The sequence below is a fragment of the Pseudomonas nitroreducens genome, from assembly GCF_010994165.1.
GTDB lineage: Bacteria > Pseudomonadota > Gammaproteobacteria > Pseudomonadales > Pseudomonadaceae > Pseudomonas > Pseudomonas nitroreducens.
Genome location: NZ_WMBX01000002.1, coordinates 448,905 through 561,333 on the forward strand (window position 1 = coordinate 448,905; position 112,429 = coordinate 561,333).

Annotated in this window: 106 protein-coding genes (2 of these 106 only partly in view); 58 read left to right on the forward strand and 48 right to left on the reverse strand. The window is 66.1% G+C overall.

What is annotated here, in order from left to right:
• Positions 1–461: the final stretch of a DUF1615 domain-containing protein gene (locus GJV37_RS09985; protein WP_420876227.1), read on the forward strand. Its footprint begins 682 nt before the window's first position; 461 of the gene's 1,143 nt are visible here — the last part of the coding sequence; the start codon falls outside the window, past its left edge; the stop codon is at positions 459–461.
• A gap of 1 nt (position 462) precedes the next feature.
• On the opposite strand, the gene GJV37_RS09990 is transcribed toward GJV37_RS09985, so the two are convergent.
• Positions 463–759 (reverse strand): hypothetical protein, encoded by a 297-nt coding sequence (locus GJV37_RS09990; RefSeq protein WP_193452400.1) that lies wholly within the window; start codon positions 757–759, stop codon positions 463–465.
• Positions 760–835: 76 nt separating this feature from the next.
• Complete coding sequence (locus tag GJV37_RS09995) at positions 836–1,516, reverse strand: TetR/AcrR family transcriptional regulator (RefSeq protein WP_193452401.1); 681 nt, start codon at positions 1,514–1,516, stop codon at positions 836–838.
• 165 nt (positions 1,517–1,681) lie between these two features.
• On the opposite strand from GJV37_RS09995, the gene GJV37_RS10000 reads away from it, so the two are divergent.
• From GJV37_RS10000 to GJV37_RS10010, 3 genes are all read left to right on the forward strand, one after another.
• A complete protein-coding gene (locus GJV37_RS10000) occupies positions 1,682–2,173 on the forward strand; it encodes a DUF1543 domain-containing protein (RefSeq protein ID WP_024762391.1) in 492 nt (163 codons plus the stop codon).
• A gap of 82 nt (positions 2,174–2,255) precedes the next feature.
• Positions 2,256–2,669, forward strand: coding sequence for an arsenate reductase ArsC (locus GJV37_RS10005; protein ID WP_193452402.1), 414 nt, complete (start codon positions 2,256–2,258; stop codon positions 2,667–2,669).
• A gap of 340 nt (positions 2,670–3,009) precedes the next feature.
• Positions 3,010–4,005, forward strand: a complete 996-nt coding sequence (locus GJV37_RS10010) for an LLM class flavin-dependent oxidoreductase (RefSeq protein ID WP_024762389.1) — start codon at positions 3,010–3,012, stop codon at positions 4,003–4,005.
• A gap of 240 nt (positions 4,006–4,245) precedes the next feature.
• Here the strand turns inward: GJV37_RS10010 and GJV37_RS10015 are convergent, their stop codons facing one another.
• The 7 genes from GJV37_RS10015 to GJV37_RS10045 form a co-directional block, all read right to left on the reverse strand.
• Positions 4,246–4,614, reverse strand: coding sequence for a YajD family HNH nuclease (locus tag GJV37_RS10015; protein ID WP_024762388.1), 369 nt, complete (start codon positions 4,612–4,614; stop codon positions 4,246–4,248).
• 58 nt (positions 4,615–4,672) lie between these two features.
• On the reverse strand, positions 4,673–5,098 hold the full coding sequence (locus GJV37_RS10020) for a YbaN family protein (protein ID WP_246228319.1): 426 nt from the start codon (positions 5,096–5,098) through the stop codon (positions 4,673–4,675).
• A gap of 4 nt (positions 5,099–5,102) precedes the next feature.
• Positions 5,103–5,702, reverse strand: coding sequence for a biliverdin-producing heme oxygenase (locus GJV37_RS10025; protein WP_024762386.1), 600 nt, complete (start codon positions 5,700–5,702; stop codon positions 5,103–5,105).
• A 153-nt stretch (positions 5,703–5,855) separates the two neighbouring features.
• Complete coding sequence (locus GJV37_RS10030; RefSeq protein ID WP_170858529.1) at positions 5,856–8,459, reverse strand: TonB-dependent receptor; 2,604 nt, start codon at positions 8,457–8,459, stop codon at positions 5,856–5,858.
• Between the two features lie 123 nt (positions 8,460–8,582).
• Positions 8,583–9,572 (reverse strand): FecR family protein, encoded by a 990-nt coding sequence (locus tag GJV37_RS10035; RefSeq protein WP_420875889.1) that lies wholly within the window; start codon positions 9,570–9,572, stop codon positions 8,583–8,585.
• 32 nt (positions 9,573–9,604) lie between these two features.
• Positions 9,605–10,126 carry an RNA polymerase sigma factor gene (locus GJV37_RS10040; RefSeq protein WP_024762384.1) on the reverse strand — a complete coding sequence of 174 codons (522 nt, stop codon included), beginning with the start codon at positions 10,124–10,126 and terminating at the stop codon, positions 9,605–9,607.
• 169 nt (positions 10,127–10,295) lie between these two features.
• Positions 10,296–11,654: an MFS transporter gene (locus GJV37_RS10045; protein ID WP_170858530.1), complete on the reverse strand. Its 1,359-nt coding sequence runs from the start codon at positions 11,652–11,654 to the stop codon at positions 10,296–10,298.
• Between the two features lie 333 nt (positions 11,655–11,987).
• Between GJV37_RS10045 and GJV37_RS10050 the strand changes: the two genes are divergently transcribed.
• A complete protein-coding gene (locus GJV37_RS10050; RefSeq protein WP_024762382.1) occupies positions 11,988–12,866 on the forward strand; it encodes a LysR substrate-binding domain-containing protein in 879 nt (292 codons plus the stop codon).
• Between the two features lie 126 nt (positions 12,867–12,992).
• On the opposite strand, the gene GJV37_RS10055 is transcribed toward GJV37_RS10050, so the two are convergent.
• The gene (locus GJV37_RS10055) at positions 12,993–13,853 is read right to left on the reverse strand and encodes a LysR substrate-binding domain-containing protein (protein WP_024762381.1); all 861 of its coding nucleotides are present in this window, start codon (positions 13,851–13,853) and stop codon (positions 12,993–12,995) included.
• Between the two features lie 148 nt (positions 13,854–14,001).
• Between GJV37_RS10055 and GJV37_RS10060 the strand changes: the two genes are divergently transcribed.
• Both GJV37_RS10060 and phnX read left to right on the forward strand, forming a co-directional pair.
• Positions 14,002–15,117, forward strand: coding sequence for a 2-aminoethylphosphonate--pyruvate transaminase (locus GJV37_RS10060; RefSeq protein ID WP_193452403.1), 1,116 nt, complete (start codon positions 14,002–14,004; stop codon positions 15,115–15,117).
• 32 nt (positions 15,118–15,149) lie between these two features.
• Positions 15,150–15,977: a phosphonoacetaldehyde hydrolase gene (gene phnX, locus GJV37_RS10065; protein WP_024762379.1), complete on the forward strand. Its 828-nt coding sequence runs from the start codon at positions 15,150–15,152 to the stop codon at positions 15,975–15,977.
• A 363-nt stretch (positions 15,978–16,340) separates the two neighbouring features.
• Here the strand turns inward: phnX and GJV37_RS10070 are convergent, their stop codons facing one another.
• Positions 16,341–16,943 (reverse strand): helix-turn-helix domain-containing protein, encoded by a 603-nt coding sequence (locus tag GJV37_RS10070; protein WP_065083834.1) that lies wholly within the window; start codon positions 16,941–16,943, stop codon positions 16,341–16,343.
• Between the two features lie 52 nt (positions 16,944–16,995).
• On the opposite strand from GJV37_RS10070, the gene rhtA reads away from it, so the two are divergent.
• Complete coding sequence (gene rhtA / locus GJV37_RS10075; RefSeq protein ID WP_193452404.1) at positions 16,996–17,871, forward strand: threonine/homoserine exporter RhtA; 876 nt, start codon at positions 16,996–16,998, stop codon at positions 17,869–17,871.
• Positions 17,872–17,928: 57 nt separating this feature from the next.
• On the opposite strand, the gene GJV37_RS10080 is transcribed toward rhtA, so the two are convergent.
• Complete coding sequence (locus tag GJV37_RS10080; protein ID WP_024762377.1) at positions 17,929–19,332, reverse strand: MATE family efflux transporter; 1,404 nt, start codon at positions 19,330–19,332, stop codon at positions 17,929–17,931.
• Between the two features lie 263 nt (positions 19,333–19,595).
• Here GJV37_RS10080 and pdxB point away from each other — a divergent pair, with 263 nt between their 5' ends.
• Positions 19,596–20,744, forward strand: a complete 1,149-nt coding sequence (gene pdxB, locus GJV37_RS10085; RefSeq protein WP_193452405.1) for a 4-phosphoerythronate dehydrogenase PdxB — start codon at positions 19,596–19,598, stop codon at positions 20,742–20,744.
• Positions 20,745–20,769: 25 nt separating this feature from the next.
• Here pdxB and GJV37_RS10090 read toward each other — a convergent pair whose 3' ends face one another.
• A complete protein-coding gene (locus GJV37_RS10090; RefSeq protein WP_164488251.1) occupies positions 20,770–20,943 on the reverse strand; it encodes a PA1571 family protein in 174 nt (57 codons plus the stop codon).
• Positions 20,944–21,191: 248 nt separating this feature from the next.
• Between GJV37_RS10090 and GJV37_RS10095 the strand changes: the two genes are divergently transcribed.
• The 8 genes from GJV37_RS10095 to ubiM all read left to right on the forward strand — a co-directional run bounded on the left by GJV37_RS10095 (position 21,192) and on the right by ubiM (position 29,499).
• Positions 21,192–22,319 (forward strand): ATP-NAD kinase family protein, encoded by a 1,128-nt coding sequence (locus GJV37_RS10095; protein ID WP_193452406.1) that lies wholly within the window; start codon positions 21,192–21,194, stop codon positions 22,317–22,319.
• An 85-nt stretch (positions 22,320–22,404) separates the two neighbouring features.
• The gene (locus tag GJV37_RS10100; protein ID WP_024762374.1) at positions 22,405–22,806 is read left to right on the forward strand and encodes a GFA family protein; all 402 of its coding nucleotides are present in this window, start codon (positions 22,405–22,407) and stop codon (positions 22,804–22,806) included.
• A gap of 49 nt (positions 22,807–22,855) precedes the next feature.
• Positions 22,856–23,971, forward strand: coding sequence for a saccharopine dehydrogenase family protein (locus tag GJV37_RS10105; protein ID WP_193452407.1), 1,116 nt, complete (start codon positions 22,856–22,858; stop codon positions 23,969–23,971).
• A gap of 166 nt (positions 23,972–24,137) precedes the next feature.
• Positions 24,138–24,695: an FMN reductase gene (msuE, locus tag GJV37_RS10110; protein WP_024762372.1), complete on the forward strand. Its 558-nt coding sequence runs from the start codon at positions 24,138–24,140 to the stop codon at positions 24,693–24,695.
• Between the two features lie 10 nt (positions 24,696–24,705).
• Positions 24,706–25,851, forward strand: a complete 1,146-nt coding sequence (ssuD, locus tag GJV37_RS10115; RefSeq protein ID WP_084357660.1) for an FMNH2-dependent alkanesulfonate monooxygenase — start codon at positions 24,706–24,708, stop codon at positions 25,849–25,851.
• A gap of 65 nt (positions 25,852–25,916) precedes the next feature.
• On the forward strand, positions 25,917–27,101 hold the full coding sequence (locus tag GJV37_RS10120) for an acyl-CoA dehydrogenase family protein (protein ID WP_193452408.1): 1,185 nt from the start codon (positions 25,917–25,919) through the stop codon (positions 27,099–27,101).
• Positions 27,098–28,216, forward strand: a complete 1,119-nt coding sequence (locus tag GJV37_RS10125) for a sigma-54 interaction domain-containing protein (protein WP_024762369.1) — start codon at positions 27,098–27,100, stop codon at positions 28,214–28,216. The genes GJV37_RS10120 and GJV37_RS10125 overlap by 4 nt, the downstream gene beginning before the upstream one ends.
• Before the next feature lie 110 nt (positions 28,217–28,326).
• Complete coding sequence (gene ubiM / locus GJV37_RS10130) at positions 28,327–29,499, forward strand: 5-demethoxyubiquinol-8 5-hydroxylase UbiM (RefSeq protein ID WP_024762368.1); 1,173 nt, start codon at positions 28,327–28,329, stop codon at positions 29,497–29,499.
• Positions 29,500–29,517: 18 nt separating this feature from the next.
• On the opposite strand, the gene sfnG is transcribed toward ubiM, so the two are convergent.
• Complete coding sequence (gene sfnG, locus GJV37_RS10135) at positions 29,518–30,612, reverse strand: dimethylsulfone monooxygenase SfnG (protein ID WP_193452409.1); 1,095 nt, start codon at positions 30,610–30,612, stop codon at positions 29,518–29,520.
• A gap of 300 nt (positions 30,613–30,912) precedes the next feature.
• Between sfnG and GJV37_RS10140 the strand changes: the two genes are divergently transcribed.
• Positions 30,913–31,233 (forward strand): DUF2025 family protein, encoded by a 321-nt coding sequence (locus tag GJV37_RS10140; RefSeq protein ID WP_193452410.1) that lies wholly within the window; start codon positions 30,913–30,915, stop codon positions 31,231–31,233.
• A gap of 191 nt (positions 31,234–31,424) precedes the next feature.
• Here GJV37_RS10140 and GJV37_RS10145 read toward each other — a convergent pair whose 3' ends face one another.
• The 4 genes from GJV37_RS10145 to GJV37_RS10160 form a co-directional block, all read right to left on the reverse strand.
• The gene (locus tag GJV37_RS10145) at positions 31,425–32,651 is read right to left on the reverse strand and encodes a c-type cytochrome (RefSeq protein WP_193452411.1); all 1,227 of its coding nucleotides are present in this window, start codon (positions 32,649–32,651) and stop codon (positions 31,425–31,427) included.
• Complete coding sequence (locus GJV37_RS10150) at positions 32,648–34,411, reverse strand: GMC family oxidoreductase (protein ID WP_193452412.1); 1,764 nt, start codon at positions 34,409–34,411, stop codon at positions 32,648–32,650. The genes GJV37_RS10145 and GJV37_RS10150 overlap by 4 nt, the downstream gene beginning before the upstream one ends.
• A gap of 7 nt (positions 34,412–34,418) precedes the next feature.
• Positions 34,419–35,165, reverse strand: a complete 747-nt coding sequence (locus tag GJV37_RS10155) for a gluconate 2-dehydrogenase subunit 3 family protein (RefSeq protein WP_054907191.1) — start codon at positions 35,163–35,165, stop codon at positions 34,419–34,421.
• A 395-nt stretch (positions 35,166–35,560) separates the two neighbouring features.
• Positions 35,561–36,319, reverse strand: a complete 759-nt coding sequence (locus GJV37_RS10160; protein ID WP_193452413.1) for an SDR family NAD(P)-dependent oxidoreductase — start codon at positions 36,317–36,319, stop codon at positions 35,561–35,563.
• Positions 36,320–36,459: 140 nt separating this feature from the next.
• Between GJV37_RS10160 and GJV37_RS10165 the strand changes: the two genes are divergently transcribed.
• On the forward strand, positions 36,460–37,383 hold the full coding sequence (locus GJV37_RS10165; protein ID WP_193452414.1) for a LysR family transcriptional regulator: 924 nt from the start codon (positions 36,460–36,462) through the stop codon (positions 37,381–37,383).
• Here the strand turns inward: GJV37_RS10165 and GJV37_RS10170 are convergent.
• Complete coding sequence (locus GJV37_RS10170; protein ID WP_037010653.1) at positions 37,380–38,021, reverse strand: HD domain-containing protein; 642 nt, start codon at positions 38,019–38,021, stop codon at positions 37,380–37,382. The two genes, GJV37_RS10165 and GJV37_RS10170, sit on opposite strands and share 4 nt — an antisense overlap.
• Positions 38,022–38,311: 290 nt before the next feature.
• Between GJV37_RS10170 and GJV37_RS10175 the strand changes: the two genes are divergently transcribed.
• From GJV37_RS10175 to GJV37_RS10185, 3 genes are read left to right on the forward strand one after another with little or no spacing between them, the layout of a single operon-like run.
• Positions 38,312–39,478, forward strand: a complete 1,167-nt coding sequence (locus GJV37_RS10175; RefSeq protein ID WP_193452415.1) for an aromatic ring-hydroxylating oxygenase subunit alpha — start codon at positions 38,312–38,314, stop codon at positions 39,476–39,478.
• Between the two features lie 3 nt (positions 39,479–39,481).
• Entirely contained in the window at positions 39,482–41,140 is a 1,659-nt protein-coding gene (locus GJV37_RS10180; protein ID WP_084357666.1) for a choline dehydrogenase, read from the forward strand.
• Between the two features lie 9 nt (positions 41,141–41,149).
• Positions 41,150–42,172 (forward strand): GlxA family transcriptional regulator, encoded by a 1,023-nt coding sequence (locus GJV37_RS10185; protein WP_084357667.1) that lies wholly within the window; start codon positions 41,150–41,152, stop codon positions 42,170–42,172.
• A gap of 206 nt (positions 42,173–42,378) precedes the next feature.
• Here the strand turns inward: GJV37_RS10185 and GJV37_RS10190 are convergent, their stop codons facing one another.
• Together GJV37_RS10190 and GJV37_RS10195 are read right to left on the reverse strand one after the other, a co-directional pair.
• Entirely contained in the window at positions 42,379–43,134 is a 756-nt protein-coding gene (locus GJV37_RS10190) for a class II aldolase and adducin N-terminal domain-containing protein (protein ID WP_084357668.1), read from the reverse strand.
• A 132-nt stretch (positions 43,135–43,266) separates the two neighbouring features.
• Entirely contained in the window at positions 43,267–44,454 is a 1,188-nt protein-coding gene (locus GJV37_RS10195; RefSeq protein WP_024762309.1) for a BaiN/RdsA family NAD(P)/FAD-dependent oxidoreductase, read from the reverse strand.
• Between the two features lie 202 nt (positions 44,455–44,656).
• Here GJV37_RS10195 and GJV37_RS10200 point away from each other — a divergent pair, with 202 nt between their 5' ends.
• The 10 genes from GJV37_RS10200 to GJV37_RS10245 all read left to right on the forward strand — a co-directional run bounded on the left by GJV37_RS10200 (position 44,657) and on the right by GJV37_RS10245 (position 59,023).
• Positions 44,657–46,855 carry an OsmC domain/YcaO domain-containing protein gene (locus GJV37_RS10200; protein ID WP_193452416.1) on the forward strand — a complete coding sequence of 733 codons (2,199 nt, stop codon included), beginning with the start codon at positions 44,657–44,659 and terminating at the stop codon, positions 46,853–46,855.
• A 196-nt stretch (positions 46,856–47,051) separates the two neighbouring features.
• Entirely contained in the window at positions 47,052–47,552 is a 501-nt protein-coding gene (locus tag GJV37_RS10205) for a VOC family protein (protein ID WP_065083849.1), read from the forward strand.
• A gap of 29 nt (positions 47,553–47,581) precedes the next feature.
• Complete coding sequence (locus GJV37_RS10210) at positions 47,582–47,971, forward strand: VOC family protein (RefSeq protein ID WP_024762307.1); 390 nt, start codon at positions 47,582–47,584, stop codon at positions 47,969–47,971.
• Positions 47,972–48,026: 55 nt separating this feature from the next.
• Entirely contained in the window at positions 48,027–48,662 is a 636-nt protein-coding gene (locus GJV37_RS10215; RefSeq protein ID WP_240967256.1) for a LysE family transporter, read from the forward strand.
• A 147-nt stretch (positions 48,663–48,809) separates the two neighbouring features.
• Positions 48,810–49,130, forward strand: a complete 321-nt coding sequence (locus tag GJV37_RS10220; RefSeq protein WP_054908929.1) for a hypothetical protein — start codon at positions 48,810–48,812, stop codon at positions 49,128–49,130.
• Between the two features lie 144 nt (positions 49,131–49,274).
• Entirely contained in the window at positions 49,275–49,775 is a 501-nt protein-coding gene (gene tpx, locus GJV37_RS10225) for a thiol peroxidase (RefSeq protein WP_024762304.1), read from the forward strand.
• Positions 49,776–50,008: 233 nt separating this feature from the next.
• A complete protein-coding gene (locus GJV37_RS10230; protein ID WP_170858593.1) occupies positions 50,009–51,307 on the forward strand; it encodes an MdtA/MuxA family multidrug efflux RND transporter periplasmic adaptor subunit in 1,299 nt (432 codons plus the stop codon).
• A complete protein-coding gene (locus GJV37_RS10235; RefSeq protein WP_170858594.1) occupies positions 51,304–54,426 on the forward strand; it encodes an MdtB/MuxB family multidrug efflux RND transporter permease subunit in 3,123 nt (1,040 codons plus the stop codon). Before GJV37_RS10230 ends, GJV37_RS10235 begins: the two co-directional genes overlap by 4 nt.
• On the forward strand, positions 54,426–57,542 hold the full coding sequence (locus GJV37_RS10240) for a multidrug efflux RND transporter permease subunit (RefSeq protein WP_170858595.1): 3,117 nt from the start codon (positions 54,426–54,428) through the stop codon (positions 57,540–57,542). The genes GJV37_RS10235 and GJV37_RS10240 overlap by 1 nt, the downstream gene beginning before the upstream one ends.
• The gene (locus GJV37_RS10245) at positions 57,539–59,023 is read left to right on the forward strand and encodes an efflux transporter outer membrane subunit (RefSeq protein WP_170858596.1); all 1,485 of its coding nucleotides are present in this window, start codon (positions 57,539–57,541) and stop codon (positions 59,021–59,023) included. The genes GJV37_RS10240 and GJV37_RS10245 overlap by 4 nt, the downstream gene beginning before the upstream one ends.
• Positions 59,024–59,036: 13 nt before the next feature.
• On the opposite strand, the gene GJV37_RS10250 is transcribed toward GJV37_RS10245, so the two are convergent.
• The 7 genes from GJV37_RS10250 to GJV37_RS10280 form a co-directional block, all read right to left on the reverse strand.
• Positions 59,037–59,330 carry a hypothetical protein gene (locus GJV37_RS10250; protein ID WP_037009208.1) on the reverse strand — a complete coding sequence of 98 codons (294 nt, stop codon included), beginning with the start codon at positions 59,328–59,330 and terminating at the stop codon, positions 59,037–59,039.
• A gap of 32 nt (positions 59,331–59,362) precedes the next feature.
• Positions 59,363–59,956: a C40 family peptidase gene (locus tag GJV37_RS10255; RefSeq protein WP_037009206.1), complete on the reverse strand. Its 594-nt coding sequence runs from the start codon at positions 59,954–59,956 to the stop codon at positions 59,363–59,365.
• Between the two features lie 146 nt (positions 59,957–60,102).
• Positions 60,103–60,762 (reverse strand): C40 family peptidase, encoded by a 660-nt coding sequence (locus GJV37_RS29755; protein ID WP_338125872.1) that lies wholly within the window; start codon positions 60,760–60,762, stop codon positions 60,103–60,105.
• A gap of 116 nt (positions 60,763–60,878) precedes the next feature.
• Complete coding sequence (locus tag GJV37_RS10265) at positions 60,879–61,304, reverse strand: VOC family protein (RefSeq protein WP_193452417.1); 426 nt, start codon at positions 61,302–61,304, stop codon at positions 60,879–60,881.
• A gap of 20 nt (positions 61,305–61,324) precedes the next feature.
• Complete coding sequence (locus tag GJV37_RS10270; protein WP_024762295.1) at positions 61,325–61,786, reverse strand: hypothetical protein; 462 nt, start codon at positions 61,784–61,786, stop codon at positions 61,325–61,327.
• 92 nt (positions 61,787–61,878) lie between these two features.
• Positions 61,879–62,202 (reverse strand): antibiotic biosynthesis monooxygenase family protein, encoded by a 324-nt coding sequence (locus GJV37_RS10275; RefSeq protein ID WP_170858597.1) that lies wholly within the window; start codon positions 62,200–62,202, stop codon positions 61,879–61,881.
• Complete coding sequence (locus GJV37_RS10280) at positions 62,199–62,933, reverse strand: CTP synthase C-terminal region-related (seleno)protein (RefSeq protein ID WP_065083859.1); 735 nt, start codon at positions 62,931–62,933, stop codon at positions 62,199–62,201. The genes GJV37_RS10275 and GJV37_RS10280 overlap by 4 nt, the downstream gene beginning before the upstream one ends.
• 108 nt (positions 62,934–63,041) lie before the next feature.
• Between GJV37_RS10280 and GJV37_RS10285 the strand changes: the two genes are divergently transcribed.
• Positions 63,042–63,914: a LysR family transcriptional regulator gene (locus GJV37_RS10285; RefSeq protein WP_037009200.1), complete on the forward strand. Its 873-nt coding sequence runs from the start codon at positions 63,042–63,044 to the stop codon at positions 63,912–63,914.
• A 46-nt stretch (positions 63,915–63,960) separates the two neighbouring features.
• Here GJV37_RS10285 and GJV37_RS10290 read toward each other — a convergent pair whose 3' ends face one another.
• On the reverse strand, positions 63,961–64,335 hold the full coding sequence (locus GJV37_RS10290) for a hypothetical protein (RefSeq protein ID WP_024762291.1): 375 nt from the start codon (positions 64,333–64,335) through the stop codon (positions 63,961–63,963).
• Between the two features lie 225 nt (positions 64,336–64,560).
• Between GJV37_RS10290 and GJV37_RS10295 the strand changes: the two genes are divergently transcribed.
• Positions 64,561–64,887, forward strand: coding sequence for an I78 family peptidase inhibitor (locus GJV37_RS10295; protein WP_024762290.1), 327 nt, complete (start codon positions 64,561–64,563; stop codon positions 64,885–64,887).
• Positions 64,888–64,953: 66 nt separating this feature from the next.
• Here the strand turns inward: GJV37_RS10295 and GJV37_RS10300 are convergent, their stop codons facing one another.
• Together GJV37_RS10300 and GJV37_RS10305 are read right to left on the reverse strand one after the other, a co-directional pair.
• Positions 64,954–65,211: a hypothetical protein gene (locus GJV37_RS10300; protein WP_024762289.1), complete on the reverse strand. Its 258-nt coding sequence runs from the start codon at positions 65,209–65,211 to the stop codon at positions 64,954–64,956.
• A gap of 142 nt (positions 65,212–65,353) precedes the next feature.
• Positions 65,354–66,277 (reverse strand): LysR family transcriptional regulator, encoded by a 924-nt coding sequence (locus GJV37_RS10305; RefSeq protein WP_037009195.1) that lies wholly within the window; start codon positions 66,275–66,277, stop codon positions 65,354–65,356.
• Between the two features lie 122 nt (positions 66,278–66,399).
• Here GJV37_RS10305 and GJV37_RS10310 point away from each other — a divergent pair, with 122 nt between their 5' ends.
• Positions 66,400–67,152 (forward strand): 3-oxoacyl-ACP reductase family protein, encoded by a 753-nt coding sequence (locus tag GJV37_RS10310; protein ID WP_024762287.1) that lies wholly within the window; start codon positions 66,400–66,402, stop codon positions 67,150–67,152.
• Positions 67,153–67,183: 31 nt separating this feature from the next.
• Here GJV37_RS10310 and GJV37_RS10315 read toward each other — a convergent pair whose 3' ends face one another.
• Together GJV37_RS10315 and GJV37_RS10320 are read right to left on the reverse strand one after the other, a co-directional pair.
• Positions 67,184–68,272 carry an FUSC family protein gene (locus tag GJV37_RS10315; protein ID WP_024762286.1) on the reverse strand — a complete coding sequence of 363 codons (1,089 nt, stop codon included), beginning with the start codon at positions 68,270–68,272 and terminating at the stop codon, positions 67,184–67,186.
• Between the two features lie 78 nt (positions 68,273–68,350).
• The gene (locus GJV37_RS10320) at positions 68,351–69,787 is read right to left on the reverse strand and encodes an ArnT family glycosyltransferase (RefSeq protein ID WP_084357672.1); all 1,437 of its coding nucleotides are present in this window, start codon (positions 69,785–69,787) and stop codon (positions 68,351–68,353) included.
• Positions 69,788–69,904: 117 nt separating this feature from the next.
• On the opposite strand from GJV37_RS10320, the gene GJV37_RS10325 reads away from it, so the two are divergent.
• Together GJV37_RS10325 and GJV37_RS10330 are read left to right on the forward strand one after the other, a co-directional pair.
• The gene (locus GJV37_RS10325; protein WP_240967257.1) at positions 69,905–70,978 is read left to right on the forward strand and encodes a metallophosphoesterase; all 1,074 of its coding nucleotides are present in this window, start codon (positions 69,905–69,907) and stop codon (positions 70,976–70,978) included.
• 91 nt (positions 70,979–71,069) lie between these two features.
• Positions 71,070–73,133, forward strand: coding sequence for a putative bifunctional diguanylate cyclase/phosphodiesterase (locus GJV37_RS10330; protein ID WP_193452418.1), 2,064 nt, complete (start codon positions 71,070–71,072; stop codon positions 73,131–73,133).
• 5 nt (positions 73,134–73,138) lie between these two features.
• Here the strand turns inward: GJV37_RS10330 and GJV37_RS10335 are convergent, their stop codons facing one another.
• Positions 73,139–74,005 carry a LysR family transcriptional regulator gene (locus GJV37_RS10335; RefSeq protein ID WP_024762283.1) on the reverse strand — a complete coding sequence of 289 codons (867 nt, stop codon included), beginning with the start codon at positions 74,003–74,005 and terminating at the stop codon, positions 73,139–73,141.
• Positions 74,006–74,127: 122 nt separating this feature from the next.
• Here GJV37_RS10335 and GJV37_RS10340 point away from each other — a divergent pair, with 122 nt between their 5' ends.
• From GJV37_RS10340 to GJV37_RS10350, 3 genes are read left to right on the forward strand one after another with little or no spacing between them, the layout of a single operon-like run.
• Positions 74,128–74,763: an ankyrin repeat domain-containing protein gene (locus tag GJV37_RS10340; protein ID WP_065083865.1), complete on the forward strand. Its 636-nt coding sequence runs from the start codon at positions 74,128–74,130 to the stop codon at positions 74,761–74,763.
• A gap of 25 nt (positions 74,764–74,788) precedes the next feature.
• On the forward strand, positions 74,789–75,244 hold the full coding sequence (locus tag GJV37_RS10345; protein ID WP_024762281.1) for a nucleoside deaminase: 456 nt from the start codon (positions 74,789–74,791) through the stop codon (positions 75,242–75,244).
• Between the two features lie 14 nt (positions 75,245–75,258).
• The gene (locus GJV37_RS10350) at positions 75,259–76,461 is read left to right on the forward strand and encodes a CynX/NimT family MFS transporter (protein WP_051445545.1); all 1,203 of its coding nucleotides are present in this window, start codon (positions 75,259–75,261) and stop codon (positions 76,459–76,461) included.
• 50 nt (positions 76,462–76,511) lie between these two features.
• Here the strand turns inward: GJV37_RS10350 and GJV37_RS10355 are convergent, their stop codons facing one another.
• The 6 genes from GJV37_RS10355 to GJV37_RS10380 all read right to left on the reverse strand — a co-directional run bounded on the left by GJV37_RS10355 (position 76,512) and on the right by GJV37_RS10380 (position 84,625).
• Positions 76,512–76,712 carry a hypothetical protein gene (locus GJV37_RS10355; RefSeq protein ID WP_024762279.1) on the reverse strand — a complete coding sequence of 67 codons (201 nt, stop codon included), beginning with the start codon at positions 76,710–76,712 and terminating at the stop codon, positions 76,512–76,514.
• 118 nt (positions 76,713–76,830) lie between these two features.
• Positions 76,831–77,025 (reverse strand): hypothetical protein, encoded by a 195-nt coding sequence (locus tag GJV37_RS10360; RefSeq protein WP_024762278.1) that lies wholly within the window; start codon positions 77,023–77,025, stop codon positions 76,831–76,833.
• 236 nt (positions 77,026–77,261) lie between these two features.
• Positions 77,262–78,689, reverse strand: a complete 1,428-nt coding sequence (locus GJV37_RS10365) for an efflux transporter outer membrane subunit (protein WP_065083889.1) — start codon at positions 78,687–78,689, stop codon at positions 77,262–77,264.
• A gap of 5 nt (positions 78,690–78,694) precedes the next feature.
• A complete protein-coding gene (locus GJV37_RS10370) occupies positions 78,695–81,895 on the reverse strand; it encodes an efflux RND transporter permease subunit (protein ID WP_024762276.1) in 3,201 nt (1,066 codons plus the stop codon).
• Positions 81,896–82,144: 249 nt separating this feature from the next.
• Positions 82,145–83,380, reverse strand: coding sequence for a multidrug efflux RND transporter periplasmic adaptor subunit MexE (gene mexE / locus GJV37_RS10375; protein ID WP_024762275.1), 1,236 nt, complete (start codon positions 83,378–83,380; stop codon positions 82,145–82,147).
• 330 nt (positions 83,381–83,710) lie between these two features.
• Complete coding sequence (locus GJV37_RS10380) at positions 83,711–84,625, reverse strand: LysR family transcriptional regulator (protein WP_017517481.1); 915 nt, start codon at positions 84,623–84,625, stop codon at positions 83,711–83,713.
• A gap of 314 nt (positions 84,626–84,939) precedes the next feature.
• Between GJV37_RS10380 and GJV37_RS10385 the strand changes: the two genes are divergently transcribed.
• From GJV37_RS10385 to GJV37_RS10395, 3 genes are all read left to right on the forward strand, one after another.
• A complete protein-coding gene (locus GJV37_RS10385; protein ID WP_170858602.1) occupies positions 84,940–85,959 on the forward strand; it encodes a zinc-dependent alcohol dehydrogenase family protein in 1,020 nt (339 codons plus the stop codon).
• A gap of 303 nt (positions 85,960–86,262) precedes the next feature.
• Positions 86,263–86,721: a (2Fe-2S)-binding protein gene (locus GJV37_RS10390; RefSeq protein WP_037009221.1), complete on the forward strand. Its 459-nt coding sequence runs from the start codon at positions 86,263–86,265 to the stop codon at positions 86,719–86,721.
• A gap of 11 nt (positions 86,722–86,732) precedes the next feature.
• Positions 86,733–88,976, forward strand: a complete 2,244-nt coding sequence (locus tag GJV37_RS10395) for a xanthine dehydrogenase family protein molybdopterin-binding subunit (protein ID WP_170858603.1) — start codon at positions 86,733–86,735, stop codon at positions 88,974–88,976.
• 71 nt (positions 88,977–89,047) lie between these two features.
• Here GJV37_RS10395 and ptrC read toward each other — a convergent pair whose 3' ends face one another.
• On the reverse strand, positions 89,048–89,245 hold the full coding sequence (ptrC, locus tag GJV37_RS10400; RefSeq protein WP_024762271.1) for a type III secretion system co-regulatory protein PtrC: 198 nt from the start codon (positions 89,243–89,245) through the stop codon (positions 89,048–89,050).
• Between the two features lie 206 nt (positions 89,246–89,451).
• Between ptrC and GJV37_RS10405 the strand changes: the two genes are divergently transcribed.
• A complete protein-coding gene (locus GJV37_RS10405; RefSeq protein WP_024762270.1) occupies positions 89,452–89,787 on the forward strand; it encodes a ribonuclease E inhibitor RraB in 336 nt (111 codons plus the stop codon).
• A 203-nt stretch (positions 89,788–89,990) separates the two neighbouring features.
• On the opposite strand, the gene GJV37_RS10410 is transcribed toward GJV37_RS10405, so the two are convergent.
• Positions 89,991–90,650: a DsbA family oxidoreductase gene (locus GJV37_RS10410; protein WP_170858604.1), complete on the reverse strand. Its 660-nt coding sequence runs from the start codon at positions 90,648–90,650 to the stop codon at positions 89,991–89,993.
• 458 nt (positions 90,651–91,108) lie between these two features.
• Between GJV37_RS10410 and fusA the strand changes: the two genes are divergently transcribed.
• Positions 91,109–93,217: an elongation factor G gene (gene fusA, locus GJV37_RS10415; protein ID WP_084357675.1), complete on the forward strand. Its 2,109-nt coding sequence runs from the start codon at positions 91,109–91,111 to the stop codon at positions 93,215–93,217.
• A 517-nt stretch (positions 93,218–93,734) separates the two neighbouring features.
• Here fusA and GJV37_RS10420 read toward each other — a convergent pair.
• Positions 93,735–95,210: a PAS domain-containing sensor histidine kinase gene (locus tag GJV37_RS10420; protein ID WP_193452419.1), complete on the reverse strand. Its 1,476-nt coding sequence runs from the start codon at positions 95,208–95,210 to the stop codon at positions 93,735–93,737.
• Positions 95,211–95,569: 359 nt separating this feature from the next.
• Between GJV37_RS10420 and GJV37_RS10425 the strand changes: the two genes are divergently transcribed.
• The 10 genes from GJV37_RS10425 (at position 95,570) to GJV37_RS10470 (ending at position 103,955) form a co-directional block, all read left to right on the forward strand.
• Entirely contained in the window at positions 95,570–96,721 is a 1,152-nt protein-coding gene (locus tag GJV37_RS10425) for an acyl-CoA dehydrogenase family protein (protein WP_065083868.1), read from the forward strand.
• A 30-nt stretch (positions 96,722–96,751) separates the two neighbouring features.
• Positions 96,752–97,123 (forward strand): hypothetical protein, encoded by a 372-nt coding sequence (locus GJV37_RS10430; RefSeq protein ID WP_017516776.1) that lies wholly within the window; start codon positions 96,752–96,754, stop codon positions 97,121–97,123.
• Between the two features lie 3 nt (positions 97,124–97,126).
• On the forward strand, positions 97,127–97,627 hold the full coding sequence (locus GJV37_RS10435) for a nuclear transport factor 2 family protein (protein ID WP_376784775.1): 501 nt from the start codon (positions 97,127–97,129) through the stop codon (positions 97,625–97,627).
• Entirely contained in the window at positions 97,624–98,775 is a 1,152-nt protein-coding gene (locus GJV37_RS10440) for an amidase (RefSeq protein WP_193452420.1), read from the forward strand. Before GJV37_RS10435 ends, GJV37_RS10440 begins: the two co-directional genes overlap by 4 nt.
• A 10-nt stretch (positions 98,776–98,785) precedes the next feature.
• A complete protein-coding gene (locus GJV37_RS10445) occupies positions 98,786–100,069 on the forward strand; it encodes an aromatic ring-hydroxylating oxygenase subunit alpha (RefSeq protein ID WP_193452421.1) in 1,284 nt (427 codons plus the stop codon).
• Positions 100,066–100,563 (forward strand): aromatic-ring-hydroxylating dioxygenase subunit beta, encoded by a 498-nt coding sequence (locus GJV37_RS10450; protein WP_024762261.1) that lies wholly within the window; start codon positions 100,066–100,068, stop codon positions 100,561–100,563. Before GJV37_RS10445 ends, GJV37_RS10450 begins: the two co-directional genes overlap by 4 nt.
• A gap of 10 nt (positions 100,564–100,573) precedes the next feature.
• Positions 100,574–101,314: an SDR family NAD(P)-dependent oxidoreductase gene (locus GJV37_RS10455; RefSeq protein WP_193452422.1), complete on the forward strand. Its 741-nt coding sequence runs from the start codon at positions 100,574–100,576 to the stop codon at positions 101,312–101,314.
• Positions 101,315–101,630: 316 nt separating this feature from the next.
• Positions 101,631–102,581 carry a PDR/VanB family oxidoreductase gene (locus GJV37_RS10460; protein WP_193452423.1) on the forward strand — a complete coding sequence of 317 codons (951 nt, stop codon included), beginning with the start codon at positions 101,631–101,633 and terminating at the stop codon, positions 102,579–102,581.
• Positions 102,582–102,882: 301 nt separating this feature from the next.
• Positions 102,883–103,587 (forward strand): ferric reductase-like transmembrane domain-containing protein, encoded by a 705-nt coding sequence (locus GJV37_RS10465; protein WP_193452424.1) that lies wholly within the window; start codon positions 102,883–102,885, stop codon positions 103,585–103,587.
• Positions 103,584–103,955: a cytochrome c3 family protein gene (locus tag GJV37_RS10470; RefSeq protein WP_193452425.1), complete on the forward strand. Its 372-nt coding sequence runs from the start codon at positions 103,584–103,586 to the stop codon at positions 103,953–103,955. Before GJV37_RS10465 ends, GJV37_RS10470 begins: the two co-directional genes overlap by 4 nt.
• 141 nt (positions 103,956–104,096) lie before the next feature.
• Here GJV37_RS10470 and GJV37_RS10475 read toward each other — a convergent pair whose 3' ends face one another.
• Positions 104,097–104,885, reverse strand: a complete 789-nt coding sequence (locus GJV37_RS10475; RefSeq protein ID WP_170858610.1) for a carbon-nitrogen hydrolase family protein — start codon at positions 104,883–104,885, stop codon at positions 104,097–104,099.
• 87 nt (positions 104,886–104,972) lie between these two features.
• Complete coding sequence (locus tag GJV37_RS10480) at positions 104,973–106,655, reverse strand: flavin monoamine oxidase family protein (RefSeq protein WP_024762255.1); 1,683 nt, start codon at positions 106,653–106,655, stop codon at positions 104,973–104,975.
• A 79-nt stretch (positions 106,656–106,734) separates the two neighbouring features.
• Here GJV37_RS10480 and GJV37_RS29665 point away from each other — a divergent pair, with 79 nt between their 5' ends.
• Both GJV37_RS29665 and GJV37_RS10485 read left to right on the forward strand, forming a co-directional pair.
• Positions 106,735–106,860, forward strand: a complete 126-nt coding sequence (locus tag GJV37_RS29665) for a hypothetical protein (protein ID WP_255302811.1) — start codon at positions 106,735–106,737, stop codon at positions 106,858–106,860.
• A gap of 17 nt (positions 106,861–106,877) precedes the next feature.
• Positions 106,878–107,306, forward strand: a complete 429-nt coding sequence (locus tag GJV37_RS10485) for an Lrp/AsnC family transcriptional regulator (protein WP_037006486.1) — start codon at positions 106,878–106,880, stop codon at positions 107,304–107,306.
• 124 nt (positions 107,307–107,430) lie between these two features.
• On the opposite strand, the gene lysA is transcribed toward GJV37_RS10485, so the two are convergent.
• Both lysA and GJV37_RS10495 read right to left on the reverse strand, forming a co-directional pair.
• Positions 107,431–108,675 carry a diaminopimelate decarboxylase gene (gene lysA, locus GJV37_RS10490; protein ID WP_193452426.1) on the reverse strand — a complete coding sequence of 415 codons (1,245 nt, stop codon included), beginning with the start codon at positions 108,673–108,675 and terminating at the stop codon, positions 107,431–107,433.
• A gap of 79 nt (positions 108,676–108,754) precedes the next feature.
• Positions 108,755–109,690, reverse strand: a complete 936-nt coding sequence (locus GJV37_RS10495; RefSeq protein WP_084357685.1) for a LysR family transcriptional regulator — start codon at positions 109,688–109,690, stop codon at positions 108,755–108,757.
• Positions 109,691–109,800: 110 nt separating this feature from the next.
• Here GJV37_RS10495 and GJV37_RS10500 point away from each other — a divergent pair, with 110 nt between their 5' ends.
• Entirely contained in the window at positions 109,801–110,175 is a 375-nt protein-coding gene (locus GJV37_RS10500; protein ID WP_169887702.1) for a hypothetical protein, read from the forward strand.
• A gap of 124 nt (positions 110,176–110,299) precedes the next feature.
• Here GJV37_RS10500 and GJV37_RS10505 read toward each other — a convergent pair whose 3' ends face one another.
• Positions 110,300–112,429: the 3' portion of an error-prone DNA polymerase gene (locus tag GJV37_RS10505; protein ID WP_193452427.1), read on the reverse strand. It continues 963 nt past the right edge of the window; 2,130 of the gene's 3,093 nt are visible here — the last part of the coding sequence; the start codon falls outside the window, past its right edge; its stop codon occupies positions 110,300–110,302.

Here is a 112,429-nt window from a genome sequence, read left to right on the forward strand (position 1 = left end):
ACCTGCTGGGTTATCCGGTGAACTATCCGCGTCAGTTGTACCGTTTCGCCGACTTCAACGCCGGCTGGTATGCCAGCCGCAACGCAGCGTTCCAGCGCGTGGTCGCGGATCTCACCGGTATCACCCTGGCACTGGACGGGGACGTGATCCTCTATGGCAGCAATGACGCGGGCAGCACCGAGAAGGCGGTGCGCACCCTGGGGCCGAAGCTGGGCATGAGCGAGCGGGAAATCCGCCGCGACCTGGAGTTGGGCGATAAGCCGGAGTTCACCCGGTCGGAGCTCTACACCAAGGTGTTCGCCTTGGCCGAACGCTCCGCCGGCAAGTCGATGCCGCGGGCGATGCTGCCGGGGATCACGCTGCACAGCCCGAAGATCACCCGCCAGCTCACCACCGCCTGGTTCGCCCAGCGCGTGGACGAGCGCTACCAGCGCTGCCTGGGGCGTGCGCCGAAGGACTGAATCAGTCGCCCTCGGCGGGTTGGCACATACCGTTGGCACCTTTCGGCCCGGTGTAGGACACCGTGGCGCTGCCATCCTCATTGAGGCTGATGGAGATGGTCACGCCTTCGCCCTTGGCCTCGAGGTACTGGTCGTTCTTCTGCTTGACCTTGGCTTCCTTGCCGTTGATGTACACCGGGCCGCCCTCGTCGGTGTGGACCTGAATGTCATTGGGGCAGTCGTAGTTGAGCATGGGGATGGCGGCAAAGGCGGGCTGCACGACGATCAGCGACAGCGTAGCGATCAGTAGCGGTTTCATGGCGTCTCCCTGAGAGCTGCGGACACGGCGCAAGGCCGCGCGGACAATCACAGCTTAGTGCAGACCTCGTGGCGCGCTAGAGCGGCAAGGGCCGCAGGCGTGCTGCCGGTTCCGGCTCGGTACCGCGCAGGACGAGGCGGGTGATGGTCGCGGCGGCCGCGTCGAAGTCATCGGCATCCGGCTGCGCCTTGCCGGTGATCATCGCGATCTGCCAGTCGAAATCGACGTAGGTACGGGTGGCGGCGGAGATGCTCAGCAGCAGGTGCTGCGGGTCCACGGGGGCGAGCAGGCCACGGTCGATCCAGTTGGCGATGCACTCCAGGCTGCGACGCGATTCCGCCCGCAGGCGCTGCAACCATTCCGGCGGCAGGCGCGGAGCGCCGTGGAGCATTTCGCTGGCGAACACCTTGTAGGCGTACGGCCACTGCCGGGCGATGTACAGGCGCGCGCGGATGTGCGCGGGCAGCGCCCAGGCCGGGTCGTCACACTCGCGCAGCAGGGCGGAGGCTTCCAGCACGGCTTCCACCACGTTTTCCAGCAGGCGCAGGTAAAGATTCTCCTTGCTCTGGAAATAGTAATAAACGTTGGACTTGGGCAGGTCGGCGCGGCTGGCGATGTCCTGGGTCTTGGCGGCGGTGAACCCCTTCTCGGCGAATTCCTCGCCGGCGGCCAGCAGGATGCGCTGGCGATTGCGGTCACGGATGCTGAGGGCGGGGCGCTGACGGCGGCGCGTCGGGGTGGGCGCGGTCTGGGGCATGGGGAAACATCGGGGCAATCAAACGAGGGTTCAGAATATAACTTTCTATATAGCGCTTGCACACCCATGAGGTTGACTGGCGGATGGCCATTTATCCGCCATTAGATTGAACCTGCCGTGTGACGAATTTGTCAGAGCCAGTCTGAAACCTAGGAAGGGGCTGAGATGCTGTTCGTAGTCATGCTGGGGGGACGCCATCCGCGCGCGCGGATCGAGGTTCACGATGTGGCCTTTGTCCTTGGCGACAACCTGAAATCCACCTACGCGCAATTGCGCGACGCCTGGTTCGGCAGCCCGGAAGGCCTGCACATCGATTCCTGGCTGGAGGTGGACGGCGTCGAGGCGTATCGCGTGGAGTTCAGCGATTCAATGCCGGCGCCAGGCGAGCAGCGGCTGTTCTTCGTCAACCTGGGCGGCTACGAGCTGGGCAGTTTCGGCGAGGCGCACCAGTACGTGCTGGTGGCCGCACGCGATGCCGCCGACGCCAAGGTACGCGCCAAGCGCCGCATGCCGCGCAGCTGGGACAAGGCGCACACCGATGCCGTGATCGACGTCGACGATTGCATTGCCGTCGACCAGGTCGGCGGGCGTTATGTTCATCTGGTGGAGGGCGAGAGCCGCGGCATCGTGCAGCGCAGCGACTACATCGTGTTGTGAGCCTTCATGGCGCTGACACGGCCTTGTCATAAAACCTGACGTATAAGGGGGCGCAAAGCCGATCCCCCGTGCCGAGGTAAAGATGACCGAGAAACGCCGAGTCCTGTTCGTCTGCGTCGCCAACGACGCCCGCTCGCCGATGGCGGAAGCGCTGCTGCGGCACACCGACGGCGAACACTTCGAAGCCTTCAGCGCGGGTATCCACCCGACCGCCATCGATCCCCGTGCGCGCAGCGTGCTGGAACATGCGGGGATTTCCACCGAGGGCCTGCGCAGCAAGTCCATCGATGAATTCCGCGGCCAGCATTTCGATTACCTGATCGACCTGTGCGACAAGTCCAGCGACGAGGGCGACGAACTGCCGACTTCCAGCCAGGTGATCGTGTGGAATTTCGTCGACCCGGCCCACAGCGAACAGCACGACCCGTTCCGCCACACCCTGCAGGAAATCAGCGATCGCCTGAAACTCTTCGAAATGGTGAAGAACCGCGACTGAAGTTTCTGGCGATGACAAAGCAAAAAGCCCGCACGGATGCGGGCTTTTTGCTTCGCAGGCCACAGGATTCGCCGTTGCCTGGGGAGGATTGGCGGCGGATGCCCGTGTAGATGGGGCGCTGGTCCTTCAGCGCCAGGGCATTCTGGCGGTCCGGCATGACAGCGCGGTGACTGTCCCGTGAACAGGTGATGGCAACGCGCCTGCGCCTTTATCACTCGCCGGCATGAGCACTATCGATCCCGACAAGTGGTCAGGCGAGGAGCGCATCGATAGAGTCATTGTCAAAGTCCTGTCCGCGGCGCTGCGTGCCGGTGCCTGCGCGACCCGAATCGGAGTGCCTATGAAGTCCCTGTCAGAAACTGCCTTCTCCATGCTCGACCTGGTCCCCGTGCGCGACCAGGGCACCGCTGCCGAGGCATTGAACAACGCCGTCGCGGTGGCCCGGCACGTCGAACGCCTGGGCTTTACCCGCTACTGGCTGGCAGAGCACCACAACATGGACGGCATCGCCAGCTCGGCCACGGCCGTGCTGATCGGCCACATCGCCGGCAAGACCGAGCGCATCCGCGTCGGCTCCGGCGGCGTGATGCTGCCCAACCATCCGCCGCTGGTGGTGGCGGAGAACTTCGGCACCCTGGAGACGCTGTATCCGGGCCGCATCGACCTCGGCCTCGGCCGCGCACCGGGCGCCGACCAGGCAACCATGCGCGCGCTGCGCCGCGACCGCCTGGGTGACGGTGCCGATTTCCCCGAACAGGTCGCCGAGCTGGAAATGCTCCTCGGTCCGCGTCGCTCGCAACAGTCGCTGCTGGCGATTCCGGGGGAGGGCACCAACGTGCCGATCTGGCTGCTGGGTTCCAGTCTGTTCAGTGCCCACCTGGCAGCGCAAAAGGGTTTGCCCTACGCCTTCGCCTCGCACTTCGCACCGCGCTACCTGCACGACGCGCTGCGCATCTACCGCGAGAACTTCCAGCCTTCGGCGGTGCTCGACAAGCCGTACGCCATGATCGGCGTACCGCTGGTGGCGGCCCCGACCGACGAGGAAGCCGAATACCTGGCGACCACTGCCTTCCAGCGCGTGCTGGCGCTGATCCGTGGCGACAGCCTGAAGCAGAAGCCGCCAGTGCCGAGCATGGCCGGGCTGTGGCTACCTCATGAGCAGGATGCTGTCGGCAACTTCTTTGGTCTGGCGGTGATCGGTGGTCCGGAGAAGGTGCGCAGCCGCCTGGAAATCCTGCTGGAGCAGACTGGCGTGGACGAGATCATCTTCACCAGCGACATCTATGATCACGAGCTGCGCCTGCGCTCGCTGGAGATCGTTGCCGGCCTGCGCTGAAGTCTCCATCGCGCGGACCGGTTTGTAGGAGCGAGCTTGCTCGCGAACCGGGTCCGCAGCGGGGGTTGTTCGCGAGCAAACTCGCTCCTACAGGTGCATGCCAGATTGTGGCAGGCGGTGTAAGAGCGGACTCCGCCCGCGATGGCTTCGTGGAGATCCCTTGTCGACCGGTGCGGTGGCAAACCGATCGCGGACGGAGTCCGCTCCTACAAGTCCGTTCCTACAGGAAGGATGTGGGATTCATGCTTCGCCGTCGTCCTTCTTCTTCAGCAGGTCGGCCAGCCCGGCGAGTCCCTTGTGGGTGACCTTCGGCCCCTTGTTCCCGGCGTCGTTGCCGTTCTGGTAATGCAGGTCCACCTGCCGCTGGTGCTCGTTGTCGTGGCAATAGAGGCACAGCAGCTCCCAGTTGGAGCCGTCTTCGGGATTGTTGTCGTGGTTGTGGTCGCGGTGGTGGACGGTCAGTTCGCGCAGGCGCACGCCACTGAACTCGCGGCCGCAGCGACCGCAGATCCAGGGGTACATCTTCAGGGCCTTTTCGCGGTAGCTGGTTTCGCGGCGGCGTTGGGCTTCGGCGAGGACGGCGTCGACTTTGCTGGTGGGCTGGTTCATGGCTCGTTGAGGCAGAAAGGAAACGGACCTCCAGCATAGGTCCGCGCCCGCGTGCTGGCTACGGCCCGGGTGTGTCCGGGCGCGACCAGATCCACAGATTGCCAACCGCCATACCGAGGATCACGGCGTACAGCCAGAGGCCGTGGGGCAGGGTGATCAGCATGATCGCCAGGGCGGCGAGCATTGCCAGGCTGGCGCTGATCTTGGCGCGGCGGGCGACGGCGCGCCCATTGCGCCAGTTGTGCAGGATGGGGCCGAACAGCCGGTGGTTCTCCAGCCAGGCCGAGAGACGCGGCGAACTCTTCGACGCTGCCCAGGCGGCGAGCAGGACGAACTCGGTGGTCGGCAACCCTGGCACCACCAACCCCACCATGCCCACGCCCAGGCTGGTATAGGCGAGCAGCGCGAAGGCGATCCGTGCCAGGCGCGAGCGTGCCGGGCCGAACGGCGTGGCGCGCGCTCCTGCTACGGGCGCGCGCTCGATGGCCTCAGACGGCGGCAGGTGCACTGTCGTAGCTGTGTTGCAGCAGATGGGCGAAGCGCTCGAAGGCGGCAATGGCACCGGCTTCGGCTTCACGCTCTTCGGCTTCGCTGAGCTCCAGGGCGTCGAGGGTGCGGGTGAAGCGTTTCCAGCCTTCGGCGCGACCACCCTCGGGCTCGCCCAGGTGGCGCGCGCCGGTGTTTTCGTCCAGGCCCATCGCGGCGACGCGCTTGATCAGGAACGCAGCGCCCAGCTTGGAACCCTCGGAGACGAACAGCCAGCCCAGCGCGTGGGCCAGGCTCGGCTTGTCGACGGCGCCGGCAACCGGAGCGGGGACTTCGGTGTCCAGGTCGGCCAGGTCCAGGCGGGCCTGATCGGCGCGGCAGCGCTGCGGCAGGTCGGGGAATATCTTGCCCAGCTCGGCGTCCTGGTACAGGGCCTGCAACTCGGACTGGAACAGGTACTGGGCGACCACGAAGCGAGCGAAGCGCTCACGGCTGGAGAAGGGCTCGCGGGCCTTCACGGCGTGGTCGAGGCGCTCGTGGGGAGCGTGGGTCAGCGCGTTCAGGCGCTGCGAGCGCAGGGCAGGGAGTTCCACGGTGGTCATGTCCAATTCCTTGAAATTACAGGGCTTTGTAGACGAGACGAATCAGCGTTTGGAAAGCGTAAAGATTGTCGCGCGTTCAATGGGTGATGCCGGAGCGAGACAGGTTCGCGAGCTGGCACGGGGTTCATCAGGAATCCCGTGCCAATCAGTGCATCAGATATCCCACACCAGGTTGATCGCGAAGTTGCGGCCCGGCTGGGTCAGGCGGTCGAGGTTGGCCGGGGCCAGCACCGCCGCTTCGCCGACGCCGTCGTAGCCGCGCACGTCATCCCACAGCCAGTACTTCTTGTCGGTGAGGTTGTAGAGGCCGGCGTTGAGGGTCAGGTCGTCGGTCAGCTTGTAGTAGCCGGTCAGGTCGAGGATGCCGAAGCCCGGCGTCTTGAACTGGCTGCTGGTGCCGTCCGGGGCGTTGAACTGGCTGTCGTCCACGCGGTTCTTGCGCTTGACCAGGGTCCAGTCGAGCAGCGCGCCATAGCGGCCAGCCTGTTCGTCGTAGCCCAGGCCGAACACCCCGGTGAGCGGGTTGACGCTGTTGATCGGCTCGCCGGTGTCCTTGTTGCGACCGTAGGCATAGGCCACCGAGCCCTTGGTGTAGAGGCCTTGTGGTGCGCCGAAGGCGCCCAGCTCCAGGCGGCCCTTCACTTCCACGCCCTTGATGATGGCGTGCTTGATGTTGTTGCTGGTGAAGGTCGGTTCGTCGTAGCCGGGGGTGATGGCGTCTTCGTTGATGAAGTCGCGGTACTTGTTATAGAAGACCGCCACGTCGAACGAGCCTTCCTCGAAGTTGCCGCGCAGGCCGGTCTCGTAGCTCTGGCTGCGTTCCGGGTCCAGGTCCGGGTTGGGCTCCACTCGGTAGCCGCTGGTGGGGTTGTCGAAGCGACCGTAGAGCGCCTTGGCGGTCGGGGTGCGGAAGCCCTGGGCGTACTGGCCGTACCACAGGTAGTTGTCGTTGAACGAATAGGTCACGCCGAGCTTGGGCGAGAGCTGGTGCCAGGTCTTGCTTTCGCTGCTCACGTCGCCGTCGCCGCTCTGGTCGACGGTGTTGAGGAATTCGTCGGTGACGTGGGGCTTCAGGCGGGTGTGGTCGTAGCGCAGGCCGGGCAGGAAGGTCCAGTCGTTCCAGCGGATTTCGTCCTGGGCGAAGAGCGCGTAGGTGTCGATGGTCGGATCGGGAAAGTCGCTGCTGCGCGCCAGTTGATCGCTGGCCACGGTGCTCGGGCCGCCGATGGTGGGGCAGGTACGGCTGACGGCCAGGCAGGTGGCGCCGCCTTCGCGGTAGCCGGTGACCTTCTGGCGCTTGAGGGTGGTGCCGTAGGTCAGCAGGTGGTCGGTGTCGCCCAGGGCGAAGGCCTTGTCCATCTGCAGGTCGAGCACCCACTGGCGTTCCTTGTACTGGGTCTCGCGGGTGCGCAGCACCTGGCGGGTGATGGGGTAATAGAACTCGTCGGTGCTCTGGTCGGTCTTGGCGATCTGGTAGTTGAAGGTCCACTTCAGGTGATCGGCCACGGCGCTGTCCAGCAGCATCTGGTGTTCCAGACCATAGCGCTCGCGGGTGATGGTGTCGTTGCCGGTGCGCCACTGGTACATGCCGCCGGGCAGCACGGAATCGGGAATGGTCGGCGCACCGTTGAAGTACGGGCCGCCGTAGGCGCTTTTCTGGTCGGTATCGACGTCGTCCTTGTACTTCTCGTAGACCAGGCCGAAGCGGCTGCCTTCGGCGTAGTTCCAGCCCAGCTTGGCCAGCACGTTGGTGGTGCGCACGTCCTCGGGGTTGGCTTCGGTGCGCGACAGGCCGGTGCCGCCGGTGCTGCCGTAGGACTCGGTCTCGTGGCCGTTGCGCTGGCTCAGGTGCAGCAGGCCGTCGAAGGTGTCGAGGCGGCCGGCGACGGTGGCGGAGGTCAGCCAGCTGTCATCGGCGGAGCTGTAGCCGGTCTTCAGTCGCGCGCCAACGTCCTGGCCGTCCTTGATGATGTCGTCCGGGTCGAGGGTGAAGTAGCTCACCGCGCCGCCGATGGCGTTGCTGCCGTACAGGGCTGAGGCCGGGCCGCGCAGGACTTCGACGCGCTTGACGATCTCCGGGTCGACGTAGTTGCGCTCGGTCTGCGCATACGGGCCATTGAAGAAGCTGTTGGGGATCTCGACGCCGTCGATCTGCGTCAGCACGCGGTCGCCGTCGATGCCGCGGATGTTGTAGCCGGTGATGCCGGCACGGTTGCCGGTGCCGCCGACGGAGACGCCGGGCATGTCGCGCACCAGTTCCTTGATGCTGTTGACGTTCTTGCGGTCCAGCTCTTCGCGGCTCACCACATTGACGGTGGTCGGCACCGAAGTGACGCTCTGCGCCTGGCGGGTGGCGGTGACAGTCAGCGGCTGCATCTCGGAGACGGAGGAGAGGTTGCGTTCCAGGACCACATTGCGCGGGCCGAGCTGGCGGACGGTCAGGCCGGTGCCGCCGAGCAGGGTCTTCAGTGCGCGCTCCGCCGGCAGGCGGCCGCTGACGCCTGGGGATTCCACGCCGTCGGCCAGATCGCCAGCCACGCCCACCTGCCAGCCAGTCACCGAGCTGAAGGCATTCAGCGCCTGCGGCAGGGGCTGGCGAGCGATATCGAAGCGGTAGCCGGCCTGGGTCTGGCTGGTCTCGGCCGCCAGTGCGGAAGTGGCCGGCAGGCTGGCGAGGCCGATGGACAGGGCGAGCAGCGAGATGCTGGCCGGCGCGGACAGCCGGCGCAGAGGGGCACGCGAAGAAGCAATGGTCATCGAAGGGCTCTCTTAGTCAGTCGTTGTTCGCATTCGTAAATGCGAATCTATTGCATTGGCTTCTGACTAAACGAACGAGCCTTTCGAATCGAGTAAAAATACTTTCCGTTCAGCGGCGGGCGATCAGTTGAGGATCAGCAGTTTCGGGTATTCGTGCAGCTCGGCGGAGGTGATCTGCGCCAGCGAGCGGGCCACGCCCAGCGGGTCGTCCAGGCGCCAGTTGCCGGTGACGCTGACGGTGTCCAGGCGCTCGTTGGTGTTGACGATCCAGCCGGGGTAGTAGCGGCGCAACTCGGCCAGTACCTGGCTCATGGGGCAGTTCTCGAACACCATGCGGCCCTTTACCCAGGCCAGTTGCGAGGCAGCCTCGCCGCTGTGCTGGCGTTCGCCGAAACCCTGCGGGCCGACGCGGATGCTGTCGCCGGCACCCAGGCTGACGCGGGCATCGTCCAGGCGCGTGCGCAGGTCCACCTCGCCGCGCTGCACGCTGACCTCCGCCTCGTTGCCCAGGTAGCGCACAGCGAATGCCGTGCCGCGCACGGTGACCTGCACCGGCCCGGCTTCCACTTCGAACGGGCGGCTGCGGTCGTGGGCAACGTCGAAGAAGGCTTCGCCGCGATAGAGGCGGGCGACGCGTTGCTGGTCGTCGACCTTGCTGGAGAACGCGGTGTCGGTATTGAGCAGCACGTTCGATCCATCGGCCAACTGGACTTTCTGCCGTTCGCCCACGGCGGTGAGATGGTCCGCGCGCAGGCGCATCAGCAGGTCGCCCTGAACCACGACACCGATGGCGAGCACCAGCGCCGCAGCCGTGGCGACTGGTTTCCAGAAGCGGCGCTGTCGGCGCAGCGGCTGAACCTTTGCCTGCTCCCGCTTGCGTTCCAGGCGGGCGGCAGCCACCGGCAGCAGTGGCGACTGCCACGCATCGCGCACGCGCTGGTACGCCTGCGCATTGCCTTCGCTGGCAGCGAGCCAGGCCTCGAAGCGCGCACGGGTGGCGGCGTCCATGTCGTCCTCGAGGATCAGCCAGTCGAGGGCTTCGGCCATCTGCTGCGGGTCTGCGGGGGGCAAGGGGCGATCCTCGGGGCGGTCCTGGGAGGGTGAGCCGCGCATTGTTGTCGAATCGGCCGGCGAACGGTAGTCCGTCATACCGTTTCCTCGAGGCGGCTGACCAGTCCGACACAGATCGCCATGATCAGTTTCAGTTCCTTCTGCACCGTGCTGGGCGAGACGTCCAGCTGCTCGGCGATTTCCGCATAGCCGCAGCCGTGCAGGCGGCTGAGGATGAAGATGCGTTGCTGGCGTTCGCTGAGTTGTTCGAGCGTCGCGCCCAGGCGCTCCAGCAGTTTCTCCGCGTGGAGCTGGTCCTCGGCGCTGGAGCCCGGCGCCGGCACGGCCTGCACGATATCGAAAGGCACGTCCTCGAGCATGGTCCGCGACTGCATGCGCAGGTGGCGCAGGTGGTCCAGCGCGAGGTTGCGGCCGGTCTGGAAGAGAAAAGGCTCCAGGTGATCGATGCGGCGTTCGAGCAGGGTGCGGGCGACGCGCAGGTAGGTTTCCTGCACCAGGTCTTCGGCGATGCTCGGGTTCTTCACCATCCGAACGAGCGTGCGCAGCAGCGGCAGGCGCTGGGCCAGGAAGACCGCGTCGAGGTTGGAAGTGCTCACAAGGGCGTCCAGCAGGAATAATTTTCAAATGATAATCAATGTTATTCAGCTGTGACTGATGGCACAAGTCCATCCATGGTTCCGGGTGTGTTCGGTAAACGAAAAAAGGGCGAGGCGCGCGGGGCGCCTCACCCATGCCCTCAGCCGGCTGGTGAGGGGCAAGCGGGACTCAGGAGCGCACGGGGCGTGCGTTCAGGCGGGGTTCGTCGTTGCCGGAGTTTGGCTGGTTGGCCGCTTCCGGGCGGCTGTTCCAGTGCGGAATGAGGATGCCGGCGGCGATCAGCGCGGTAACGGTGAAGCCGATGAACACGGTGTAGGTGTCGAAGTAGCCCGGCAGCAGGCCACCGAGGATCGCGCCGATGGAACCGCAGCCGTTGACGAAACCCGCTGCCGTGCCGGCCGCTTCGCCGGTGCCGAAGTCCACGGCAGCGGCGCCACTGATCATCGAGTCCGGTCCGTACAGGGTCAGGCCCATCATGAACAGCAGGCCCAGCACCAACAGGCTGCTGCCGGTCTGCATGGCCGGGACGAACAGCGCCAGGCACACCGTCAGGCCGAGCAGGCTGATCACGCAGGCCGGCATGCGCAGTGCGCCGAAGATGCGGTCGGAGGCGTAGCCGATCAGGATCGGACCGAGCAGCCCGGCGACCTCGAAGGCTGACGGCAGGATCGCCGCGCCGACCTTGCCCAACCCCGGCATGCGTTCGTAGACGATCACCGGGCCCCACAGCAGGATCGCGTAGCGCGCCGGCTTGAGCAGGAAGTACGCCAGCCCCAGGGTCAGCACGGTGCGGTTGCGCAGCACCTTGCCGAGGATGCGCAGGGATTTGCCGTTTTCGCCCTCGTGCTTGAAGCCGGCGTAGTTCACCGCTTCGGGTTGCTGTACATCGGCCTCCACTGGCGGCAGGCCGACGTCCTGCGGGCGGTTGCGTTGCAGCAGCAGGAACAGGATGGCGACTGCGCCGACCACGGCGGCGGTGGAGTAGAACGCCGCATGCCAGGTGCCGAACACTTCATAGGCCCACCAGCCGGCGAAGGGCGAGGCCACCAGTCCGCCGAAGGCGTAACAGGTACTCCACAGCCCGAGCACGCGGCCGCGTTCATGGGTGGCGAAGAAGCTGCCGATGTTCTTGCACAGCCCCGACCAGCCGGTGGACTGCGCCAGGCCCTGGACCACCATGCAGGTGGCGAAGATCGGCAGGGTGGCGAAGCTGCCCATGACCAGCGCGGCAGCGGCGGAGATCAGCAGGCCGCCGAACACCACCACGCGCGGGCCGTAACGGTCGGCGAAGACCCCCCAGGTGAACTGGCCCACTGCATAGGCGGTGAGATAGATGGCGTCCAGGTTGGCCATCGCGATCTTGTCGAGATGGAAGCTGGGGTCCTCGGCGATGCCGAGCTTGGCCACCGAGAAGGCCTTTCGGGTGAAGTAGAAGGCCGCGTAGGCCAGCCAGGTGATGGCGAAGATCTGCCATTTCCAGCGGGCGAGGGAGGCGCGCGGCGATGCGATGCCGTGAGGGTTGAGCATGGTCTGACCTCTTTGTTGTTGTGCTGTGCCGGCAGTCAGTGGGTAACGCCTTTTTTATTGTTGTTTTCGGAGCACGTCGCACCGTCTTCGCGGTGCGGGTCAGAAGCGCTGTAGCTGTTCTGTACCGCCGTTCCGTGTGGATGTCGGGAAGCGGCGGTGGAGCGATGGAAACAATTTCGAATAAATAACTGAAATCGATTTATCAGATTTCAAAAATAAGCTGGGCTTGTATGACAGAGCGCCATGACGCTAGTGTTCTGCGTGAATGACCTTTCAGTCGCGTTCTGTCCGATGGCGGATGATGGGTCAGAACTTTCCTGCAGAGGCGCGCCCATGTCCGTTTCCCACGCCCAGCTCAAGGCCTTCCATGCCGTCGCAGTGCACGGCAGTTTCACCCGCGCCGCCGAGCGCCTGTTTCTCACTCAGCCGGCGGTCTCCGATCAGGTGCGCAAGCTGGAGGAGCGCTATGGCGTGTTGCTGTTCCACCGCAACAAGCGTTCGGTGCGCCTGACCGAATTGGGCGAACGCCTGCTGTCGGTAACCCAGCGGCTGTTCGTGATCGAGGCTGAGGCGCAGGAGCTGCTGCAGGAATCCAGCGCGCTGCAGACAGGGAGCCTGACCCTGGCGGTGGATGCACCGGTACACGTGCTGCCGCAGATCGCGCGCTTCTGCCAACGCCATCCGGGTATCCGCGTGAAGCTGGAAACGGGCAACACCGACGAGTCCCTGCAACGGCTGTTCGACTATCAGGCCGACCTGGCGCTGCTGGGCCGCGAAGTCCAGGACGAACGCCTGCTGACCTTCACCCTGCGTAGCGACCCCATCGTGGCCTTCGTCGGCCGCAGTCATCCCTGGGCCGGGCGCGAGTCCATCGAATTGGCCGATCTCGACGACATGCCGCTGGTGCTGCGCGAGCAGGGCTCGGTGACCCGGCAGATGCTCGAAGCGGAAATGGCCCGCGCCGGCCTGCGCATCCGTCCGGCCATCGAGGTGGAGGGGCGTGAGGCGTCGCTGGAAGCGGTGGCAGTGGGGATTGGTGTGGGCGTGGTTTCGGCCGCCGAACTGGGCGCGGATGCGCGCGTGCATGCGCTGCCGATCCTCGATTGCCACTGGCGTATGAGCGAGACGCTGGTATGCCTGCGCGAGCAGAGCACGCGGCGGATCGTGGCGACCTTTCTCGATCTGGTGAAGGAAGATTTGCCGGCGGAGTAGGGCATGGTTGTGGGTGGTTCGCGAGCAAGAACTAGGCGTCCCCTCGCTCCTACAGATTGGTCATACGCTGGCGTTTCCCTTGTAGGAACGACCTTGCTCGCGAACCGCATCCTGCCGAACCTCAGGTCAGGCTTCCGCCAACTCCAGAAACGCACTCACCACCCGCAACCCCCGGCGCCGTTCCAGGCAGCCGATGGCGTGGCGGTTGAGCAGCCCGTCGCCGCTCAGTGGAATCGCCTTCACCCGCGGGTCCGGGCTGACCTCCAGCGACGACACGATGCCGATCCCCAGCTCCGCCGCCACTGCTTCGGTCACCGCTTCGCGGCTGTCCAACTCCAGCAGCACGCGCGGCGCCACTGAGGCTGCCGAGCAGGCCGCATCGAAGGTGCGCCGGGTGATGGAATCGGGCTCGCGCAGCACCATGATCCGCTGGTCCAACTCGCCCAGCGGCAGCTCGCCAGCGTGCTCGCTCCAGGCATGGCTGGCCGGCACCAACGCGCAGATGCGTGACTCCACCAGTTCGCGCAGGAACAGCCCGGCGCGCGGCTCCACTTCGGTCAGCACGGCGATATCGACGTGCTCGTCCATCAGTGCTGCGAGGGTTTCCTGCGCATTGCCCAGGCGCAGATTGACGGTGATGCCGGGGTAGGACGCGCGCAGCCGGGCGAGCATCGGCATCACCAGGTGCGGGCCGTCGGCGGCTACCTCGATACGCCCGGTCACCAGCTCGCGGCTGGCGTCGAGCATGGCTTCGGCTTCCTCCTCCAGGGCGAACAGGGTGCGGCTGATCGCCGACAGGCGTACGCCATCTTCTGTCAGCTCCACGCCTCGCGCGGTGCGGCGGAACAGGTTGACCTGGTAGTGCTCCTCCAGCGCCTTTACATGCCCGGTCACCGCTGGCTGGCTGATGAACAAGCGCTCGGCGGCGCGGGTGAAGCTGCGTTCGCGGGCGACGGCGTCGAACGCCCGGAGCTGGAAGAGGTTCATGAGGTATATGTCCGGCTTATGCAGTGCATCGTGATAAACAATTTGAACGATATCTGCCCGGCCGGCAAGTTATGCCCAGGCCACGGCGAACCCGCCCGGCCCAACCGAATTCAGCCCTGACGACGTTCCCACGAAAGAGGAATCGAGCATGAGCACTGCCGAGCGAGCCCCCATCCTGCTGACTCCCGGTCCGCTGACCACGTCCCCCCGCACCCGTCGCGCCATGATGGTCGACTGGGGTTCGTGGGACGCCGACTTCAACGAGCTGACCGCCGATGTGTGCAAGCGCCTGCTGGCGATCATCCACGGCGAGCAGACCCATACCTGCGTGCCCCTGCAGGGCAGCGGCACCTTCTCCGTCGAGGCCGCCGTGGGCACCCTGGTGCCGCGCGACGGCAAGGTGCTGGTGCTGATCAACGGCGCCTACGGCAAGCGCCTGGCGAAAATCTGCCAGGTGATCGGCCGCGAGTTCAGCACCTTCGAAACCGAAGAAGACGTGCCGACCACCGCCGCCGACGTCGACCGTCTGCTCACGGAAGACCCCAGCGTCACCCACGTCGCACTGATCCATTGCGAGACCAGCACCGGCATCCTCAACCCGCTGCAGGACATCGCCAAGGTCATCGAATCCCACGGCAAGCGCCTGATCATCGACGCCATGAGCTCCTTCGGCGCCCTGGACATCGACGCCCGCCACATTCCCTTCGACGCGCTGATCGCCGCTTCCGGCAAATGCCTGGAAGGCGTGCCGGGGATGGGCTTCGTCTTCGCCCGCAGCAGCGCGCTGAACGCCAGCGCCGGCAACTGCCATTCGCTGTCCATGGACCTGCAGGACCAGCAGGCCTACATGGCCAAGACCGGCCAGTGGCGCTTCACTCCGCCGACCCACGTGGTCGCCGCGCTGCACGAAGCGCTGACCCAGTACGAGGAGGAGGGCGGCCTTGCGGCCCGTCATCAGCGTTACGCAAACAATTGCCAGACTCTGCTGGCCGAGATGGCCGAACTCGGGTTCCGCAGCTTCCTGCCGGCCGCGATCCAGGCTCCGATCATCGTCACCTTCCATGCTCCGAGTGACGCCCGCTACAGCTTCACCGAGTTCTACAACCGGGTGCGCGAGAAGGGCTTCATCCTCTACCCGGGCAAGCTGACCCAGGTGGAAACCTTCCGCGTCGGTTGCATCGGCCAGGTCGACGCCAACGGCATGCGTGCCGCCGTCGCGGCCATCGCCGAGACGCTGAAAGAAATGGAAGTCTTCGAAATCTGACGCCTGCCCGAATTCCCACAGGATTGAATGCCATGAACTACGAACAACCCAAGCAACTGCAAGCCGCCATCCTCGACTGGGCTGGCACCGTGGTCGATTTCGGCTCCTTCGCACCGACCCAGATCTTCGTCGAAGCCTTCGCCGAGTTCGGCGTGCAGGTCAGCCTGGCAGAAGCCCGCGGCCCCATGGGCATGGGCAAGTGGGACCACATCCGTACCCTGTGCGACATCCCGGCCATCGCCGAGCGCTACAAGGCCAAGTTCGGCCGCGTGCCGAGCGACGATGACGTCACCGCCATCTACGAGCGCTTCATGCCGCTGCAGATCGAGAAGATCGCCGAGCACTCGGCGCTGATTCCCGGGGCGCTGGATGCCATTGCCACCCTGCGCAAGGGCGGGCTGAAGATCGGCTCCTGCTCCGGCTACCCGGCGGTGGTGATGGAAAAGGTCGTGGCGCTGGCCAAGACCAACGGCTACGTCGCCGACCACGTGGTGGCCACCGACGAAGTGCCCAACGGCCGTCCGCACCCGGCCCAGGCGCTGGCCAATGTGATCGCCCTGGGCATCAATGACGTGGCAGCCTGCGTGAAGGTCGACGACACCTGGCCGGGCATCCTCGAGGGCCGCAGCGCCGGCATGTGGACCGTGGCGCTGACCTGCTCGGGCAACGCCCTGGGGTTGACCTACGAGCAGTACAAGGCGCTGCCGGCCGAGAAGCTCGATCAGGAGCGTCGTCGCATCGGGCAGATGTTCGAGGGCTCGCGGCCGCATTACCTGATCGACACCATCGCCGAACTGCCGGCGGTGATTGCCGATATCAATGCGCGGTTGGCGCGGGGCGAGATGCCGCAGGGCTGCTGATCCCGAGCGATAACAAAGAAGGCCCGCTTGATGCGGGCCTTCTTTCTTTTGGCTCTTGATGACTTCCAGCGAAACATCCGAGCACTCCGGACCGCCCCTTTCAGTAGGCCTCGTTGGATCGAAGTTTCAGGGGTTGAGCGACATGGATGTCGCGAGAGCCACGATGGGCCAGGGATGGCCCGTCGTGGCGTGCCCCTGAAACTTCGATCCAACGAGGGTATTTTTCGCCCCAAGCGAAAAACCGGATGGAGGGGCAAGCGCTTTGGTTACTTTCTCGCGTTTGAGAAAGTGACTCGCCCGAGGGGGCGAAACCAGAAGTCCCAGTGCACTCCGAGGCGGCGCATGAACACCAAGCAAGAATGCTCAATTCACAACGTTCCGCACAAACCGCACCAGCACATCCCCATGGTTCTGATAGGAAAACGGCTGGTTGCTCTTGAACACATGGAATCCGCCGGCCTCGACCTCCACCGTCTCCTCGGCCAGCACGATGGTCAGCCGGCCCTCGATGACATAGGCCATGTCGTACCAGCCTTCGGCGTCGGGCTCGGCGTTGTAGCGGTCGCCGGGGGCGAGTGCCCAGTGCCAGAGTTCGGCCTGGCGCGTGGCGGGCGTGCTGGCGAGGAGGGTGCCGCGGCTGTCGGGCTGCTGGCCGCCCCAGGCGACGGCGTCTACGCGGGTCAGGCCGCCGGTGGCCGGTGGGCGTACCAGGTCGGCGAAGGTCACGTGGAGCGCGGCGGCGATACGGTCGAGGGTTGCGAGGCTGACGTTGTTGTCGCCTCCCTCGATGCCGACCAGCATCCGCCGGCTGACGCCCGAGGCCTTGGCCAGCGCGTCCTGGCTGAGGCCGGCGCTCCGACGGTGCGTCTTAACGTTATCGGCGACGTGGACCAGCACGCTGGGACGTTCAGAAGGGGTGGGCAGTATATTGCTCATTCTGGCCTTTTTGCGCATTATGTTGCGCATAACAGTCAATCAAGATTTTCCCACCGTTGCAACGCCTGTCCTGGTCCGCATCATGCCTCGCTCTCGCTTTCTTGCCACTGTCTTTCCCATCCTCATCCTGATCGTGTCCATGGCCTCGATCCAGACCGGTGCGTCCGTCGCCAAGAGCCTGTTCCCGGTGCTCGGCGCGGAAGGCGTGACTTCCATGCGCCTGATCTTCGCCGCCATCCTCCTGCTGGCGATCCTGCGGCCGTGGCGCACCTCCCTGCGCGGTAAACCGCTCAAGCCGCTGTTCATCTATGGCGTGACGCTGGGCCTGATGAACCTGACCTTCTACATGGCGCTGCAGACCATCCCGCTGGGTGTCGCCGTGGCCCTGGAGTTCACCGGGCCGCTGGCGGTGGCGCTGTTCTACTCGCGTAAACCCATCGACTTCCTGTGGATCGCCATCGCGGTGGTCGGTCTCGGCCTGCTGCTGCCGATCGCCGACTTCGGCAACGGCATCGACCCCAAGGGCGCCGCGCTGGCGCTGGGAGCGGGAGTCTGCTGGGGGCTCTACATCATCTTCGGCCAGCGCGCCGGCAACGATCTGGGCGCCCAGGGCGCGGCGCTGGGCATCAGCATCGCGGCGATCTGCGTGGCGCCGATCGGCCTCGCGCACAGTGGCATGGGGTTGTTCGATGTCAGCCTGTTCCCGGCGCTGCTGGGCGTGGCGATCCTCTCCAGCGCCTTGCCCTACACCCTGGAAATGATTGCGCTCACCCGTTTGCCTGCGCGCACTTTCGGCACGCTGATGAGCATCGAGCCGGCGTTCGGTGCGTTGTCCGGTCTGGTGTTCCTCGGCGAGCAGCTGACATCGCACCAGTGGATCGCCATCGGTGCCATCATCGTCGCTTCGGTGGGCACCACGTTGAGCAGTCGGCCAAAGCCGGCGCTGGTCGCCGACTGAGAGCGGTGTCCGACAGGAAAAAGCCGCCCGAGGGCGGCTTTTTTGCGTGCGTGGGTGTCATCCCTCCACGCGCATTTCCTTCAGCAGGATCTGCCGCTTGGCGCTGCGCGACAGGCGGATGCACAGCATGACCGCCGCGCAGGTCAGGCCGACGATCAGGCCTTCCCACAGGCCGCGCGGGCCGGTGGGCTCCTGCAGCCAGTGGGCCAGGCCGAGGCTGTAGCCCACCGGCAGGCCGATGCCCCAGTAGGCGAACAGGGTCATGATCATGGTCGCGCGGGTGTCCTGGTAGCCGCGCAGGGCGCCGGCGGCAGTGACCTGCACGGCATCGGAGAACTGGAACAGCGCCGAGAACACCAGCAGCGTGGCGGCCAGCGCCAGCACTTCCGGGTCCTGGGTGTAGAGCCCGGCGATGTGCTCGCGCATCAGCAGCATGCCGCTGGCGGAAATGCAGGCGTACGCCAGCGCCGCGCCCATGCCCACGCCGGCGGCGAAGCGCGCATCGCGCGGTGCGCCGGCGCCGAGGGACTGGCCCACGCGCACGGTCACGGCCATGGCCAGCGAGTAGGGGATCATGAACACCAGTGCACTGAAGTTCAGCGCCACCTGGTGCCCGGCGACGACCTTCTCGCCGAGCTCGCCGATCAGCAGGGCGATCACCGAGAAGATGCTGGATTCGGCGAATACCGCGATGCCGATGGGCAGGCCCACCGCCACCAGGCTGCCGATCACCTTCGGCTGCGGCAGTTCCCAGTGGCTGAACAACTGGCTCGGCTGGTAGACCTTGGCCCAGTTCACCCAGAACAGCATGCCCAGCAACATGAACCACATCACCGAGCCGGTTGCCCAGCCGCAACCGGGGCCGCCCAGGGCCGGGAAGCCGAGGTGGCCGTAGATCAGCACGTAGTTGATCGGGATGTTCAGCATCAGCCCGCAGATGCCCAGCACCATGCTCGGCCGGGTGCGGCCCAGGCCGTCGCTGTAGCAGCGCAGTACGTGGTACAGCGCCACCGCCGGCAGGCCGCAGGCGATACCGCGCAGGTAGAAGCAACTGGGCTCGATCAGCGCTTCCTCGACCTTCATCGCCCGCAATACCGGCTCGGAGAGCAGCCACAGCGTCGCGCCCGCCAGTGGGCCGACCAGCAGCGCCAGCCACAGCGCCTGGCGCACCAGCGGGCCGGTCCCGGCCTGGTCGCCGGAACCATAGCGCTGGGCCACCTTGGCGGTGGTGGCAAGCAGGGTGCCGGTCATCAGCAGGAACACCGGAATCCAGATCGAGTTGCCCAGCGCCACGGCCGCGAGGTCACGCGGGCCGACGCTGCCGGCCATCACGGCATCGACGAAGCCCATGGCGGTAGTGGCCAGCTGGGCGATCATGATGGGCGCTGCGAGGGTCAGCAGTTCCTTGAGTTCGGTGGCGGTGCGCCGTCCGCGGGAGACGGGCTGGGCGAGGCTGGTCACGGCTTTCCTTGGCGAAAGAAATTGGCGGGAAGCCGACCAGTTTAAGGGCTGACGGGCCAGTCAGGAAGTCTTGCCCGCGCCGCGCGGGACCGCGCGCAGGGCTGAAGGATCGGCGCTGACGCAGGGCGCATAACGCGCCAGCGTTATCCGCCTTGAAGGGAGCGGCGGATAACCTGTTCCAGGATATGCGCCCTACATGGCTGTGCGGGACCGCGCGCAGCAGCGCTGGTAAAGTACCTGCTGCCGATTTCTGGAGTCAGCCCATGCGTATCCTTGCCGATGAAAACATTCCCCTGGTCGAAGCCTTCTTCGGTGCCCACGGCGATATCCGCCGTCTGCCGGGACGCGGCATCGACCGTGCCGCCCTGGGCGATGCAGAAGTCCTGCTGGTGCGCTCGGTGACAGACGTCAGCCGCGAGCTGCTCCAGGGCAGCCAGGTGAAGTTCGTCGGCACCTGCACCATCGGCACCGATCATCTCGATCTCGATTACTTCGCCGAGGCCGGTATCGCCTGGTCCAGTGCGCCGGGTTGCAATGCCCGTGGCGTGGTCGACTGGGTGCTGGGCAGCCTGCTGGCGCTGGCCGACGTGCACGGCGCGAAGCTCGCCGAGCGCCGCTATGGCGTGATCGGCGCTGGGCAGGTGGGCGGTCGTCTGGTGGACGTGCTGCGCGGTCTGGGCTGGGATGTGCGCGTCTGCGATCCGCCGCGCGCGGCTGTCGAGGGCGGCGATTTTCGCAGCCTGGAGGAAGTGCTGCGCGAGTGCGACGTGATCAGCCTGCACACGCCGCTGACCCGCGACGGCGACAACCCGACCCGCCACCTGATCGACGCCGAGCGCCTCAAGGCACTGCGCCCCGGCACCTGGCTGATCAATGCCAGCCGCGGCGGTGTGGTCGACAACACCGCGCTACGCGTTCACCTGGAATCCGGCGCGAATCTCGACGTGGCGCTGGATGTCTGGGAGGGCGAGCCGGAGGTCAATGTGCGCCTGGCCGAACTCTGCCGCATCGCGACGCCGCACATCGCCGGCTACAGCCTCGACGGCAAGCTGCGCGGCACCGCGCAGATCTACGAAGCGTTCTGCGCCTGGCAGCAGCGCGCGCCGGAAGTCGATCTCGACGACCTGCTGCCCGCGCAATGGCTGGCCGAACTGAGCCTCAAGCAAGAGTGCGACCCGGACTGGGCGCTGGCGATGCTCTGCCGTGCGGTCTATGACCCGCGCAGCGACGACGCCAACTTCCGTCGCAGCCTGGTAGGCGATACCAAGACCCGGCGGGCGGCCTTCGACGCGCTGCGCAAGCACTACCCGCCGCGGCGCGAGATCAACGGGCTATGGGTGGACATCCAGGGTGATTCGCCGCGCCTGGAAAGCCTGCTGACCGCCTTGGGCGCCAACCGGGTCGGGGAATAGGGCGGACGCGCCGCCGCACCGACTGTCAGCGGCGTGGCTGCTCGCAGGTCTTGTCCAGTTCCTGGCAGGCGCGCTGGATCATGTCTTCGGTGATCGGGACCTCGCGGCCCTGGGCATCGATGATCGAGCCGCCGACCGGCTGCTGCGGGTTGCGCGGGGCGGGGCGGGGAGTGGGTTCACGGTGGGTTTGCAGGCTCATGGCCAATCTCCTCTACATCAGGTTCGTTGCAGTCTAGGCAGATCAGATGAAAGCCCGGTGACAGAGGCTGCGCGTGGCAGCGCCGAAGAACCGTCACCGAAGACAGGCGACCAATGCCCTCGCAGATTGCATGCCAATCGCGTGGTCCCCGGTCGTCTGCTTGTCGTTATAGTGAGTGGAACCGTCGCTTCCCTGGTCCGACCCGGCCTTGCGCCGGTGGTTCGAAGAAGTTTCCCTCGAGGTTGAGTATGGACAGGATTCGCATAGGGCTGATCATCAATCCGCTGGCCGGTATTGGTGGGCCGACGGCGCTCAAGGGCAGTGACGGGGTGGCCGAGCTGGCCCTCGCGCGCGGCGCGCAGCCGCGGGCAGCGGAGCGCACCCGCGTGGCGCTGGAGCATCTGTTGCCGGTGCGCGAGCGCCTGGAGTTCCTCACTTTTCCCGGCGCCATGGGCGCCGAGCTGCTGGCGAGCATGGGCTTCGGCCACCGCCTGGTCGGCGTGCTGGAAAAGGAGCAGAGCAGTGCGGCGGATACCCGTCACGCCGTACAGGCGCTGCAGGAGGCTGGCGTGGCGCTGATCCTCTTCGCCGGTGGCGATGGCACCGCGCGGGACGTCGCCGAAGCGGCCCGCGAAGGCCAGCCGGTGCTGGGCATCCCCGCCGGGGTGAAGATCCACTCCGGCGTCTATGCCATCAGCCCGCGGGCCGCCGGGGAACTGGCACGACGACTGGTGGACGGCGGCCTGGTGCGCCTGACCCAGGGCGAAGTGCGCGACCTCGACGAAGCGGCGCTGCGCGAGGGGCGTGTCGCTGCGCGCTGGTATGCCGAACTGACGGTGCCCGAGGAAGGTCACTTCATGCAGCATGTGAAACAGGCTGGCATGGAGACCGAGGAGCTGGTGCTGGCCGATCTCGCCGCCTGGCTGGAAGACAGCTGGGAAGACGACGTACGTTACGTCTTCGGCCCCGGTTCGACGCTGCATGGGCTGGCTGCCGACCTGCACCTGGACACCACGCTGCTGGGCGTCGACGTGGTCGAGAACGGTGAAGTGATCGCCCGCGATGTCACCGAGGCGCAGTTGTTCGAGCTGGTGCACGGCCACCCGGCCTTCCTGCTGGTGACGGCCATTGGCGGCCAGGGGCATATCCTCGGCCGTGGCAACCAGCAGATCAGCCCACGGGTGCTGCGCGCCATCGGCATCGAACGGCTGCGGGTGATCGCCACCAAGCGCAAGCTCGGCACCCTCGAAGGCCGGCCGCTGCTGGTGGACAGCGGCGACGCCGAGCTGGACGCAAGCTTCCCCGCTGCAGTGCGGGTGTGGGCCGGTTACAAGGAAGAACTGCTCTATCCGCTGGGCTGGGGCAGCGAGGGTTGAAACCGCTCGAAGGCACGGTGGTGATTACCCGCGTTGCTGATCTAGACTCCTGCACTTCGTGAAAACGGGACGAGGGAGCAGGGCCATGCATTCGGGCGGTTGTCTGTGCGGCGCAGTGCGTTTCGAGATCGATGGCGAACTGGCGCCTGTCCAGGTCTGCCATTGCAGCCAGTGCCGCAAGGCCCAGGGCGGGCCGTTCGCCACCAACATTCCCGTGGACCGCGCGGCCTTCCGCCTGCTCGGCGGCGAGTCGCAGCTGGGCGAGTATCGCGCTACCGCCGATAAGAAGCGCGTGTTCTGCCGCACCTGCGGCTCGCCGATCTACAGCGCCCGCGATGCCCTGCCGGAGACTTTGCGGGTGCGTGCGGGAACCCTGGACGAGCCGGTACGGACAAAGCTCGAAGCACATTATTACGTCGCGTCCCGCGCCAGCTGGTGGCCGCTGGAGGACAATCTGCCCCGTCACGAGGGTGCAAAACCAGGATGAATGAGCTGGCTCAGCCGCCAGTACTCAGGGAGTAGCAGGGTCAGTGGGAATGGAACGAAAATTTCGCGTGCTGGTGCTCGGGGGCTACGGCAACTTCGGCAGCCTGATCGTACGGCGTCTGAGCGGTATCGAAGGAATCCGCGTCCTGGTGGGCGGACGCGACCAGCGCCGCGCCAATGAGCTGGCCGCGCAGGTGGGCGGCGAGGCGGTGTGCCTGGATATGAACCAGCCGACCCTGGCCGGCCGCCTCAACGAGCTGAAGGTGGACCTGGTGATTTCCACCGCCGGTCCCTTCCAGGGGCAGGATTACCGCGTCGCCCGTGCCGCCATCGGCGCCCGCGCCCATTACGTCGACCTGGCGGACGCGCGCCAGTTCGTCTGCGGCATCGACGAACTCGACCGCGCCGCGCGCAGTGCCGGCGTGCTGGTCTGCAGCGGCGCCAGTTCGGTGCCTGCGCTGGCCGCCTCGGTGATCGACGAACTGCTGCCACGCTTCCAGCGGCTGGACAGCATCCACCATGGCATCAGCTCCTCGGCAAAGATTCCCGGGGAGGCCACAGTGTCCGCAGTGCTCGGTTACTGCGGCAAGCCGTTGCGGCAGTGGCGGCAGGGACGCTGGCAGGACGTGCACGGCTGGCAGGGGCTCAATCGCCACCGCTTTCCCGCCCCCCTGGGCAAACGCTGGCTGGCCCATTGCGATGTGCCGGACCTGGATCTCTTCCCGCAGCGCTATGCCGGCGTGCAGGACGTACGTTTCTCCGCCGGCCTGGGGTTGCGGCTCACCCAGTTCGGTACCTGGGGCCTGTCCTGGCTGGTGCGCGCCGGCCTGGTGAAGGATGCCGCACGACTGGGCGCAGGCCTGCATCGCATGGCCGTGGCCATGGAGCCGCTGGGCGATGGCCGCAGTGGCATGTTCGTCCAGCTGCAAGGCCTTGACGGCGAAGGCAAGCCACTGCTGCTGTGTTGGGAAATACTTGCGCAGCGCGACCATGGCCCGAATATCCCCTGCATGGCGGCGGTGGCACTGGCCCGCAAGCTGGCCGCCGGGGAGCTTCGTCAGCGTGGCGCCACGCCCTGTATCGGCCTGCTCAGCAAGGATGAGTACGTGGCTGAACTGGAGGGCCTGGATATCTCCCACGGCCTGCGTGAGCTGGCCGTGCATTGAGTGTCGGCTGTTGCTCAGGCAACAGTCGATCAGCAGCGCTGTTGCCTGAGTGACATGAGTCACCCCCGGTTCCCCGCTCAAGTGCCCTGAAACCGCACATTTCCCTGTTGGTACGGCCCTTGCTCAAGGCTTCTGTACCTAGCGCAACAGTCAACAGGGAAAACCCATGACCAGCCCCATCAAAGTGGTCGCCGTCTCCGGCGGCACCTATCGCCCCTCGCGCACCCTGGTGCTTACCCAGGCCGTGCTCGACGCCCTCGGCGAGCAGCTCCCGGTAGAAGCCCAAGTCATCGAATTGGCTGACATCGCCCGCCCGCTGGGTGCCGCGCTGTCCCGCCAGGAGCTCTCCGCCGAGCTGGAAGCCACCTTGCGCGAGATCGAGACCGCCGACCTGCTGGTCGTCGCCTCGCCGGTCTACCGCGGTTCCTATCCGGGCCTGCTCAAGCATCTGTTCGACCTGGTGGACATGAACGCCCTGATCGACACCCCGGTGCTGCTCGCCGCCACCGGTGGCAGCGAGCGCCACGCGCTGGTCCTCGACCACCAGCTGCGCCCGCTGTTCAGCTTCTTCCAGTCGATCACGCTGCCCATCGGCGTGTACGCCAGCGAGGCGGACTTCGCCAACTACCAGATCACCAGCGACACCCTGCGCGCGCGCATCCAGCTGGCCGCCGAGCGCGCCGCGCCGCTGTTCGCCCGTCCGCAACTGCGCAAGACCGCCTGAGGAGCCCTCGATGAACGTGTTCTGGTTCCTGCCCACTCACGGCGACGGCCACTTCCTCGGCACCAGCGAGGGCGCGCGCCCGGTATCGCTGCCGTATCTCAAGCAGATCGCCCAGGCCGCCGATTCCCTCGGCTACTACGGGGTGCTGATTCCCACCGGTCGTTCCTGCGAAGATTCCTGGGTGGTCGCCTCGGCCCTGGCGCCCCTCACCGAGCGCCTGCGCTACCTGGTGGCGATTCGTCCGGGAATCATCTCGCCGACCGTCTCCGCGCGCATGGCCGCGACCCTGGATCGCCTGTCCGGCGGACGCCTGCTGATCAACGTGGTCACCGGTGGCGATCCGGATGAAAACCGTGGCGACGGCATCCACCTCAGCCATGCCGAGCGCTATGAAGTCACCGACGAGTTCCTGCGCATCTGGCGCCGCGTACTGCAGGGCGAGTCCGTGGACTTCGCCGGCAAGCACCTGCAGGTGGAGAACGCCAAGGCGCTCTATCCGCCGATCCAGAAGCCGTATCCGCCGCTGTACTTCGGCGGCTCTTCCGCGGAGGCCCACGACCTCGCCGCCGAGCAGGTGGACGTCTACCTGACCTGGGGCGAACCGCCACAGGCGGTCGCGCAGAAGATCGCCGACGTGCGCGAGAAGGCGGCGAAGCAGGGGCGCAGCGTGAAGTTCGGCATCCGCCTGCACGTGATCGTCCGCGAAACCGCCGAGGAAGCCTGGCAGGCGGCCGACAAGCTGATCGCCAACATCTCCGACGAGACCATCGCCAACGCGCAGAAGTCCTTCGCCCGCTTCGATTCCGAAGGCCAGCGGCGCATGGCCGCGCTGCACGGCGGCCGGCGTGACCAGCTGGAGATCTACCCCAATCTCTGGGCCGGCGTCGGCCTGGTGCGCGGCGGTGCCGGCACCGCGCTGGTGGGCGACCCGCAGCAGGTCGCCGAGCGCATCAAGGAGTACGCGGACCTGGGGATCGACAGCTTCATCTTCTCCGGCTACCCGCACCTGGAAGAGGCGTATCGCTTCGCCGAGCTGGTCTTCCCGTTGCTACCCGAACCCTATGCGAGCCTCGCCGGGCGCGGCGTGACCAACCTGACCGGGCCCTTCGGCGAAATGATCGCCAACGATGTGCTGCCCGGACGCAAGGCCGGCTGAGCCCCACCCATGACGTGCCGGGCAGGAGCCCGGTACGCATTCAATCGAACAAAGAGGAAGCGAGCGTGAACGCCAAGACGCGTCTCGACGCACAGACACCTGGGCAAATAGCCCAACGCCTGGCCGCCGGTTTCGCCGAAACCGCCGCCGAACGCGACATCCGCGGCGGCACGCCGAAAGCCGAGCGCGACGCGCTGCGCCAGAGCGGCCTGTTGTCGCTGATCATCCCCAGCGAATACGGCGGCCTGGGCGCCGACTGGAGCACCACGCTGGACATCGTCCGCCAGTTCGCCGTGGTCGATAGCTCCATTGCCCATGTGTTCGGCTTCCAGCACCTGATGCTGGCCACCGTGCGCCTGTTCTCGCGACCCGAGCAGTGGCAGCCGTGGTTCGAGCTGACCGCGCGCAACCAATGGTTCTGGGGTAACGCCCTGAACCCGCTGGACACCCGCACCGTGTCGCGCAGCTTCGCCGGCTGGCGCGAGTTCTCCGGGCGCAAGAGCTTCTGCTCCGGCGCGCTGGATTCGGAAATGCTCATCGCCTCGGCGCTGGACGGCGAGGGCGGCAAGCTGCTGATCGCCGCCATTCCCACCGCGCGCAGCGGCATCAGCCTCGCCCACGACTGGGACAACATGGGCCAGCGCCAGACCGACAGCGGCAGCGCCACCTTCGAGCGCGTGCGCGTGGAGGAGAGCGAACTGCTGCTCGACCCGGGCCCGCTGAGCACGCCGTTCGCCTGCCTGCGCCCGCTGATCGCGCAACTGATCTTTACCCACGTCTTCCTGGGTATCGCCGAGGGCGCCTTCGAGGAGGCGCGGCAATACACGCTCAAGGAAGCCCGCCCGTGGTTCCGCTCCAATGCCGCCACGGTCAGCGAAGACCCTTACGTGCTTGCCCATTACGGCGAGTTCTGGGTCGGCCTGGAAAGCACCCGCCTGCTGGTGCGCCGTGCCGCGCAACTGCTCGACGAGGCCTGGGGCAAGGGCGCCGCGCTGGACGCCGAGGAGCGTGGCCGGCTGGCCGTGGCCATCGCCACCGCCAAGGTCGCGGCCACGCGCAACGGCCTGGAAATCTGCAACCGCCTGTTCGAGGTCACCGGCGCACGTTCCACCCATGCCGCACTGCGCATCGACCGCTACTGGCGCAACCTGCGCACCCAGACCCTGCACGACCCGGTGGACTACAAGGTCCGCGAGCTGGGTGACTGGGCGCTGAACCAGCAACTCCCGCAACCGACTTTCTACTCATGAATGCGACCACACCCGAGGGTCTGCTGACCCTGCCCAAGTCCCCCGCGCTGGCGACTTCCATCCGCGCCACGGCCCAGGTTTTCGAAGACCCGAAATCCCAGGCATTGCTCGACCACCTGCAACAGGTCGCGCCCAGCGAGGCCAGCGTTCTGATCATTGGCGAAACCGGCACCGGCAAGGAATTGGTGGCGCGGCACATCCATAATCTCAGCGTGCGACGGGGCGGTCCGTTCGTGGCGGTGAACTGCGGCGCCTTCTCCGAATCCCTGGTGGAGGCCGAGCTGTTCGGCCACGAGAAAGGCGCCTTCACCGGAGCGCTGGCGGCGAAGGCCGGCTGGTTCGAGGAAGCCGATGGAGGCACCCTGTTCCTCGACGAGATCGGTGACTTGCCGATGCCGATCCAAGTGAAACTGCTGCGCGTGCTGCAGGAACGCGAAGTGGTGCGCCTGGGCTCGCGCAAGAGCATCCCGATCAACGTGCGGGTGCTGGCGGCCACCAACGTGCAGCTGGAGAAGGCGATCAACGCCGGGCACTTCCGCGAGGACCTCTACTACCGGCTCAACGTGGTCAGCCTGGAGCTTTCGCCGCTGCGCGAGCGGCCCGGCGACATCCTCCCGCTGACCCGCCATTTCATCGCCGAATACAGCCGTCGCCTGGGCTACGGGCAGAGCCAGCTGAGCGCCGAGGCGGCGCAGAAGCTGCGCAGCTATTCCTGGCCGGGGAACATCCGCGAGCTGGAAAACGTCATCCACCACACTTTGCTGATCTGCCGTGACGGCGTGGTGCGCGCGCAAGACCTGCACCTGTCCAACCTGCGCATCGAGCGCAGCGACGAGCCGCGCCTGGAATCGCTGGGCGCCGAGCAGATTCTCCAGCAGGCCTTCCAGCGCCTGTTCGAGGAGCAGGGCGGCAACCTCCACGCACGGGTGGAAGACGCGCTGCTGCGCGCAGCCTATCGCTTCTGCCACTGCAACCAGGTGCACACTGCCAATCTGCTGGGCCTGAGCCGCAACGTCACGCGCACGCGGCTGATCGAGATCGGCGAACTGGTGGTGAACAAGCGCCGGGGCGCGGCGGTGATCGACCCGGACAGGGGCGTGCGGTTGTCGATCTAGGCCCGTCTATTTGGAGGTATTCGCCACGGGCAACTGATCCACGGCAACGAAACCGGCCACTGGCCAGCCTAGACTCCGGGACCGCCCCTCCCCAGCGAAAGGAGTCACCCATGCACGTGGACATCGCCATCGTCGGCGCCGGCCCCGCCGGGCTTTGCCTGGCCCGCTCGTTGTCGGGCAATGGCCTGTCGATCCTGCTGATCGAGCGCCAGCCGCTGGCCGCCGTGGCCGAACCCGCCGAGGATGGCCGGGAGATCGCCCTGACCCACGCTTCACGCGCCGAGTTGCAACGCCTGGGGATGTGGTCGCGGATCGACCCGCAGGAAGTCTCGCCGCTGCGCGATGCCCAGGTGCTCAACGGTCCGTCGCTGTTCACCCTGCGCATCGAGGCGGAACAGGCCGGGGCCGAACAGCTGGGCTACTTCGTGTCGAACCAGATGATCCGCCGCGCGGCCTTCGATGCAGTGCACGAGTGCCCGGACGTCTCGCTGGTCTGCGGGCGTGCACTGCGCTCGCTGCGTGTCGGGCAGAACGGCGTGGACCTGACGCTGGATGACGACAGCCGCGTCCATGCGCGCCTGCTGGTTGCCGCCGATAGCCGCTTCTCCGAGACCCGCCGCATGCTGGGTATCGGCGCGAGCATGGAGGACTTCGGCAAGACCATGATGGTATGCCGCATGGCCCACGAGAAACCGCACCACAACGTCGCCTGGGAATGGTTCGGCTACGGCCAGACCTTGGCGCTGCTGCCGATCAACGGCGACCGCTCCTCGGTGGTACTGACCCTGCCGCAGCGCGAGATGGCGCCGCTGCTGGAGATGGACGAGAAAGCCTTTGCCGCCGAAATGGAACGTCGCTTCGACCGCCGCCTGGGCGGGATGGAACTGCTCGGCCCGCGGCACAGCTACCCGCTGGTGGGCGTCTACTCCGACCGCTTCGTCGGCCCGCGCAGCGCGCTGATCGGCGATGCCGCCGTCGGTATGCATCCGGTGACGGCGCACGGCTTCAATTTCGGCCTGCAGAGCCAGCGCCGGCTGGCCAATGAAATCCTCGCGACCCACCGCCGGGGCGGTGATATCGGCGGTTCCTGGCCGCTGCGCCGCTACGCCATGGCCCATCGCCTGGCGACCTGGCCGCTGTACCAGGCCACCCGGCTGATCGTCGGCATGTACACCGACCCGCGTCCTCCGGTTCGTCTGCTGCGCAATGCCGGCCTGCGCCTGGCGCAGAACCTGCCGCCGCTGCGGTCGGCGATTGCCAGGCACTTGACGCAAGGCGCCTGAGAGCGTTCTCCCGAGGCTTCAGGCGGCCTCGGTCCGCCGCGCCTTCTTCTGCTCCAGCTCCTTCACTAGCGGCAGTACCTTCTCGCCGAAGTAGCGCACCTCTTCCTGGAAATGCAGGAAGCCCGCCAGCACCAGATCCACGCCGACTGCCTTTAGCGCGACGATGCGTTCGGCGATCTGTTGCGGCGTGCCGATCAGGTTGGTCTTGAACCCGTCGTTGTACTGCACCAGGTCCTCGAAGGTGGATTTCGCCCAGTTGCCTTCGCCTTCGGGCGAGGCGGCGCCGGCCTGTTTCGCCGCGTGGCCGAAGGCATTCACTGCTTCCGGGTCGGCCTTGTCGATGATTTCGGCGAGCACCGCGCGGGCCTCTTCCTCAGTGTCGCGGGCGATGACGAAGGCGTTGACCCCGATTTTCACCGAATGACAGTTGGCGGCGGCCTTCTCGCGGATGTCGTCCACCTGAGCCTTGATGCCTTCCACGCTGTTGCCGTTGGTGAAGTACCAGTCGGATACCCGCGAGGCCATGTCGCGCGCGGCCCGGGAGCTGCCGCCCTGGAAGATTTCCGGGTGCGGGCGCTGGATGGGTTTGGGTTTCAGGTTGTAGTCGTGGAAGCGGTAGAAGTCACCCTTGAAGGTGAAGTTGTCCTGGGTCCAGATGCCCTTCAGGGCGCGGATGAATTCCTCGGAGCGACGGTAGCGCTCGTCGTGCTCCAGCCAGGGTTCGCCGATGGCCTGGAACTCGCCCTTGAACCAGCCGCTCACGATGTTCACGGCGATGCGGCCGGCGGTGAGCTGGTCGATGGTCGCCAGTTGCTTGGCGGCCAGCGAGGGCGTCCAGGGCCCGGGGAGGATAGCGGCGATCACCTTGAGCTTTTCGGTGGCGCCCAGCAGCGCGTGGCTGAAGGCGACGGACTCATGCTGGTTCTCGGCGCCGTAACCGGCGGTGAAGCGAATCTGTGTCAGCGCGTAGTCGAATCCTGCGTTCTCGGCGATGCGCGCCAGTTCGCGGTTGTAGTCGATGTCCCAGTGGGTGCGCTGTTCGATCTTGCTGACCACCAGGCCGCCACTGACGTTGGGGACCCAGTAGGCGAAACGGATCGGTTGCTGGCTCATGGCTCGGCTCCTCGTTGCTGCACGGCGGCGAAGGTGCCGCAAGGTGATCAGAGCGAAAGCCGTGCCACGCGAGGAAACTCCAGCCTGATCAGCAGCTTGCCGGTTCGCCGGGACAGCCGCCGGTGTTTTGCCGGGAGCAATGCTGCTGGCCAGGTGTTGGACAGGCAACAGTGGCGGGTGCGACAACCGGCCCCTGAGCAGGCTTGGGGAAGGCTGTCAGAATTCCCCGTTCACCTGCTCCCAGAAGCGGGAACCTCCTGCGTGCGAATCCATAACAGAAGAAATCCAGGGGGCACCATCATGGCCATCACTTCCAGCGATATCTGCAACGCCGCCGAGGGCCTGTCCGGCTTCGTCGGCTTCAATCTCAAGACCGGCAAGTACATCGTGCGCTTCAGCGAGGATTCCTTCGGTATGGACGTGGCCGAGGACAGTATCCGTCCGGTGTGCGAGTTCGTCTGGGCGCCCAGGAGCGGCGAGGTGATGACCTTGAGCAGAGAGTGCCTGCAGATCCTCGCCGAGCAGAATATCCACGACAGGCTGAACCTCAACGAGGCGTTGCTCACCTATCTGCGCCGCACCGATCTGCCGGAGATCGCCGCCGAGCGTCGGCTGAAGTAATCACCACGCCTGGGCGCCGGGCGTTCGCGGGAGCGGGGAGCGCCGGGTTGCGCGAAGCCGGGGAGGGGTTCGCGGGCCCGCTCCTGCAGGGTACGAAATAGCAGGATACGTAGGAGCGGGCGCCGTCCGCGATAGGTCCGCGTCGTGCGGAGACCATCGCGGAAGGAGTCCGCTCCCACGCTCATTGCACCTTACTCAGCCAGTTCCTTGCGCAGGTCCGCCACCTGGCTGGCGGTCACCGGTGTCGCCGCGTTGCCCCAGGTGTTGCGCACGTAGGTCAGCACCTTGGCGACCTTGTCGTCGTCGAGGTTCCAGGCGAACGAGGGCATGGCCGGCGCCGTCGGGGCGGCGTCGGTGCTTCCGGCGCGGCTGCCGGCCAGCACCACGCGGATCAGCGAGGTGGGGTCGTCGTTGTTGACCAGGGGGGCGGCGGCCAGGGTCGGGAACAGGTTCTTCACGCCCTGGCCGTTGCTCACATGGCAGGCGGAGCAGCGGTCCGCGTAGATCGCCTTGCCTGCCACCATGTCGGCGTCGTCCGCCGCCACGGGTGGGGGAGCGGCCTTGCCGGGGACGCCATCCTTGAGATACACGGCGACCGCCATCAGGTCTTCGTCGCTCCAGTGCTGGGTGGAGTTCTCCACCGCTTCGGCCATCGGGCCGGAGGCGATGTCGAAGCGGTTGGCGCCGGTTTTCAGGTACTGCACCAGGTCCTGGGTGCTCCACTGGCCGATGCCGCTGTGCGGGTTGGCGGTGATGTCCGGGGCGACCCAGCCCTGCAGGTTGGCGCCGGCGAGGAAGCGCTTGTTGTCGTCACCGCCGAGCAGGTTCTTCGGTGTGTGGCAGGTGCCGCAATGGCCGAGCCCCTCCGCCAGGTAGGCACCACGGTTCCATTGTGCCGACTTGTCTGGCTTGGGAACGAACTCGCCCTGGGTGAAGTTCAGCCAGTTCCAGCCGATCAGGCTGGTGCGCACGCTGAAGGGGAAGGGCAACAGGTTGGTTTCCACCGGGTTGTGCACCGGCTGCAAGGTCTGCAGGTAGGCCCAGAGCGCCCGGTTGTCCTCGCGGTGCACCTTGGTGTACGCGGTGAACGGCATGGCGCCGTACAGGCGTTTGCCGCCGCGACTGTGACCGGTGGACATTACTGCCTGGAAGTCCTCGAAGCTCCAGCGTCCCAGGCCGGTGTCCGGGTCCGGGGTGATGTTGGCACCGACCAGTTTGCCGAACGGTGTCTCGATGGCCACGCCGCCGGCGAACGGCGCGCCGCCGTGCAGGGTGTGGCAGGCGGTGCAGTCGCCGACGACGGCGAGATAGCGACCCTTTTCCACCAGGTTGTAGGAGTCCGCGCCCGTTCCTGCACTGGCTTGCTGCAGGTTCAGGCCCAGCAGGGCGAGGGTGCCGATGCGAAGGAGAGTCTTCATGCGCTGATCATCTCCCCGGGGCGTTTAAGGTATAGCCTGCGGATCGCATCGGCGGCCTTGAAGGCCAGTGCGCCGACAGTGCCGGTAGGGTTGTAGCCGGGGTTCTGCGGGAAGGCCGAGGAGCCCACCACGAACAGGTTGGGCACGCCCCAGACCTGCAGGTGCTTGTTCACCGAACTGTTCTTCGGATCGGCGCCCATGATGAAGCCGCCGACGATGTGCGAAGACTGGTAAGAGGTATTCGACCAGGGGCCTTTGCGCGGAGCCGGGACTATCTGCTGCGGGTTCATGCTGCGGGCGATCTCTGCCACCTTGTCGGTGCAGTACTGCGCCATCCGCAGGTCGTTTTCCGGGAAGTCGAAGGTGATGCGCAGCAGCGGTCGACCGTGGGGGTCGTTGTAGTTGGGGTCCAGCGACAGGTAGTTGCTGCGCGTGGTGTAGCTGCTGGCCTCACAGCCGATGGACATGTTGCTCAGGTAGCTCTCTACCGTGGCTTTCTTCCATTGGGAGCCCCAGGCAGGCGTGCCGGGCGGAACCGGCCGCGAGTCGATGGGGGCGGCGCCGATCGGGGTCACGCGAGTGCTGCCGCCGCCGACGAAACCCAGGCCGGAGTGGTCGAAGTTGTCGTTGTTGAACTCGTCGATGCCCATGCCGATGGCGCCGCCACCGATGAAGGGATTGAAGTTCTTGTCCTTGAAGAACAGCTTGACGCTGTTGGCCGTCTGGTAGGCGAAGTTGCGCCCGGTGGTGCCGGTATTGGCGATCGGGTTGTAGGGTTCGCCGACGCCCGAAAGCAGCATCAGCCGCACGTTCTCGAAGATGAACGCGGCGACCACCACGATGTCCGCCGGCTGTTCCCATTCCTCTCCGCTGGAGTCGACGTAGACGATACCGGTGGCACGGGAACCGCTGCTGTCCATGGTCACCTTGAGCACTTCGGAGTTGGTCCTGGCGGTGAAGTTGGGTTTGCGGATCAGCGCCGGCAGGACGTTGACGATGGCGCTGGCCTTGGAATAGTTGGCGCAGCCGTAGTTGGTGCAGAAACCGCAGAAGGTGCAGGGCCCCATGGTCACGCCCACCTGGTTGGTGTAGCCCTGGGAGGCCAGTGCCGAGGGCACCGGGAAGGGTTTGTAGCCCAGGTTGCGCGCCGCTTCGGCGAACAGCGTCGGGGCGTAGGTCTGCGCGGTGGGCGGGTTGGGATACTCGCGCGAGCGCGCGCCCTCGAAAGGGTTGCCGCCTTCGACTATCTGCCCGCCCAGATTGCCGGCCTTGCCGGAAACGCCGGCGAGCCGCTCGAAGGCGTCGTAATGCGGCTCCATTTCCTCCCAGGTGGTGCCCCAGTCCTGCAGGGTCAGCTCGGCGGGCACTTCCTTGCCGTAGCGCTCCTTCAGGTGGCTGGCCAGGCGGAATTCCTCGGGCTGGAAGCGGAAGGTGATGCCGGCCCAGTGGTTGCCTGCGCCGCCGGTGCCGTTACCGGGGTGGAACGAACCCCAGACGCGCATCGGCAGGGCGGTTTCCGACTCCTTGTTGCGCATCGTGCAGGTGTTCTGCCGGGTGCGCAGCATCAGCTCCTGGCGGCGGTTGTAGCGCAGTTCGTCGGCGGCCGAGGCGAGGTTGAAGTCGCTGGCGGTGTCGCGCCAGGGGCCGCGTTCGAAGCCGATCACATCGAGGCCGGCGTCGGCCAGTTCGTGGGCGATGATGGAACCCGCCCAGCCGAGCCCGACAACCACGACGTCGGTGGAAGGTAGTTTCTTGGCCATGGCGTTGTTAACCCTTCTTGGTCCAGGCGGAGCTGCCGACGATGGAGAGCGGCACGAGATTCAGCTTCTGGTTGTGCAGGCTGATGTAGTCGCGGTAGTCGTAGCGCGCGCCGGGGAAGCCGAGCATCTTCCACGACACCATGTCGCGATTGCCGCCATAGATGGGGTCGGCGAAGAAGCCTTCCATGGTGTTGTCCAGCACCTGCTGGAAGAACGCCTTGGCGTCGATGCCGTCGAGGGTGATGGCGCCTTTCTCCAGGTCGGTCAGCACCTGGTCGCGCTGTTCGCCGGGCAGGGCGCTGAACGGCTTCTGGAACTTGCCCTGGCAGTACTTGCCCAGTGCGGCCAGGCCGATGCGATAGCGCTCGCGCGGCACCAGTGGCGACTGGTCGGCCTGCGCGGGGGTGCCCGGCGTGAAGGGCCCGGTCATGTACAGGCGGCCGAAGTCGCCGTAATCGCTCACCAGCTGGCGGTCGATGAACACCGCGCAACCGGCGTCCTTGCCGCTGACGCTCAGGTCATCGGCGGGAATCAGTTGCTCGACAATGGCCTCCACCTCGGTGGCTTCCTCGGCGGTGAAGAACTGCCAGCCGGGGCTGTCGTAGTGCAGCGGGCCGTTGTGGTCGAAGGGCAGCCATTTCGGCGTGCCGATCACGGTGGCGGCCTGGGTGCTGGCGGCGGCGCCCACGGCCAGGGAGGCGGCGGAAGACTTCAACAGCTGACGCCGGGTGAATCCCTTGGGGTGTTCGGTCATTTCGGCTCCTGAGGCAGCACCCGTCCGCTCGTTATCGAGGTGGCAGGAACGGGTAGTGCCAGGTCGGTTCACGGTGATCTGCGCTCGCGGCAGATGCCGGATGAGCGGAGCGAGGGTGCGAAGTCGTCCCATCGGGGCGCTGTGCAGATCGGCTGAACGGGTCCTTCGCCCAGGCGGAATCTGCGATTCGTCTTCTCCACGCGCGTTTTTAGACTAGAGGCCGTAACAGAATGTTGCAGGAATTTTCGCGGTAAATGTTTATTGCGTATATCGAGAAAGTCCGCAGCCTAGGCGGTCGGACGGGGCAGGAACGGACTCTTTGCGCGATGGGGTCCGGCGCGATGCGGACCCCATCGCGGACGAAGTCCGCTCCCATGATCATGCTGTCGTCCGGATCAGAGGAACATGCCGCCAGACGCCTCCACGCGCTGGCCGTTGATCCAGCGGCCGCCATCGGAGAGCAGGGCGGCGATCACCGCGCCGATATCGTCCGGCAGGCCGACGCGGCCCAGGGCGGTGTTGCTGGCAATCTGCTGGTTCAGTTGGGCGTTGTCGCGCACCACGCCGCCGCCGAAGTCGGTCTCGATGGCACCGGGGGCGAGGATGTTCACCGCGATGCCGCGCGCGCCGAGTTCCTTGGCCTGGTACTTGGTCAGGGTCTCCATCGCCCCCTTCATGGTCGCGTAGGCGGCGTAGCCGGGCAGGGAGAAGCGCGTCAGGCCGCTGGAGACATTGAGGATGCGGCCGCCATCGGCGATCAGTGGCAGCAGCTTCTGGGTCAGGAAGAACGGGCCCTTGAGCTGGATTTTCATCAGCTGGTCGAACATCTCCTCGCTGGTCTCGGCGAAGCTGGCGTAGAGGCCGATGCCGGCGTTGTTCACCAGGAAGTCGAAGTTCTGACGGCCAAACGCCTCGCCCAGGGTGGCGCGGATCCGCTCGGCAAAGGCGGTAAAGCTGGCACTCTCCGCCACGTCCAGGTGCAGCATCACGGCGCGGCCGCCGTGCTGTTCGATCTCGGCGGCGACGGCCTGGGCTTCGTCGGCCTGGCTGCGGTAGGTGCCGATGATGTCGACGCCTGCGGCGGCGAGGTGCAGGGCGGCGTTGCGGCCAAGGCCACGGCTGGCGCCGGTGATGAGAGCGATCTTGCGGGTCATGGCGAAGCTCCTTGTTTGCGGTAGCTGGCGGGTGGGGTTGAGGGATAGCTTATTGTTCGATTGAATTGTGATAAATCGGTGAGAATCGGAAATACTGGTCGGTATGAGCGAACAATGATCCGCGAACAACAGGCCTGTCCATGATCCGCCCCGACCTCCTGCGTACCTTCGTCCGCGTTACCGAACTGGCCAGCTTCACCCAGGCTGGCGAGCAACTCGGCCTGCCGCGCTCCACCGTCTCCGAGCACGTGCAGGCGCTGGAGGAGCTGCTGGGCACGCGCCTGCTGCAACGCACCACCCGGCGCGTCACCGCAACCCAGGACGGGCTGGTGCTCTACGAGCGCAGCAAGGACATGCTGGCCCAGCTGGACGAGTTGCAGGGCCTGTTCCGCCAGGACGACGAAGCCCTCGGCGGCCGTCTGCGGGTGGACATGCCGACGGTGATGGCGCGCAAGCTGGTAATGCCGCGCCTCGGCGAGTTCCTCGCGCGGCACCCGGCGCTGGAGCTGGAGGTGAGCTGCACCGACCGCCGTGTCGACCTGGTGCGCGAGGGCTTCGATTGCGTGGTGCGGGTCGGTGCGGTGAACGATCCGTCGGTGGTGGCGCGCACCCTCGGGCAGTTCCCGCAGGTGACCTGCGCCAGTCCGTCCTACCTTGCCGAGCGCGGCGTGCCGCAGTCGCTGGACGACCTGGCGGGGCACCAACTGATCCACTACGTGACGGTGCTGGGCGCGCGGCCGCCGGGCTTCGAGTACCTGCATCAGGGCGAGGTGCGCTACATACCGATGGGCGGAGCGCTGTCGGTGAACAACGCCGAGGCTTACGAAAGCGCGGCGATGGGTGGGCTGGGGATCATCCAGGTGCCCATTCATGGCGTGCTGGATGACCTGGAGGCGGGGCGTCTGGTGCAAGTGCTGGGGCACATTCCGTTGCCACCCATGGAAATCTCCCTGCTCTACGCTCATTGGCGCCTGCCGCAGCGGGTACGGGCGTTCATGCAGTGGCTGACGCAGCTGCTGGGCGAGCCCGGTGTGCTGGGCACGCCCCTGGAGGCGAAGCCCTAGCTGGCCCAGTCGGAATTCAGGATCACTTCGCAGAAGTTGCCGCGCACGAAGTCCGCATCCTTCATGGCCAGCACGTCGGCCTTGACGTTGCCGAAGGTGGTTTCCGGCTTGGCTTTGATGCCGTCGTAGAAGGTTTGCAGGATGTCCTGCTTGAACTGCCCGCCGCGGGGGTGGGCGGCGACCACTGCGTCACGCTGGGCGTCGGGGAACTGGTCGTAGGCGATGCCCAGTACGTCCATTTCCACGCCGGCGGTGACCAGGGCGATCTCCGGCTTCATGTGCTGCGGAATGCCCGGCGTGGTATGCAGGGCTATGGCGGTCCACACGGTGTCGATATCACTTTCGGCGATGCCATGGCTGCGCAGGAACTGCGCCGCGCAGTCGGCGCCGTCCACTTCGAAGCGTTCGCACTGGCTGCAATAGCGCGGCATCAGGCCCATGTCGTGGAACATCGCGCCGGCGTAGAGCAGCTCGGCATCGAACTTCAGTTCCTTGCGCGCGCCGGTCAGCGCGCCCCAGTAATAGACGCGGGATGAGTGGTGGAACAGCAGCGGGGTGGCGTTGTCGCGGACCATCTCGGTGATGGCATTGGCGAGACTGCTGTCAGGGACTTTGACACCGTTCAGATCGAGGCTCATGGCGGGCTCCGGGGCAGGGTTTCCAGGGTGCGTCGCGGGCTGCGTCGCGGTCGGTTCCATTGGAAATCCACGGCCTTGTGCGGACAACGAGAGCGAGGGAGTGAATCCGGACAGCCGTCGTTCGTTTGCTGCCAATGGGGAGTCTTCAGGCGAACCGGTCTTGATGCGTCTGACGGAAAACTTGTCGTTTTTCATCAAGAGCCGCCGCAGGCGTGCCCCTAGATTTGTCCTCGAACCGAGCCGCCGGACCATGAGCCGGCCACGCCAGAAGAAGCCGAGGAGAGTCGAACATGTCGTCCATCGAGAGCCTGAAACTGCGTACTTCCATCGACGGCTGGGACCGCCAGGACCCGGAGCAGGCCTTCACCCTGCCGTCGCGCTATTTCTTCGACGAGGCGCTGTTCAAGGCCGAACGCGACAATATCTTCCTGCGCTCCTGGCACGTCGCCGGGCACCTGAGCGAGTTCGCGGAGGTTGGGCAGTACGTGGTCTGCGACCTGTTCGACCAGAGCATCGTCATCGCCCGCAGCCGCAGTGGGAACATCCGCGCCTTCCACAACGTCTGCCAACACCGCGGCAACCGCCTGCTGGAGGAGCGTCGCGGCAACACCGGCGGCATCGTGCGCTGCGCCTACCACTCCTGGTGCTACGAGATGGACGGCACGCTGCGCAGTGCGCCGCGCTGCGAGCGGATCAAGAACTTCGACAAGGAAGAATTCGCCATCCCGCAGGTGCGCCTGGAGGAACTGGGCGGCTTCCTCTACTTCAACCTCGACCCGAACGCGCCGTCGCTGGCCGAGCTGTTCCCTGGCGCCGACGAGGAGATGCACCGGGTGTTCCCGAACCTCGCCGACATGCGCCTGATCGAGGAGGCGGACGTGATCGTCCCGGCCAACTGGAAGGTGATCATGGACAACTCCATCGAGGGCTATCACTTCAAGCTCTCCGGGCCGTGCCACATCGACCTCGCCAAGCTGATCGACTTCAAGGGCTACCGACTGACCAAGCGCGACAACTGGTGGACCTACATCGCCCCGGCGAATCTTGAGGCCGGCGAAGCCTACGGCGTGAAACTGCGCAGCGACCTGAACCCCGACGAGTGCTTCTTCAACATCGGCCTGTGGCCGAACAACACCTTCTACACCTTCCCGTTTTCCGAGTTCCTCGGCACCTTCATCATGATTCCGCTGGACGCCGAGCGTTCGCTGCTGCGCTTTGGCTACTACTCGGCGAACGAGCAGACCGCCGAGGTGAGCAAGGCCTGCATGCGCTGGATGAACGAGGAGCTGGGGCCCGAGGACATCTCCCTGAACATCAGCGTGCAGAAGGGCCTGCACTCCATGGGCTACGACCAGGGCCGCTACATGATCGACGCCGAGCGCAGCAACGAGAGCGAGCACCTGGTGCACCACTTCCACCGCCTGGTGTTCCAGGGCATCCACGGCGCGCAGCGCTGAGGAATGGCCATGGACTACGACTACGTCATCGTCGGCGCGGGCTCGGCCGGCTGTGTCCTGGCCAACCGCCTGGGCGCCGATCCGGCCGTGCGCATCCTCATGCTGGAGGCGGGCCCGGCGGACAGGAGCTGGACCATCGACATGCCCTCGGCGGTGGGCATCGTGGTCGGTGGTACACGTTACAACTGGAGCTACAGCAGCGAGCCGGAGCCGTATCTGGATGGCCGGCGGATCGCCACGCCGCGCGGGCGTACGCTGGGCGGGTCGTCCTCGATCAATGGCATGGTCTACATCCGTGGCCACGCCCGCGATTATGACGGCTGGGCCGCGCAAGGCTGCGCGGGGTGGGACTACCAGCATGTGCTGCCGTATTTTATTCGTTCGGAGAACCACGCCAATGGCGCCGACGATTACCACGGCGCGGCGGGGCACCTGCATGTCACTCCGGGTGATATCGACACGCCGCTGTGCGCGGCTTTCGTCGCGGCGGGCGAGGAGGCCGGCTACGGGCGCAGCAGCGATCTCAACGGTCATCGCCAGGAGGGCTTCGGCCCGGTGGACCGCACCACGCGTCAGGGGCGGCGCTGGAGCACATCACGCGGGTACCTGAGCGAGGCGCTGGGGCGCGGCAATGTCACTGTCGCCACCGGGGCGCTGGCGCTGCGTGTGCTCTTCGAGGGTGAGCGTGCCGTGGGCGTGGAGTACGAACAGAACGGCCAGGCACTGACCGCCCGCGCAAGCCGCGAAGTGCTGCTGACCGCGGGGGCGATCAATTCGCCGCATCTGCTGTTGCTCTCGGGCATCGGCCCGGCGGATGAGCTGCGCCAATTGGGCATCGCAGTGAAGCATGATCTACCCGGCGTCGGCCGCCGGCTCAACGACCATCCGGACAGCGTCGTGCAGTTCCGCTGCAAGGCGCCGGTGTCGATCTATCCCTGGACCCGCATGCCGGGCAAGTGGTGGATCGGCGCCCGCTGGTTCGCCAGCCATGACGGGCTGGCAGCGAGCAACCATTTCGAGGCCGGCGCCTTCATCCGCTCCCGCGCTGGAGTCGAGCATCCGGATCTGCAACTGACCTTCATGCCGCTGGCGGTGCAGCCGGGCAGCGTGGCGCCGGTGCCGGAGCATGCCTTCCAAGTGCACATCGACCTGATGCGCCCCACGAGTCTAGGCAGCGTGACCCTGCGCAGCGCCGAGGCACGGCAGGCGCCACGCATTCTCTTCAATTACCTGCAGACCGAACGGGACCGCGCTGACATGCGAGCCGGCGCGAGGCTGGTGCGCGAATTGATGCGCCAGCCGTCGATGCGCGGCCTGGCCGGCGAAGAGCTGACGCCCGGCCCGCTGGCATACAGCGACGCCGAGCTGGACGCCTGGGCGCGCCGGGTGACCGAGACCGGCTACCACGCCAGCGGCACCTGCAAGATGGGCCTGGTCAATGACCCCGAAGCGGTAGTCGATCCACAGTTGCGCGTGCACGGGCTGCAGGGGCTACGCGTGGTGGACGCGTCGATCATGCCGAACATCGTCAGCGGCAACACCAATGCGCCGACGGTGATGATCGCCGAGAAGGCCAGCGATATGATCCGGGGAATGCCGCCGCTGCCGGCGGCCAATGTCCCGGTGTGGCTGCATCCGCAGTGGCAGCACCAACAGCGCTAAGGAGCGTCGATGGCCAGTGTTGCACCGCCTTCCCGGTTCCGCCGCGAACCTTTGCGCGTGGGCCTGCTGTTGTTGCCGTCGTTCCCTGGCCTGGGGCTGGCGGCGGTGGTCGAGCCGCTGGCGATCGCCAACTGGCTGGGCGGCGAGGCGCTGTTCGAGTGGCAGTTGCTGTCGCTGGACGGCGAGCCGGTCACCGCCAGCAACGGCCTGACCAGCACGGTCCACGAGGCCATCGACCCGGAGCGGGGCTGGGATGCCTGCTTCGTCATCGCCAGCTTCGACGTGCACAAGCATGCGCGCAATCGACTGCTGAAGAGCTGGCTGCGCCGGCAGGCGGCGTTCGGCGCCACGCTGGCGGGCATCGAGACCGGCACCGAACTGCTGGCCGCCGCCGGGGTGCTCGACGGGTTTCCCGCAGCGGTGCACTGGGACAACCTGCAGGGCTTCCGGGAGAGTTACCCGAAGGTCCAGGCCCGCGCGCAGCTCTACACCCTCGACCGCCAGCGCCTGACCTGCGCCGGGGCCAGCGCCATCCTCGACCTGATGCTGGGCTGGATCGCCCAGCGGGTGGACACAGACCTGTCGCGGGAGATCGCCATGCACCTGCTGCTGGGCGAAACCCGCGAGCCCGGCGCGCACCAGTTGCAGGGCCGGCAGAGCGACGCTCATGCCCACGGTGGCAAGGTGCGCCGCGCCATCGCGCTGATGGAGCAGGCGCTGGAGGAACCACTGGAGTGCGATGCCATCGCCGAGCGCGTCGGGCTTTCCAGGCGCCAACTGGAGCGGCAGTTCAAGCAGCACACCGGGTTGTCGCCGCTCAAGTACTACATCGTCCTGAGGCTGGGCCGCGCCCACAGCCTGCTGCAGCAGACGCGCCTGAGCGTGGCACAGGTCGCGGCGAGTTCCGGTTTCGGTTCGCTGGAGCATTTCTCCCGCGCGTATCGAGCGCATTTCGGTTGCCCGCCCAGTGCGGACCGCACCCAGACCTATAGCGCTCCGGTGATGCGCCAGCCGTTGGGGCGCGATTCCTAGAAGCAAGGGCCTCTCTCGGACAGGCCATGCCCGGGCTTTCCCTCTCCCTAACCCTCTCCCTGAAGGGAGAGGGGACCGTCCGATGCAGGTTGAAGCAATTGTGTCAGTCGGCATGGACAGCTCCCTCTCCCTTCAGGGAGAGGGCGGGGGGAGAGGGCTGAGGCGCGCAGGGTTATCCCGACGGAGCCCCGGTGCTCCGTCGTATCTCAATCGACGAACGCCGGTTCGCTCTCCAGCAACATCTCCCGCAGCGCCGCGAAATGCCGCTCGGCGAAGCCCGGATACTCCAGCCACTGGTGCATGGTCTTGCGCGCGACCTCGTCGCTGGCGATGCGCAGCGGGCGGCCGGTGGCCAGGGCGGTGAGGTAGACCTCGCAGGCGCGCTCGAAGTAATAGAGGTCGTCGAAGGCCTGGGCCACGCTGGGCGCCGCGACCAGCACGCCGTGGTTCCCCATCAGCAGGATCGGCTTGTCGCCCAGCAGGCGGCTGACGCGCTCGGCCTCATCGCCCAGGCCCATGCCGTCGAAGCCCTTGTCGATGGCCACGCGCTCGAAGAAGCGCATGCTGTTCTGCTCGATGGGCGGCAGCCGTGAGTCGTCCAGGCAGGCGAGGGCGGTGGCGTACTTCGAGTGCACATGCAGGATGCAGCGTGCCTGCGGGTTGTTGCGGTGCAGTGCGCCATGCAGCGCCCAGGCGGTGATATCCGGTGCGTCCGGGCGGTTGATTGCCTCGGGGTCGTCTGCGTGCAGGCGCAGCAGGTCGCTGGCGCGCATCTGCGAGAAGTGCCGGCCGTAGGGGTTGATCAGGAAGTCCCGGCCATCGGCGGACAACGCCAGGCTGAAGTGATTGGCGATGGCCTCGTGCAGGTTCAGGCGTGCGGCCCAGCGGAAGGCGCAGGCAAGGTCGATGCGGCCCTGGCGTTCCAGGCCGGTGTCGAGGGTGCGGCTGGCGAGCGTTGGCATGGCGGCTCCGGGAGCGATGCCCGTGCCGGGCTGGCCGGGCCTGGCTTCCGAGTCTAGGGTTGTGGCGCCACTGGACTTGATGCGGAACGACCGGGCGTGCCGCTCGGCCGGTCGTCGAATGCGTCGCCAGCCCTAGACGAACTGCGCCGCCGCGTAGCCCGAGGCCCAGGCCCACTGGAAGTTGAAGCCGCCCAGGTGGCCGGTGACATCCAGCACTTCGCCGACGAAGTACAGGCCGGGGGATTTCAGCGACTCCAGGGTCTTGGACGACACCTCGCGGGTGTCCACGCCGCCTAGGGTGACTTCCGCCGTGCGGTAGCCCTCGGTGCCGGCGGGCACCAGTTGCCAGTCGCCCAGGCGTTCGGCGATGGCCTTGAGCTCGCCTGGCGTGTACTGCTTCATGGGTTTGGAGACGAACCACTGTTCGGCCAGCAGGCCGGCCATCTTCTTGGTGAACAGCTCGCCCAGCAACGTCTTCAGCTCGCTGTTGGGGCGCTCTCGCTGCTGCTCGGCGAGCCAGGCAGGCAGGTCGATATGCGGCAGGAGGTCGATGCTGAGGGTGTCGCCAGGCTGCCAGTAGGAGGATATCTGCAGGATCGCCGGACCGCTGAGGCCGCGGTGGGTGAACAGGATGTTCTCGACGAAGCTCTGGCCGTTGCAGCTGACCCGGCAGTCCTCCACCGAGGTGCCGGACAGCTCGGTGCACAGGGCCTTGAGTTGCGGATCGGTAAGGGTGAAAGGCACCAGGCCGGCTCGGGTCGGCAGCACGCTGTGGCCGAACTGGCGGGCGATCTGGTAGCCGAAGCCGGTGGCGCCCAGGGTCGGGATGGACAGGCCGCCGGTGGCGATCACCAGGGATTCACAACGCGCCGGGCCGAGGCTGGTCTGCAACTGGTAGCCGCCTTCGTCGAGGCGGGCGATCTCGCTCACCGAGGTGTCCAGGCGCAGGTCGACGCCGGCCTGGTCGCACTCGTCCAGCAGCAGGCCGAGGATGTCGCTGGACTTGTTATCGCAGAACAGCTGGCCGAGCTTCTTCTCGTGGTAGGGCACGCCGTGCTTGGCCACCAGAGCGATGAAGTCCCACTGGGTGAAGCGCGCCAGCGCGGACTTGCAGAAATGTGGATTGTGCGAGAGGAAGTTGACCGGCTCGCAGTACAGGTTGGTGAAGTTGCAGCGCCCGCCACCGGACATGAGGATCTTCTTGCCGGCCTTGTTGGCGTGGTCGATCAGCAGAACCTGGCGACCGCGCGCGGCGGCGCTCATGGCACACATCAGTCCCGCGGCGCCGGCGCCGATGATGATGACCTGGGAGGTGAGCACGGTGGTTTCCTTGTAGTACGGGTTGGCTGACGCTGGAGGCGGCGCATCTTACCCGAAGCACGGGCCTGCGCTCGACCATGCGTCGAGTACGCATCTGCCATGAGGGCAGGCGTCCAGACCGGCGCCGGGTACATCGGGATATCCCCGCGGCGCTTTTGTCCGGATAATGCCGGGCAGTTCGCTTTCTACTGGTAATGCCCGCATGGAAATCAAGGTCAATTTTCTCGACAACCTCCGACTCGAAGCCAAGTTCGACGACTTCACGGTGATTGCCGACCAGCCCATCCGCTACAAGGGCGATGGCTCGGCTCCCGGTCCGTTCGACTACTTCCTGGCTTCCTCGGCGCTGTGCGCGGCATACTTCGTCAAGCTCTACTGCCAGACCCGCGACATCCCCACGGACAATATCCGCCTGTCGCAGAACAACATCGTCGACCCGGAAAACCGCTACAAGCAGATATTCAAGATCCAGGTGGAGCTGCCGGCGGATATCTCCGAGAAGGACCGCCAGGGCATCCTGCGCTCCATCGACCGCTGTACGGTGAAGAAGGTGGTGCAGACCGGCCCGGACTTCGTCATCGAGGAGGTGGAAAACCTCGACGCCGACGCCCAGGCGCTGCTGATGCCGAGTGCGAGCGCGGATACCACCACCTACATTCCGGGCAAGGACCTGCCGCTGGAGCAGACCATCGCCAACATGTCGGAAATCCTCGCCGGCCTGGGGATGAAGATCGAGATCGCCTCCTGGCGCAACATCGTGCCCAACGTCTGGTCGCTGCACATCCGCGACGCGCAATCGCCGATGTGCTTCACCAACGGCAAGGGCGCCACCAAGGAAAGCGCGCTGGCTTCGGCGCTGGGCGAGTTCATCGAGCGGCTGAACTGCAACTTCTTCTACAACGACCAGTTCTGGGGCGAGGAGATCGCCAACGCGCCCTTCGTGCATTACCCCGACGAGCGCTGGTTCAAGCCCGGCCCCAAGGACGCGCTGCCGGAGGAAATCCTCGACGAGCACTGCCTGGAGGTCTACAACCCGGACGGCGAACTGCGCGGCTCGCACCTGTACGACACCAACTCGGGCAACACCGAGCGCGGCATCTGCTCGCTGCCGTTCGTGCGCCAGTCCGACGGTGAGACGGTATATTTCCCGTCGAACCTGATCGAGAACCTCTACCTCTCCAACGGCATGAGCGCCGGCAACACCCTGGCCGAAGCTCAGGTGCAGTGCCTGTCGGAAATCTTCGAGCGCGCGGTGAAGCGTGAAATCCTCGAAGGCGAGCTGGCGCTGCCGGACGTGCCGCAGGAGGTGCTGGCCAAGTACCCGGGCATCGTCGCCGGCATCAAGGGCCTGGAGGAACAGGGCTTCCCGGTGCTGGTCAAGGACGCGTCCCTGGGCGGCGAGTTCCCGGTGATGTGCGTGACCCTGATGAACCCGCGCACCGGTGGCGTGTTCGCCTCCTTCGGCGCGCACCCCAGCCTGGAAGTGGCGCTGGAGCGCAGCCTCACCGAGCTGCTCCAGGGCCGCAGCTTCGAGGGCCTCAACGACCTGCCGCGGCCAACCTTCGAAAGCCAGGCGGTGACCGAGCCGAACAACTTCGTCGAGCACTTCATCGACTCCAGCGGCGTGGTGTCGTGGCGCTTCTTCAGCGCCAAGGCCGATTTCGAGTTCGTCGAGTGGGACTTCTCCGGCCACGGCGAGGACTCCAACGCGCAGGAAGCCCGGACCCTCTTCGGTATCCTCGAAGAGCAGGGCAAGGAGGTCTACATGGCCGTGTACGAGCACCTGGGCGCCACCGCCTGCCGCATCCTGGTGCCCGGCTACTCGGAAATCTACCCGGTGGAAGACCTGATCTGGGACAACACCAACAAGGCCCTGGCGTTCCGCGCGGACATCCTCAACCTGCACAGTCTGAACATCGTCCGCCTCAAATCGCTGCTCAAGCGCCTGGAAGCCTGCGAGGTGGACGACTACACCGACATCACCACGCTGATCGGCATCGAGTTCGACGACAACACGGTCTGGGGCCAGCTGACCATCCTGGAGCTCAAGCTGCTGATCAACCTCGCGGTGAAGCGTTTCGAGAACGCCAAGGAGCTGGTGGAGATGTTCCTCCAGTACAACGACAACACCGTCGAACGCGGGCTGTTCTACCAGGCGCTCAATGCGGCGCTGGAAGTGCAGCTGGACGAGGAACTGGAGATGGCCGACTTCGAGGCCAACTTCCGCCGCATGTTCGGCAACGAGCGCATGGACGCGGTACTGGGTTCGCTGGACGGCAGCGTGCGTTTCTACGGCCTGACACCGACCAGCATGAAGCTGGAAGGGCTGGACAAGCACCTGCGCCTGATCGAGAGCTACAAGAAGCTGCACCAGGCGCGGGCCAGGGCAGTGGCGCGCTGATCGGGCCTCTGAGCAGAAAGGCACCTTCGGGTGCCTTTTTCGTCTGCAGGGTTGCTGCGCGGCGAACCCGGCATACCGCCCGACCGGTCGTCCGGTGAGGCGCGAAAGTCCGCCTAGACTTGTCGATTCCGTCGTCGCCCAGGCGACCAAGCTGCATGCCGGTCACGCCGACCGCGTGAGAATCAGGAGAGTCACCATGTCCAGCCTGCAACGCGTCACCCCCTGCCTGTGGTTCGACGGCAAGGCCGAGGAAGCGGCCAAGTTCTACACCGGGATATTCCCCAACTCGCGGATCGTCCAGACCGCCTATTACCCCGAAGCCGAGAAGGACCGCCACGGCGGCGTGCCCGGCTCGGTGCTGACGGTGGAGTTCGAACTCGACGGCCAGACCTTCATCGCCCTCAACGGCGGGCCGGCGTTCAACTTCACCGAGGCGCTGTCGCTGCAGGTGATGTGCGACAGCCAGAAGGAGATCGACCACTTCTGGGACAAGCTCGGCGCCGGCGGTCCGGTGGAAGCACAGATCTGCGGCTGGCTGAAGGATCGCTACGGGGTGTCCTGGCAGATCTGCCCGCGCCATGTCGGCGACATGGTCGCCGACCCGGACAAGGCCAGGGCCAGCCGCACGCTGCAGGCGGTGATGGGTATGAAGAAGCTGGACATGGCCGCCATCGAGCGTGCCCACGCGGGTAATTGAGGCCGGCACGGAAGAAGAGGGCGCGCGACATGTTCAGCCATATCACCGTCGGCACCAACGACCTGCCGCGGGCCATCGCTTTCTACAGCAAGCTGCTCGAGCCGCTGGGGATCGTCCTCAAGGCGCACCGCCATGCGCCGGAGCGGGCGATCTTCGCCCATCCGGAGAGCGACGTGGTGTTCTGCGTCTACGAGCCCATCGACGGCCAGGCGGCGAGTGCCGGCAATGGCAGCCTGGTGGCCTTCGAGGCGCGTACGCGGCATCAGGTGGACAGTTTCCATGCTCGTGCCATGCAGTTGGGCGGCGTCGATGAAGGGCCGCCGGGCCTGCGTCTGCATTATTCGCCGACCTATTACGGTGCCTATGTGCGCGACCTGGATGGCAACAAGCTGTGTTGCGTCTGTCATCTGCCGGAGTGAGCGGCGAGCGAGGGCGCTAGAATGCGCACTTGCCATCCTGTCGACGAGAATGCCCATGACTGCTGCCAGCACTTTCGCTCCGCTGCTTTCCGTGGCCCTGTTATGGGCCGTGGCGGTGGTCACGCCGGGGCCGAACTTCTTCACCACGGCGCGCATCGCCGCTGTGCATTCGCGTCGCCATGGACTCATCGCCGCCCTGGGAGTTGCCTGCGGCACGGTGATCTGGGGGCTTGCCGGCGGCCTGGGAATCAAGTCGCTGTTCAGCGCCGCGCCCGCGCTGTACATGGGCTTCAAGCTGGCCGGCGGCGCCTACCTGATCTATCTCGGCATCAAGCTGCTCAAGCGCAGGACGCCGGCCGATGGTGGAGAGAGCCTCGCTGAAGTCAGCCGTGAACGCAGTGCCTTCTCGGCGTTCCGTCTCGGCCTGCTGGGCAACCTGACCAATCCGAAGACCGCGCTGTTCGTGGCGACCCTGTTCGCCACCGCCATGCCGGCTGCGCCCTCGGCTGCATTGCTGGGCATGGCTATCGCGCTGATGGTGACGCTGTCGTTCAGCTGGTACTGCTGCGTGGTGCTGGTCTTTGCCAGCGAGCGCATGGCGGGCGCCTACCGCCGCTTCCGCCGGGCGCTGGATCGCTTTGCCGGCTGCTGCTACCTGCTGTTCGGCGCGCGGATGGTAGCGACCCACTGACGGTCGCATCTGGCAGATATTTCGAACCTCAGTGCGTAGCGGCCCGTCCAACTCCCTGAGCGCCACAGTCAACCGGCACGCACCGTTCGCCCGACTGCGGCACCGCCAAGCGGCGAGGGTGCGCTCGCCGGACAGGGAGAATCTGCGATGGTCACTCACTACAAGGTCAAAGGCCACCTGGCTTGCGGGCACGCGGGCAAGCACCTGGAGTCCACCACCGAGCTGAACCGGGTGAAATGCCGGAGCTGCCGTAACACCGACGTTTACAAGGAGGCCCGCCGCGATGCACGCAACGCCGCGCGCCGTGCTCAGCGCAAGGCCCGCGCAGAAGCCGTGCACAACGACTGGCGCAGCTTCTGGGAGAAACGCCTGGCCGCGATGCCTGGCACCCAGCGCCTGCCGCGTGGGTTCCAGGACCAGGCATTCGTGGGTGCTGCTGCCGGCGCTCCTGTAGCGGCTGCCGCTTGAGCCGGGCCTGAGGGGAGGGTTGGCCGGATGCATGTCCGAGCATTGCGCTCGGGCAAGTCGTGCTAGCATCTGCTCCGGCCCCGAATCCTCCTGCGGCGCTGGCAACCCGCCAGCGCCGCCATCCCTCACAGAAGGACCCAAGCAATGGCTCAAGTCACCCTCAAGGGCAACCCGGTATCCGTCGACGGCAAGCTGCCGCAGAAAGGCGAGCAGGCTCCGGCCCTGTCGCTGGTCGCCGGCAACCTGTCCGACGTCACCCTGGAAACCTACGCTGGCAAGCGCAAGGTGCTGAACATCTTCCCCAGCGTCGACACCCCGACCTGCGCCACCTCCGTGCGCAAGTTCAACGCCGAGGCGAGCAAGCTGGCCAACACCGTGGTGCTGTGCATCTCCGCTGACCTGCCGTTCGCCCAGGCGCGCTTCTGCGGCGCCGAAGGTCTGGAGAACGTGGTGAACCTGTCCACCCTGCGTGGCCGCGAGTTCCTCGCCAACTACGGCGTAGCCATCGCCGACGGCCCGCTGGCCGGCCTGGCGGCCCGGGCCGTGGTGGTGCTGGACGAGCAGAACAAGGTGCTGCACAGCGAGCTGGTCGGCGAAATCGCCGACGAGCCGAACTACGCCGCCGCCATCGCCGCCCTGGCCTGATGACGCTGCTGCTTTCGTGAGAAAGCCGGGCCGGCCCATCGAGGGTCGGCCCACTGGCGGGGAACCCTGCCGGTCAATCCGGGTCGCAATGCCCCGGAATTTCGTAACTCCCGGTAAATCAAAGGTAAATAGCGGGTAAAGAGACTTTGCCTGCGGCCTGGCTGTGCTTATCGTTCAGCCTCGCTATTCTCACTTTTTTGCGTGAAGCCCTCTTTTCAACAAGACAGAGCCCCATGACTGCAAGCAACGGATCGCCCTCCAAACTCCGCAAACTGCGCCCCTGGCTCATCACGGCATTGCTGTTCGCCGCCGTCGTCGGGCTGATCATGTGGCTGCACTCGACGTCGACCGGAGTGCCGGCAGCCCAGGGTGGGCGAGGCGGACGGCCGGGGCCGGGACAGATGGCCGCGGGGCAGGGCGGTACGGCGGTGACCGTCAGCGTCGCGCCGGTGACCAGGGGCGACTTGCCGGTTCACTACCATGCGCTGGGTACGGTGACGGCCTACAACACCGTGAACGTCCGCGCGCGGGTCAGCGGCCAGCTGGTCAAGGTGCCATTCCAGGAAGGCCAGGAAGTGAAGGCCGGCGACGTTCTCGCGGTGATCGACCCGCGTCCGTTCCAGGCCGCGCTGGACCAGGCCCAGGGCACCTTGCTGCAGAACCAGGCACAACTGAAGAACGCGCAGATCGACCTCGCCCGCTACAAGGGCCTGTACGCCGAGGACTCCATCGCCAAGCAGACCCTGGACACCCAGGAAGCCCAGGTGCGCCAGTACGAAGGCACCCTGAAGACCAACCAGGGCCAGGTCGCCGACGCCAAGCTCAACCTCGAATTCACCCAGGTGCGCGCGCCCATCGCAGGCCGCGTCGGCCTGCGCCAGGTGGACGTGGGTAACCTGGTCACCTCCGGCGACACTACGCCGCTGGTGGTGATCACTCAGGTCAAGCCGATCTCCGTGGTGTTCAGCCTGCCGCAGCAGCAACTGGGCACCATCGCCCGTGAGCTGTACAGCAACAAGCCGGTGCCGGTCGAGGCGCTGGACCGCAACCAGAACCAGACCCTGGCCACCGGCGTGCTGAAGACGCTGGACAACCAGATCGACACCACCACCGGCACCGTCAAGCTCAAGGCCGGCTTCGAGAACGCCGACCACAAGCTGTTCCCCAACCAGTTCGTCAACGTGCGCCTGCTCGCCGAGACCCTGCCGGGCGTGCTGACCATTCCGGCCAACGCCGTGCAGCGCGGCAACGACGGCACCTACGTCTACCTGGTCGGCGAGGAGAGCAAGGCCAAGCGCCAACTGGTCACCCTGGGCACCAGCGAGAGCGAGCGCGTGGTGGTGGCCGAGGGCCTGAAGGAAGGCGACCGCGTGGTCGTCGAAGGCACCGACCGTCTGCGCGAAGGCACCCGCATGAACATCGTCGCCTCCGATGAAAAGGCCCGCGCGGCCGCGACGGAGGAGGGCGACAAGTCCACCGCCAAGCCGTTCGGCTCGGACACTCCGGTCCAGGACAGCGGTAAGAGCGAATGAACCCGTCCCGCCTGTTCATCCTGCGGCCGGTCGCCACCACGCTATTGATGGTGGCGATCCTGCTGTCGGGGATCATCGCCTACCGCTTCCTGCCGATCTCGGCCCTGCCGGAGGTGGATTACCCGACCATCCAGGTGGTGACCCTGTATCCCGGCGCCAGCCCGGACATCATGACCTCCTCGGTGACCGCGCCGCTGGAGAACCAGCTGGGGCAGATTCCCGGCCTGAACGAGATGTCTTCCACCAGTTCCGGCGGTGCTTCGGTGATCACCCTGCAGTTCAGCCTGCAGATCAACCTGGATGTCGCCGAACAGGAAGTCCAGGCGGCGATCAACACCGCGCAGAGCCTGCTGCCCAAGGACCTGCCGAACCAGCCGGTGTACAGCAAGGTGAATCCGGCGGACGCACCGATCCTGACGCTGGCGGTGATGTCCCCGGACATGCCGCTGCCGCAGATCCAGGACCTGGTGGACACGCGTCTCGCGCAGAAGATTTCGCAGATTTCCGGCGTCGGCCTGGTCAGCATCAGCGGCGGCCAACGGCCCGCGGTGCGCATCCGCGCCAACCCCGGCGCCCTGGCGGCGGCCGGCCTGAGCCTGCAGGACCTGCAGACCACCGTCACCAACAACAACCTCAACGGCCCTAAGGGCAGCTTCGATGGCCCGACCCGTTCCTCGACCCTGGACGCCAACGACCAGCTCAAGTCCGCCGACGCCTACCGCGACCTGATCATCGCCTACAAGAACGGCTCGCCGCTGCGCGTGCGTGACGTGGCGAGCGTGGAGGACGACGCCGAGAACGTGCGCCTGGCCGCCTGGGCCAACACCGCGCCGGCCGTGGTGCTGAACATCCAGCGCCAGCCGGGCGCCAACGTCATCGAGGTGGTCGACAGCATCAAGAAGATGCTCCCGCAACTGCAGGCGACCCTGCCGGGCAGCCTGGAAGTAACGGTGCTGACCGACCGTACCACGACCATCCGCGCCTCGGTGGCGGACGTGCAGTTCGAGCTGTTCCTCGCCGTCTGCCTGGTGGTGATGGTCACCTTCCTGTTCCTGCGCAATATCTCCGCGACGCTGATCCCCAGCTTCGCCGTGCCCCTGTCGCTGATCGGCACCTTCGGCGTGATGTACCTGGCCGGCTTCTCGATCAACAACCTGACGCTGATGGCGCTGACCATCGCCACCGGCTTCGTGGTGGATGACGCCATCGTCATGGTGGAGAACATTGCGCGCTACCTGGAGCAGGGCGATCCGCCGCTGGAGGCCGCGCTCAAGGGCTCGAAGCAGATCGGCTTCACCATCATCTCGCTGACCTTCTCGCTGATCGCCGTGCTGATCCCGCTGCTGTTCATGGGCGACGTGGCTGGCCGGCTGTTCCGCGAGTTCGCCATCACGCTCGCCGTGGCGATCCTGATCTCCGGTTTCGTCTCCCTGACCCTGACGCCGATGCTCAGCGCCAAGCTGCTGCGCCACGTCGAGCCGGAGAAGGAAGGGCGCTTCGCCCGCGCCGCCGGGCGCTTCATCGATAACCTGATCGAGCGCTACGCCGCAGCCCTGCGTGTGGTGCTGCGTCACCAGTCGCTGACCCTGCTGGTGGCCATCGCCACCGTGGTACTCACCGCGCTGCTGTACATCTTCATGCCCAAGGGCTTCTTCCCGATCCAGGACACCGGTGTGATCCAGGGCATCGCCGAGGCACCGCAGTCGATTTCCTTCCAGGCCATGGCGGGCCGCCAGCAGGAGCTGGCGAAGATCGTGCTGAAGGACCCGGCGGTGGAAAGCCTGTCGTCCTTCATCGGCGTCGACGGCACCAACGCCACGCTGAATACCGGGCGCCTGCTGATCAACTTGAAACCTCACGCCGATCGCGACGTCACCGCCAGCGAGGTGATCCATCGCCTGCAGCCGGAACTGGACCAGATCGCCGGCATCAAGCTGTACATGCAGCCGGTGCAGGACCTGACCATCGAAGACCGCATCGCCCGGACGCAGTACCAGTTCACCCTGCAGGACGCCGACCCGGATGTTCTCGCCGACTGGGTGCCGCGCCTGGTGGACCGCCTGCAGCAATTGCCGGAGCTGGCCGACGTGGCCACCGACTGGCAGGACAAGGGGTTGCAGGCCTACATCAACATCGACCGCGACACCGCCTCCCGCCTGGGCGTGAGCCTGTCGAACATCGACAGCGTGCTGTACAACGCCTTTGGCCAGCGGCTGATCTCCACCATCTTCACCCAGGCCACGCAGTACCGCGTGGTGCTGGAAGTGGCGCCGGAGTTCCAGATCGGCCCGCAGTCGCTGGAGAGCCTCTACGTGCCGTCCAGCGACGGCACCCAGGTGCGCCTGTCGAGCCTGGCCAAGGTGGAGGAGCGCCACACCCTGCTGGCGGTCAATCACATCGCCCAGTTCCCGGCGGCGACCATCTCCTTCAACCTGGCCAAGGGCGTCGCCCTGGGCGAGGCGGTGCAGGCGATCCGCGACGTCGAGGCGCAGATGGAAATGCCCGTCAGCCTGCAGGGCAGTTTCCGTGGCGCCGCCCAGGCGTTCGAGGCCTCGCTGTCCAACACCCTGCTGCTGGTGCTGGCGTCCATCGTCACCATGTACATCGTGCTGGGCATCCTCTACGAGAGCTTCATCCACCCGGTGACCATCCTTTCCACGCTGCCCTCGGCCGGCGTGGGCGCGCTGCTGGCGCTGATGCTGTCGGGGCAGGACATCGGCATCGTGGCGATCATCGGCATCATCCTGCTGATCGGCATCGTCAAGAAGAACGCGATCATGATGATCGACTTCGCCCTGGACGCCGAGCGTAACGAGGGCAAGCCACCCCATGAGGCGATCTACCAGGCGTGCCTGCTGCGCTTCCGGCCGATCCTGATGACCACCATGGCCGCGCTGCTGGGCGCCTTGCCGCTGATGCTCGCCGGCGGCGCCGGCGCCGAGCTGCGCCAACCGCTGGGCGTCACCATGGTTGGCGGTCTGCTGGTCAGCCAGTTGCTGACGCTGTTCACCACGCCGGTGATCTACCTGTACTTCGATCGCCTCGCCGCACGCTGGGCTGCCTGGCGCGGCCGCCACGGCCTGGACGTGAACAGCATCGACCCGGCGGAGCGCACCTGATGGGCGGCCTCTCGCGCCTGTTCATCCTGCGCCCGGTCGCCACCTGCCTGCTGACCCTGGCGCTGATGCTGGCCGGCGCGCTGTCGTTCAGCCTGCTGCCGGTGGCGCCATTGCCCAACGTCGACTTCCCGACCATCCTGGTGCAGGCCTCGCTGCCCGGCGCCAGCCCGGAAACCATGGCGTCCACCGTGGCGACGCCACTGGAACGCTCGCTGGGGCGCATCGCCGGGGTCACCGACATGACCTCCAGCAGCTCCCTGGGCAACACCACCATCATCGTGCAGTTCGACCTGTCCAAGGACATCGACGGTGCTGCCCGCGAGGTGCAGTCGGCGATCAACTCGGCGATGAGCCTGCTGCCCACCGGCATGCCGAACAACCCGACGTACCGCAAGGCGAACCCGTCGGACATGCCGATCATGATCCTCACGCTGACCTCGGACACCTACACCCGCGGGGAGATGTACGACCTGGCCTCGACCATCGTCTCGCCCAAGCTGGCGCAGGTGAAAGGCGTGGGGCAGGTGAGCATTGGCGGCTCGTCGCTGCCGGCGGTACGGGTCGACGTCAATCCGGACCAGCTCAGCCACTACGGCATCTCCCTGGACACGGTGCGCACGGCGATCAACAACACCAACGCCGATGGACCCAAGGGCTCGCTGGAGTTCGGTGAGCGCCATTGGCAGGTGGACTCCAACGACCAGCTGCGCAAGGCCAGCGAATACGCCCCGCTGATCGTCCATTACAACGCCGAGACTGGCGCAGCGGTGCGTCTGAAGGACGTCGCCACGGTCACCGACTCGGTGGAAGACGTGCGCAACGCCGGCTTTTCCGACGACCTGCCGGCGGTGCTGCTGATCATCACCCGGCAGCCCGGCGCGAACATCATCGAGGCCACCGATGCCATCCACGAGCAGTTGCCGATCATCCAGGACGTGCTCGGCCCGCAGGTGAAACTGTCGGTGATGGACGACCGCAGCCCGTCGATCCGCTCCTCGCTGGAAGAGGCCGAGCTGACCCTGATCATCTCCGTGGTGCTGGTGATCCTGGTGGTCTACCTGTTCCTGCGCAATGGCCGCGCCACGCTGATCCCCAGCCTCGCGGTACCGGTGTCGCTGGTGGGGACCTTCGCGGTCATGTACCTGTGCGGCTTCTCGCTGAACAACCTGTCGCTGATGGCGCTGATCATTGCCACCGGTTTCGTGGTGGACGACGCCATCGTCGTGGTGGAGAACATCGCCCGGCGCATCGAGGAGGGCGACCCGCCGATCCAGGCCGCTATCCGTGGTGCGCGGGAAGTAAGCTTCACCGTGCTGTCGATGACCCTGTCGCTGGTGGCAGTGTTCATCCCGCTGCTGCTCATGGGCGGCATCACCGGGCGGCTGTTCCGCGAGTTCTCGGTGACCCTGGCGGCGGCCATCCTGGTGTCACTGGTGGTCTCGCTGACGCTCACGCCGATGCTCTGTGCACGCCTGCTCAAGCCGGTCGAGCGTGGGCCGAAGAAGGCCTCGGTGGAGCGTCAGAGCAACCGCTACTTCGTCGCCTTCATGCAGCGCTACCGCGCCAGCCTGAGCTGGGCGCTGGAGCACTCGCGGCTGATGGTGGTGATCATGCTCGGCTGCATCGCGCTGAACCTGTACCTGTTCGTGGTGGTGCCCAAGGGCTTCCTGCCGCAGCAGGATTCCGGGCGCCTGCGCGGTTTCGCGGTGGCCGACCAGAGCATCTCGTTCCAGGCACTGGACAAGAAGATGGCGCAGTTCCGCAGGATCCTCTCCGAAGACCCGGGCGTGGAGAACGTGGTGGGCTTCGTCGGCGGCGGCAAGTGGCAGTCGAGCAACACCGGCTCCTTCTTCGTCACCCTCAAGGACATCACCGAGCGCGACTCGGCAGAAGCCATCGTCAATCGTCTACGCAAGAAACTGGCAGAAGTGCCTGGCGCCAATCTGTTCCTGGTCGCCGGCCAGGACGTGCGCATCGGCGGCCGCCAGGGCAACGCGCAGTACGACTTCACCCTGCGCAGCGACGACCTCACGCTGCTGCGCGAATGGGCGCCGAAGGTCGAGGCGGCGATGAACAAGGTGCCGCAGATCGTCGACGTGAGCAGCGATGCCCAGGACAAGGGCGTGCAGAGCCGCCTGGTGATCGACCGCGACCGCGCGGCGAGCCTGGGGGTGAACGTTGCCGAAGTCGACGCGGTGCTGAACAACTCCTACGGCCAGCGCCAGGTCTCGACCATCTTCAACCCGTTGAACCAGTACCACGTGGTGATGGAGGTCGCCCAGCCGTACCAGGAAACCCCCGAGGAGCTGCGCCAGGTCTACGTGATCAACAGCGAAGGGCAGCGTATCCCGCTCTCGGCCTTCACCCACATCGAGCCGAGCCGTGCACCGCTGGAGGTCAACCACCAGGGCCAGTTCGCCGCGACCACCTTCTCCTTCAACCTCGCCCAGGGCGCGCAGATCGGCCCGGCCCGCGACGCGATCCTGGCGGCGGTGGAACCCATCCATCTGCCGATGGAAATCCAGGCCACCTTCGAAGGCAACGCCGGCGCGGTGCAGGACACGCAGAACGACATGCCCTGGCTGATCCTGCTGGCGCTGGTGTCGGTTTATATCGTGCTGGGCATCCTCTACGAGAGCTACGTGCATCCGCTGACCATTCTTTCGACGCTGCCCTCGGCGGGCGTCGGTGCGTTGCTCACGCTGATGCTGTTCCGCACCGAACTGTCGCTGATCGCGCTGATCGGGGTGATCCTGCTGATTGGCATCGTGAAGAAGAACGCCATCATGATGATCGACTTCGCCCTGGACGCCGAACGCACACTCGGTCTGTCGCCGCGCGATGCGATCCTCGAAGCGGCGATGAAGCGCTTCCGGCCGATCATGATGACCACCCTGGCCGCCATCCTCGGCGCGCTGCCGCTGATCTTCGGCATCGGCGGCGACGCCGCGCTGCGCCGCCCGCTGGGCATGACCATCGTCGGCGGCCTGATCGGCAGCCAGTTGCTGACCCTCTACACCACCCCCGTCGTCTACCTCTACCTCGACCGCCTGCGCCATTGGGTCAACAAGAAGCGCGGTGTGAAAACCGACGGCGCCCTGGAGACACCCGTATGATCCGTTCCCGTTCCCTGCTCACTCCGCTGGCTCTGGCGCTGGCCGTGGCCCTGGCCGGTTGTGCCATCGGTCCGGACTACCAGCGCCCCGAGCTGGCGGTGCCCGCCAGCTTCAAGGAGGGCGAGGGCTGGCAACTGGCGAAGCCGCAGGACGGATTCAACCATGGCGCCTGGTGGGAACTGTACGGCGATGCCACGCTGAACGACCTACAGACCCGACTGGTTGCCGCCAACCAGACCCTGGCGCAGTCGGTCGCTTCCTACCGCCAGGCCCAGGCGCTGGCCAAGGGCGCGCGTTCCTCGTTCTTCCCGACCATCAGTGCCGACGTCGGCAAGACCCGTTCCGGCCAGGGCACCGGCAGCGGCGGCAGCGTGCGCCTGCCCGATGGCTCCACCGTCAGCAGTGGTGGCGGCAGCAGTTCGATCAGCAACAGCTATTCGGCGAGCCTGGGCGTGAGTTGGGAGCTCGATCTGTGGGGCAAGCTGCGCCGCCAGCTGGAAGCCGACACTGCCAGCATGGATGCCAGCGCCGCGGACCTGGCCAACTCGCGTCTTTCCCTGCAATCCCAGCTGACCCAGAACTACCTGCAGCTGCGCGTGATGGACCAGCAGATCAAGCTGCTCAACGACACGGTCACGGCCTACCAGCGCTCGCTCAAGCTCACCGAGAACCAGTACAACGCCGGCATCGTCACCAAGGCCGACGTCGCCCAGGCGCGCACCCAGCTGAAAAGCACCGAGGCCCAGGCCATCGACCTGAAGTACCAGCGTGCACAGCTTGAGCACGCCATCGCGGTGCTGGTCGGCGTACCGCCGGCGCAGTTCTCCCTGGCCGCCGTGGAAGGTGTGCCGAGCCTGCCGTCAGTGCCCGCGCTACTGCCGTCGGAGATATTGCAGCGCCGCCCGGACGTGGCCTCGGCCGAGCGCCAGGTGATCTCCGCCAACGCCAAGATCGGCGTGGCCAAGGCTGCCTGGTTCCCCGACCTGACCCTCACCGCCGCCGGCGGCTACCGCAGCGGCAGCTTCCAGAACTGGATCGAGACGCCTAACCGTTACTGGTCCATCGGCCCGCAGTTCGCCATGACGCTGTTCGACGGCGGGCTGATCGCCTCCCAGGTCGAGCAGGCCGAGGCGAGCTACGACCAGACCGTGGCCAGCTACCGGCAGACCGTGCTGGACAGCTTCCGCGAGGTCGAGGACTACATGGTCCAGCTCAAGGTGCTGGAAGAGGAGAGCGGGGTGCAGCAGGAAGCGCTCGACGCCGCGCGCGAGGCGCTGCGCCTGACCACCAACCAGTACAAGGCCGGGACCATCGACTACAGCGATGTCGTTACCACCCAGACCAGCGCGCTGTCCAACGAAAGGACGCTGTTGACCCTGACCGGCAGCCGCCTGACCGCCAGCGTGCAGCTGATCGCCGCGCTGGGCGGCGGTTGGGATGCGGCGAAGATCGCCGAGGAAGGGCAGGCGACGCGGGACTGAGCCCGCGCCGGATTCAATCTTCGATCAGGGCGCTCAGGGGAATCCGAAAACGGTTTTCCCCTTCCAGCGACTTGATGCCACGTGGGCTGGCGGTACTCACCAATACGCTGCCGTCTAGGCGCTCCAGTACTTCGCAATCGATGCGGCCAACGGCCGGCAAACGGTCATCGCTGCTGCCGGTGTGCAGCCGCGCACGCGGCTTGAGGAAGCGCCAGTCACGCCCACCCGCGTCGATCAAGCGGCATTCCGCCCATCCCGGAAAGCACTCTTCGGTGTAGCGCACTATTTCGACCAGCAGGCTGGGCATTGTTCGGAAGGTCCTGTGGTGGAAATTGAATATCAGCCGTTGAAGCGGCGGGCGGTGGTGAAGCTGCGTTCCCAATAATCGCTGTTCAGCGAGTCCATGCGGACTCGTTCGCCGCTGCTCGGGGCGTGAATGAACAGGTTATTGCCGATGTAGAGGCCGACGTGGCTGACATTGCCGCGCCCATTATGGTTGAAGAACACCGCGTCACCAGGCTTGAGTTCATCGCGCGCGACATGACGCCCGGCTTCCTCGATCATTTCGCCGGTGGTGCGTGGCAACTGCATGCCAGCCTCCGTCCGGAAGAGGTAGACCAGCAGCCCGCTGCAATCAAAGCCGCTGGCCAGTGTGGTGCCGCCATAGCGGTAGGGCAGGCCAATGAGCTCTCGGGCTCTAGCGACCACTCGCCAGTTGGTCGATGGCACTGCCTTGTGCGCGCCGGTCCGCAGCGGACGCTTCAGTTCCCTGTGCGGGCGAACGTTGTTGCGATTGACCACCTTGGCATGGGTTGTGCGCGACAGGTGGGATGTCGCCTTGTGCGGCGCCGGACGCTTGACTTCGCGCGCTTCGGCAAAGGGCATGGCCAGGGTGAGCAGCAGGGTCGTGCTCAGCAGGGTAAGGAAGCGCATCGTCGACACATCGTGTGGCTAGTTAGCGAAACGGGGCGTTATCTTAGAAATCTCCTGCATCGGATTAACGTGGGGAACCTGCATAGTCTTGTGGGTTTTTTCCGATTAATGAATCTACGAGTGACTCGGTTCGAACGTCTGCCGCCTCAGCCGCTGAAACGACGCGCGGTGGTGTAGCTGCGCCGCCAGTAGCTGTTGTCCAGGGAGTCGATACGAATGGTCTTGCCGGTTCGCGGCGCGTGGATGAAGCGGTCGTCGCCGATATACAGGCCGACATGGCTGGCGCTGCCGCCGCCGTTGTGGTTGAAGAAGACCGCGTCGCCGGGTTGCAGTTCGGCGCGGCTGACTTCGTTCTGGCGCTGGGCAATCATCGAATGGGTGGTGCGCGGCAGCTTGCGGTTGGCGATGCTGCGGTAGAGATAGACGAGCAGACCGCTGCAGTCGAAGCCGTTTTCCTCGCTTTCACCGCCCCAGCGGTAGGGAGTGCCGATCAGCTCGTGGGCGCGCTCGACGATGCGCGAGGTGTCTACCGGGCTGAATTGCCGGCTGCCCAGGTCGTGGTCACGGGAGGCCAGGACCGCGGCGCTTCGTTGGTGTGCTTGTGAGAATTCCCCGTTGCGCTGCATGCGATGGGCCACGCCGCGTTGCTCGCTGCCGCGCGAAGCGTGGCCAGCGGACGAGAAGCTCCGGTCGATCACGGCGCTTTCGTAACGACGCCAGTCTGGCGCGTCGTAATCATCTGCCAGGGCGATGGACGCACCCAGGGTGCAGAACAGGTAAAACGGAATCCAGCGGATGGGGCGCACGTCGAGTCACCTCAGGGTGAGCGTTGGAGACGGGCGTTATCCTAGGAACTGGCTATCAGGTGCTATGTAGGAGATTTCCATGTGGCATGAAGGCGATTTCCACGTCTGACCGACGGTCAGGATGCGAACAGCTGGCCGATATCCTTGAACGACTTGAACTCCAGGGCATTGCCGCAAGGGTCGAAGAAGAAGAACGTCGCCTGCTCGCCCACCTGTCCCTGGAAGCGCACGTGGGGCTCGATGACAAACTGCGTGCCGTGCTCGCGCAGGCGCTGCGCCAGGCGCTCCCAGTCCCCCCAGTCCAACACTACGCCGAAGTGCGGCACCGGCACATCGTGGCCGGCCACGGCAGTGGTATGCGCGGCCGTCTGGCTGGCTGTACGCGGGTGCAGGTGGATCACCAACTGGTGACCGAAGAAGTCGAAATCCACCCACTGAGCGCTGCTGCGGCCCTCGCCGAGGCCCAGTACCTCGCCATAGAAACGCCGCGCCAGTGCCAGGTCATAGACGGGGATGGCCAGGTGGAAGGGCGACAGGGCCATGGGCATGCTCCTTGTCGGTTTCAGGCCGGTACGGCCAGCAGGCGAGTGATGGTAGCCTTGGCCGCGTTTATCTGACCCTGGCGGGCGAGGCGGGTGAATTCCAGCAGGGCATGTTCGTGCTCGGCGAGTTCGTCGAGTATGTCGCGGTCATCGTCGTCGCCATCATCGGCCAGGCTGTCGTAGCGCTGGACGTAAGGCTCCACCAGCACTTCGAGTTTCTCCAGGGTCTGCGTCCAGTCGAGCCCGAGCCAGTCGGCGGCGCGTTGCCGGCCCTGGGCGGCGGCGTGGGCGGTATCGCCAAGCGGCAGGCCGTGGCGCTGCAGCAGGCGCGCCATGCGCAGGCCGGTCTGGCGCTCCAGCCGTGCCAGCAGGAGCATTGAGGCTGCGCCTTCGGGCAATTGCTCGGCCAGGCCGAGAAAGAAGTTTTCGCCGCGGACCTCGCCCAGGTAGGCGGCCTGCAGTTCACTGGCTTGTCGGTGCATGCGTCGGTCCCCCTTGCTCAATGGGGACCAGCCTAGACGATGTGTGCCGGGCATCGAACCCGGCATGTCGTGTCTGGGCCAGAACGGGTCGCTCAGCGTTCGAAACCGTACTCGCGCTCGATGCGGCTGATGCGCACGCGGAAGGCGCTGTACCAGTCGCGGCGGCCGGCCTGCTGCGCCAAGCGGTGTTCACTCTGCTGCTTCCAGCTGCGGATGGCGGCTTCGTCGCGCCAGTAGGACACCGTGATGCCCAGGCCATCGGCACCCCGGGCGGACTCGACGCCAAGGAAGCCGTCCTGCAGTGCCGCCAACTCGAGCATGCGCTCGGCAGTGGCGCCGTAGCCTTCGTCCAGCTCGGTACGGTAGGAAGTGAAGGTCACGGCGTAGTATGGCGGTTGCGGTGTGCTGGCGATCATGCGGGACTCCCTATTCGGCTGGAATGATGGCGGAACGCGGCGGACAGGAGCGCCTCGGCCAGCGGTACGGCGATGCCGGCCAGGGCCTTGCGCTCGGGTTGAAACAGGGTGGCGATGAAGAACGGATGGTCGGCGGCTTCCAGCGCGCGAATGCTGTCGTCCTCGCCGCGGGCACAGGCGCGCAGCGAGCCGCCGAACAGGACGTCCTGGAACTCGGGGTTCACGCCGTAGCGGCAGCGGTAACCTTCACGAATCTCCGGCAGCCCGTAGATGGCCGCCAGGTTCGAACCGGGCGTGAGACGGATGGTCTCGCTGACTTCCAGCAGGGAGCAGGGCAGCGCATGGACCACCTGTTGCGTCGCCTCCGGTTCCAGTTCCCCATGGGCCGCGTCGCTCCAGGCCAGTACATGGCGAGCGCGCTCCAGCAGGGCATGCTGGAAGCCACCGCAGGTACCAAGGAAGGGCACCTCGCGCTCGCGGGCGAAGCGGATCGCGCGCAAGGCACCTTCGGTGTTCAGGTAGGGGCTGCCGGGGATGCACCAGAAGCCCGAGTACCCTTCCAACTCCAGGCCTTCGGCGAGGCGCGGGGTATCCAGCCAGTCCACGCGCAGCGTCCCCGAATGCGGCAGCAGCGATTGCTGCAGGGCCAGGGGTATCGCCCAGTGGGCGGTGACGCGGCTGTCGCGGTCGCCGATCAGGCCGATCCGCAGTGTTTTACGACGTTTTCCCATCCGTTGTTCCCCCCGGCGTCGTGGCCCATTGGCGGGCCCATGGGAGGCAATTTATAGTTGCGCAGGCGCAATCGAAAATGGGCGGTTGCGCAACCTTGGAGTGCGTCGATGCAATACCGTCTGGAATACGCCGATCTCGCCCTGGTGCTGGCACTGGTGCGCGGGGGCAGCCTTGCCCGTGCCTCGGAATTGCTCGAGGTAGACGTTTCCACCGTATTCCGTGCCGTGCGCAGGCTGGAGAAGGCGTTGGGTACCGCGTTGTTCGAGAAGGGCCGCAACGGCTACCTGGCGACCGCCACCGCACAGCAACTGGCGACCCAGGCGGAACTGGCCGAGCAGGCGCTGGAAGCGGCACGCCTGGGGCTGGAGCAGGGGCACGACGTGCTCAGTGGCACCGTGCGCCTGACCTGTTCCGATACCGTGCTGCAGGGCCTGCTCCTGCCTGCCCTGGCGCGCTTCATGAAGCGCTACCCGGCGCTCAACCTGGAGCTGACCACTTCCAATGCCTTCGCCAACCTCAGTCGCCGCGATGCCGACATTGCCCTGCGTCTGACCAATGCGCCGCCGGAGCATCTGGTGGGACGCAAGCTGGGCGAGGTGCACTACGTCCTCTGCGCCCATCGCGATTACCTGGCCGAGCAGGGCGACCGCCCCTGGCAGGAAATGAGCTGGATCGCCCCGGATGACTTTCTCCCCGATCACTCCAGCGTTGCCTGGCGTCGCCAGGCTTACCCCTCGGTGCTGCCGGCCTACCGCTGCAACAGCATGCTGTCGGTGCTGGACCTGTGCCGCGCAGGCCTGGGCTTGGCGGCGCTGCCGGCGTTCCTGCTGCGCCCGGACGACGGCTTGCAGGTGCTGGAGCCGGAACTGCCCGGCTGCAGCATCCATCTCTGGCTGCTGACCCGGCCAGACTGCCGGGCCTTGCGGGCGGTGGTGACGTTGTTCGAGGAACTGGCCGGCAGCATTCGCCTGCCGGCCTGAATGAAAGACCCCGCCAGGAGGCGGGGTCTTTTGTCCGTAATGGCTATTACCAGTGACGGTAGTGTCCCGGCGGGCCGTAGTAGCCAGGGCCGTAATAGCGCGGCGGACCATAGTAGCGAGGCGGCCCGTAGTAACGCGGGCCCGGCACCACCACCACCGGGCGGTAGACCGGCTGGTAGACGGGTTGGTAGACCGGCGCCGGTTGGTAGTAAACCGGCTGCGGCGGGTAGTACGCCACCGGGGGTGGCGGCGCGTAATAGGGCGCTGGCGCGGGTTGCGAGCCGGCAACCACTGCACCCCCGACAACGGCACCGACCACGGCGCCGATGGCGGCGGCATCAGTGTTGCTGTTGGCCGCGGCTTGACCTGCGAGGGCTAGGCCAGCGCAGAGCAGGGCGATCTGGGGGAGACGGTGAAGCATGATGCACCTCCTGAGGAACCCGGCGAGGATCCCGGTATCTATGAGACATCGGCCTCGAAAGAATCGTAACGCCGCTGGTGTAAAGGTTGTGTAAATGGTGCTGCAAGGCTCTGCGACGGGCCTGCATGTATCAGCCTGCAATACATCCATCGCGCCGCCGCAGCCCTGGGGCTGGTAAGGTGGCGCCTTTCGCGTTTTTTCCATGAAGAACCAGGGAGACCTTCCATGCCCTTCAACCGAGTGACTCTCTTGTCGCTTCTCGCTGTCGCCGCGCTAGCCGGTTGCAGTTCCAAGGATTCCCCGTCCGATGCCGCCCAGCCGGCCGCGGACAGCTCGCCGGCGATGACCGGCACCTGCAATGCCAAGGCGGTGCAGTCGATCATCGGCAAGGTCGTTACCCCGACGCTGACCGAAGAGGCGCGCCGCGATGCCGGCGCCAGTGTCGCCCGCGTGCTCACTCCGCACCAGCCGGTGACCATGGAGTACAACTCGCAGCGCCTGAACATTGATGTTGACGACAATCAGGTGGTGAAGCAGGTTTCCTGCGGCTGAGCCGAGCACCTGTCAGTACCCATGAAAAAGCCCCGCCTAGGCGGGGCTTTTCCTGTCCAGTGATTATCAGCGGTTGGCGGGCTTCTTGATCACGCGTAGTGCCTGGCTGGACTGGTTGACACACTCCTCGTAGTTGCCGGCCTTCTTCGCTTCCTCGGCTTTGGCGAGGTACTCATGGACCGCGTTGACCTTAACGCCGGTCGCGTTCTTGCTAGCGGTCTTGAGGAAGTCGTTGATCTGCTGCAGGTTGCCATCGCACAGCGCACTGTCAGCGAAAGCCGGTACGGAAAACACCATGGCCAGGAGCAGAGCGTACTTTTTCATGCAGGTTCTCCTTGCATCTCATTTACCGAATCGAAGAAATTCGAAATTAAGTTAGCTTGCTAACAATCGACAAGCGCTTTCCCCGCGAATTCATTTCATTTCTGACGCTAGTCAGGAAAATGCCGATCCGCCGTGTCGCTGGTCAGATGGCGCTGAACTTCCGCTCCAGGCCCTGGCTGCGGAAGTGCTCGATGACATAGTCGACGAATACCCGCGTCTTGGCCGGCAGCAGTTTCTGCGCGGCATAGTAGAGCGCCGTGTTGCCGGCATCCACGTACCACTGCGGCAGCACGCGTACCAGGCGGCCGTCGTCCAGGTAGGGCACCGCGTGCTGCATGCTGACCAGGGTCACGCCCAGGCCCATGAGCGCGGCGACGCACGCCGCCTCCGGGTCGCTGAAGGTCATGCGCTCCTTCAGCGCGATCGGCGCCTGGGACTGCTGGCGGTTGGTCAGCGGCCAGGGGCGGACGCGCCCGGTCTGCGGCGAGCGGATGCGGATGCCGTCATGGCTGGGCAGGTCCGACGGATAGCGGATCGCCGGGCGGCCTTCCAGGTACGCCGGCGAGGCCAGCAGCACCAGGTGCGCCGGGCAGAGCTTGCGTGCGACAACGCCGGGCGGCAGTTCGAAGCCGCCTCCGATGGCCGCGTCGAAGCCCTCGGCGATCAGGTCGACCTGGCGATTGTCGAAGTGCCAGTCCGGGCGGATCGCCGGGTAGCGCGCCAGGAAGTCTCCCAGCAGCGGCAGGATGTAATCGCGGCCGAACACCAGCCCCATACTCACCTTCAGCGCTCCGCTGGGCTGGCCATCGGCGCTGGCCAGGTTGGCGATGGCGCTCTGCAGGCTGGCCAGGCCGCCGCCGGCTTCATCGAGAAATCGCTCACCCGATTCAGTCAGGGTCAGGCTGCGGGTACTACGCTGGAACAGCCGCACGCCCAGGTTGTTTTCCAGGCGGGCGACGTTCTTGCTCACTGCCGCCGGGGTCAGGCCCAGACGCCGCGCGGCCGCCGCGAAGCTGCCGGCTTCGGCGCTGCGGACGAAGCATTCGATACTGATCAGGCTTTCCATGGGTGGTATTCCGGACGTTTGGTATCGACTGAATATAGCGATTGCTGGCTACCGAGTAACGAGTACGAAGGGGAAACTGGCCCCGTCGAACTTAATCCCACTTCCTGTTTCGGAGACGCATCATGACCACCACCACCCAATCCCTTGCTGGCAAAGTCGCTTTCGTACAAGGCGGTTCCCGCGGCATCGGCGCTGCCATCGTGCAGCGTCTGGCCCGCGAAGGCGCCGCCGTGGCCTTCACCTACGTCAGCTCGGCGCAGAAGGCCGAAGACCTCGCCGCCAGCATCGAAGCTGCCGGCGGCCGCGCCCTAGCGCTGAAGGCCGACAGCGGCGACGCGGCGTCCGTGCAGAGCGCCATCGATACCGCCGCCCAGCGCCTGGGCGGCATCGATATCCTGGTGAACAACGCCGGCGTGCTGGCCATCGCCCCGGTGGAAGAGTTCAGCCTGGAAGACCTCGACCGCACCCTGGCAGTGAACGTGCGCAGCGTGTTCGTCGCCACCCAGGCCGCTGCGCGGCATATGGGACAGGGCGGGCGCATCATCACCATCGGCAGCACCAACGCGGACCGCATGCCCTTCGGCGGCGGCGCGGTCTACGCCATGAGCAAGTCGGCCATCGTCGGTCTGACCAAGGGCCTGGCTCGTGACCTCGGCCCGCGCGGCATCACCGTGAACAACGTGCAGCCCGGTCCGGTGGACACTGACATGAACCCGGCCGACAGCGACTTCGCCGCATCGCTGATGGACCTGATGGCGGTAGGCCGTTACGGCCGCGCGGAAGAGATCGCCGCCTTCGTCGCCTACCTGGCTGGCCCGGAAGCCGGCTACATCACCGGCGCCAGCCTGACCATCGACGGCGGCTTCGGCGCCTGATGGGCTCTTGGTAAGCGCAGCACGGCCGGGCTCAGGCCCGGTCGCGGCTCTGGATGTTCCAATGGGTGGAGGTGCTGGCGAGTTTTGCCGAGAGCATCTCCACCTGCTCGTAGAGGCGCAGAGTCAGCCAGTAGAAGCCCTGTTTCTCGAAGGAATCGGTCAGGTTGTGCGGCCGTGCCGGCAGGTTGTCCAGGCCCTGGCAGGCCTGGACCAGCTTGCTGGTGCGGCTGAACTTCAGGGCGTGGGCCGATTGCAGCAACAGGCGTCCGATGATCTGCCGGTGGGTGTCGAGGCTGGCAGGCACCGGTTCTATCTCCCCGGCCTGGGCGGCAAACTGCCGCGAGGCGATCAGCGATTCCAGGGTGCCCATGATGGCGCGATGGATGCGCTGGAGGATCTCCAGCTCGCGCAGCGGCATGCCCGTCTCCCGCGATACCGGACCCAGGTGGGCACGTGAAGCCACCAGCCGATGGTCCAGTTCTTCCAGCTGGCGGGCGAAATGCTCGGCGGTAAAGTCGTGGTTGGACGACAACTGCCCATACATTCGCGCACAGGCGCGCAGGTTGTCCGAGAGCAGGTAGCGCCAGACGTAGACCGCCCGCAACGGGTAGATCTGCGAGAAGACCAGGGCCACCGCGACACCGATCAGCACATTGGCCGAGCGCCACAACCCTTCGGTAAAGCCAGTCTCGCCGGGGCCGGCGACAATGCACATGGTGATCCCCGCCAGCAGCGCGACATAGCCGGGACGGCGAATCGCATAGAAGGCCGAGGCTGCGCCCAGCACCGACATCACCAGGTAGGTGAGGGCGAGCGAGCGCGTGCGGTCGTAGACCGCGATCACGCACAGGCCCAGCGCCGCGCCAGCCAGGGTGCCGAGCACCCGTTCGTAGGACTTGCCGCGGATCGTCCCCTGGTGCACCAGCCCGCCCATCACCACCAGCACCGTCACCGAGGCCCAGAGCCCGTGCGGCAGTTTCAGCGCGCTGGTCAGCAGCATCGAGGCGAGCAGGGCGAGGCCGACGCGCACGCAGTGGATCCAGGCGGCGTAGCGATAACGGGTGTAGGGATTGGCCAGGCGGCGGAACGGCAAGGTCAGGATCGAGGGTTGCTTCGCCAAGGGAAGCGGCTCCTGTGCGGACGGTGGCGATGCAGCAAGGTTAGCCGCTCCCGACCGCAACGGTCGGCCCCGGGTCAATCATCTCGATGACTGCTGGCCGACGAAGTAGTAGTCGCGCTCGCCCACTCGGAAGTGCTGCAGCACGCTCAGTGGCGCCTGTGGCACGGTTTGGCTTTCCAGCAGGGCGATGTGCTCATCCGGCTGGCCGAGGAAGGTCGTCAGCTCCTCGCTGGTCTGCAGGGCCGGCAGCAGGCTGCGGCTGTAGAACACGCTGGCGCCGGCCAGCCGCTCGCTGGGCTGGTACAGCGCCACCTGGCGCCCGAGCATCTGGTACTGGCGAATCTGCTCGGTCAGCGGCAGGAAGGATTCCTTCAGATCGGCGCGGGGTTCGACCCATATCGCGTATCCCAGGTAGCAGGCGGGTACCAGCAACGCCAGGAACACGGAGGCACGGCGCATCCACTGCGAAGCCCGGGCATGCCAGCGCGTCAGCAGGACATGACCGAACTCGGCGGCGATTACCGCCGCTGCCGGGGCCAGCGCCATCAGGTAGACCAGGCGCTTGCTGGAGGCGAAGCTGAGCAGGGCGAACTGTGCCGCTAGCCACAGGCAGAAGAACAGCAGGTAGCGGTCCCGCGCCAGGCGTTTGCGCAGGTGCCAGAGCCCGAGGTAGAGCAGGATGTTCCACGGCAGGAAGGCCTGCGGCAGACGCACCAGGTAGTAGTAGAAGGGTTCGAAATGCCCGGCTTCGCTGAACGAGCCGCTGAAGCGGCCGACGCTGTTGGTCCAGAGGATTTCCTGCAGGGCTGCAGGCCCGCCATCGTGATAGAGGAACAACAGCCAGGCCAGCAGCGGCAGAAGGCCCGGCAGTGTCCACAGCAGCGGTCGCAGCCAGGTGGAAACTGCCAGGCGGCGCCGCGCCAGGCTGTCCCACAGCAGGCAGGCGAAGATCACCACCCCCGGCAACGCCAGGCCCAGTACGCCCTTGCTCAGGGTGGAGAGGGCGATCCCTGCGGCGAACGCCAGCCAGTGCCCGGTGCGCCCCGGTGGCCTGAGCCAGGCCTGCAGGAAGGACAACAGCGCCAGGGTTACGCCCAGCGTGAGCAGGGCGTCTTCGCCCACCTGGCGTGCATTGGCCCAGAAACTCGCCAGGGTCATCAGCATCAGCGCGGCGAGCAGCGCGAGCGTCGCCGGTCGGCCGCTGCGCCGGAGCGCGCCGTAGAGCAGCAGCACGCAGAACAGCCCGGCAAATGCCGAGGCCAGCCGCACGGACAAGGTGGTCGGACCGAACAGTTGGATGGCGGCAACGTCCAGCCACAGGCTCAATGGTGGCTTTTCCAGGAACGGCTGGCCGTTCAGGCGCGGCGTCACCCAGTCGCGATCCAGGTACATTTCCATCGCGATGCCCGCCACCCTGGGTTCGGTGGAGCCCTGCAACTGGTGATTGCCCAGCGCGCAGAAGAACAGCAGGCCGCCCAGCACGAGCAGGAGGAGTAGATGGCGGCGCTGGTTCATGGCGGATCCCGGGCAGGGGGTTTTAGCCTGCATGTATAGGCGACATTTCGTTAACGCGAAATTAACCTTCTCGGTGCTTCACTGCGACCCTCACCCGGTACTCCCCTGGGGGTCGCCATGTCCGCTCGCCTGCCTGGTTCCCGCGTTACCCCGGCCCCTCGTTCGCGCCGGCGTTATCTGCTGCTGACTCTGTTCGTGCTGATCGTCGTGGCCGGATGCCTGGCCGGCTTCATGGTGCTGGTGCCACCGCCGCCCTATACGCCCTTGCTGGGCCAGAACCCCGCACAGGTCACCTTGCTGGCGCTGGGCGACCAGGGCAGTGGCGACCTGCAGCAATGGCGCGTGGCGGAGGGCATGGAGCGTGTGGCGGAGAGTGATAACGGGGTGAACATGGTCCTGCTGCTGGGCGACAACTTCTACGGCAAGGCGCTGAGCGGTGTCGACGATCCGGCCTGGCAGCTCAAGTTCGAGCGCGTCTACCACGGTCGCTGGCTCAGCCATGTGCCGTTCTACGCGGTACTGGGCAATCACGACTTCCCGGCCTCCGCCGCCGTCGAACTGGACTACGCCCGGCAGCGCGCGGGCTCCGGCCGCTGGCAGATGCCTGCTCCCTTCTATACGCGCGATTTCGGCGAGGCAGAGGGGCGCCCGCTGTTACGGGTCGCGTTCCTCGATACCAATGCCGATGCCGCCGGCCGCCAGCGCCAGGCAGACTTCCTGCAGGCGGCCTTTGCCCGGCCGGGGCCTGCACCATTGTGGAAGATGGTGGTGGCACACCACGCGATCCGCAGCAGTGGCGGCAAGCACGGCGATGACAACGCGTTGCTGCAGCAGTTGCTGCCGGCGATGCAGCACAGTGGGGTGGATCTCTACCTGTCCGGCCATGAGCACAACCAGGAGGTGATAGTCCGCCCTGGCGAGCCCGCCTGGCTGGTCTCCGGTGGCGGCGGCCAGACGCTCGACGGCATCGGGCCCGGTGTGCCGGCCGATGGCACCTTGTTCGCGGTCGAACAGCACGGCTTTGCACGGTTGGCCTTCAGCGCGGACCGGCTGCAGCTGGCCTACTACAACCCGCAGGGAGACCGCGAGCAGGGCTTTCTCTGGGCGCGGGCCTGCCCCTGGCTGGCCCAGGGCTGCCTGAAGCGGGACGACGTTGGCCAGTTGAAGACGAGCACGGCCACTGGCCAGTAGTTGAGCCCTGGGGGTTTTCGCTAGAATCCCGGACTTTTGCGTGCATGGACCGCGCGCGGCCATCAGCGCTTGAGTCCATTAGAGAGCCCCCATGCTTACCGGTAGTTACGATCCCGCCCTCGTCCTGATCTCGCTGTGCGTCGCCATGCTGGCGTCCTACACCGCCCTGGACCTGGCCGGGCGCATCGCGACTACCCGCGGCTGGCCGGTGCTGCTGTGGATCGGTGGCGGCGGGGTGGCCATGGGAATCGGCGTGTGGTCGATGCACTTCATCGGCATGCTTGCCTTCAGCCTGCCGATCCCGCTGGGTTACGACCTCACCCTGACCCTGCTGTCGCTGGCCATCGCCGTACTCAGTTCCGGCTTCGCCCTGGCGCTGGTCAGCCAGGAGCGGCTACCGCTCTGGCAACTGATCTGCGGCGCGCTGGCCATGGGCGCCGGGATCAGTTGCATGCACTACCTGGGCATGTACGCAATGCTGATGCAGCCGGGCATCGACTACGACCCGACGCTGTTCGGGCTCTCTCTGGCGATCGCCGTGGCGGCGTCCGGCGCCGCATTGTGGATCGCCTTCAAGCTGCGGCAGAACACCCCCTATGTGCGCCTGGCCCGGGGTGGCGCAGCGTTGGTGATGGGCCTGGCTATCGTCGGCATGCACTACACCGGCATGGCCGCGGCGCGCTTTCCCGAGGGTAGCTTCTGCGGCGCATCCCCCAACGGGCTGAGCAGCGACTGGCTGGCGATGCTGGTCGTCATCGTGACCCTGGCGATCATTGGCATCGCGCTGCTCACGTCGGTGCTGGATGCGCGCCTGGAGTCGCGCACGGCACAGCTCACCTCGTCGCTGGCCCAGGCCAACCAGGAGCTGACCCAGCTCGCCCTGCACGACAACCTCACCCGTCTGCCCAACCGCATCCTGCTGGAAGACCGCGTCGAGCAGATGATCGGCAAGGTCCAGCGCAACGGCGGCTACTTCGCGCTGATGTTCCTCGACCTCGATGGCTTCAAGCCGGTCAACGATGCGTTCGGCCACCATGTCGGCGACCTGTTGCTCAAGGATGTGGCGTTGCGTCTGTGTGGCAACCTGCGCAGCGACGACACCGTGGCGCGCATCGGCGGCGATGAATTCGTGATGTTGGTGGCGCTCGCCGAAGCCGAAGACGCGGTGAGCGTCGCCAGCCAGCAGGTCAACCTGCTGGCCCAGCCGTTCCAGGTGGCCGGGCAGGAGCTGCGCATCGCCGCCAGTATTGGTATCGCGCTCTATCCGGGCGACGGCACCAGCCAGCAGGAGCTGCTGCGCAACGCCGACGCAGCCATGTACCACGCCAAGGGCAATGGCAAGAACGGCTACAGCTTCTTCGAACAATCGATGAACACCAATGCGCGCAACCACCTGCAGCTGCTGCACGACCTGCGCGCCGCCCTGGACCGTCGTGAATTCATCCTGCATTACCAGCCCAAGTTTGCCGCCAGCGGCGAACCCATCGGCGCCGAGGCGCTGCTGCGCTGGCAGCATCCGCAACGCGGGCTGCTGATGCCCGATACCTTCATCGCCCTGGCCGAACGCACCGGGCTGATCATCCCCATCGGCGACTGGGTGCTCGACGAGGCCTGCCGGCAGATGCGCGAGTGGTACCTGCAGGGCCACGAAAGCTGGCGGGTGGCGGTGAACCTCTCGGCCCTGCAGTTCTGCCATGCGGCACTGGTGCAATCGGTGGCCGATGCGCTGCAGCGCCATCATTTGCCGGCGCGCTGCCTGACCCTGGAAATCACCGAGACCACGGCGATGCGCGATGCCGATTCCAGCCTGGAAATCCTCGGCAAGCTGTCGGAGATGGGCGTGGACCTGTCCATCGACGACTTCGGCACCGGCTATTCCAGCCTGCTGTACCTCAAGCGCCTGCCGGCCAACGAGTTGAAGATCGACCGCGGTTTCGTCCGCGACCTGGAGCAGGACAGCGACGACGCCGCCATCGTCTCGGCCATCGTCGCCCTGGGCCAGGCGCTGGATTTGCGCATCGTTGCCGAAGGGGTGGAAACCTCCGGCCAGCAGAGCTTCCTCACCCGCCTGGGTTGCGATTCGCTACAGGGCTTCCTGCTCGGCAAGCCCGTGCCGGCCGAGCAATTCTTCGAGCGTCTCGGCGCTCCGGGCTGAGTGGCTCAGTACTCCGCTGGCAGCGCCGCCAGCTGGGTACACAGATCACGCAGTTGCTCGCACAGGCGGCGCCCGGCACTGCCCAGTTCCGGGCGGGCGTAGAGTGCCAGCTCCAGCCCCTCGATGGGCGCAAAACCCTCCTCGGCGGTCAGCACCCGGTGGCCTTCGTGGCGCCCGCGCAGTGGCAACAGGCTGACGCCCATGCCGGCCGCCACCGCGGCTGACAAGCTGGCCAGGCTCGCGCTGCTGTAACTGATGCGCCATCGCCGGCCGCTGGCTTCCAGCGCGTGGATCATCTCCTGGCGGTACAGCGCGCCCAGCGGAAATACCACCAGCGGCAACGGGTCGCGCGCGGCGGCGGGGGTGGCGGCGCTGTCCTGCCAGGCCAACGGTTCGGGCCAGTGCGCCAGGCAATCGGCATCGGCGCCCCATTGCTTGACCAGCGCCAGGTCCAACTCGCCGCTGCGGTACTGGCGCAACAGCTCCTGGCTGAGACCGCTGGAGACCTCCAGGCGCAGCCGCGGGCGTTCGGCGCTGAAGGCCGCCAGCAGCGGCATCATCCGCTCGCCGGCGAAGTCTTCCGGCATCCCCAGGCGCAGCACGCCCTCGCTGTGCTCACTGCTCAGAGCCTCACGGGCCTCCGAGCCCAGTTCGAGGATGCGCCGCGCATAGCCCAGCAGCCGTTCGCCCTGTTCAGTGGGCAGCACCTGGCGCTGGCTGCGGTCCAGCAGACGACAGTCCAGGCTCTGTTCAAGGCGCAGGATCTGCTGGCTGACGGTGGACTGGGTGAGGTGCAGCAATTCGGCGGCGCGGGTGAAGTTGCCGGCGTCCACTACCATCACGAAGCTGCGCAGCAGGTTGGGGTCAAGCATTTGGATTCCCACTGAAACTCATGTTTCTATTTAATTTCAGCATAGAAAATCCCTTTGTCATACTGCGACTGCTCATTATCGAGAGTGATTCGAGGCACGACAGCCATCGCGGGGGAGCGCCCATGGACATGCCGACCATCCAGACCGAGGACGTGCACAGCCGTGCCGCCGCGGACGCACTGCTGGGCGCCGCCAGCGACGGCCGGGAAGCCGAGGTGGCGACGCTGCTCCAACGCGGTGTGCCAGTGGATGTGACCGACGGGCAGGGCAACACGCCGCTGCTGCTGGCCACCGCCCAGAACCGCGTGGAAGTCGCGCGGCTGCTGATCGCCGCCGGCGCCGACGTCAACCGGCAGAACCGCATCCACGACAGTGCCTACCTGCTGGCCGGTGCGGCGGGACGTCTGGATATCCTCCAGCTGACCCTGGCCCACGGCGCCGACCTGCGCAGCACCAACCGCTATGGCGGCACGGCGCTGATACCGGCCTGCGAGCGTGGCCATGTGGACGTGGTAGCGACCCTGCTCAAGGCCGGCGTCGACCCCGATCACGTCAACAAGCTGGGCTGGACCGGGTTGCTCGAAGCCATCCTGCTCAGCGACGGCGGCCCGCGGCACCAGGCCATCGTGAAACAACTCATAGAAGCCGGGGCGAACCTGAACCTGGCCGACAACGACGGCGTCACGCCGCTGCAACACGCCCGCCAGCGCAACCAGACCACCATCGCCAGGATGCTGGAAGTCGCCGGCGCGCATTGATCGAACCGATTCGCTGGAAACTGCCATGTCACACGAAGTCTTCATGCGCGAGGCCCTGCAACTGGCCCGCGACAACATCGAGGCCGGCGGCCGCCCGTTCGGCGCCGTGCTGGTCAAGGACGGCCGGGTGATTGCCCGCGCCGCCAACTCCATCCACCTGGATTTCGACCCCACCGCCCATGCCGAGCTGCTGGCGATCCGCCGCGCCTCGGCGGTGCTGGGCATGTCGCGGCTGGACGGCTGCGTGATCTACGCCAGCGGACACCCTTGCCCCATGTGCCTGGCGGCCATGCACCTGTGTGGCGTGGAAGGCGCGTACTTCGCCTATTCCAACGACGATGGCGAGCCGTTCGGGCTGTCGACTTCCGCCGTGTACCAGCAGATGACCCAGCCGCCGCAATGGCAGGCGGTGCCGCTGCGGGCCCTGCGCCCGAGCGGCGAGGAAGGCCTCTACGATCACTGGCAGGAGCTCCGCTCGTGAGTCGCAGCATCGCCATGGCGAGCGCGCAGAGCGGCAGCGAGCAGAACGTGCGCGCCGGCTGGATCGGCTTGCTGGTGATCGTCGCGCTGGGCATCAACCTGCGGCCGATCCTCACCTCCATCGGCCCGCTGCTGGCCGACATCCACGACGCCACCGGCCTGGGCTTCCAGGGCCTGTCGATGCTGACGGTACTGCCAGTGCTGTGCATGGGGCTGTTCGCCCTGGGGCTGCCGTGGGTCGGCCCGCGCCTGGGCGAGAGCCGGGGCATGGTGCTCGGCCTGCTGGCCATCGGCGCGGCATGCTTCTGGCGGCTGCTGCTGGACAGCGGCTTCGCGCTGATCGCCAGCGCGGTGCTGGCGGGCTGCGGCGTGGCGGTGATCCAGGCGTTCGTGCCGGGGGTGATCAAGCGCTGGTTCCCGCACAAGGTGCCGTCCGCCATGGGTCTCTACTCGGCATCGCTGATGGCTGGCGGCGGTAGCGCCGCAGTCCTGGCACCGGTGGTTTCGGAACACTTCCATCGCTGGCAGGACGGTCTCGGCGCCTGGCTGCTGCTGGCCATTGTCGGCCTGGTGCTCTGGGCGCTGGCCCGCCCGCGGGAAACGCCGGTGGCGGCGCCGCCCCGGCAGAAGGCGCAGCACTATTTCGGCAGCCGTCGCGCCTGGCTGCTGGCGCTGTACTTCGGCCTGATCAATGGCGGCTACACCAGCATGGTGGCCTGGCTGCCGGTGTATTACCGCCAACTGGGCTGGACGGCCCAGGCCAGTGGACAGCTGATCGGCCTGATGACCATCTTCCAGGTGATCGCTGCGCTGACCATCCCGTTGCTGATCCGCCGCTCGCTGGATCGCCGCGGCTGGCTGTGTCTGTGCCTGCTGATTCAACTGGCGGGCTTCATCGGGTTGATCTCGGCGCCGCTGTACCTGCCGGGTATCTGGGTGGCGATGATCGGCTACGGCCTGGGCGCCTGCTTTGCGCTGAGTCTGACGCTGACCCTGGATCACCTCGCCGATGCCGGCGCGGCCGGTCGGCTGGCGGCCTTCGTACAGGGCATCGGCTTCATCGTTACCGGCATCGTGCCCTACGTCACCGGTTGGCTGCGTGACAGCACCGGGAGCTTCCAGGCGTCGTGGATCCTGCTGGCGGTGTCGGTGGTGCTGATGCTGGGCGTGACGTTGCGCTTTTCGCCCAAGGGATACGCGCGGGCAATGCAGCGCTGAGGCTGGAAGAAATGGAAATGGCGCCGGAGGGCGCCATTTTTTTGCCTGCGTTACACGGAGGTAGCGATGTAGATGCGGTAGGCGATGATCGACAGCATGCTCAGTGTGCCGACCCACATCAGGAACACACCCACCGGGCGCTGGCGGATGGTGAAGCCGATCCCCAGCATGAACATGCCGAAGACGAGGATGCCGAGGGTGATGAAGAGGGACGTGGGGTCCAGGGGGATGAAGTGGGCGGTGGCGTCCATGGCGAATCCTTGTCTGAAAATTCCGATATAGAAAGTCTAGGCCAGGGCGAGGGCGAACTCTTTTGATCCCTGGCAAGTCGCGCTGGATCATAACGGCACGAACCGCTCAGCCCAAGGCTCAAGACTGCGCCAGCAGTTGCCCCTTGTTCGTCAGCACCAGTTGCAGGCCGCGGAACTCAGCCAGCTGCAGGTGTACGAGCCATCTTTTCAGGTCCGGGTGAAAAACGTCGCCGCGCCGCACGCGCCGCAGGAGATCATTCAACTCGTTACCGCGGCGAGGGGCTGGGATTCTGGTTTCATCGGCGTCGGACACTGAGCGGTATTCCTTAAACCTGGCGTCAGTGAATTCTGAATTCGAACGAGCTTCAGCTTATTTTCTATTGCTATCAGAAAATACTGATCAGCATCTAAGTATCTGACAGATTCCGGAACCGGGTTGCCAATAGCTAGGAAACGCCGCTGAAGCATGGCCATAAAAAAGCCCCGCGGTCCGGAGCGTCAGACCGCAGGGCCAGAACGGTCGAGAAACTCTCGACCGGGGAGGATCGATCAGGCCGCAGGCGTCGGCTGCCAGCCGCCGCCAAGGGCCTTGTAGATCGCCACGATGCCGCGGTACACGTCGACTTCCGCGAGGGCCTGGGCGTCCTCGGCGGCGAGTTGCTCGCGCTCGGCGTCCAGCAGGTTGAGGAAGTCCACGGTGCCCTCGCGGTATTGCAGGCCGGCCTGTTGCGCGGCATTGCGGCTGGCTTCGGACTGGCGCACCAGCGAGACCAGGCGCTGCTGGCGCTTGCCGTAGTCGCTGAAGGCGTTCGACGATTCTTCCAGGGCCAGCAGGACCTGCTGCTCGTAGGTCGCCAGGGCGCCGTCGGCGTCGGCCTTGGAGGCGCGCAGGCGAGCCCGCACACTGCCCAGGTCGAAGGCCGCCCAGGTGATGCTCGGGGCCACGCCCCAGGCGCTGGCGGCGGACGAGCCGATCTGCGAGCCACGGCCGGCGGTATAGCCGAGGAAGCCGCCGAGGCTGACTTTCGGGAACAGGTCGGCGGTGGCCACACCGACATCCGCGGTGGCGGCCGCCAGGCGGCGTTCGGCGGAGGCCACGTCCGGCCGACGGCGCAGTAATTCACCCGGATCGCCGATGGGCAGGGCCTTGGCGATGGCGGGTAGCTTTTTCGGCGACAAGTCCACCGTCAGCGCATCCGGGCGCTGGCCGAGGAGGGTGGCGATACGGTTGCGCTGGCGCACTTCCTCGGCTTGCAGTTGCGGCACGCTGGCTTCGGTGGAAGCCAGGCGCGCTTCGGCGCGTTGCACGTCCAGTTCGCTGCCGACGCCGGCGTCGCGCAACTGGATGGTCAGGTCGCGGGATTCGCGCTGGTTCTCCAGGTTGCTCCTGGCGATGCTCTCGCGAAGCTGCGCACCGCGCAGTTGCCCGTAGGCATCGGCGAGCTCGGCGATCAGGCTGACCTGTAGCTGCTGCAGGTCGGCCACGGTGGCTTCGCTCAGCGCGTCGCTGGATTCCAACTGGCGGCGCACGCGGCCGAACAGGTCGACTTCCCAGATCATGTCCAGGCCCAGGTCGTAACGCTCCTGGTTGACCCGGTCCTCGGTCTGGCCGGGCACCTGGCCCTTGCCGACCTGGCCTTCGGCGCGGCTGGTGACCGTGGGGAAACGGTCATTGGCGACGTCGTCGCGGATCGCCCGCGAAGCCAGCACGCGGGCGTAGGCCACGCGCAGCTCGCGGTTTTCCTTGAGGGACTGGTCGACCAGCTGGGTCAGCACCGGGTCATCGAACTGCTTCCACCAGGCGTCTTCGTAACGGCTGCGGTCGTAGTTCTGTACCTGGGCATTGCTGTCCAGTTGCGCCGGCGCGGTGTCCGGTTTCTGGTAGTCGGGGCCGACCATGCACGCGCTGAGGGCCAGCGCGAGCAGGGAGGGGACGAACAGTTTCACGGCACTCTTGCTCACAGCATTGTTGATCATGACGCTCATGCCTGATGGGCCTCGTGGTTCTGGGCGATGCGCGCTTGCTGCGCCTGTTTCTTCGCTTCACGGGCTTCCATGAAGCGGCGGATCAGCACATAGAAGACCGGGGTCAGCAGCAGGCCGAAGAAGGTCACGCCGAGCATCCCGGAGAACACTGCGACACCCATGGCATGGCGCATTTCGGCGCCGGCGCCGGACGACAGCACCAGGGGCACCACGCCCATGATGAAGGCGATGGAGGTCATCAGGATCGGCCGCAGACGCAGGCGGCAGGCTTCCAGTACCGCGCTCAGGCGATCCATGCCTTCGTCCTGCTTGTCCTTGGCGAACTCGACGATCAGGATCGCGTTCTTGCACGCCAGGCCCACCAGCACGATCAGGCCGATCTGGGTGAAGATGTTGTTGTCGCCACCGGACAGGATCACGCCCGCAATGGCCGACAGCAGGGTCATCGGCACGATCAGGATCACCGCCAGCGGCAGGCCCCAGCTTTCATACAGCGCGGCCAGCACCAGGAAGGCGAGCAGCACGCAGAGCGGGAACACATAGATTGCGGAGTTGCCGGCGAGGATCTGCTGGTAGGTCAGTTCGGTCCATTCGTAGGTCATGCCATTGGGCAGCTCCTGCTTGAGCAGGCGCTCGATGGCGGCCTCGGCCTGGCCGGAGCTGTAGCCCGGTGCAGCGGCGCCGTTGATCTCGGCGGTGATGAAGCCGTTGTAGTGCATCACGCGGTCGGGGCCGGCGGTGTCGCTGATCTTGATGAAGGTGGCCAGCGGGACCATTTCACCCTGGTTGTTGCGCACCTTCAGCTGGCCGATCTGCTCGGGTTCGAGGCGGAACTGCTGCTCGCCCTGGACGTTCACCTGGTAGGTGCGGCCGAAGCGGTTGAAGTCGTTCGCGTACAGCGAACCCAGGTAGACCTGCAGGGTGTCGAAGATGTCGCTGATCGCCACGCCGTGGGTCTTGGCCTTCTCGCGGTCGATGGCGGCATCCACCTGCGGCACGTTCACCTGGTAGCTGGTGAACACCGACATGGGGTTCAGCTCCGGCAATGCGCGGGCCTTGTTGAGGATGTTCTGGGTCTGTGCGTAGAGCTCCTCGTAACCGGCGTTGCCGCGGTCCTCGATCTGCAGGCGGAAGCCGCCGATGGTGCCCAGCCCCTGTACCGGCGGCGGCGGGAAGATGGCGATGTAGGCGTCCTGGATGTCGGCGAACTGCTTGTTCAGCTCGGCGGCGATCTCGTTGGCCGACATGCCCGGGCCTTTACGCTCGCTGAAGTCTTTCAGCGGGGTGAAGACAATGCCGCTGTTGGGGCTGTTGGTGAAACCGTTGATCGACAGACCCGGGAAGGACACGGTGTGCTCGATGCCCGGGTGCTTGCCGGCGATGTCCGACATGCGCTTGATCACCGCTTCGGTGCGGTCCAGCGTAGCCGCGTCGGGCAACTGGGCGAAGGCCACCAGGTACTGCTTGTCCTGTTGCGGCACGAAGCCGGTGGGGGTGCTGGAGAAGCCCAGGTAGGTCAGGCCGATCAGCCCCGCATAGAGCAGCAGCGCGATGGAGCTGCCACGCAGCACGCGGGTGACGGTTCCGACATAGCCATGGCTGGCGCGGTCGAAGAAGCGGTTGAACGGACGGAACAGCCAGCTGCCGAGCAGCTTGTCGAGGATCACCGAGAAGCGGTCCTTCGGCTCGTGGTGCCCCTTGAGCAGCACGGCGGACAGCGCCGGCGACAGGGTCAGCGAGTTGAACGCCGAGATCACCGTGGAGATCGCGATGGTCAAGGCGAACTGCCGGTAGAACTGCCCGGTGAGGCCGGAGATGAACGCAGTGGGGATGAACACGGCGCACAGCACCAGCGCGGTGGCGATGATCGGCCCGGTCACTTCCTTCATGGCGCGCTTGGTCGCCTCGACGGGCGTCAGGCCCAGGCCGATGTTCCGCTCGACGTTCTCCACCACCACGATGGCGTCGTCCACCACGATACCGATGGCCAATACCAGGCCGAACAACGACAGCGCGTTGAGCGAGAAGCCGAAGGCGTGCATCACCGCGAAGGTGCCGATCAGCGATACCGGTACGGCGGCCAGCGGGATGATCGAGGCGCGCCAGGTCTGCAGGAACAGCACCACCACCAGCACCACCAGGATCAGGGCTTCGAACAGGGTGTGCACCACCGCTTCGATGGAGCCGCGAACGAAGATGGTCGGGTCATAGACGATGGAGTAGTCCACGCCCTGGGGGAAATCCTTCTTCAGCTCGGCCATCTTCTCGCGCACCAGGTTGGAGATGGCGATGGCGTTGGAACCGGGACGCTGGAAGATCGGGATGGCGACCGCCGGCTGGTTGTCCAGCAGCGAGCGCAGAGCGTACTGGCTGGAGCCGAGTTCGACGCGGGCGATGTCCTTCAGGCGGGTGATCTCGCCGTCCGGGCCGCTGCGGATGATGATGTTCTCGAACTCTTCCTCGGTGACCAGGCGACCCTGGGTGTTGATCGACAGCTGGAAGCTGGTGTCGCTCGGCGAGGGCGGGGCACCCAGAGCACCGGCGGCGACCTGGCGGTTCTGCTCGCGGATCGCGGCGACCACGTCGGTGGCGGTCAGGTTGCGCGAGGCGACCTTGTTCGGGTCCAGCCACACACGCAGCGAATAGTCGCCCATGCCGAACAGCTGTACGTCGCCCACGCCGTCCAGGCGCGCCAGCTCGTCCTTGATGTTGAGGATGGCGTAGTTGGACAGGTAGAGCATGTCGTAGCGGTTATCCGGCGAGGTCAGGTGCACGACCATGGTCAGGTCGGGCGAGGCCTTGTCGACGGTGATGCCGATGCGGGTGACTTCCTCGGGCAGCTTGGGCTGCGTACGGGTCACGCGGTTCTGCACCTGCACCTGCGCGTTGTCCAGGTCGGTGCCCAGGGCGAAGGTGATGGTCAGGGTCATCTTGCCGTCGGCGGTGGATTGCGAGGACATGTAGAGCATGTTCTCGACGCCGGTGATGGCCTGTTCCAGCGGCGCGGCGACAGTCTCGCCGATCACCTTGGGGTTGGCGCCGGGGAAGTTGGCGCGTACGACCACGGTGGGCGGCACCACTTCGGGGTATTCGCTGATCGGTAGCTGGAACAGCGAGATGGCCCCGCCGATCAGGATGATCAGCGAAAGCACGGCGGCGAAGATCGGCCGCTGGATGAAGAATTGCGAAAAGTTCATGGCTGGTTCCTGTCGCGAACGCTGCGGTTCGCCAAACCCGGGACAAAGGTCACCCAAGGCCCTGGTGGGAGAAGGGCCTGGTACATCGATTCAGGGTGAGTTCGTCGATGATCCGCCTGCGCTTGCCCAGGCTGCGTTGGAAGCCGGCTCGGAATGCTCATTCACTACAGTGAACTGCGCTTCCTCACCGCCTTCCGCCTTGCCTGGCCTGCGCTCGGCAGGATCCTCGCTGAACTCGTACGGGTTGGGTCAGCCGCGAGGCGCGCCCGGTTTGACGGACTTTTCGGCCACCTTCGGCGCCTCGAAGCTCTCCAGCGCACGGCGCTGATTTTCGAGGTTGGCGAGGGTTGACTGGCTGGCCATCTCGACACCCTGGGCGTCGACCTGGGCACCGGGGCGAACCCGTTGCAGGCCGTTGACCACGATGCGGTCACCCTTGACCAGGCCGCTGCGGACGATGCGCAGGCCTTCGAGTTTCGGGCCCAGCTCGATGCCGCGGTACTGCACCTTGCTGTCCTTGTCGAGCACCAGTACGAACTTCTTGCCCAGGTCGGTGCCGACCGCTTCGTCCTTGATCAGCGCGGCGGGGTAGGTGCCGCTGCCGACCAGCTTGATGCGGGCATAGAGGCCGGGGGTGAACTGGTTGGCGTCGTTGTCGAACACGGCGCGGCCACGGATGGTGCCGGTCTTGGGGTTGACCTGGTTGTCGAGGAAGTCCAGCCGGCCCTGGTGGGGGAAGCCGTCCTCGCCGGTCAGGCCCAGGTACACCGGGCTGCTGCCACGAGCGTCCGGACCACCCTTGCGGGCGAGGTCGACGTACTTCAGGTAGACGCGCTCGTCGGCGTCGAAGTAGGCGTAGACCTTGTCGGTGGAGACCAGGGTGGTCAGCACGCTCTGGCCGCTGTTCACCAGGTTGCCGGCAGTGACTTCGGCCCGCGAGACGCGGCCGTCGATGGGCGCGGTGATCTGGGTGAACGACAGGTTCAGGCGGGCGTTGTCCAATTCCGCCTGGGTCGCGGCGACCACGGCCTTGGCCTCGGTGGCGGCGGCGGTACGGGCGTCGGCGAGTTCCGCGGAAATGGCGTTGGTGGCGCGCAGGCGATCGCCCCGGGAGGCTTCGTTGACGGTACGGGTCTGGTTGGCGCGAGCCTGCTGCAGCTGGGCTTCCAGGCGATGCACCTCGGCCTGGAATGGCCGTGGATCGATCTGGAACAGCAAGTCGCCTTTCTTCACCAGGGCGCCTTCACGGAAGGCGACGCGGTCGATGTAGCCGGAGACGCGTGGGCGCAGTTCGACGGATTCCGGCGCCTCCAGGCGACCGGTGAATTCGTCCCATTCATTGATTGGCTGCTCGATGACATCCGCCACGCTGACCTTGGGCGCGGCCATGTTCTGGGCCGCGTCCTGGCCTTTGCCGCAGGCGCTGAGAACCAGCACGGCGGCCAACGCCAACGGAATACGCAAGGTGTTCAGATTTCGCTCCATGGAAAAGACTCCGGCGATCTAATTGGTTTTGGGATTTCTGATGGAGCGGAGTCTGCGCAACAGGGCGCTTGGGAACTAATCGAACGAGCAGATTTTGATTATCACGCGCAGTGATAAATGCTTTTGCACTATGCGCAGGAATAGATAGAAGGAGTGGGCACGGGGATTGCCCGAAAGCGCTACTGGATAGTTTGGCGTGCTCGGGCTGCCCTCACACTAACCCTCTCCCTCGGGAGCGGGGCGCGCAGCCAGCGCCGGAGTGAGGGAGTCGCCTCGCACCGAGGTACGGCCTAAGAGGGTTTCTGGAGGAGCGAGTTAGGTGGGGCGGTGTCAAAGGCTGTCCGGGTCACCCACGAACATGGTGATCCGCGAACGCAGCCAGCGCTCGGCCGGGTCCTGGTCCTGGGCGCCACGCCAGACCATGGACAGTTCGGCCAGGCGGGTGGGGAAGGGCGGTTCCTCTGCGCGCAGGCCGCCGGCGGCGGTGAGGGCCAGGGCCACGTACTCGGGGACGGTGGCGATGATATCGGTGCCGGCCAGCAATTGAGCGAGGCCGACGAACTGCGGCACCGCCAGCACCACCTGGCGCTTGCGGTCCATCTCGGCCAGGGTCTGGTCGACGAAGCCGTCCAGGTCGCCGGCGTAGGACACCAGCGCGTGTGGGCGCGCGCAGTAGTCATCGAGGGTCAGCGCGCCGGGGATCGAGTCGGCCCGCAGGATCTTCCAGGTACTGCGGCGCAGGGTCTTGCGCTTGGCGTTGGCCGGCAACTCGTCGGTGTAGCTCACACCCACGGAAATCTCCCCGGACGACAGCAGTTGCGGCATCAGCAGGTAGTTGGCGCGGCGCACCACCAGGGTGATGCCCGGCGCCTCGGAGCGCAGGCGGCGCAGCAGCGGCGGCAGCAGGCCGAATTCCACGTCATCGGACAGGCCGATGCGGAACACCGCCTTGCTGGTGGCCGGGTCGAAGTCGGCGGCGCGGCTCAGCGCGGTGGAGATGGAGTCCAGCGCCGGCGAGAGGTGGCCGAAGATTTCCTGCGCCCGCGCGGTGGGCTCCATGCTGCGCCCGGTACGCACGAACAGCGGATCGTCGAACAGACCGCGCAGGCGCGCCAGGGCCGCACTGATCGCCGGCTGGCCGAGGAACAGCTTCTCGGCGGCGCGGGTCACGCTGCGTTCATGCATCAGCGTCTCGAAAACGATCAACAGGTTGAGATCAACCTTGCGAAGGTCGTTGCGGTTCATGGGGACTCCCTGGCGATGGGGGAAAAGTGAGGCCGAGCGTGTCCTGAGTCAAGTCTGTCAGATAAGTCCTTGATCAATTTCTACTTTTTTAATGAGAATCTCGTCCCGGCGGTGTGGTCTGACTCTGTATGAGCAGAGCCACCCCGGCCCCGTGGACAGTCCCGGCGCAGAGCCTTGCAGCCGCGCAGGACAAGGCTTGTAGCGCGGGCCGAATCATCGCCATTTATGTCAACTATCAATGGTGAACGGTGGCGTCACCCCTAAAGCCCGGATAGAGTCCGTGGCTATGAAGCACTACAAAGGCGAGGTATGTGATGTCCCGCATGATCCGTTTCCACCAGTTCGGTGACGCCTCGGTCCTGAAGATCGAGGAGATGCCGACCCCGCAACCGGGGCCGGGTGAAGTACTGATTCGCACCCAGGCGTTGGGCGTCAGTTGGCGCGACGTGCTTTGGCGGCAGAACCTCGCCCCGGATCAGGCCAAGTTGCCGGCGGGCATCGGCTATGAACTCTCCGGTATCGTCGAAGCCGTGGGCGAGGGTGTGGAAGACCTCGAGCCCGGCGTGGCGGTGGCCAGCTTCCCGGCGAATTCGCCGAACCTGTATCCGGCCTGGGGTGACCACGTCATCCTGCCGCGCACGTCGCTGACCCGCTATCCGGATGTCCTGACCCCGGTCGAGGCGGCGGTGCACTACACCGGCCTGATGTACTCCTATTTCGCCCTGGTGGAGCTTGCCCAGATCAAGCCCGGCCAGCGCGTGCTGATCACCGAGGCCGGCCATTGCCTGGCCCCGCAGGCGGTGCAGCTCGCCAAGGCGCTCGGCGCCCAGGTGATCGCCACCACCAGCCATGAGGAAACCCGCGAGTTCCTCAAGGGCCTGGGGGCGGACAAGGTCATCTATACCGAGGAGCAGGACCTGGTCCTTGAAGTCGAGCGCTTCACCAAGGGTGAAGGCGTCGAGATCGTCCTCGACCAGTGCGCCGGCCCGCAGATGAAACTGCTGGGTGACGTCGCGGCCCCGCGCGGCAAGCTGATCCTGTACGGCATCAACGGTGGCAATGACGCAGCCTTCCCGGCCTGTGCGGCCTTCAAGAAGCACCTGCAGTTCTTCCGCCACTGCGTGCTGGACTTCACCGGGCAGCCGGAGATCGGCCTGACCCGCAACGACGAAGCCGTGCACCGGGCGCTGACCGCGATCAACCAGATGACCGCCGACCAGTTGCTCAAGCCGAGCATCGACCGGGTGTTCGATTTCGCCCAGTACCTGGACGCCAACACCTATATGGAAACCTGCCCGGGCGGCGGCCGTGTAGTCATCAAGATGCCGGAGTGATCCGGCCTCCCTGAGGCGAGAAAGCCACTCTTCGGAGTGGCTTTTTTGTGCACACGAGATTCTGCGTTGTCCCAGTGGGAATTGACCTGCCCGCTAGCCCTCGATTCAGGCCGCACGGCTCATATGCCGTCACACCCTGAGCAGTATCAGGCAAGCCTCAAGAGAACCAGGCAAACCGCTCGGCGCCTTCCTGGCGTATCGTCGCGGCACTGGTCGGCGCTTGCGCCTAGGCTGAATCCATTGCGTGACGAAGCGGCTGTGCTTCGCCCCATTCCATCACCCGCAGAAGAGGTGAACACCCTGATGATTACCGTGAACCTGAACGGCAAGGACCACGAACTCGACGCCCCCGGCGAGATGCCGCTGCTCTGGGCCTTGCGCGATGTCGCCGGCATGACCGGCACCAAATACGGCTGCGGTATGGCGCTGTGCGGTGCCTGCACCGTGCACGTCGACGGCCAGCCGACGCGTTCCTGCGTTACTCCGTTGGCGGCGGTGGCCGGCAAGAAGATCACCACCATCGAGGCGGTGGCCGAACAGCCCGCCGGCAAGGCGGTGCAGGAAGCCTGGCGCAAGCTCGATGTGGTGCAATGCGGCTACTGCCAGTCCGGGCAGATCATGTCGGCCACCGCGCTGCTGGCCTCCAACAAGGCGCCCAGCGATGCGGACATCGATGCCGCGATGAGCGGCAACATCTGCCGCTGCGCCACCTATGCGCGGATCCGTGCGGCCATCCACGACGCCGCCCAGACCCTGGCCTGAGGACCGACACCATGCTCGAACCCCGTATCGACCAGCAGCCGGCCGAGGCCGGCAGCATCCTCAACGTCAGCCGCCGCAGCTTCCTGCGCGGCGCCGGCGGCCTTGCGCTGGGCATCTACTTCGCACCGTTGCTGGGAAAATTGGGCGACGCCCAGGCGGCCAGCGACTTCGAACCCAACGCTTTTGTCCGTATCGCCCCTGACGGCACCGTCACCGTGATCGCCAAGCATGTCGAAATGGGCCAGGGCAGCTACACCGGTCTCGCCACCCTGGTGGCCGAGGAGCTGGATGCCGACTGGAATCGCGTGCAGGTCGAAGGCGCTCCGGCCGATGCCAAACGCTACGCCAACCTGGCTTTCGGCAATCTGCAGGGCACTGGTGGCAGCAACGCCATGGCCAACTCCTTCGAGCAGATGCGCAAGGCCGGCGCCAGCGCCCGCGCCATGCTGGTGGGCGCGGCGGCGGAGCAGTGGAAGGTGCCGGCGGCCGAGATCGAGGTGCACGACGGCGTCGTCAGCCACGCTGCTTCCAGACACAAGGCCAGCTTCGGCGAGTTGGCCGAGGCGGCGGCGAAACAGCCCGTGCCGACAGACGTTAAGCTCAAGGACCCGAAGGACTTCAAGCTGATCGGTCAGGTGCAACTGCCACGCAAGGACAGCCCGTCCAAGACCGACGGCACCGCCCAGTTCACCCAGGATGTGCACCTGCCGGACATGCTGGTCGCCGTGGTCGCCCACCCGCCGCGTTTCGGTGCGGTGCCGGCCAAGGTTGATGCCAGCAAGGCCAAGGCGGTGCCAGGCGTGGTCGATGTGGTCCAGTTTCCGGGGAGCGAACGCCGTTTCGCTGGCGTTGCCGTGCTGGCGAAGAACACCTGGGCTGCGCGTCAGGGCCGCGATGCGTTGCAGGTCGAGTGGGATGAGAGCAAGGCCTTCAAGATGGGCAGCAAGGAAATCTTCGCCCAGTATCGCGACATGGCCAGCAAGCCGGGCCTGGTGGCGCGCAATGACGGGGATGTCGCCAAGGCGCTGGAGAAACCGGCGCACCTGATCGAGGCCGAGTATCAGTTCCCCTATCTTGCCCACGCCGCCATGGAGCCGCTGAACTGCGTGGTCTTCCTCAAGGAAGACGGCTGTCAGATCTGGAACGGCGAGCAGTGGCAGACCGGCGACCAGATGTCGGTGGCGCAGTTACTGGGCATGGAGCCCGAGCAGGTGAACATCACGCAGCTGTACGCCGGCGGCAGCTTCGGCCGCCGCGCCAACCCGCACTCGGACTATGTGCTGGAAGCGGCAGCCATCGCCAAGGCGGCTCGCGACCAGGGTGTGAAGGTGCCGATCAAGATGGTCTGGACCCGCGAAGACGACACCCGTGGCGGCTATTACCGTCCGGCCTTCCTGCACCGCGCGCGACTGGCGGTGGACGCCCAGGGCAATCTGGTGGGCTGGGAGCAGCGGTTGGTGGGGCAATCCTTCATCGTCGGCACGCCGTTCGAGAAGTTCATGGTCAAGGATGGCGTCGACAAGATCGCCGTGGAAGGCGCCGCCGATCTGCCCTACGCCGTGCCCAACCTGCGTGTCGAGCAGGCGCTGGCGGATAACGTGACGGTGCCGACCCAATGGTGGCGCTCGGTGGGCCACACCCACACGGCGTTCTCCACCGAAACGCTGATCGACGAAGCGGCCATCGCCGCCAAGCAGGACCCCTACGAGTTCCGTCGCAAGCTGCTGGAGAAACACCCGCGGCATCGCGGCGCGCTGGAGCTGGTGGCGCAGCGGGCCAATTGGCTGGCGCCGCTGGACAAAGGCAAGGACGGCGAGCAGCGGGGCCGCGGCATCGCCGTGCACGAGTCATTCGGCAGCTTCGTCGCCCAGGTGGTGGAGGTGACCTACAAGGCGGACAAGAGCTTCAAGGTGGACCGCGTGGTCTGCGCAGTGGACTGTGGCCTGGCGATCAACCCGGACGTGATCAAGGCGCAGATGGAGGGTGGCATCGCCTTCGCTCTGTCGGCGGCGTTGCACAGCGCCATCACCCTGACCGACGGCAAGGTCGACCAGTCCAACTTCCACGACTTCCAGGTGTTGCGGATCAACGAGATGCCGGTGGTGGAGGTGCATATCGTGCCATCCGCCGAGCCGCCCACCGGCGTGGGTGAACCGGGGGTTCCGCCGCTGGCGCCTGCATTGGCCAATGCGCTGTTCGCGGCGACCGGCAAGCGCATCCGCAACCTGCCGATTGGCAATCAGCTACAGGCGTGATGCCTGGCTGGTAACACAAATGCCCCGCACGAGCGGGGCATTTGCTTGGCAGGGTCTAGACTTTCCCGAGATCAGGCGACCAGGGCCTGCTGTTCGTGCCCTTCGCAGATCAGTTCGCGCAGCACCCGGCGTTCTTCGGGCAGGGTGGCGGCGTTGTGCAGCGCCAGGCCGCCTTCCTCGTCGAGCACAGCGATCTGGGTCTCGAAGTGCAGCTGCAGCTCGTCCAGAGTGATGTAGGTGATGCGGTACGCCGCCTCGGTGCTGTGCATGGTCGCAGGCTCGATGTGGGAGGGCGCAGGCCCGATGGAGGCATCGTCGCGCCGAGCGGGCAAGGGCGGAAGTGAAACACCGTGATGGTGAACATCACCAAAGGCGATGGTGCCGGCGAGATTTTCCGGCATCTGTCATGCAGGACGGGTATCCTGCGCGGGCGTGCCCACACCGGGCATTTTGTAAATCGAATTGGAGCAGTGACATGAGCCGCGACAAGCAGCTTTTCCCGGAAGACGAAATCGGCGATGCCCTGTGGGCCCTGCAGGAAGACGGCGAAGACCTCTCCCTCGAGCATGAGGTGGAGTTCGCGGTGATCTTCCCGGACGAGCAGTCCGCCCTGGACTTCGCCATCATGCTGCTGCAGAACGGGCAGAAGGTGGCGTACTCCGAGTACGACGGCAACGACAAGCTGCCCTGGCAGGTACTGGCCTACCCGGTGATGGAGCTCTCCCACGAGCACATCAGCGGCTACGCGGCGCTGCTGTCCGAGCACTCCGCTGACCTGGGCGGTCAGATGGACGGCTGGTCGGCGCTCTGATTGGTTGATGCAGCATGAAAGACGGCGCCTTCGGGCGCCGTTTTTCTTTGGTCGTTTGAGCATTGGCAGTGGGACCACTCTCCCCTCAGAGAGAGGGTGGGTAAGTGGCTGGCCCGGGGTACAAATCTTCCCGCATGAGACGAACGTCCGTACGCGGCGCATCACCCGCCAGCGTTATCCCTCCTACGTTCCTGCAAAGGTAGTCACTCCGGTAGTGGCGCCTGCCGCGCGACCTGGCGCAGTGCCTGCTCGTAGTAGTCGGTACTCTGCGCCCCGGATATCAGCTGGCGGCCATTGAGGATCGCCGCTGGCACGGCGCGAATGCCTCGACTGGTGTAGAAATCTTCTTCGGCCACCACCTCGTCGCCATAGGCGTCGCTATCGAGGATTTCCCGGGCGCGCACGGCGTCCAGGCCGACGCTGACAGCCACTTCCAGCAGCACTTCCGGGTCGCTCGGGTCGCGGCCTTCGCCGAAGTAGGCATGCAGCAAGGCCTGTTTCAACGCCACGTCGCGATGCGACTCGGCGGCCCAATGCAACAGGCGGTGGGCGTCGAAGGTATTGTAGATGCGGTTGCGCTTCTTCAGATCGAAGTGCATGCCGACTTCCTCGCCCATGGAACGCAAATGCTCCTGGTTGCGGGCGATTTCCTCGGCGCTGCTGCCGTACTTGCGTTGCAGGTGCTCCACCAGGTCTTCACCCTCGGCAGGCATGTCGGCGTTGAGTTCAAAGGGCTTGATGTGCAATTCCACGGTCAGTTCGCCATCCACCCGGCGCATGGCCTCCAGCAGGCCATTGAGGCCGATGGCGCACCAGGGGCAGACGATATCGGAGACGAAATCAATGGTGATGGCGTCGCTCATGGGGGCGAACTCCGGCAAATGGGCGAGCGCCTAGCATGGACCCGGATGGGCGTTCCAATCCAGTGGCGATAGCGCCGGGCGGTGATTCGGCCCGTTGGCCAGGCCTTGGCGCCCTTGTCTCGGGCGTGGGTCTTCCATCGGGGCGACATCCCTGTCGCGAAGGGAGCACCAGGGGGCGGGAGAGGGGGGACGACGAACGCATTGGCTGCTTCGGGTTGTCACCTGAGAACTACAATCATTTCATGGGTTTCCCGCCATGCGGTGAAATGCCGGAGCGACGCAGCCGGTCGGACTGCGACATCCGTGACGCTCCGGCACTGGAATTGCCACGAAGACGCGCTACCTTGAGCCTGTTGCGCTCAGAAAATTCTGATGCCGCACTCCCTCCCGCCGTCCCGCGCAGGCAACGGACCCGCAGCAGCAGGCCCGGCAGTCAACCAGCAGAAACGGAGCACACCATGGCTCGCAATACGCCCATCGAGCTTTACCGCAATATCGGCATCGTCGCCCACGTCGACGCCGGCAAGACCACCACGACCGAGCGCATCCTTTTCTATACCGGTGTGAACCACAAGATGGGCGAGGTGCACGACGGCGCGGCGACCATGGACTGGATGGTGCAGGAACAGGAGCGTGGCATCACCATCACATCGGCGGCCACCACGGCGTTCTGGCAGGGCTCCTCCAAGCAGTACCCCAACAAGTACCGCTTCAACATCATCGATACCCCCGGGCACGTCGACTTCACCATCGAGGTGGAGCGCTCCCTGCGCGTGCTCGATGGCGCGGTGGTGGTGTTCAGCGGCGCCGATGGCGTCGAGCCGCAGTCCGAGACCGTCTGGCGCCAGGCCAACAAGTACCACGTGCCGCGCCTGGCCTACGTGAACAAGATGGACCGTCAGGGCGCCGACTTCCTCCGGGTGGTGGCACAGATCAAGCAGCGCCTGGGCCACACCCCGGTGCCGATCCAGCTGGCCATCGGCTCGGAAGAAACCTTCTCTGGGCAGATCGACCTGGTGAAGATGAAGGCCATTGTCTGGAACGACGCCGACCAGGGCACCAGCTACACCGAGGAGCCGATCCCGGCGGAGTTGCAGGCGCTGGCGGACGAGTGGCGCGCGCACATGGTCGAGGCTGCCGCCGAAGCCAACGACGATCTGATGAACAAGTACCTCGAAGGCCAGGAACTGACCGTCGAGGAAATCAAGGCCGGCTTGCGCCAGCGCACCCTGGCCAACGAGATCGTTCCCGCGGTGCTGGGCTCCTCGTTCAAGAACAAGGGCGTGCCGCTGGTGCTCGACGCGGTGATCGACTACCTGCCGGCGCCCACGGAAATCCCGGCGATCAATGGCACCGATCCGGACGACGAAGAGAAGCACCTGGAGCGTCACGCCGACGACAGCGAGCCGTTCTCCGCGCTGGCCTTCAAGATCGCCACCGACCCCTTCGTCGGTACGCTGACCTTCGCCCGCGTCTATTCCGGCGTGCTGAGCAGCGGCGACGCGGTGCTCAACTCGGTGAAGACCAAGAAGGAACGCGTCGGCCGGATGGTGCAGATGCACGCCAACCAGCGCGAGGAAATCAAGGAAGTGCGCGCCGGCGACATCGCCGCGTTGATCGGCATGAAGGACGTCACCACGGGCGACACCCTGTGCTCCATCGACAAGCCAATCATCCTCGAACGCATGGACTTCCCTGACCCGGTGATCTCCGTGGCCGTGGAGCCCAAGACCAAGGCCGACCAGGAGAAGATGGGCATCGCCCTGTCCAAGCTGGCCCAGGAAGACCCCTCGTTCCGCGTCAAGACCGACGAGGAAACCGGGCAGACCATCATCTCCGGCATGGGCGAGCTGCACCTGGACATCATCGTCGACCGCATGCGCCGCGAGTTCAACGTCGAGGCCAACATCGGCAAGCCGCAAGTGGCCTACCGCGAGGCGATCCGCAAGAAGTGCGAGATCGAGGGCAAGTTCGTCCGCCAGTCCGGCGGCCGTGGCCAGTTCGGTCACTGCTGGATTCGCTTCGAGCCGGGCGACGAGGGCAAGGATGGGCTGGAGTTCGTCAATGAGGTGGTCGGCGGCGTGATCCCGCGCGAATTCATCCCGGCGATCCAGAAGGGCATCGAGGAACAGATGCAGAACGGCGTGCTCGCCGGCTACCCGCTGATCGGCTTGAAGGCCTCGGTGTTCGACGGCTCCTACCACGACGTCGACTCCAGCGAGATGGCGTTCAAGATCGCCGCGTCCATGGCCACCAAGCAGCTCTCGCAGAAGGGCGGCGCGGTGCTGCTGGAGCCGGTGATGAAGGTCGAGGTGGTGACGCCGGAGGACTACATGGGCGACGTGATGGGCGACCTGAACCGCCGGCGCGGGCTGATCCAGGGTATGGAAGACACACCGGCGGGCAAGGTCATCCGCGCCGAGGTGCCACTGGGCGAGATGTTCGGCTATGCCACCGACGTGCGCTCGATGTCGCAGGGGCGGGCGAGCTATTCGATGGAGTTCACCAAGTACGCCGAAGCGCCGGCGAACATTGCCGAGGCGATTATCAAGAAGGCCCACGGCTGAGGTTTCCCTGAGCCAATGACGGCGCCTGCGGGCGCCGTTTTCGTTGGTGTGGTCCGGTATGACTCTTTTCGTAGGGCGCATAACGCGCCAGCGTTATCCGCCGCATGGCCATCGGCGCATAACCCGTTCCGGGTTATGCGCCCTACGGTGCTGGTGTTTAGCGCCGCATTTGAGTGTTCGGATGTATTGGGTTTCGCCCCCTCGGGCGAGTCACTTTTCCAAACGCCGAAAAGTAACCAAAAGGCTTGCCCCGGACATCCGGTTTTTCGCTTGGGGCGAAAAATGCCCTCGTTGAAGCGAAGTTTCAGGGGCACGCCGCGAAGGGCCATCCCTGGCCCATCGCGGCTCTCGCGGCATCCATGCCGCTCAACCCCTGAAACTCCGCTTCAACGAGGCCTCCTGAACGGGGCACTCGGAGTGTGTGGGCGTTTCTCTGGAAGTCTTCGAGTGCCAAAATCCGATCTTCCCGTGTTGGAGCGGGCCACGCCCGCGATCCGCCGGCAAGGCAGGCGGCCGCTCACTCCGCCAACGGCAACCCAAAGCAGAACATCGCCCCGCACGGCTCGACGTTCTCCGCCCAGATATCCCCGCGATGCCGCGAGACGATGCTCTGGCACAGCGCCAGGCCGATGCCGTTGCCGCTCACCTTCGAGGTGAAGAAGCCATCGAACAGGCGCTCCTTGGTCCCGGCATCGATGCCGGGCCCCTGGTCCAGCACGCACAGCCGCGCGCTGTCGCCGTCGCGCGAAGTACGGATGCGCAGCAGGCGGCGCTCCTCGGGGAGGTTGAGCATCTCTTCGATGGCGTTGAAGGCAAGGTTGAGGATCACCTGGCCGACCAGCACCTTCTCGCAGCTCACCCACAGCGGTTCGTCGCAGCGCTCCAGCTCCACGCGCACGTTGCTTGGCTGGGCTTTCAGACTGATGAAGTACAGCGTCTCGCCCAATAGCTCGTTGAGGTCGATGCGCTGTTCGGCCTGCTCCAGTTTCACCACGTACTCGCGCACGCTCTTGATGATCAGCGAAGCGTGCTCGATCTGTCGCACGGCGCTGTCCAGGCCCCAGGCGGCGGAGGCCTCGGCCTTCTGCTCGCGGTCCAGGCGGATCAGCGCGCCTTCGATGAAGTTGCGCGTCGCCGCCAGCGGCTGGCTGAGTTCGTGGGCGATCGCCAGGGCCATCTCGCCCATGGCGTTGTAGCGCGCCAGGTACTCCAGCTTCTGGTCGCTCTGCCGTTGCGCCTGTGCGGCGCGGACCTGCTCGGTGACGTCGCGGAACAGCAGCAGGTGGCCGACCAGGTCGTCCTCGATCTCGATGTAGCGGCAGGTCGCGTGGTGCCAGCGCCATTCGCCGTCCAGACGTTGCAGCTGATAGCTGACGGAGTACGGCTCGCGGCTGGGCGGCTGCATCGCCAGGTAGTGTTCCAGGCGCGGGCGCGTGGCGCTGTCGCAGCGGCCGAGGAAGTTGTGCGCCAGCCAGTCGTCCTGGCTGCCGCCCAGCAGGGGCAGGGCGGATTCGCTGAGGAAACGCAGGTTGCCGTCGGCATCCAGCACCGCTACGCCTTCGGCGAGGTCCTGCATGAAGGCCTTCAGGCGGCTCTCGAAACGTTGCAGGTCGCGCTCGACCTGCTTCTCCCGGGAGATGTCGCGGAACTGCACCATCAGCACGTCGCGCTCCTGCAGGTGCACGCGGGTGGCGACGGCTTCGGAAAGGATTTCCACACCCTGCTTGGAGCGGTAGCACCACTCGATGGTGCGCTGGCCGGTGCGCGCGGCGCCTTCCAGCCAGCGCAGGCCGACCGAGCGGCGGTACTGCGGGGCCTTGGCGGTCATGTCCGGGGCTTTGAGCGGCACCAGCTCTTCCAGGGTGAAACCGAGCACCGCCAAGGCGGCGTTGTTCGCCCAGAGGATTTCCTTGGTCTGCGCATCGTGAAGGATTACGCACAGCGGCATGGCCTGGAGCAGGGCGAGGAAGTCGTCGGGCCGGGGCTGGAACATCGGGGAGTGGTCTCGGTGGGCAGTGGCGCCTTTATACCTTGCAGCGTAGCGCGATGGGACTGCGGAGTAAGTCGCCGCCGACTAGGGGATTCCCTTAGTCATGGGGCTGCACGCACCAATGGTTGGCCGGGCAGGGCGGTTCATACACTGGCCCCAACGACGACCTGCCCGCATCGAACGGGCCGATGGCCTACACGACCTGTTCCAGGTCTCGCCGAGCGCAGTTCAGGCAAGGCGGAGGCGCGCGAGGAAGCGCAGTTTGCATTTGCAAATGAGCATTCCGAGTGCGCCTCCAACGCAGCCTGAGCAAGCGCAGGCAGACCGGGAGCAGGTCGATAAGAACAAACGGAGATAATGCCATGCTGCGTGCCGCCCTCGCCGAACCGCTCGATGCGGACGGCCGTGCCCTCGAATTCCAGCGCGTACTCGATGAAGTGCGCCAACGCCGCGACGAGTTCGACAGCCGCTCCCACGTTCCCCGCGACATGATCGAACGCTTCCGCGACGTGGGCATCTACCGCGCCGCGACCCCGCGCTGCTTCGGCGGCGACGCGCTGCCGCCGGCCCAGTTCCTGCGCCTGGTCGAACGCATCGCCGAAGCCGACGGCTCCGCTGGCTGGGTGGCCAGCTTCGGCAGCGCCAGCACCTACCTCACCGCGCTGCCGCGTCATACCCTCGCCGAGCTCTATGCCGACGGCCCGGACCTGGTGTTCGCCGGCGGCCTGTTCCCGATCCAGCCGGCCACGCAGGTGGAAGGCGGCTGGCGCGTCAGCGGTACCTGGAAATTCGCCAGTGGCTGCAAGGGGGCCGACGTGCTCGGCGTCGGCATCGGCATCGGCGGTCCGGGCGGCAAGCCGCGCACTGCGCTGCTGCGTGCCAGGGATGTGGAGATCGTCGAGAACTGGAACGTGGTCGGCCTCAAGGGCACCGGCAGTCACGACCTGAAGCTGGACAACGCCTTCGTTGCGGACGACTGGACGTTCATTCGCGGCGGCGAATCGAACATCGACGAACCGCTGTACCGCTATCCGACTATCGCCTACGCCGCCCAGGTGCTGGCCGTGGTCAACCTCGGCCTGGCCCGTGCAGCGCTGGACGAAATCACCCGCATGGCGTCCTCCAGTGGCGTGACCGGCGCGCCCAAGCTTGGCGACCGCGCCTATGTACGCATCGAGATCGGCAAGGCCGAGGCTGAGCTGCAGGCCGCGCGCGGCTTCTTCTACGACGCCACCGAGACTGTCTGGGACTCCATCCTCGCCGGCAACGCCGTCAGCCCCGAGCAGGTCAGCCAGCTGCGCCTGGCCGCCGTGCACGTGTCCCGCGCCGGCGCCGACGTGGTACGCCGCGCCTACAGCCTGGCCGGCACCACGGCGATCTACCTGAACCACCCGCTGCAGCGCTACCTGCGCGACGCCATGGTGGTGACCCAGCACGCCTTCCTCAGCGATGGCATGTACGACGGCGCCGGTGCGGTGCTGCTCGATGTGCCGCCGTTCCCCGGATACATCTGATTCAAACCCATAAGAACAAGGACTCGAAGCATGACCCGTCCGACCACCGAACCCTTGCGCGTACTGTTCTGCATCGGCATCGCCCAGCCGTTCTTCGACCTGCCCACCGGTGAAGGCATCACCGTGTGGAAAGGCTTCTCGCAAATGATGAGCGACCTCGGCGCGCTGCCGGGCATGAACGTGCTCGGCGTGCTGGATGACGACCGCCTGATGGTCGGCCCGTCCACCACTTCGCCGTGGACCGTCTACATCATGGCCGACGTGGATTGCCACCAGACCGTGATCGACGCCTGCAACCTGTTCCGCACCACGCCGGTGGGCGAGTACAGCCTGTGGAAGTACGCCAAGGTCGAGGCGCGCATCGGCCGCCCGCTGACCATCCCCGAAGCCGCGCGGACCTGAGCCATGAACAGCCTGAGCATGGCCGAGCTGAACCGCCGCCTGGAGGTCCTCGAAGGGGAAAGCCAGGTGCGTCGGTTGATGGCCCGCTACATGGACCTCTGCGACGTGCCGCACGCGCCGGTGGCGATGAGCGAGCTGGCCGAACTGTTCAGCGAGGACGCGGTGTGGGAGGGCATCGGCACTTCCACCGCGCAGACCTTCGGCCATCACCAGGGCCGCGAGGCGATCGCCGCGTTCGTCTTCGGCTACCTGCCGCCGTCGCCGCACTTCACGCTGAACCTGCATTTCCTCACCAGCGAGTCGATCCGCGTCGACGGCCGCACCGCGCGCGGGCAATGGATCATGCAGCAGCTCTCGACCTATGCCGAGGGCCACACCGAGCTGTTCGGCACGCGGCTGGACATCGATTTCCGCGAGATCGACGGGCGCTGGCAGATCAGCCATTTCCGCACGCAGCGCCTGTCGCAACGCGCGCTGGGTGGTGCAGGGGAGGGCCGTTCGTGAGCACTTTCGTCAGCGAATTCATTCTCGGCGGCGACGGCAAGCGCGTCGCGGTCAAGGACAGCATCGACATCGCCGGCCATCCGACCCGTTGCGGCACCCGCGCACTGGCCGATGCCGCGCCGGCCGAACGCAACGCCTTCGTGGTCGACGCCGTGCTGAACGCCGGCTGGCAGATCGTCGGCAAGACCAATCTTCACGAACTGGCCTTCGGCGTCACCGGCATCAATGACTGGACCGGCACGCCGGTCAACCCGATGGCGCCGGACCGCGTACCCGGCGGCTCGTCCAGTGGCTCCGCGTCCGCCGTGGCGGCGGGCCTGGCGGATATCGCTTTGGGTACCGATACCGGCGGGTCGGTCCGTGTACCGGCGGCCTGCTGTGGTATCGCCGGGCTGAAGCCGACCTTCGGCCGTGTCAGCCGCGACGGCGTCCATCCGGCGCAGAGCAGCCTGGATTGCGTCGGCCCATTCGCCGCCAACATGGCCGACCTGATCGCCGCCATGCAGGTCATCTGCCCCGGTTTCGGCGACGTGCAGCTGCCGGGCGAGGGCGCCCGCGTGGCCTTCCTCGAAGTGCCGTCCGCGCCGCACATCCAGGCTTGCCTGGGCGCCGCCGCCGACCGTGCCGGCTGGCGCCGCAGCCACCTGTTCCTCGGCGAGTTCGAGGCGGCCTTCCAGGCCGGGCTGGTGGTGATCAATCACGAAAACTGGGCCGCCTATGCGGCGCTGACCGGCAAGGGCCTGATCGGCGCCGATGTCGAGCAGCGCCTGCTGCTGGCCAGCCGCACCACCGACGCCGAGCGCGCCGAGGCGGAGAAAGTGCGCGAGCACTTCACCCGTGCCATCGACGCCGCGCTGGAGGACTTCGAAGTGCTCTTGCTGCCGACCATGCCCGACCTGCCGCCGCTGCTCAGCGATGCGCGCAACGGCAAATCGGTGGCCGGCATGACGCCCCTGGTGCGGCCTTTCAACCTCAGCGGACACCCGGCGCTGACCGTGCCGGTGGACCTGGATTGCGGCGGGCTGAAAGTCGGCCTGCAGATCGTCGGCCGCAAGGGCGACGACGAACGCGTATGCGCCTTCGGTGCGCAACTCGAACACAGCCTGGCCGCCACGCGGCCTGCGCAAAAACATAAGAAATCGGCATGAGGAGATGGGCATGAGCGCTCACGAATACCGGCTGATCGCCCGGTCGCGCAGCGTCGAAGAGCTGGTCGGCGACGACCGCGTCGATGTCTCGCTGTACAACGACCCGCAACTGTTCGAAGCGGAGATGGACAAGATCTTCTACCGCACCTGGGTGTGGGTCGCCCACGAAAGCGAAGTGCGCAACGCCGGTGACTTCAAGACCACCAGCGTCGGCCGCCGCCCGGTGATCGTGGTGCGCGACAAGAAGGGCAACATCAACGTCCTGGAAAACCGCTGCCGCCACCGTGGCGCCACCGTCTGCGAGAAGCACAAGGGCAACGCCACCGGCTTCACCTGCCCGTACCACAGCTGGTCCTACGCGCTGGACGGCAAGCTGCGCGCGCTGCCGTATCCGGACGGCTACGAGGACATCCTCGACAAGTCCGAGCTGCCGCTGACCAGCCTGCGCGTGGAAAGCTACGCCGGCATGGTGTTCGCCACCTACAACGACGAGATCGAGCCGCTGGAAGACTTCCTCGGCGGGGCCAAGCACTGGATGGACCTGTTCATGAAGCAGGGCGCCGGCTACCCGATCAAGACCCAGGGCGAACACAAGTTCACCTTCCGCGGTAACTGGAAGATCCAGCTGGAGAACACCACCGACGGCTACCACTTCCCCATCGTGCACAAGTCGTTCATGTCCTCGGTGGATGAAGAGACCGAGGAAATGCTCTCGTTCATGAGCGACGAGCAGGCGGTGACCCACGCCCTGGGCAACGGCCACAGCGTGATGGTGATGGTCCCCGAGCACGTCGACCTCGACCACGACGACGGCACCGAGCAGCTCCAGGAGCGCTTCGCCCACGTCACCGCGGAACTGTCGAAAACCATGGAGCCTGCCCAGGTGCGCCGCATCGTCCGCTCGCTGCACGGAGCCGGCTTCAACCTCAACCTGTTCCCCAACGTGGCCATGTCCATGTCGTTCTTCCGCGTGCTGCGGCCGATCTCCGTCACCGAGACCGAGATTCGCCACGTCGCCCTCGGTATGGACGGCGGCCCGGAGATCGCCAACCGCGAGCGCATGCGCATCCACGAGCACTTCCAGGGTCCGTTCGGCTTCGGCAGCCCGGATGATGCCGAGGCCTGGGACCGCGTGCAGCGTGGCTCCTACGCCGGCGTCGACGCGCCGATCCTGGTCAACCGCGGCCTGAACCGTGAAGTGGTCGCCGAGAACGGCGACAAGGTCTCCCACGCCACCGACGAAGGCGGCATGCGCGAGGCGTACCAGATGTGGAAAAGGATGATGAGCCAATGAGCAACGACACCCTGAACGGCTTCTCCGGCCCGCTGGCCAAGGCCATCGAATTCGTCTGGCGCGAGGCCGAACTGCTGGACCGCAAGGACTACGCACAGTGGTCGCAGCTGTGGAGCGAGGACGGCATCTACGTGGTGCCGATCGACGCCGAGGGCGACGACTTCGCCGCCAGCCTGAACTACGTCTTCGACGACGCGCGCATGCGCGCCCTGCGCATCGAACGCCTCACCGGCGGCCATTCGCCGTCGGCGGTGGACGCGGCGAAGACCGTGCGCACCGTCTCGCGATTCACCCTGGTGGAAGCGGCGGGCGATGTGGTCGAGGTGAATTCGGCGCAGGTGCTCTACGCCTACAAGCGTGGCGTGGCGACGCCGTTCATTGCCGACCTGAACCACCGCATTCGCTTCACCGACGGGCAAGCCCGCCTGGAGCGCAAGGTGATCCGCCTGATCAACGCCGAAGACGCGCTCAACGCGCTCGGCTTCCTGCTCTGAGGGCCGCGCCATGCAACGAGTAGCCCTGGTAACTGGCGCCGCACGCGGGCTCGGCGAAGTCATCGCGCGCCGCCTGCATGCCGCCGGCCTGCGCGTGGCGCTGGCCGATCTCAACGAGGAGGCTGTGCAGCGCCTGGCCGACGAGCTGGACCCGGAAGGCCAGACAGCTCTCGGCTTGAAGCTGGATGCGCGGGAGAAGGCTGACTTCGAACGCGCCCGCGACGTGCTCACCGAACGCTGGGGCGGCACCGACATCCTGGTGAACAACGCCGGGATGTCCAAGGTTGCCGCGCTGATGGAGATCAGCCCGGAGGACTTCGACGCCTCCATGGCGGTAAACCTGCGCGGCACTTTCGTCGCCTGCCAGGTGTTCGGCACGCACTTCGCGGCACGCGGTTTCGGCCGCATCGTCAACATTGCCTCGCTGGCCGGGCAGAACGGCGGCACCGCCACCGGCGGCCACTACGCTGCAGCCAAGGGCGGCGTGGCGACCCTGACCAAGGTGTTCGCCCGCGAACTTTCGGCGCAGGGCGTGACCGTCAACGCCATCTCGCCGGGGCCGCTGGATTTGCCGGTGGTCTACGAAAGCGTCGCGCCCGAGCGCCTGGAACAGATCCTCAAGACCATCCCCGCCGGCCGCCTGGGCGATCCGACCTTCATCGCCGACAGCGTGCTGTTGCTGTGTGCGGAGAATGCCGGGTCGGTGACGGGCGCCTGCTGGGATATCAATGGTGGGTTGTTCATGCGCTGAGGTTTGGGCTGGGCGGACGGCGGATAATGCTGCGCGTTATGCGCCCTACGCTTGGCCTGAGCTGAGCTGAGCTGAGCTGAGCTCAGGGCACCAGGAGTCCCTCACCCTAACCCTCTCCCGGAGGGAGAGGGGACCGCTCGGAGCAGGATGGAACCGTGGTATCAGCCGGTACGTTCTGCTCCCTCTCCCTCTGGGAGAGGGCTGGGGGGGAGGGCATTGCCCTCGCTCCGACATCAAACCGAAAACCCGTGCGCTCGTGAAAAAGAGGCCGGAAAGGGGCCACAGAGCCCGCAATCAACGCCTTGCAGGTAACGCCATGATGAAGGTCAGAATCGAAAGGATCGTCGAGGAAGCGCAGGACATCCGTTCCCTGCGTCTCGTACGTTGTGATGGCCAGCCGTTCGACGCCTATGAGCCCGGCGCCCACGTCGACGTCACCGGACCCACCGGGGTGACGCGCCAGTACTCGCTGTGCAGCCCGCCGGACGACTGCACCGCCTACCTGGTGGCGGTGAAGAAGGAGGGCGCGTCCCGTGGCGGCTCCAGTGCCCTGCACGACGTGCAGGAAGGCGCGGAGCTGGAAATCGGCGCGCCGCGCAACCTGTTCCGCCTGGCAGCGGAAGCCCGCGAGCACGTGCTGTTTGCTGCGGGCATCGGTGTCACACCGCTGCTGAGCATGGCCTACCGGCTGAACGCCAAGGGCGAGCCGTATCGTCTGCATTACTTCGCCCGGTCCGCCGAGCATGCGGCCTTTGTCGAGCTGCTGGCCAGCGAGGCGTTCACCGGCAAGGTCGAGCTGCATTACGGTGTCGAGCCTGCTGACCTCGACAGCGTGCTGGGCGAGTGCCTTGCGCGTGCGCCGCAGCAGGCCCACGTCTACACCTGCGGCCCGGCGCCGTTCATGAACAAGGTGGTGGAGATCGCCGCGCGCAGCCGCCCGGAAGATGCCATTCACCTGGAGCACTTCCAGGCCGACCCAGCCGCCAACGCGGCGCCGGCCGGCTCCTTCGAAGTGGAACTGGCCAGCTCAGGCGTGGTGCTTCACGTACCGGCGGACTCGACGCTGGTGGACGTGCTGCAGGCCCATGGCTGCGACATCGATACCGAGTGCCGCGAAGGCATCTGCGGCACCTGCATCGTCGAAGTGCTGGAGGGCGAGCCGGAGCACCGCGACAACTGCCTGTCGAACAAGGAGAAGGCCTCCAACAAGCAGATCTGCGCCTGCGTTTCGCGGGCCCGGTCGGCGCGGTTGGTGCTGGACCTGTAACGCAGATCGCTCGGCGTAGGATGGCGTGGAGCGAAGCGATACCCATCAATCTGCGCGCCAGCAGCATGGGTATCGCTGCGCTCCACCCATCCTACGGACATGGATCATGTAGGAGCGAGCTTGCTCGCGAACCCCCTTGATGCCGGTGCCGCAGGGATGCTCCGTTCGCGAGCAAGCTCGCTCCTACAAAATCAGGTCGGCGCGCGGTGGCAGCGCTGGCAATTCGTCTGGCAGGCAGCGACACTCGCGCGCCGCCGGCGCTTGCTAGCCTGCGGCGATAGTCCCCCGTTCGGAGTCCCCCATGCCTGCGCTGATCGCGCGCCTGGCGCTCGGCTGCCTGCTGCCGGTCGCCATCCTGCTCGGCCTCGGCGCCATGCCGGGGCTCGGCTATGCCTGGGATTTCGCCAACGCTGCCGGGTTGCTCGGCGCCTGCCTGCTGGGGCTGCTGTTCGTCATCGGCGGCCGCCCCCAGCCGCGCCCGCTCTATGAAGGCAAGTTCTTCCTGCGCCTGCATCGCGACCTGGGCTTCGCCGCCATCGCGTTGCTGCTGGTGCACATCGTCGTGTTGCTGGTCGATGAGCCGTTGCTGATCGAGGACCTGCTTCCCTCCGCGCCGGGATACATGTTGGCCGGGCTGGCGTCGGCCATCCTGATGCTGGTGCTGGCGATTTCCAGTCTGAATCGCGTGCGTCCGCGCTGGAGCAGCCATGCGGCGTCGTTCCGTCGCTGGCACTACGGTGGCAGCCTGCTCGCCCTGTTGCTGATGGCCGTGCACGTGCTTGGCGCGGGTTACTACAGCGCAGGAGTCTGGAAGAGCGCGTTGCTGATAGCTCTGATGCTGGTGGCCGCCGCCTGGCCACGCCTGCCCAGACCAGCCAATGGCCTCAGCGGACGCAAGCGCAACACCGCCCAGCGCGCCACCTGGTTCGCACTGGCAGCCAGCGGGGTGATCCTCGGAGTGTCGGTGCTCTACAGTTTGTTGGCGAATGTGGAGCTGCCGTTGTGAAGCGCACCTGGATCGGTCTTTCCGTCGCCGCCGTCTTGCTGCTGTCATCGGGGGCGTGGTTCGCCCATGAGCACTGGCAGCGAAGCCGCCCGCTGATGCCGCTGGCGTTCCCCCATGAGCCGCACGCTTCGGTGAACTGCATCACCTGCCACCACGACTACAAGGATCAGTCGCCTTCGATTTCCGGCAACCGCACCTGCATTCTCTGCCACAAGCAGAGCCCGGCGCTGGCCGTGCGAATCGAGGCGGATTTCCATCAGTTCTGCCAGAGCTGCCATCTCGAACGCTTGCAGGCTTTCCACGACAGCGGGCCGGTGCGCAGCTGCCAGGCGTGCCACCGCAATACTACGGAAATGCCGAACCTGTAGGAGCGAGCTTGCTCGCGAACCCGCCTCACGCCGAAGCTGCTGAAGAGTCTGCTCGCGAGCAAGGACTAGGCATCCCCCTCGGTCCTACAAGAGAAGTTGCAGCACCGACGGAGAAAGCCCGGCGGAGTGCCGGGCTTTTTATCAGCTGCGATAGAGCACCGGCCGCCGCAGGTGCACATAGCTGTACCCCTCGCGCGCCAGGGCGATGCGCTGCGGGTCCAGTTCGGCCACCAGCAATTCCTCGCTGTGCTTGGCCTTGGTCAGCACCTGGCCATCCGGGGCGACGATGCTGCTCAGCCCGCAGTACTCGATTTCGCCCTCGCTGCCGACGTAGTTGGCGTAGGCGAGGAACACCTGGTTCTCGTAGGCGCGGGTCGGCACCAGCACCTGGGCGACGAATTCGTAGGGGTGCATGTTGGCGGTGGGCACCAGCACCAGGTCGGCGCCGGCCAGGGCAAGGGTGCGCACGGCTTCGGGGAATTCCACGTCGAAGCAGATCAGCAGGCCGATCTTCCAGCCGTCCAGCTCGAAGATCGCCGGCGGCTCGTCGGAGGCGCTGAACTGGCTGCGGTCGAGATCGCCGTAGAGGTGGGTCTTGCGGTAGTTGGCGCGGCGTTCGCCCTGGCGGTCGATCAGTTGCACGCTGTTGAAGATGGCGCCGTTGGCGCCACGTTCGGGGTAGCCGTAGAGGATGCCGAGCTTGTGCTCACGGGCGATCTCGGCGATGCGCAGGGCGGACGAGCCGTCGCAGCTTTCCGCCAGCTCCGCGACACGCTTGGCGCCGATGTTGTAGCCGGACAGGAACATCTCCGGCAGGACCAGCAGGTCTGCGCCGTTCTGCACCGCCTGCCGCGCTGCCTGTTCCAGACGCTGCAGGTTGCCGGCGACGTCTTCGGGGCCGGGAGGGCACTGGTAGAGGGCGAGGTACATGAGGGTCTCCTTGAAAAAAGCACGAGCGGGTCAGGCAGTTTGCACCCGATCCCACTCGTGCGCGAGGCAGTTTTTGTCAGCCGGGCTTCAGTCCGGCAGCGCCATCGGGCCCAGCTCGGCGAAGCGATCGCCAGGGCCGGGGTTCTCCGGATGAGTCGCGCCGCCGAAGTGCTTCATGATGCCCCACACGGCGTTCAGCGAGGTCTGCACCGCGCCTTCCACCCAGGCCGGGGTCCAGGACACATCGTCGCCGGCGATGAAGATGCCGCGCTGTTCGGCGGGCATGTCGTCCTGCATGAAGTGCGCGTACATGCGCTGGTTGTAGCGGTAGTGGCCCGGCAGCGCGCCCTTGAAGGCGCCGAGGAAGTGCGGGTCGGCCTCCCAGGACACGGTGATCGGATTGCCGATGATGTGCCCGGCGATGTCGACCTTCGGGTAGACCTTCTTCAGCGCGTCCAGGGCCAACTGCACGCGCTTCTCCACCGGGTGAGGGAGCATCTTCATGGCGTCGCTCATCCAGGAGTAGGACAGGCAGATCACCCCGGGTTTGTCGTCCCCGTTGTCGAACAGGTAGGTGCCGCGGGTCAGGCGGTCGGTGAGGGTCATGCTCATCACGTCGCGGCCGGTCTGCGGGTCCTTGTCCTTCCAGAACGGCCGGTCGACCATCACGAAGGTCTTCGAGGACTGCATGTAGCGGGTGCGGTCCAGGGCCATCCACATCTTCTGCGAGAACAGCGCTTCCTCGCATTCGATCTGGGTGGTCAGCAGCCAGGTCTGGCAGGTCGCCAGGACGGCCGCGTAGTGGCGGGTATCGCCCCAGTAGTCGGTGACGGCGAAGGTGCCATCGGTGGCACGGGCGATCTTCTTCACGCCCGGGCGCGGCGCGCCGTTGTGCAGCGAGGCCAGGGAGGTGCCGGCTGGCCAGTGCGCGCAGTTTTCCGGTACGTGGCTCCAGATGCCGCGCGGCACCTGCTCGACGCCGCCCACCACCAGGTGCTGGTGGTCGTCGCAGTTGGTCATCACCACGCGGAAGATCTCCAGCATGGAGTTGGGGAAGTCCGAGTCCCAGCCGCCGGTGCCGAAGCCGACCTGGCCGAAGATTTCGCGGTGCTGGAAGGACAGCCGGGAGAAGGCCTTGGAGCTGGCGACGAAGTCGTAGAAGGTGCGGTCGTCCCACTTGGGCACCAGCTCGTCCCACAGGGCCTTGAGCTTGACCGTGTCGCGCTCGCGGATGGCGTCCTGGATCTCGGAGAAGCGCGCGCCGTCTTCCAGCGCGTCGGCCCAGGCCTGGGCGACTTCGCGGAAGATTTCCGGCAGGTCGTCGATCTTCTCCGCGTAGTGGCTGGTGCCTTCCAGGTCGACCACGGTGCTGCCCGACGCCGGGGTCAGCGGGTTGGGGAAGGGTCTGGTTTCCAGGCCGAGCTTGTCGACGTAGTGGTAGAAGGCGGTGCTGGACACCGGGAAGCGCATGCCGCCCAGCTCGGCGATGATCCCGTCGGCGCCTTCGAAGGTCTCCGAGCGCAGGCGACCGCCCATCTTCGAAGCTTCGTAGACCACGGGCTTCAGGCCCATCTTCATCAGTTCGTAGGCCGCCACCAGCCCGGAGATGCCGGCGCCGACGATGGCCACTTCCTGGCCGTGTTTATCGGCCGGGATGCTGCCCAGGCCGGCGGGGTGCTCGATCCAGTCGTCGAAGGCGAAGGGGAAGTCCGGGCCGAAGATGGTCACCGGTTTCTTGCCGGGGGTCTGGGGATGGCGGTTCTTGTGCATTGGAATCTCCCGGTTATCAGTCTGCCGGTCTGTCTCGACCAGCTTGGCAAGGCATTGCGTGGCCCGCAGGAGCCAGTCGATGAGCGGCGCGCGGGCAAAGAAATGGCGAGCTGGTGGGCTCGCCTTGACGATCACTATTGCAAAGCTTGTCGTTGAAATGAATCCGGCAATCTGCAAGATTGGCGAAAGCTTTCAGGCAGATTGATCAATCCAATGAGCAATATGACGAAAAACGCCGATGCGGCCTTGTTGAACCTGTTGCGCGCCAATGCCCGCGAGTCGATTTCCGAGCTGGCGCGCAAGCTGGGGGTTTCCCGCTCCACGGTGCAGAGCCGTATCGAGCGGTTGGAGCAGCAGGGGATCATCAGCGGCTATTCGATCAAGGTATCGGACAGCTACGCCCAGTCGCTGGTGCGCGCCCACGTGCTGGTGACGGCGCTGCCCAAGCTGTCGCACCAGGTGGTGCAGGCGTTGGAGAAGATCATCGAGGTGAAGACACTGCACTCGGTGAGCGGCAACTTCGACATGATCGTGATCGTCGAGGCGCTGTCGATCCGCGACCTGGACGCCGTGCTGGACCGCATCGGCGCGCTGGATGGGGTGGAGCGGACGATGTCGTCGATCATTCTGTCGACGCGGATCGATCGGTGAGAAGGGTGCAATCCTGTAGGTTACGGATTACTCGTGCCAGATCTCCCTCTCCCTTTAGGGAGAGGGCGGGGGGAGAGGGTATGCCCAGCCGCAGAGCTCGGGCGGAGATGGCTTACATCCGGGCTCAGCCCAGCTCTTCTTCCAGCGCCAACAGCTCTTCCACCCGCTGGCGGCGGCGGATCAGCCTGGCTTCGGTGCCTTCCAGCAGCACTTCGGCGATCAGCGGGCGACTGTTGTAGTTCGACGACATGGACGCGCCGTACGCGCCGGTGTCCTCGATCAGCAGCAGGTCGCCGACCTGGGTGCGCGGCAGGGCGCGGGGGATGACCACGCCGCCGTCACCCTGGGTGAACACGTCGCCGGACTCGCACAGCGGGCCGGCCACCACGGTGTCGATCACCTCGCGGCTGGCCACGTCGCCGGCCAGCACGCGGATGCCGTGGTAGCTGCCGTACATGGACGGGCGCATCAGCTCGTTGAAGCCTGCGTCTACCAGTACGAAGTGGTTGCGGCCGGCGTCCTTGGTGGCGCGCACTTCGCTGAGCAGGCAGCCGGACTGGGCGACCAGGTAGCGGCCCGGTTCGATCTCCAGGTGCAGCGAGTGGCCGACCACGGCCTCGGCGGCCTTGCGCGCCTTGTCCCACAGCTGGAAGTAGTGTGCGGTGTCCACTTCCGGGTCGCCGGCGTGGTAGGGGATAGAGAGGCCGCCGCCGGCGGAGATGCCCGACAGGTCGTGGCCGGCGTCCTTCACCTGCTGCACCAGGCCGAGCATGGCTTCGCCGACCTGGGCCAGGTGACCGTAGTCCACGCCCGAGCCGATGTGCATGTGCAGGCCGACCAGGCGCAGGCCGCGTTCGCGGATCACGTCCAGGGCGGCGCGCAGGTCGCTGTGCCAGATACCGTGCTTGGAGTGCTCGCCGCCAGTGTTGGTCTTGTTGCTGTGGCCGTGGCCGAAACCGGGGTTGATGCGCAGCCACACCGGGTGGCCGGGAGCGACTTCGCCCAGCTGGCGGAGCATGTCGATGGAGCCGGCGTTCACCGGGATGCCGTGCTCGACCACGGTTTCCAGGGTGGTGCGGTCCAGCAGGTCGGCGGTGAAGACGATCTCGGATTCATCCTCGCGGCACGAATAGCCGGCGGCCAGGGCGCGCAGCAGTTCGCCCTGGGAGACAGCGTCGACTTTCACGCCCTGTTCGCGCATCAGGCGCAGGATGTGCAGGTTGGAGCAGGCCTTCTGGGCGAAGCGGATGATGTCGAAGCTCTTCAGACGCTCGATCTGACCGCGGATGGTGGCGGCGTCGTAGATCCACAGCGGGGTGCCGAATTGCAGGGCGAGCTGTTCGGCGCGGGGCAGGGCGAGGAAAGTCATGAATGGGCTCCGAATATAGATGGCGCTAGTCTACCGGGCCTTTGATTGGCTGAATAATGCCGCTTGTTATTCAATCAATTCATTTTTGATATAGGGTGCAGCCCACACCGGCTTCGCGCAGGCGCTGTACCAGCACGCCCGCTTCTGCCTGGAGTGCCGCGACGAAGCGCTCGCGCAGCGGGGTAGCAGGGCGATACAGCGGCTTCGCCACGCTCACCTGGAATGGCAGCGAGAAGGCCAGCGGCCGCAGCTGGATGCCCTGGCCCTGGAACATCAGCGCGGTGATCGGGTTGACCACGGCCAGGCCCAAACCGGCGCGGACCATGCTGCACACCGAGACGGCGCTGTGGGTTTCCACCTGCATCTGCCGTTGCACGCCGACGCCGAGGAACACGGCGTCGATCAGGTGCCGGTAGCGGTCGCTGGTGGCCAGACTGACGAAGGGCAGGCCGGCGAAATCCGCCGTCTCCAGGCGCTCGCGGGCCAGCAGCGGATGGCCGTCTGGAAGGATGCATACTTCGTCCACCGCCAGCAGCGGCTGCAATTCGGTGCCGCGCGGGGCGTCGTCGTTCTCGATCAGGCCGATATCGTGGTGCTGGGCGCTGAGGGCTTCCTCCAGGTGTGGCGATTCCAGGGCCGCCACTTCCAGGCTGATGGCCGGGTTCTCCCGGCTGAAGCGCTTGCAGGCTTCCGGCAGCAGCGCCTGGGACAGCGCCGGCAGGCAACCGATGGAGAACTTGCCCTCGGCGAACTGCCCCAGGCTGTCGGCGAAGGCGACGATGCGGTCGAGTCCGGTGAAGGAGCGCTCCACCTCCTCGAACAGCATCAACGCCCGCGCCGTCGGCGCCAGCCGCCCGCGCTCGCGCAGGAACAGCTCGAAGCCGACCAGTTGCTCGAGCCGAGCCAGTTCGCGGCTGACGGTGGGCTGGCTGGTATGCAGGAACGTTGCTGCGCGGGTGACGCTGCCGGTGGTCATGACCGCGCGGAAGACTTCGATGTGGCGGAGGGTGATCATGCTCGGGGCCGGAGAAAGGAATGGCGGCAGCGTAAGGCGTCTGCGCGGTCTCGGCAAATCAGCCGGGGTTGTGTAGTGTCGGGGCGTCATGCAAAGGAGCGACAAGGCTGATGGACGGCGAACAATCCGTGCGCGCTGAGCCAGGGCTGGTCCGGCTGGCGTGCTGGGTTTTTCTAGGGGCTGTGCTGGCTATTGCGCTAGGCGCGTCCAGCATGGCGCTGACGATGTACCTGGTCATGGGCAGCGATATCTGGGCGCTGAGCGATTATGGCCGGTTCCACGCCATCTTCGATCCCGCTCTCGTGTGCGGTGCGTTGTTCGCACTGGGGCAGATCTTCTGGCTGATGCTCCGCAGCCGTCGCGCCCGCGTGGTGCTGGTGCTGTTCTACGCGCCGCTGGCGCTGCTCGTTTGGGCGGGGTTCACCGGCCCTTACCTGTTCTCGCTGTCGGTGGGGGAGCTGGTCATCTACCTCCTGGGAGGATGAGCGCTCTTGGTAGGAAGGGTGGAGCGCAGCGATACCCATGCGGATGGTGCTCGGAATTGGTGGGTATCGCTTCGCTCCACGCCCTCCTACGAAGCTGCATTCCTGTGAGATGGGTTCTGCAGGCTCAGTGGAAGTCACGACTCCGCACATCCAACCCCTCCAGCAGTCTACTCAAATCCGTCAACCGCCCGGCGATCACATGGCGCACGCCGTCCTTGGCTTCCAGGGTGCCGTCCACCTGCATCAGGCGGGCGCTGAGGAAGGGGCGGCGCTGCTGTTCGGCGAGGTCGCGCCAGACGATCACGTTGATCATGCCGAACTCGTCCTCCAGGGTGACGAAGGTGACGCCGCTGGCGGTGCCGGGGCGTTGGCGGCCGACGACCAGGCCGGCGACGCGCACTGGGCGGTCGGCTTCGAGCTTGAGCAGGTCCCGCGAGCTGCGGCAGCGGCGGGCCTTGAGGGAGCCGCGCAGCAGGGTCAATGGGTGCGGGCCGAGGGTGGTGCCCAGGGTCGCGTAGTCGGTCAGCAGGTCTTCGCCGCGGCTGGGCAGCGGCAGGCTGACCGGCGCTTCCTCGGTGACCTGGCCGGCGAACAGCGGCAACTGCGGCTCGACCCCGGCAATCGCCCAGCGCGCCTTGTGCCGGTGGCCGGCGAGGCCGCGCAGGGCGCCGGCGTCGGCCAGCTGTTCACGGGCACGGTGGTCCAGATGGGCACGCAGGCAGAGGTCGGCGACGTCGACGAAGGGACGTAGTTCGCGCGCCTGGGCGATGGTGTTGGCGACATCCTCGCGTAGCCCACGCACCAGACGCAGGCCAAGGCGGATTGCCGGCTGGCGTTCGGCGATGGGTTCCAGGGTGCAGTCCCAGTGGCTGTGGCGTACGTCCACCGGGCGGATATCCAGGCCGTGGCGGCGGGCGTCCTGCAACAGTTGGTCGGGGCTGTAGAAACCCATGGGCCAACTGTTGATGAGGGCGCAGGTGAAGGCCGCCGGTTCGTGGCATTTCAGCCAGCAGCTGGCGTAGGTGAGCAGGGCGAAGCTGGCGGCGTGGGATTCGGGGAAGCCATAGCTGCCGAAACCCTTGATCTGCTCGAAGATGCGGGCGATGTATTCCTGCTTGTAGCCCTTGGCGGTCATGCGTTCGAACAGTTTCTTGCGGTGCGGCTCAAGCCCGCCGTGGCGTTTCCAGGCGGCCATGGAGCGGCGCAGGTGATCGGCTTCGCCGGGCGTGTACTCGGCGGCGATGATCGCCAGTTGCATTACCTGCTCCTGGAACAGCGGCACGCCGAGGGTGCGCTCGAACACCGGCTTGAGCTCCTCGGAGGGGTAGACGACCGGCTCTTCCTTGTTCCGCCGCCGCAGGTACGGATGCACCATGTCGCCCTGGATCGGGCCGGGGCGGACAATGGCCACTTCGATCACCAGGTCGTAGAAGGTCTCGGGCTTGAGGCGCGGCAGCATGGCCATCTGCGCGCGGGATTCGATCTGGAACACGCCCACGGTGTCGGCGCGGCTGATCATTTCATAGGTCTTTTTGCACTCCTGGGGCAGCGAAGCGAGGGTGTAGCGTTCCCCGCGATAACGCTCGATCAGGTCGAAGCAGCGGCGCAGGGCGCTGAGCATGCCGAGGGCGAGCACATCGACCTTGAGCAGCCCCACCGCGTCGAGGTCGTCCTTGTCCCACTGGATCAGGGTGCGCTCGGGCATGGCGGCGTTTTCCACCGGTACCAGGGTTTCCAGCGGCTGCTGGGAGATCACGAAGCCGCCGGGGTGCTGCGACAGGTGCCGGGGGAAGCCGACCAACTGGCCGGTCAGCGCCAGCACGCGTCGCAGGATAGGGCTCTCCGGGTCGAAGCCGGCTTCCAGCAGGCGCTCGGGCGGCGGCGCTTCGCGGCTCCAGGCGCCGCAGCAGTCGGCCAGCGCGCCGACCTGGTCCGGCGGCAATCCCAGCGCCTTGGCCACGTCGCGCACCGCGCCGGCGCCGCGGTAGGTGCTGGCCACGGCGGTGAGCGCAGCGCGCGTGCGGCCATAGCGGCGGAATACGTACTGGATGACTTCCTCGCGGCGGTCGTGCTCGAAGTCGACGTCAATGTCTGGCGGTTCATTGCGTTCGCGGGAGATGAAGCGTTCGAACAGCAGGTGTACGTGTTCGCGGGTCGGGTCCAGCTCGGTGATGCCAAGGGCGAAGCAGACCACCGAGTTGGCCGCCGAGCCGCGTCCCTGGCAGAGAATGCTCTGGCTGCGGGCAAAGGCGAC

Coding starts and splice junctions, on each gene's coding strand:
- GJV37_RS09990 (WP_193452400.1), bottom strand. CDS start 759: ATGAAACCGCTACTGATCGCTACGCTGTCGCTGATCGTCGTGCAGCCC.
- GJV37_RS09995 (WP_193452401.1), bottom strand. CDS start 1,516: ATGCCCCAGACCGCGCCCACCCCGACGCGCCGCCGTCAGCGCCCCGCC.
- GJV37_RS10000 (WP_024762391.1), top strand. CDS start 1,682: ATGCTGTTCGTAGTCATGCTGGGGGGACGCCATCCGCGCGCGCGGATC.
- GJV37_RS10005 (WP_193452402.1), top strand. CDS start 2,256: ATGACCGAGAAACGCCGAGTCCTGTTCGTCTGCGTCGCCAACGACGCC.
- GJV37_RS10010 (WP_024762389.1), top strand. CDS start 3,010: ATGAAGTCCCTGTCAGAAACTGCCTTCTCCATGCTCGACCTGGTCCCC.
- GJV37_RS10015 (WP_024762388.1), bottom strand. CDS start 4,614: ATGAACCAGCCCACCAGCAAAGTCGACGCCGTCCTCGCCGAAGCCCAA.
- GJV37_RS10025 (WP_024762386.1), bottom strand. CDS start 5,702: ATGACCACCGTGGAACTCCCTGCCCTGCGCTCGCAGCGCCTGAACGCG.
- GJV37_RS10030 (WP_170858529.1), bottom strand. CDS start 8,459: ATGACCATTGCTTCTTCGCGTGCCCCTCTGCGCCGGCTGTCCGCGCCG.
- GJV37_RS10035 (WP_420875889.1), bottom strand. CDS start 9,572: ATGCGCGGCTCACCCTCCCAGGACCGCCCCGAGGATCGCCCCTTGCCC.
- GJV37_RS10045 (WP_170858530.1), bottom strand. CDS start 11,654: ATGCTCAACCCTCACGGCATCGCATCGCCGCGCGCCTCCCTCGCCCGC.
- GJV37_RS10050 (WP_024762382.1), top strand. CDS start 11,988: ATGTCCGTTTCCCACGCCCAGCTCAAGGCCTTCCATGCCGTCGCAGTG.
- GJV37_RS10055 (WP_024762381.1), bottom strand. CDS start 13,853: ATGAACCTCTTCCAGCTCCGGGCGTTCGACGCCGTCGCCCGCGAACGC.
- GJV37_RS10060 (WP_193452403.1), top strand. CDS start 14,002: ATGAGCACTGCCGAGCGAGCCCCCATCCTGCTGACTCCCGGTCCGCTG.
- phnX (WP_024762379.1), top strand. CDS start 15,150: ATGAACTACGAACAACCCAAGCAACTGCAAGCCGCCATCCTCGACTGG.
- GJV37_RS10070 (WP_065083834.1), bottom strand. CDS start 16,943: ATGCGCAACATAATGCGCAAAAAGGCCAGAATGAGCAATATACTGCCC.
- rhtA (WP_193452404.1), top strand. CDS start 16,996: ATGCCTCGCTCTCGCTTTCTTGCCACTGTCTTTCCCATCCTCATCCTG.
- pdxB (WP_193452405.1), top strand. CDS start 19,596: ATGCGTATCCTTGCCGATGAAAACATTCCCCTGGTCGAAGCCTTCTTC.
- GJV37_RS10090 (WP_164488251.1), bottom strand. CDS start 20,943: ATGAGCCTGCAAACCCACCGTGAACCCACTCCCCGCCCCGCCCCGCGC.
- GJV37_RS10095 (WP_193452406.1), top strand. CDS start 21,192: ATGGACAGGATTCGCATAGGGCTGATCATCAATCCGCTGGCCGGTATT.
- GJV37_RS10100 (WP_024762374.1), top strand. CDS start 22,405: ATGCATTCGGGCGGTTGTCTGTGCGGCGCAGTGCGTTTCGAGATCGAT.
- GJV37_RS10105 (WP_193452407.1), top strand. CDS start 22,856: ATGGAACGAAAATTTCGCGTGCTGGTGCTCGGGGGCTACGGCAACTTC.
- msuE (WP_024762372.1), top strand. CDS start 24,138: ATGACCAGCCCCATCAAAGTGGTCGCCGTCTCCGGCGGCACCTATCGC.
- ssuD (WP_084357660.1), top strand. CDS start 24,706: ATGAACGTGTTCTGGTTCCTGCCCACTCACGGCGACGGCCACTTCCTC.
- GJV37_RS10125 (WP_024762369.1), top strand. CDS start 27,098: ATGAATGCGACCACACCCGAGGGTCTGCTGACCCTGCCCAAGTCCCCC.
- ubiM (WP_024762368.1), top strand. CDS start 28,327: ATGCACGTGGACATCGCCATCGTCGGCGCCGGCCCCGCCGGGCTTTGC.
- sfnG (WP_193452409.1), bottom strand. CDS start 30,612: ATGAGCCAGCAACCGATCCGTTTCGCCTACTGGGTCCCCAACGTCAGT.
- GJV37_RS10140 (WP_193452410.1), top strand. CDS start 30,913: ATGGCCATCACTTCCAGCGATATCTGCAACGCCGCCGAGGGCCTGTCC.
- GJV37_RS10145 (WP_193452411.1), bottom strand. CDS start 32,651: ATGAAGACTCTCCTTCGCATCGGCACCCTCGCCCTGCTGGGCCTGAAC.
- GJV37_RS10150 (WP_193452412.1), bottom strand. CDS start 34,411: ATGGCCAAGAAACTACCTTCCACCGACGTCGTGGTTGTCGGGCTCGGC.
- GJV37_RS10155 (WP_054907191.1), bottom strand. CDS start 35,165: ATGACCGAACACCCCAAGGGATTCACCCGGCGTCAGCTGTTGAAGTCT.
- GJV37_RS10160 (WP_193452413.1), bottom strand. CDS start 36,319: ATGACCCGCAAGATCGCTCTCATCACCGGCGCCAGCCGTGGCCTTGGC.
- GJV37_RS10165 (WP_193452414.1), top strand. CDS start 36,460: ATGATCCGCCCCGACCTCCTGCGTACCTTCGTCCGCGTTACCGAACTG.
- GJV37_RS10170 (WP_037010653.1), bottom strand. CDS start 38,021: ATGAGCCTCGATCTGAACGGTGTCAAAGTCCCTGACAGCAGTCTCGCC.
- GJV37_RS10175 (WP_193452415.1), top strand. CDS start 38,312: ATGTCGTCCATCGAGAGCCTGAAACTGCGTACTTCCATCGACGGCTGG.
- GJV37_RS10180 (WP_084357666.1), top strand. CDS start 39,482: ATGGCCATGGACTACGACTACGTCATCGTCGGCGCGGGCTCGGCCGGC.
- GJV37_RS10185 (WP_084357667.1), top strand. CDS start 41,150: ATGGCCAGTGTTGCACCGCCTTCCCGGTTCCGCCGCGAACCTTTGCGC.
- GJV37_RS10190 (WP_084357668.1), bottom strand. CDS start 43,134: ATGCCAACGCTCGCCAGCCGCACCCTCGACACCGGCCTGGAACGCCAG.
- GJV37_RS10200 (WP_193452416.1), top strand. CDS start 44,657: ATGGAAATCAAGGTCAATTTTCTCGACAACCTCCGACTCGAAGCCAAG.
- GJV37_RS10205 (WP_065083849.1), top strand. CDS start 47,052: ATGTCCAGCCTGCAACGCGTCACCCCCTGCCTGTGGTTCGACGGCAAG.
- GJV37_RS10210 (WP_024762307.1), top strand. CDS start 47,582: ATGTTCAGCCATATCACCGTCGGCACCAACGACCTGCCGCGGGCCATC.
- GJV37_RS10215 (WP_240967256.1), top strand. CDS start 48,027: ATGACTGCTGCCAGCACTTTCGCTCCGCTGCTTTCCGTGGCCCTGTTA.
- GJV37_RS10220 (WP_054908929.1), top strand. CDS start 48,810: ATGGTCACTCACTACAAGGTCAAAGGCCACCTGGCTTGCGGGCACGCG.
- tpx (WP_024762304.1), top strand. CDS start 49,275: ATGGCTCAAGTCACCCTCAAGGGCAACCCGGTATCCGTCGACGGCAAG.
- GJV37_RS10230 (WP_170858593.1), top strand. CDS start 50,009: ATGACTGCAAGCAACGGATCGCCCTCCAAACTCCGCAAACTGCGCCCC.
- GJV37_RS10235 (WP_170858594.1), top strand. CDS start 51,304: ATGAACCCGTCCCGCCTGTTCATCCTGCGGCCGGTCGCCACCACGCTA.
- GJV37_RS10240 (WP_170858595.1), top strand. CDS start 54,426: ATGGGCGGCCTCTCGCGCCTGTTCATCCTGCGCCCGGTCGCCACCTGC.
- GJV37_RS10245 (WP_170858596.1), top strand. CDS start 57,539: ATGATCCGTTCCCGTTCCCTGCTCACTCCGCTGGCTCTGGCGCTGGCC.
- GJV37_RS10250 (WP_037009208.1), bottom strand. CDS start 59,330: ATGCCCAGCCTGCTGGTCGAAATAGTGCGCTACACCGAAGAGTGCTTT.
- GJV37_RS10255 (WP_037009206.1), bottom strand. CDS start 59,956: ATGCGCTTCCTTACCCTGCTGAGCACGACCCTGCTGCTCACCCTGGCC.
- GJV37_RS10265 (WP_193452417.1), bottom strand. CDS start 61,304: ATGGCCCTGTCGCCCTTCCACCTGGCCATCCCCGTCTATGACCTGGCA.
- GJV37_RS10270 (WP_024762295.1), bottom strand. CDS start 61,786: ATGCACCGACAAGCCAGTGAACTGCAGGCCGCCTACCTGGGCGAGGTC.
- GJV37_RS10275 (WP_170858597.1), bottom strand. CDS start 62,202: ATGATCGCCAGCACACCGCAACCGCCATACTACGCCGTGACCTTCACT.
- GJV37_RS10280 (WP_065083859.1), bottom strand. CDS start 62,933: ATGGGAAAACGTCGTAAAACACTGCGGATCGGCCTGATCGGCGACCGC.
- GJV37_RS10285 (WP_037009200.1), top strand. CDS start 63,042: ATGCAATACCGTCTGGAATACGCCGATCTCGCCCTGGTGCTGGCACTG.
- GJV37_RS10290 (WP_024762291.1), bottom strand. CDS start 64,335: ATGCTTCACCGTCTCCCCCAGATCGCCCTGCTCTGCGCTGGCCTAGCC.
- GJV37_RS10295 (WP_024762290.1), top strand. CDS start 64,561: ATGCCCTTCAACCGAGTGACTCTCTTGTCGCTTCTCGCTGTCGCCGCG.
- GJV37_RS10300 (WP_024762289.1), bottom strand. CDS start 65,211: ATGAAAAAGTACGCTCTGCTCCTGGCCATGGTGTTTTCCGTACCGGCT.
- GJV37_RS10305 (WP_037009195.1), bottom strand. CDS start 66,277: ATGGAAAGCCTGATCAGTATCGAATGCTTCGTCCGCAGCGCCGAAGCC.
- GJV37_RS10310 (WP_024762287.1), top strand. CDS start 66,400: ATGACCACCACCACCCAATCCCTTGCTGGCAAAGTCGCTTTCGTACAA.
- GJV37_RS10320 (WP_084357672.1), bottom strand. CDS start 69,787: ATGAACCAGCGCCGCCATCTACTCCTCCTGCTCGTGCTGGGCGGCCTG.
- GJV37_RS10325 (WP_240967257.1), top strand. CDS start 69,905: ATGTCCGCTCGCCTGCCTGGTTCCCGCGTTACCCCGGCCCCTCGTTCG.
- GJV37_RS10330 (WP_193452418.1), top strand. CDS start 71,070: ATGCTTACCGGTAGTTACGATCCCGCCCTCGTCCTGATCTCGCTGTGC.
- GJV37_RS10335 (WP_024762283.1), bottom strand. CDS start 74,005: ATGCTTGACCCCAACCTGCTGCGCAGCTTCGTGATGGTAGTGGACGCC.
- GJV37_RS10340 (WP_065083865.1), top strand. CDS start 74,128: ATGGACATGCCGACCATCCAGACCGAGGACGTGCACAGCCGTGCCGCC.
- GJV37_RS10345 (WP_024762281.1), top strand. CDS start 74,789: ATGTCACACGAAGTCTTCATGCGCGAGGCCCTGCAACTGGCCCGCGAC.
- GJV37_RS10350 (WP_051445545.1), top strand. CDS start 75,259: ATGGCGAGCGCGCAGAGCGGCAGCGAGCAGAACGTGCGCGCCGGCTGG.
- GJV37_RS10355 (WP_024762279.1), bottom strand. CDS start 76,712: ATGGACGCCACCGCCCACTTCATCCCCCTGGACCCCACGTCCCTCTTC.
- GJV37_RS10365 (WP_065083889.1), bottom strand. CDS start 78,689: ATGATCAACAATGCTGTGAGCAAGAGTGCCGTGAAACTGTTCGTCCCC.
- GJV37_RS10370 (WP_024762276.1), bottom strand. CDS start 81,895: ATGAACTTTTCGCAATTCTTCATCCAGCGGCCGATCTTCGCCGCCGTG.
- mexE (WP_024762275.1), bottom strand. CDS start 83,380: ATGGAGCGAAATCTGAACACCTTGCGTATTCCGTTGGCGTTGGCCGCC.
- GJV37_RS10380 (WP_017517481.1), bottom strand. CDS start 84,625: ATGAACCGCAACGACCTTCGCAAGGTTGATCTCAACCTGTTGATCGTT.
- GJV37_RS10385 (WP_170858602.1), top strand. CDS start 84,940: ATGTCCCGCATGATCCGTTTCCACCAGTTCGGTGACGCCTCGGTCCTG.
- GJV37_RS10390 (WP_037009221.1), top strand. CDS start 86,263: ATGATTACCGTGAACCTGAACGGCAAGGACCACGAACTCGACGCCCCC.
- GJV37_RS10395 (WP_170858603.1), top strand. CDS start 86,733: ATGCTCGAACCCCGTATCGACCAGCAGCCGGCCGAGGCCGGCAGCATC.
- ptrC (WP_024762271.1), bottom strand. CDS start 89,245: ATGCACAGCACCGAGGCGGCGTACCGCATCACCTACATCACTCTGGAC.
- GJV37_RS10405 (WP_024762270.1), top strand. CDS start 89,452: ATGAGCCGCGACAAGCAGCTTTTCCCGGAAGACGAAATCGGCGATGCC.
- GJV37_RS10410 (WP_170858604.1), bottom strand. CDS start 90,650: ATGAGCGACGCCATCACCATTGATTTCGTCTCCGATATCGTCTGCCCC.
- fusA (WP_084357675.1), top strand. CDS start 91,109: ATGGCTCGCAATACGCCCATCGAGCTTTACCGCAATATCGGCATCGTC.
- GJV37_RS10420 (WP_193452419.1), bottom strand. CDS start 95,210: ATGTTCCAGCCCCGGCCCGACGACTTCCTCGCCCTGCTCCAGGCCATG.
- GJV37_RS10425 (WP_065083868.1), top strand. CDS start 95,570: ATGCTGCGTGCCGCCCTCGCCGAACCGCTCGATGCGGACGGCCGTGCC.
- GJV37_RS10430 (WP_017516776.1), top strand. CDS start 96,752: ATGACCCGTCCGACCACCGAACCCTTGCGCGTACTGTTCTGCATCGGC.
- GJV37_RS10435 (WP_376784775.1), top strand. CDS start 97,127: ATGAACAGCCTGAGCATGGCCGAGCTGAACCGCCGCCTGGAGGTCCTC.
- GJV37_RS10445 (WP_193452421.1), top strand. CDS start 98,786: ATGAGCGCTCACGAATACCGGCTGATCGCCCGGTCGCGCAGCGTCGAA.
- GJV37_RS10450 (WP_024762261.1), top strand. CDS start 100,066: ATGAGCAACGACACCCTGAACGGCTTCTCCGGCCCGCTGGCCAAGGCC.
- GJV37_RS10455 (WP_193452422.1), top strand. CDS start 100,574: ATGCAACGAGTAGCCCTGGTAACTGGCGCCGCACGCGGGCTCGGCGAA.
- GJV37_RS10460 (WP_193452423.1), top strand. CDS start 101,631: ATGATGAAGGTCAGAATCGAAAGGATCGTCGAGGAAGCGCAGGACATC.
- GJV37_RS10465 (WP_193452424.1), top strand. CDS start 102,883: ATGCCTGCGCTGATCGCGCGCCTGGCGCTCGGCTGCCTGCTGCCGGTC.
- GJV37_RS10475 (WP_170858610.1), bottom strand. CDS start 104,885: ATGTACCTCGCCCTCTACCAGTGCCCTCCCGGCCCCGAAGACGTCGCC.
- GJV37_RS10480 (WP_024762255.1), bottom strand. CDS start 106,655: ATGCACAAGAACCGCCATCCCCAGACCCCCGGCAAGAAACCGGTGACC.
- GJV37_RS29665 (WP_255302811.1), top strand. CDS start 106,735: ATGAGCGGCGCGCGGGCAAAGAAATGGCGAGCTGGTGGGCTCGCCTTG.
- GJV37_RS10485 (WP_037006486.1), top strand. CDS start 106,878: ATGACGAAAAACGCCGATGCGGCCTTGTTGAACCTGTTGCGCGCCAAT.
- lysA (WP_193452426.1), bottom strand. CDS start 108,675: ATGACTTTCCTCGCCCTGCCCCGCGCCGAACAGCTCGCCCTGCAATTC.
- GJV37_RS10495 (WP_084357685.1), bottom strand. CDS start 109,690: ATGATCACCCTCCGCCACATCGAAGTCTTCCGCGCGGTCATGACCACC.
- GJV37_RS10500 (WP_169887702.1), top strand. CDS start 109,801: ATGGACGGCGAACAATCCGTGCGCGCTGAGCCAGGGCTGGTCCGGCTG.